110 protein-coding genes and 6 pseudogenes (2 of these 116 cut by a window edge) are annotated in these 111088 nt (G+C 61.7%); 58 read left to right on the top strand and 58 right to left on the bottom strand.

Annotated elements, in window-relative coordinates:
- The 3 genes in view from B5P46_RS09940 to B5P46_RS09930 are tightly spaced (at most 42 nt apart) and all read left to right on the top strand, a layout consistent with a single transcriptional unit that may run on beyond the window.
- Nucleotides 1-326, top strand: partial view of a sugar phosphate isomerase/epimerase family protein gene (locus tag B5P46_RS09940; RefSeq protein ID WP_129418505.1) — the final stretch only. Its footprint begins 589 nt before the window's first position; only the last 326 of its 915 coding nucleotides appear in the window; its start codon lies off the left edge, out of view; its stop codon occupies nucleotides 324-326.
- 42 nt (nucleotides 327-368) lie between these two features.
- Nucleotides 369-1292 (top strand): TIM barrel protein, encoded by a 924-nt coding sequence (locus B5P46_RS09935; RefSeq protein ID WP_129418504.1) that lies wholly within the window; start codon nucleotides 369-371, stop codon nucleotides 1290-1292.
- Between the two features lie 7 nt (nucleotides 1293-1299).
- On the top strand, nucleotides 1300-2466 hold the full coding sequence (locus B5P46_RS09930) for a Gfo/Idh/MocA family protein (protein ID WP_164986468.1): 1167 nt from the start codon (nucleotides 1300-1302) through the stop codon (nucleotides 2464-2466).
- Nucleotides 2467-2565: 99 nt separating this feature from the next.
- On the opposite strand, the gene B5P46_RS34355 is transcribed toward B5P46_RS09930, so the two are convergent.
- The 4 genes from B5P46_RS34355 to B5P46_RS09915 all read right to left on the bottom strand — a co-directional run bounded on the left by B5P46_RS34355 (nucleotide 2566) and on the right by B5P46_RS09915 (nucleotide 5263).
- On the bottom strand, nucleotides 2566-2736 hold the full coding sequence (locus B5P46_RS34355) for a hypothetical protein (RefSeq protein ID WP_164986467.1): 171 nt from the start codon (nucleotides 2734-2736) through the stop codon (nucleotides 2566-2568).
- Nucleotides 2737-2802: 66 nt separating this feature from the next.
- Nucleotides 2803-3195 (bottom strand): hypothetical protein, encoded by a 393-nt coding sequence (locus B5P46_RS09925; RefSeq protein ID WP_128461436.1) that lies wholly within the window; start codon nucleotides 3193-3195, stop codon nucleotides 2803-2805.
- A 66-nt stretch (nucleotides 3196-3261) separates the two neighbouring features.
- The gene (gene groL / locus B5P46_RS09920) at nucleotides 3262-4896 is read right to left on the bottom strand and encodes a chaperonin GroEL (protein ID WP_129418503.1); all 1635 of its coding nucleotides are present in this window, start codon (nucleotides 4894-4896) and stop codon (nucleotides 3262-3264) included.
- Nucleotides 4897-4945: 49 nt separating this feature from the next.
- Entirely contained in the window at nucleotides 4946-5263 is a 318-nt protein-coding gene (locus B5P46_RS09915; protein ID WP_003557889.1) for a co-chaperone GroES, read from the bottom strand.
- 512 nt (nucleotides 5264-5775) lie between these two features.
- Here B5P46_RS09915 and B5P46_RS09910 point away from each other — a divergent pair.
- The 6 genes from B5P46_RS09910 (at nucleotide 5776) to B5P46_RS09885 (ending at nucleotide 8391) form a co-directional block, all read left to right on the top strand.
- Entirely contained in the window at nucleotides 5776-6039 is a 264-nt protein-coding gene (locus B5P46_RS09910) for a hypothetical protein (RefSeq protein ID WP_129418502.1), read from the top strand.
- Nucleotides 6036-6371: a hypothetical protein gene (locus tag B5P46_RS09905; RefSeq protein WP_129418501.1), complete on the top strand. Its 336-nt coding sequence runs from the start codon at nucleotides 6036-6038 to the stop codon at nucleotides 6369-6371. The genes B5P46_RS09910 and B5P46_RS09905 overlap by 4 nt, the downstream gene beginning before the upstream one ends.
- Entirely contained in the window at nucleotides 6368-6691 is a 324-nt protein-coding gene (locus B5P46_RS09900; RefSeq protein WP_129418500.1) for a hypothetical protein, read from the top strand. Before B5P46_RS09905 ends, B5P46_RS09900 begins: the two co-directional genes overlap by 4 nt.
- Nucleotides 6682-6957: a DUF1488 domain-containing protein gene (locus B5P46_RS09895; protein ID WP_129418499.1), complete on the top strand. Its 276-nt coding sequence runs from the start codon at nucleotides 6682-6684 to the stop codon at nucleotides 6955-6957. Before B5P46_RS09900 ends, B5P46_RS09895 begins: the two co-directional genes overlap by 10 nt.
- 27 nt (nucleotides 6958-6984) lie before the next feature.
- Nucleotides 6985-7827 carry a transglutaminase-like domain-containing protein gene (locus B5P46_RS09890; protein ID WP_129418498.1) on the top strand — a complete coding sequence of 281 codons (843 nt, stop codon included), beginning with the start codon at nucleotides 6985-6987 and terminating at the stop codon, nucleotides 7825-7827.
- Between the two features lie 183 nt (nucleotides 7828-8010).
- The gene (locus B5P46_RS09885; protein WP_129418497.1) at nucleotides 8011-8391 is read left to right on the top strand and encodes a VOC family protein; all 381 of its coding nucleotides are present in this window, start codon (nucleotides 8011-8013) and stop codon (nucleotides 8389-8391) included.
- A gap of 4 nt (nucleotides 8392-8395) precedes the next feature.
- Here the strand turns inward: B5P46_RS09885 and B5P46_RS09880 are convergent, their stop codons facing one another.
- Complete coding sequence (locus B5P46_RS09880; protein ID WP_129418496.1) at nucleotides 8396-9358, bottom strand: LysR family transcriptional regulator; 963 nt, start codon at nucleotides 9356-9358, stop codon at nucleotides 8396-8398.
- Nucleotides 9359-9481: 123 nt separating this feature from the next.
- On the opposite strand from B5P46_RS09880, the gene B5P46_RS09875 reads away from it, so the two are divergent.
- The 4 genes from B5P46_RS09875 (at nucleotide 9482) to B5P46_RS09860 (ending at nucleotide 13767) form a co-directional block, all read left to right on the top strand.
- Nucleotides 9482-10882, top strand: coding sequence for an MFS transporter (locus B5P46_RS09875; RefSeq protein ID WP_129418495.1), 1401 nt, complete (start codon nucleotides 9482-9484; stop codon nucleotides 10880-10882).
- Nucleotides 10883-10978: 96 nt separating this feature from the next.
- On the top strand, nucleotides 10979-11356 hold the full coding sequence (locus B5P46_RS09870) for a hypothetical protein (protein WP_184501169.1): 378 nt from the start codon (nucleotides 10979-10981) through the stop codon (nucleotides 11354-11356).
- Nucleotides 11357-11452: 96 nt separating this feature from the next.
- Complete coding sequence (locus tag B5P46_RS35375) at nucleotides 11453-11788, top strand: hypothetical protein (RefSeq protein ID WP_129418494.1); 336 nt, start codon at nucleotides 11453-11455, stop codon at nucleotides 11786-11788.
- Between the two features lie 908 nt (nucleotides 11789-12696).
- A complete protein-coding gene (locus B5P46_RS09860) occupies nucleotides 12697-13767 on the top strand; it encodes a fatty acid desaturase (RefSeq protein ID WP_206735338.1) in 1071 nt (356 codons plus the stop codon).
- Between the two features lie 192 nt (nucleotides 13768-13959).
- On the opposite strand, the gene B5P46_RS09855 is transcribed toward B5P46_RS09860, so the two are convergent.
- Nucleotides 13960-14874 carry an SDR family oxidoreductase gene (locus B5P46_RS09855; RefSeq protein ID WP_129418492.1) on the bottom strand — a complete coding sequence of 305 codons (915 nt, stop codon included), beginning with the start codon at nucleotides 14872-14874 and terminating at the stop codon, nucleotides 13960-13962.
- Nucleotides 14875-15053: 179 nt separating this feature from the next.
- Between B5P46_RS09855 and B5P46_RS09850 the strand changes: the two genes are divergently transcribed.
- From B5P46_RS09850 to B5P46_RS34350, 5 genes and pseudogenes are all read left to right on the top strand, one after another.
- The gene (locus B5P46_RS09850; RefSeq protein ID WP_129418491.1) at nucleotides 15054-15614 is read left to right on the top strand and encodes a TetR family transcriptional regulator; all 561 of its coding nucleotides are present in this window, start codon (nucleotides 15054-15056) and stop codon (nucleotides 15612-15614) included.
- Between the two features lie 80 nt (nucleotides 15615-15694).
- Nucleotides 15695-15868 (top strand): annotated as a pseudogene (locus B5P46_RS09845) (IS701 family transposase); the annotation flags it as partial.
- A gap of 66 nt (nucleotides 15869-15934) precedes the next feature.
- Nucleotides 15935-16155 (top strand): annotated as a pseudogene (locus tag B5P46_RS09840) (IS6 family transposase); the annotation flags it as partial.
- 174 nt (nucleotides 16156-16329) lie between these two features.
- Nucleotides 16330-18291 (top strand): elongation factor G, encoded by a 1962-nt coding sequence (locus B5P46_RS09835; RefSeq protein WP_129418881.1) that lies wholly within the window; start codon nucleotides 16330-16332, stop codon nucleotides 18289-18291.
- A gap of 148 nt (nucleotides 18292-18439) precedes the next feature.
- Entirely contained in the window at nucleotides 18440-18766 is a 327-nt protein-coding gene (locus B5P46_RS34350) for a hypothetical protein (RefSeq protein WP_164986466.1), read from the top strand.
- Nucleotides 18767-18813: 47 nt separating this feature from the next.
- On the opposite strand, the gene B5P46_RS09830 is transcribed toward B5P46_RS34350, so the two are convergent.
- A complete protein-coding gene (locus B5P46_RS09830) occupies nucleotides 18814-19290 on the bottom strand; it encodes a YcgN family cysteine cluster protein (protein ID WP_129418490.1) in 477 nt (158 codons plus the stop codon).
- A gap of 203 nt (nucleotides 19291-19493) precedes the next feature.
- Here B5P46_RS09830 and B5P46_RS09825 point away from each other — a divergent pair, with 203 nt between their 5' ends.
- From B5P46_RS09825 to B5P46_RS09815, 3 genes are all read left to right on the top strand, one after another.
- Nucleotides 19494-21692, top strand: coding sequence for a transglycosylase domain-containing protein (locus tag B5P46_RS09825; protein WP_129418489.1), 2199 nt, complete (start codon nucleotides 19494-19496; stop codon nucleotides 21690-21692).
- Between the two features lie 206 nt (nucleotides 21693-21898).
- Nucleotides 21899-22486, top strand: a complete 588-nt coding sequence (locus tag B5P46_RS09820; protein WP_029875289.1) for a DUF1214 domain-containing protein — start codon at nucleotides 21899-21901, stop codon at nucleotides 22484-22486.
- Nucleotides 22479-23027, top strand: a complete 549-nt coding sequence (locus B5P46_RS09815; protein WP_129418488.1) for a DUF1254 domain-containing protein — start codon at nucleotides 22479-22481, stop codon at nucleotides 23025-23027. Before B5P46_RS09820 ends, B5P46_RS09815 begins: the two co-directional genes overlap by 8 nt.
- Before the next feature lie 13 nt (nucleotides 23028-23040).
- Here the strand turns inward: B5P46_RS09815 and B5P46_RS34345 are convergent, their stop codons facing one another.
- Nucleotides 23041-23208, bottom strand: coding sequence for a hypothetical protein (locus B5P46_RS34345; protein WP_003546657.1), 168 nt, complete (start codon nucleotides 23206-23208; stop codon nucleotides 23041-23043).
- Nucleotides 23209-23749: 541 nt separating this feature from the next.
- Here B5P46_RS34345 and B5P46_RS09810 point away from each other — a divergent pair.
- On the top strand, nucleotides 23750-23956 hold the full coding sequence (locus B5P46_RS09810) for a hypothetical protein (RefSeq protein ID WP_129418487.1): 207 nt from the start codon (nucleotides 23750-23752) through the stop codon (nucleotides 23954-23956).
- Between the two features lie 248 nt (nucleotides 23957-24204).
- Nucleotides 24205-25251 carry a DUF2336 domain-containing protein gene (locus B5P46_RS09805; protein WP_129418486.1) on the top strand — a complete coding sequence of 349 codons (1047 nt, stop codon included), beginning with the start codon at nucleotides 24205-24207 and terminating at the stop codon, nucleotides 25249-25251.
- A gap of 153 nt (nucleotides 25252-25404) precedes the next feature.
- Here B5P46_RS09805 and B5P46_RS09800 read toward each other — a convergent pair whose 3' ends face one another.
- From B5P46_RS09800 to B5P46_RS09780, 5 genes are all read right to left on the bottom strand, one after another.
- Nucleotides 25405-25749: a DUF1491 family protein gene (locus B5P46_RS09800; protein WP_129418880.1), complete on the bottom strand. Its 345-nt coding sequence runs from the start codon at nucleotides 25747-25749 to the stop codon at nucleotides 25405-25407.
- A 132-nt stretch (nucleotides 25750-25881) separates the two neighbouring features.
- Complete coding sequence (locus B5P46_RS09795) at nucleotides 25882-27330, bottom strand: methyl-accepting chemotaxis protein (RefSeq protein ID WP_129418485.1); 1449 nt, start codon at nucleotides 27328-27330, stop codon at nucleotides 25882-25884.
- A 161-nt stretch (nucleotides 27331-27491) separates the two neighbouring features.
- On the bottom strand, nucleotides 27492-27782 hold the full coding sequence (locus tag B5P46_RS09790) for a hypothetical protein (protein ID WP_129418484.1): 291 nt from the start codon (nucleotides 27780-27782) through the stop codon (nucleotides 27492-27494).
- Between the two features lie 99 nt (nucleotides 27783-27881).
- Nucleotides 27882-28802 carry a peptidoglycan-binding domain-containing protein gene (locus B5P46_RS09785; protein WP_129418483.1) on the bottom strand — a complete coding sequence of 307 codons (921 nt, stop codon included), beginning with the start codon at nucleotides 28800-28802 and terminating at the stop codon, nucleotides 27882-27884.
- Nucleotides 28774-30354, bottom strand: coding sequence for a sensor histidine kinase (locus tag B5P46_RS09780; protein WP_245456132.1), 1581 nt, complete (start codon nucleotides 30352-30354; stop codon nucleotides 28774-28776). Before B5P46_RS09780 ends, B5P46_RS09785 begins: the two co-directional genes overlap by 29 nt.
- A 413-nt stretch (nucleotides 30355-30767) precedes the next feature.
- On the opposite strand from B5P46_RS09780, the gene B5P46_RS09775 reads away from it, so the two are divergent.
- Both B5P46_RS09775 and B5P46_RS09770 read left to right on the top strand, forming a co-directional pair.
- Complete coding sequence (locus tag B5P46_RS09775; protein ID WP_129418481.1) at nucleotides 30768-31262, top strand: DUF5330 domain-containing protein; 495 nt, start codon at nucleotides 30768-30770, stop codon at nucleotides 31260-31262.
- 377 nt (nucleotides 31263-31639) lie between these two features.
- Nucleotides 31640-32062, top strand: a complete 423-nt coding sequence (locus tag B5P46_RS09770; protein WP_129418480.1) for a SufE family protein — start codon at nucleotides 31640-31642, stop codon at nucleotides 32060-32062.
- A 276-nt stretch (nucleotides 32063-32338) separates the two neighbouring features.
- Here the strand turns inward: B5P46_RS09770 and B5P46_RS09765 are convergent, their stop codons facing one another.
- The 9 genes from B5P46_RS09765 to B5P46_RS09725 all read right to left on the bottom strand — a co-directional run bounded on the left by B5P46_RS09765 (nucleotide 32339) and on the right by B5P46_RS09725 (nucleotide 39773).
- Entirely contained in the window at nucleotides 32339-32770 is a 432-nt protein-coding gene (locus B5P46_RS09765; RefSeq protein WP_003546634.1) for a MucR family transcriptional regulator, read from the bottom strand.
- A gap of 429 nt (nucleotides 32771-33199) precedes the next feature.
- On the bottom strand, nucleotides 33200-33532 hold the full coding sequence (gene mnhG, locus B5P46_RS09760; protein ID WP_129418479.1) for a monovalent cation/H(+) antiporter subunit G: 333 nt from the start codon (nucleotides 33530-33532) through the stop codon (nucleotides 33200-33202).
- Nucleotides 33529-33882 carry a cation:proton antiporter gene (locus B5P46_RS09755; protein WP_028741539.1) on the bottom strand — a complete coding sequence of 118 codons (354 nt, stop codon included), beginning with the start codon at nucleotides 33880-33882 and terminating at the stop codon, nucleotides 33529-33531. The genes mnhG and B5P46_RS09755 overlap by 4 nt, the downstream gene beginning before the upstream one ends.
- The gene (locus B5P46_RS09750) at nucleotides 33879-34352 is read right to left on the bottom strand and encodes a Na+/H+ antiporter subunit E (protein WP_129418478.1); all 474 of its coding nucleotides are present in this window, start codon (nucleotides 34350-34352) and stop codon (nucleotides 33879-33881) included. Before B5P46_RS09750 ends, B5P46_RS09755 begins: the two co-directional genes overlap by 4 nt.
- Complete coding sequence (locus B5P46_RS09745) at nucleotides 34349-35947, bottom strand: Na+/H+ antiporter subunit D (protein ID WP_129418477.1); 1599 nt, start codon at nucleotides 35945-35947, stop codon at nucleotides 34349-34351. The genes B5P46_RS09750 and B5P46_RS09745 overlap by 4 nt, the downstream gene beginning before the upstream one ends.
- Nucleotides 35948-36211: 264 nt before the next feature.
- The gene (locus B5P46_RS09740; RefSeq protein ID WP_042954591.1) at nucleotides 36212-36589 is read right to left on the bottom strand and encodes a Na+/H+ antiporter subunit C; all 378 of its coding nucleotides are present in this window, start codon (nucleotides 36587-36589) and stop codon (nucleotides 36212-36214) included.
- Entirely contained in the window at nucleotides 36589-37008 is a 420-nt protein-coding gene (locus tag B5P46_RS09735; protein ID WP_018446250.1) for a Na(+)/H(+) antiporter subunit B, read from the bottom strand. The genes B5P46_RS09740 and B5P46_RS09735 overlap by 1 nt, the downstream gene beginning before the upstream one ends.
- A gap of 4 nt (nucleotides 37009-37012) precedes the next feature.
- A complete protein-coding gene (locus B5P46_RS09730) occupies nucleotides 37013-39370 on the bottom strand; it encodes a putative monovalent cation/H+ antiporter subunit A (RefSeq protein WP_129418476.1) in 2358 nt (785 codons plus the stop codon).
- 187 nt (nucleotides 39371-39557) lie between these two features.
- Nucleotides 39558-39773, bottom strand: a complete 216-nt coding sequence (locus tag B5P46_RS09725; RefSeq protein WP_129418475.1) for a hypothetical protein — start codon at nucleotides 39771-39773, stop codon at nucleotides 39558-39560.
- A 188-nt stretch (nucleotides 39774-39961) separates the two neighbouring features.
- On the opposite strand from B5P46_RS09725, the gene msrB reads away from it, so the two are divergent.
- Together msrB and B5P46_RS09715 are read left to right on the top strand one after the other, a co-directional pair.
- Nucleotides 39962-40375, top strand: a complete 414-nt coding sequence (gene msrB, locus B5P46_RS09720) for a peptide-methionine (R)-S-oxide reductase MsrB (RefSeq protein WP_129418474.1) — start codon at nucleotides 39962-39964, stop codon at nucleotides 40373-40375.
- Between the two features lie 98 nt (nucleotides 40376-40473).
- A complete protein-coding gene (locus B5P46_RS09715) occupies nucleotides 40474-41001 on the top strand; it encodes a GNAT family N-acetyltransferase (RefSeq protein WP_129418473.1) in 528 nt (175 codons plus the stop codon).
- A gap of 20 nt (nucleotides 41002-41021) precedes the next feature.
- On the opposite strand, the gene B5P46_RS09710 is transcribed toward B5P46_RS09715, so the two are convergent.
- The 4 genes from B5P46_RS09710 to B5P46_RS09695 form a co-directional block, all read right to left on the bottom strand.
- The gene (locus tag B5P46_RS09710; protein WP_129418472.1) at nucleotides 41022-41723 is read right to left on the bottom strand and encodes a pentapeptide repeat-containing protein; all 702 of its coding nucleotides are present in this window, start codon (nucleotides 41721-41723) and stop codon (nucleotides 41022-41024) included.
- A 151-nt stretch (nucleotides 41724-41874) separates the two neighbouring features.
- Nucleotides 41875-42390: a GNAT family N-acetyltransferase gene (locus tag B5P46_RS09705; protein ID WP_129418471.1), complete on the bottom strand. Its 516-nt coding sequence runs from the start codon at nucleotides 42388-42390 to the stop codon at nucleotides 41875-41877.
- Nucleotides 42391-42491: 101 nt separating this feature from the next.
- Complete coding sequence (trhA, locus tag B5P46_RS09700) at nucleotides 42492-43160, bottom strand: PAQR family membrane homeostasis protein TrhA (RefSeq protein WP_129418470.1); 669 nt, start codon at nucleotides 43158-43160, stop codon at nucleotides 42492-42494.
- A 112-nt stretch (nucleotides 43161-43272) separates the two neighbouring features.
- Nucleotides 43273-43692, bottom strand: a complete 420-nt coding sequence (locus tag B5P46_RS09695) for a universal stress protein (RefSeq protein WP_129418469.1) — start codon at nucleotides 43690-43692, stop codon at nucleotides 43273-43275.
- 187 nt (nucleotides 43693-43879) lie between these two features.
- Here B5P46_RS09695 and B5P46_RS09690 point away from each other — a divergent pair, with 187 nt between their 5' ends.
- From B5P46_RS09690 to B5P46_RS09680, 3 genes are all read left to right on the top strand, one after another.
- Complete coding sequence (locus B5P46_RS09690) at nucleotides 43880-44845, top strand: VOC family protein (RefSeq protein ID WP_206735326.1); 966 nt, start codon at nucleotides 43880-43882, stop codon at nucleotides 44843-44845.
- A 175-nt stretch (nucleotides 44846-45020) separates the two neighbouring features.
- The gene (locus B5P46_RS09685; RefSeq protein WP_129418467.1) at nucleotides 45021-46190 is read left to right on the top strand and encodes an AI-2E family transporter; all 1170 of its coding nucleotides are present in this window, start codon (nucleotides 45021-45023) and stop codon (nucleotides 46188-46190) included.
- A gap of 18 nt (nucleotides 46191-46208) precedes the next feature.
- Entirely contained in the window at nucleotides 46209-47501 is a 1293-nt protein-coding gene (locus tag B5P46_RS09680) for an NAD(P)/FAD-dependent oxidoreductase (RefSeq protein ID WP_129418466.1), read from the top strand.
- A 229-nt stretch (nucleotides 47502-47730) separates the two neighbouring features.
- Here the strand turns inward: B5P46_RS09680 and B5P46_RS09670 are convergent, their stop codons facing one another.
- Together B5P46_RS09670 and B5P46_RS09665 are read right to left on the bottom strand one after the other, a co-directional pair.
- The gene (locus B5P46_RS09670) at nucleotides 47731-48528 is read right to left on the bottom strand and encodes a polysaccharide deacetylase family protein (protein ID WP_129418465.1); all 798 of its coding nucleotides are present in this window, start codon (nucleotides 48526-48528) and stop codon (nucleotides 47731-47733) included.
- Nucleotides 48529-48629: 101 nt separating this feature from the next.
- Entirely contained in the window at nucleotides 48630-49019 is a 390-nt protein-coding gene (locus tag B5P46_RS09665) for a DUF930 domain-containing protein (protein ID WP_003546591.1), read from the bottom strand.
- Nucleotides 49020-49268: 249 nt separating this feature from the next.
- Between B5P46_RS09665 and B5P46_RS09660 the strand changes: the two genes are divergently transcribed.
- Together B5P46_RS09660 and B5P46_RS09655 are read left to right on the top strand one after the other, a co-directional pair.
- Nucleotides 49269-51377, top strand: a complete 2109-nt coding sequence (locus tag B5P46_RS09660; protein ID WP_129418464.1) for a S9 family peptidase — start codon at nucleotides 49269-49271, stop codon at nucleotides 51375-51377.
- Between the two features lie 54 nt (nucleotides 51378-51431).
- Complete coding sequence (locus tag B5P46_RS09655; RefSeq protein ID WP_129418463.1) at nucleotides 51432-51956, top strand: DUF1697 domain-containing protein; 525 nt, start codon at nucleotides 51432-51434, stop codon at nucleotides 51954-51956.
- A gap of 7 nt (nucleotides 51957-51963) precedes the next feature.
- Here the strand turns inward: B5P46_RS09655 and B5P46_RS09650 are convergent, their stop codons facing one another.
- Complete coding sequence (locus tag B5P46_RS09650) at nucleotides 51964-52593, bottom strand: TetR/AcrR family transcriptional regulator (protein ID WP_003546585.1); 630 nt, start codon at nucleotides 52591-52593, stop codon at nucleotides 51964-51966.
- Between the two features lie 218 nt (nucleotides 52594-52811).
- Here B5P46_RS09650 and B5P46_RS09645 point away from each other — a divergent pair, with 218 nt between their 5' ends.
- Both B5P46_RS09645 and B5P46_RS09640 read left to right on the top strand, forming a co-directional pair.
- On the top strand, nucleotides 52812-53759 hold the full coding sequence (locus B5P46_RS09645) for a homocysteine S-methyltransferase family protein (RefSeq protein ID WP_129418462.1): 948 nt from the start codon (nucleotides 52812-52814) through the stop codon (nucleotides 53757-53759).
- Nucleotides 53760-53780: 21 nt separating this feature from the next.
- Nucleotides 53781-54011, top strand: coding sequence for a hypothetical protein (locus B5P46_RS09640; protein WP_129418461.1), 231 nt, complete (start codon nucleotides 53781-53783; stop codon nucleotides 54009-54011).
- Nucleotides 54012-54028: 17 nt separating this feature from the next.
- On the opposite strand, the gene B5P46_RS09635 is transcribed toward B5P46_RS09640, so the two are convergent.
- Nucleotides 54029-55480 (bottom strand): MFS transporter, encoded by a 1452-nt coding sequence (locus tag B5P46_RS09635; RefSeq protein WP_129418460.1) that lies wholly within the window; start codon nucleotides 55478-55480, stop codon nucleotides 54029-54031.
- A 249-nt stretch (nucleotides 55481-55729) separates the two neighbouring features.
- On the opposite strand from B5P46_RS09635, the gene B5P46_RS09630 reads away from it, so the two are divergent.
- The 3 genes and pseudogenes from B5P46_RS09630 to B5P46_RS34875 all read left to right on the top strand — a co-directional run bounded on the left by B5P46_RS09630 (nucleotide 55730) and on the right by B5P46_RS34875 (nucleotide 60258).
- Complete coding sequence (locus B5P46_RS09630) at nucleotides 55730-57232, top strand: protein adenylyltransferase SelO (protein ID WP_129418459.1); 1503 nt, start codon at nucleotides 55730-55732, stop codon at nucleotides 57230-57232.
- Nucleotides 57233-57409: 177 nt separating this feature from the next.
- Nucleotides 57410-59723: pseudogene (locus tag B5P46_RS09625) on the top strand (glucose/quinate/shikimate family membrane-bound PQQ-dependent dehydrogenase).
- A 289-nt stretch (nucleotides 59724-60012) separates the two neighbouring features.
- The gene (locus B5P46_RS34875; RefSeq protein ID WP_245456131.1) at nucleotides 60013-60258 is read left to right on the top strand and encodes a hypothetical protein; all 246 of its coding nucleotides are present in this window, start codon (nucleotides 60013-60015) and stop codon (nucleotides 60256-60258) included.
- Between the two features lie 309 nt (nucleotides 60259-60567).
- On the opposite strand, the gene bla is transcribed toward B5P46_RS34875, so the two are convergent.
- The gene (gene bla / locus B5P46_RS09610; RefSeq protein WP_129418457.1) at nucleotides 60568-61455 is read right to left on the bottom strand and encodes a class A beta-lactamase; all 888 of its coding nucleotides are present in this window, start codon (nucleotides 61453-61455) and stop codon (nucleotides 60568-60570) included.
- Between the two features lie 226 nt (nucleotides 61456-61681).
- On the opposite strand from bla, the gene B5P46_RS09605 reads away from it, so the two are divergent.
- On the top strand, nucleotides 61682-62494 hold the full coding sequence (locus tag B5P46_RS09605) for a sulfite exporter TauE/SafE family protein (protein WP_129418456.1): 813 nt from the start codon (nucleotides 61682-61684) through the stop codon (nucleotides 62492-62494).
- A gap of 54 nt (nucleotides 62495-62548) precedes the next feature.
- Here the strand turns inward: B5P46_RS09605 and dmeF are convergent, their stop codons facing one another.
- Nucleotides 62549-63526 carry a CDF family Co(II)/Ni(II) efflux transporter DmeF gene (dmeF, locus tag B5P46_RS09600; RefSeq protein WP_129418455.1) on the bottom strand — a complete coding sequence of 326 codons (978 nt, stop codon included), beginning with the start codon at nucleotides 63524-63526 and terminating at the stop codon, nucleotides 62549-62551.
- Nucleotides 63527-63604: 78 nt separating this feature from the next.
- A complete protein-coding gene (gene dmeR / locus B5P46_RS09595) occupies nucleotides 63605-63877 on the bottom strand; it encodes a Ni(II)/Co(II)-sensing transcriptional repressor DmeR (RefSeq protein ID WP_003546569.1) in 273 nt (90 codons plus the stop codon).
- Nucleotides 63878-64326: 449 nt separating this feature from the next.
- Here dmeR and B5P46_RS09585 point away from each other — a divergent pair, with 449 nt between their 5' ends.
- Nucleotides 64327-64821, top strand: a complete 495-nt coding sequence (locus tag B5P46_RS09585) for a GNAT family N-acetyltransferase (protein ID WP_129418453.1) — start codon at nucleotides 64327-64329, stop codon at nucleotides 64819-64821.
- Nucleotides 64822-64965: 144 nt separating this feature from the next.
- Nucleotides 64966-65658 carry a molybdate ABC transporter substrate-binding protein gene (modA, locus tag B5P46_RS09580; RefSeq protein ID WP_129418452.1) on the top strand — a complete coding sequence of 231 codons (693 nt, stop codon included), beginning with the start codon at nucleotides 64966-64968 and terminating at the stop codon, nucleotides 65656-65658.
- Between the two features lie 95 nt (nucleotides 65659-65753).
- On the opposite strand, the gene B5P46_RS09575 is transcribed toward modA, so the two are convergent.
- The 3 genes from B5P46_RS09575 to B5P46_RS09565 form a co-directional block, all read right to left on the bottom strand.
- On the bottom strand, nucleotides 65754-66668 hold the full coding sequence (locus B5P46_RS09575) for a cytochrome c (protein ID WP_129418451.1): 915 nt from the start codon (nucleotides 66666-66668) through the stop codon (nucleotides 65754-65756).
- Between the two features lie 197 nt (nucleotides 66669-66865).
- On the bottom strand, nucleotides 66866-67306 hold the full coding sequence (locus B5P46_RS09570) for a c-type cytochrome (protein WP_017959595.1): 441 nt from the start codon (nucleotides 67304-67306) through the stop codon (nucleotides 66866-66868).
- 130 nt (nucleotides 67307-67436) lie between these two features.
- Nucleotides 67437-68072 carry a LysE family translocator gene (locus B5P46_RS09565; RefSeq protein WP_129418450.1) on the bottom strand — a complete coding sequence of 212 codons (636 nt, stop codon included), beginning with the start codon at nucleotides 68070-68072 and terminating at the stop codon, nucleotides 67437-67439.
- Between the two features lie 130 nt (nucleotides 68073-68202).
- On the opposite strand from B5P46_RS09565, the gene B5P46_RS09560 reads away from it, so the two are divergent.
- The gene (locus tag B5P46_RS09560) at nucleotides 68203-68895 is read left to right on the top strand and encodes a helix-turn-helix transcriptional regulator (protein WP_129418449.1); all 693 of its coding nucleotides are present in this window, start codon (nucleotides 68203-68205) and stop codon (nucleotides 68893-68895) included.
- A 22-nt stretch (nucleotides 68896-68917) separates the two neighbouring features.
- On the opposite strand, the gene B5P46_RS09555 is transcribed toward B5P46_RS09560, so the two are convergent.
- Nucleotides 68918-69688, bottom strand: a complete 771-nt coding sequence (locus tag B5P46_RS09555; RefSeq protein WP_129418448.1) for an SDR family NAD(P)-dependent oxidoreductase — start codon at nucleotides 69686-69688, stop codon at nucleotides 68918-68920.
- Nucleotides 69689-69865: 177 nt separating this feature from the next.
- On the opposite strand from B5P46_RS09555, the gene B5P46_RS09550 reads away from it, so the two are divergent.
- Nucleotides 69866-70774 (top strand): AraC family transcriptional regulator, encoded by a 909-nt coding sequence (locus tag B5P46_RS09550; RefSeq protein WP_129418447.1) that lies wholly within the window; start codon nucleotides 69866-69868, stop codon nucleotides 70772-70774.
- Here the strand turns inward: B5P46_RS09550 and B5P46_RS09545 are convergent.
- On the bottom strand, nucleotides 70771-71616 hold the full coding sequence (locus tag B5P46_RS09545; RefSeq protein ID WP_129418446.1) for a metallophosphoesterase: 846 nt from the start codon (nucleotides 71614-71616) through the stop codon (nucleotides 70771-70773). The genes B5P46_RS09550 and B5P46_RS09545 overlap by 4 nt on opposite strands.
- A 137-nt stretch (nucleotides 71617-71753) precedes the next feature.
- Complete coding sequence (locus B5P46_RS09540) at nucleotides 71754-72356, bottom strand: superoxide dismutase (RefSeq protein WP_008528928.1); 603 nt, start codon at nucleotides 72354-72356, stop codon at nucleotides 71754-71756.
- 225 nt (nucleotides 72357-72581) lie between these two features.
- Here B5P46_RS09540 and B5P46_RS09535 point away from each other — a divergent pair, with 225 nt between their 5' ends.
- The 3 genes from B5P46_RS09535 to B5P46_RS09525 all read left to right on the top strand — a co-directional run bounded on the left by B5P46_RS09535 (nucleotide 72582) and on the right by B5P46_RS09525 (nucleotide 74679).
- The gene (locus tag B5P46_RS09535) at nucleotides 72582-72908 is read left to right on the top strand and encodes a hypothetical protein (RefSeq protein WP_129418445.1); all 327 of its coding nucleotides are present in this window, start codon (nucleotides 72582-72584) and stop codon (nucleotides 72906-72908) included.
- A 227-nt stretch (nucleotides 72909-73135) separates the two neighbouring features.
- On the top strand, nucleotides 73136-73789 hold the full coding sequence (locus B5P46_RS09530; protein ID WP_129418444.1) for a class I SAM-dependent methyltransferase: 654 nt from the start codon (nucleotides 73136-73138) through the stop codon (nucleotides 73787-73789).
- 158 nt (nucleotides 73790-73947) lie between these two features.
- Entirely contained in the window at nucleotides 73948-74679 is a 732-nt protein-coding gene (locus B5P46_RS09525; protein WP_129418443.1) for a sulfite exporter TauE/SafE family protein, read from the top strand.
- 74 nt (nucleotides 74680-74753) lie between these two features.
- Here B5P46_RS09525 and B5P46_RS09520 read toward each other — a convergent pair whose 3' ends face one another.
- Entirely contained in the window at nucleotides 74754-75098 is a 345-nt protein-coding gene (locus B5P46_RS09520; RefSeq protein ID WP_018446277.1) for a nuclear transport factor 2 family protein, read from the bottom strand.
- 332 nt (nucleotides 75099-75430) lie between these two features.
- Here B5P46_RS09520 and B5P46_RS09515 point away from each other — a divergent pair, with 332 nt between their 5' ends.
- Nucleotides 75431-76672, top strand: a complete 1242-nt coding sequence (locus tag B5P46_RS09515) for a multidrug efflux MFS transporter (protein WP_129418442.1) — start codon at nucleotides 75431-75433, stop codon at nucleotides 76670-76672.
- Here the strand turns inward: B5P46_RS09515 and B5P46_RS09510 are convergent.
- Entirely contained in the window at nucleotides 76669-77289 is a 621-nt protein-coding gene (locus B5P46_RS09510) for a TetR/AcrR family transcriptional regulator (protein ID WP_129418441.1), read from the bottom strand. The genes B5P46_RS09515 and B5P46_RS09510 overlap by 4 nt on opposite strands.
- Before the next feature lie 115 nt (nucleotides 77290-77404).
- Between B5P46_RS09510 and gstA the strand changes: the two genes are divergently transcribed.
- Nucleotides 77405-78088 carry a glutathione transferase GstA gene (gene gstA, locus B5P46_RS09505; protein ID WP_129418440.1) on the top strand — a complete coding sequence of 228 codons (684 nt, stop codon included), beginning with the start codon at nucleotides 77405-77407 and terminating at the stop codon, nucleotides 78086-78088.
- A gap of 42 nt (nucleotides 78089-78130) precedes the next feature.
- Here the strand turns inward: gstA and nadE are convergent, their stop codons facing one another.
- The 4 genes from nadE to B5P46_RS09485 all read right to left on the bottom strand — a co-directional run bounded on the left by nadE (nucleotide 78131) and on the right by B5P46_RS09485 (nucleotide 83485).
- Nucleotides 78131-78964 carry an ammonia-dependent NAD(+) synthetase gene (gene nadE / locus B5P46_RS09500; protein WP_129418439.1) on the bottom strand — a complete coding sequence of 278 codons (834 nt, stop codon included), beginning with the start codon at nucleotides 78962-78964 and terminating at the stop codon, nucleotides 78131-78133.
- A gap of 310 nt (nucleotides 78965-79274) precedes the next feature.
- A complete protein-coding gene (locus B5P46_RS09495; RefSeq protein WP_129418438.1) occupies nucleotides 79275-80480 on the bottom strand; it encodes an adenylate/guanylate cyclase domain-containing protein in 1206 nt (401 codons plus the stop codon).
- Nucleotides 80481-80510: 30 nt separating this feature from the next.
- On the bottom strand, nucleotides 80511-82130 hold the full coding sequence (locus B5P46_RS09490; RefSeq protein WP_129418437.1) for an MDR family MFS transporter: 1620 nt from the start codon (nucleotides 82128-82130) through the stop codon (nucleotides 80511-80513).
- Nucleotides 82131-82198: 68 nt separating this feature from the next.
- Nucleotides 82199-83485: an HlyD family secretion protein gene (locus B5P46_RS09485; RefSeq protein ID WP_129418436.1), complete on the bottom strand. Its 1287-nt coding sequence runs from the start codon at nucleotides 83483-83485 to the stop codon at nucleotides 82199-82201.
- A gap of 134 nt (nucleotides 83486-83619) precedes the next feature.
- Here B5P46_RS09485 and B5P46_RS09480 point away from each other — a divergent pair, with 134 nt between their 5' ends.
- Nucleotides 83620-84522 carry a LysR family transcriptional regulator gene (locus tag B5P46_RS09480; protein ID WP_129418435.1) on the top strand — a complete coding sequence of 301 codons (903 nt, stop codon included), beginning with the start codon at nucleotides 83620-83622 and terminating at the stop codon, nucleotides 84520-84522.
- Nucleotides 84523-84979: 457 nt separating this feature from the next.
- On the opposite strand, the gene B5P46_RS09470 is transcribed toward B5P46_RS09480, so the two are convergent.
- A complete protein-coding gene (locus B5P46_RS09470; RefSeq protein WP_129418433.1) occupies nucleotides 84980-85867 on the bottom strand; it encodes a branched-chain amino acid aminotransferase in 888 nt (295 codons plus the stop codon).
- Nucleotides 85789-86124, bottom strand: a complete 336-nt coding sequence (locus tag B5P46_RS09465) for a hypothetical protein (protein ID WP_129418432.1) — start codon at nucleotides 86122-86124, stop codon at nucleotides 85789-85791. Before B5P46_RS09465 ends, B5P46_RS09470 begins: the two co-directional genes overlap by 79 nt.
- Here B5P46_RS09465 and B5P46_RS09460 point away from each other — a divergent pair.
- The gene (locus tag B5P46_RS09460; RefSeq protein ID WP_129418431.1) at nucleotides 86114-87157 is read left to right on the top strand and encodes a zinc-dependent alcohol dehydrogenase family protein; all 1044 of its coding nucleotides are present in this window, start codon (nucleotides 86114-86116) and stop codon (nucleotides 87155-87157) included. The two genes, B5P46_RS09465 and B5P46_RS09460, sit on opposite strands and share 11 nt — an antisense overlap.
- 325 nt (nucleotides 87158-87482) lie before the next feature.
- Here the strand turns inward: B5P46_RS09460 and B5P46_RS09455 are convergent, their stop codons facing one another.
- A complete protein-coding gene (locus B5P46_RS09455) occupies nucleotides 87483-88301 on the bottom strand; it encodes a sugar phosphate isomerase/epimerase family protein (protein WP_129418430.1) in 819 nt (272 codons plus the stop codon).
- Nucleotides 88302-88737: 436 nt separating this feature from the next.
- On the opposite strand from B5P46_RS09455, the gene B5P46_RS09450 reads away from it, so the two are divergent.
- Nucleotides 88738-89205 carry a cupin domain-containing protein gene (locus tag B5P46_RS09450; RefSeq protein ID WP_129418429.1) on the top strand — a complete coding sequence of 156 codons (468 nt, stop codon included), beginning with the start codon at nucleotides 88738-88740 and terminating at the stop codon, nucleotides 89203-89205.
- A gap of 18 nt (nucleotides 89206-89223) precedes the next feature.
- Here B5P46_RS09450 and B5P46_RS09445 read toward each other — a convergent pair whose 3' ends face one another.
- The 5 genes from B5P46_RS09445 to B5P46_RS09425 form a co-directional block, all read right to left on the bottom strand.
- Nucleotides 89224-89862, bottom strand: coding sequence for a TetR family transcriptional regulator (locus tag B5P46_RS09445; RefSeq protein ID WP_129418428.1), 639 nt, complete (start codon nucleotides 89860-89862; stop codon nucleotides 89224-89226).
- A 67-nt stretch (nucleotides 89863-89929) separates the two neighbouring features.
- Nucleotides 89930-91213, bottom strand: a complete 1284-nt coding sequence (locus tag B5P46_RS09440) for an alpha/beta hydrolase (RefSeq protein WP_129418427.1) — start codon at nucleotides 91211-91213, stop codon at nucleotides 89930-89932.
- Nucleotide 91214: 1 nt separating this feature from the next.
- A complete protein-coding gene (locus B5P46_RS09435) occupies nucleotides 91215-94268 on the bottom strand; it encodes an efflux RND transporter permease subunit (protein ID WP_129418426.1) in 3054 nt (1017 codons plus the stop codon).
- Nucleotides 94265-95362 (bottom strand): efflux RND transporter periplasmic adaptor subunit, encoded by a 1098-nt coding sequence (locus tag B5P46_RS09430; protein WP_164986465.1) that lies wholly within the window; start codon nucleotides 95360-95362, stop codon nucleotides 94265-94267. The genes B5P46_RS09435 and B5P46_RS09430 overlap by 4 nt, the downstream gene beginning before the upstream one ends.
- Nucleotide 95363: 1 nt before the next feature.
- Nucleotides 95364-96428, bottom strand: a complete 1065-nt coding sequence (locus B5P46_RS09425) for an efflux RND transporter periplasmic adaptor subunit (RefSeq protein WP_129418424.1) — start codon at nucleotides 96426-96428, stop codon at nucleotides 95364-95366.
- Nucleotides 96429-96609: 181 nt separating this feature from the next.
- On the opposite strand from B5P46_RS09425, the pseudogene B5P46_RS09420 reads away from it, so the two are divergent.
- A pseudogene (locus B5P46_RS09420) lies at nucleotides 96610-97289 on the top strand (TetR/AcrR family transcriptional regulator).
- Nucleotides 97290-97477: 188 nt separating this feature from the next.
- Here B5P46_RS09420 and B5P46_RS09410 read toward each other — a convergent pair.
- Nucleotides 97478-97702, bottom strand: a complete 225-nt coding sequence (locus B5P46_RS09410) for a hypothetical protein (RefSeq protein WP_129418423.1) — start codon at nucleotides 97700-97702, stop codon at nucleotides 97478-97480.
- A gap of 619 nt (nucleotides 97703-98321) precedes the next feature.
- Here B5P46_RS09410 and B5P46_RS09405 point away from each other — a divergent pair.
- Nucleotides 98322-99641: a glucoamylase family protein gene (locus B5P46_RS09405; RefSeq protein ID WP_129418422.1), complete on the top strand. Its 1320-nt coding sequence runs from the start codon at nucleotides 98322-98324 to the stop codon at nucleotides 99639-99641.
- A gap of 79 nt (nucleotides 99642-99720) precedes the next feature.
- Here the strand turns inward: B5P46_RS09405 and B5P46_RS09400 are convergent, their stop codons facing one another.
- The gene (locus tag B5P46_RS09400) at nucleotides 99721-100116 is read right to left on the bottom strand and encodes a response regulator transcription factor (protein ID WP_129418421.1); all 396 of its coding nucleotides are present in this window, start codon (nucleotides 100114-100116) and stop codon (nucleotides 99721-99723) included.
- Nucleotides 100117-100498: 382 nt separating this feature from the next.
- Here B5P46_RS09400 and B5P46_RS09395 point away from each other — a divergent pair, with 382 nt between their 5' ends.
- Nucleotides 100499-101137 carry a response regulator transcription factor gene (locus B5P46_RS09395; RefSeq protein ID WP_129418420.1) on the top strand — a complete coding sequence of 213 codons (639 nt, stop codon included), beginning with the start codon at nucleotides 100499-100501 and terminating at the stop codon, nucleotides 101135-101137.
- Nucleotides 101138-101934: 797 nt separating this feature from the next.
- Nucleotides 101935-107475 (top strand): trifunctional serine/threonine-protein kinase/ATP-binding protein/sensor histidine kinase, encoded by a 5541-nt coding sequence (locus B5P46_RS09390; RefSeq protein WP_129418419.1) that lies wholly within the window; start codon nucleotides 101935-101937, stop codon nucleotides 107473-107475.
- Nucleotides 107476-107821: 346 nt separating this feature from the next.
- Here B5P46_RS09390 and B5P46_RS09385 read toward each other — a convergent pair whose 3' ends face one another.
- Together B5P46_RS09385 and B5P46_RS34340 are read right to left on the bottom strand one after the other, a co-directional pair.
- The gene (locus B5P46_RS09385; RefSeq protein ID WP_245456130.1) at nucleotides 107822-108151 is read right to left on the bottom strand and encodes a hypothetical protein; all 330 of its coding nucleotides are present in this window, start codon (nucleotides 108149-108151) and stop codon (nucleotides 107822-107824) included.
- Nucleotides 108152-108633: 482 nt separating this feature from the next.
- A complete protein-coding gene (locus tag B5P46_RS34340) occupies nucleotides 108634-108912 on the bottom strand; it encodes a hypothetical protein (protein ID WP_164986464.1) in 279 nt (92 codons plus the stop codon).
- A gap of 366 nt (nucleotides 108913-109278) precedes the next feature.
- Here B5P46_RS34340 and B5P46_RS09375 point away from each other — a divergent pair, with 366 nt between their 5' ends.
- A complete protein-coding gene (locus B5P46_RS09375) occupies nucleotides 109279-109497 on the top strand; it encodes a hypothetical protein (RefSeq protein ID WP_129418418.1) in 219 nt (72 codons plus the stop codon).
- A gap of 313 nt (nucleotides 109498-109810) precedes the next feature.
- Here the strand turns inward: B5P46_RS09375 and B5P46_RS09370 are convergent, their stop codons facing one another.
- Nucleotides 109811-110005, bottom strand: coding sequence for a hypothetical protein (locus B5P46_RS09370; protein WP_129418417.1), 195 nt, complete (start codon nucleotides 110003-110005; stop codon nucleotides 109811-109813).
- Between the two features lie 327 nt (nucleotides 110006-110332).
- Between B5P46_RS09370 and B5P46_RS09365 the strand changes: the two are divergent.
- From B5P46_RS09365 to B5P46_RS09360, 3 genes and pseudogenes are all read left to right on the top strand, one after another.
- A pseudogene (locus B5P46_RS09365) lies at nucleotides 110333-110460 on the top strand (IS66 family transposase zinc-finger binding domain-containing protein); the annotation flags it as partial.
- A gap of 374 nt (nucleotides 110461-110834) precedes the next feature.
- A pseudogene (locus tag B5P46_RS34865) lies at nucleotides 110835-111023 on the top strand (TetR/AcrR family transcriptional regulator); the annotation flags it as partial.
- Nucleotides 111024-111032: 9 nt separating this feature from the next.
- Nucleotides 111033-111088, top strand: partial view of a TetR/AcrR family transcriptional regulator C-terminal ligand-binding domain-containing protein gene (locus B5P46_RS09360; protein ID WP_245456145.1) — the 5' portion only. It continues 388 nt past the right edge of the window; the window shows 56 of its 444 coding nt (coding positions 1-56); the start codon lies at nucleotides 111033-111035; its stop codon lies beyond the right edge, outside the window.

Raw genomic sequence — 111088 nt, 5'->3', positions numbered from 1 at the left:
ACGACATGGCGCAGATGATCCGCGATGCCGGCCCGCTGATCGCTCATGTGCATGTGGCCGACACCTATAATCACAAGGCCTCATCCGGGCTGCGCTACATCATCAATCCGCCGGGCGCGAAGGTCACTATCCATCGGCACATGGATATGTACCAGGGCGAGATCAATTGGGATGTCTTCTTCTCCTCGCTCGCCGCGGTCGGGTTCGACGGCATCATCACCGCCTGCGTCTTCGGCTGGGAGGAGCGCGCCGACGATTCCGGCCGCTTCATGCGCTCCGAAATTCAAAAATATGTCGACAAATACTGGCCCGGGAAACTTGGCTGATCGTCAACATCCGCCCGGCATTCCACTATCAGGAATAAAACAGTGACCATCACGATTACGACAGCCCCCTGCTGCTGGGGCGTGGACGACGTCAACAATCCAAACCTTCCCGCCTGGGAACGCGTCTTCGACGAGGCGGCGGCGGCAGGCTATGGCGGCCTCGAACTCGGGCCCTATGGTTACGTGCCGCTGGATGATGCGCTCGTCACCAAGGCGCTCACCGAGCGTAATCTCTTCATCGTCGCCGGCACGATCTTCGACGATCTGGTCTCTCCTGAAAACCGAGAGACATTGCTGCGACAGACGGAGGAAATCTGCGCCGTCATCACCAGACTGCCGCAGCCGGAACAGGTGGCGGGCCAGCGGTTCAAGACCCCCTATCTCACGGTCATGGACTGGGGGCACGACGAACGAGACTATGCCGCCGGCCATTCCGATCGTGCGCCGCGTCTCGACGACAAGGCCTGGGCCGGGATGGTCGCCAATATCACGGCGATCGCCGAACTCGCTCACCGCAAATATGGCGTGCGCGCCGTCATCCACCCGCATGCGGGTGGCTATATCGAATTCGCCGATGAGATCGAGCGGGTGGCAGCTGACATTCCGCAGGAGGTCGCCGGCTTCTGCCTCGACACCGGCCATAGCTATTATGCCGGCATGGATCCCGTGGAGATGCTTCGTCGCTATGCCGCCAGGCTCGACTACGTCCACTTCAAGGACATCGACCAGACCGTCTTCGACCGCGTGCTTGGCGAGAAGATCCGCTTCTTCGATGCCTGCGGACAGGGCGTCATGTGCCCGATCGGCCGCGGCGTCATCGATTATCCCGCCGTCAAGCGAACGCTCGAGGAGATCGGCTATCACGGCTTCATCACCGTCGAGCAGGAGCGTGATCCGAGGAATGTCGCCGGCAGCCTCGAAGATGTGAAGCAAAGCCGCGATTACCTGCGGTCGGTTGGTTTTTAGGGAAAAGATGATGACGAATGACAGGCGAAAGCCGATCCGCTGGGGCATGGTCGGCGGCGGCAAGGGCAGCCAGATCGGCTATATTCATCGCTCGGCAGCGCATCGCGACGACGTCTTTGCCCTTGCGGCGGGTGCCTTCGATATCGATCCGGAACGCGGCCGCGCCTTCGGCGCCGATCTCGGCCTCGACGAGACCAGGAGCTACCGGGACTTTGCGACGATGTTTGCGACTGAGGCCGGGCGGGCCGACGGCATAGAGGCCGTGTCGATCGCAACACCCAACAACACCCATTTTGCGATCTGCAAGGCAGCACTCGAACATGATCTGCATGTGATCTGCGAAAAGCCGCTCTGCTTCACCACCGCCGAGGCCGAAGAGCTGAAGACGCTTTCCGAGGCGCGCGGCCGGGTCGTCGGCGTGACTTATGGTTACGCCGGCCATCAGATGATCGAGCAGGCGCGCGCCATGGTCGGGAATGGCGATCTCGGCGAGATCCGCATCGTCAACCTGCAATTCGCCCATGGTTTCCATAGTGCTGCGGTGGAGGAGCAGAACCCCTCGACGCGCTGGCGCGTCGATCCGAAATTCGCAGGCCCCAGCTATGTCCTCGGCGACGTCGGGACCCACCCGCTTTATATCGCCAAGGTCATTCTGCCGCACCTGAAGATCAAGCGTCTGCTCTGCACCCGCCAGAGCTTCGTCAAGAGCCGCGCGCCGCTCGAAGACAATGCGGTGACCCTGATGGAATATGATAATGGCGCGATCGCCACCATCTGGTCGAGCGCCGTCAATGCCGGCTCCATGCACGGCCAGAAGATCCGCATCGTCGGCTCGAAGGCCAGTATCGAATGGTGGGACGAACGGCCGAACCAGCTCTCCTACGAGATCCAGGGCGAACCGGCCCGCATCCTCGAGCGCGGCATGGACTATCTCTATCCCCAAGCCAGGATCGACGACCGGATCGGCGGCGGCCACCCGGAAGGTCTCTTCGAAGCCTGGGCGAACCTCTATCGCCGCTTCGGCTTTGCCATCAACAGAGAGCGCGGCCTCGCTCCAACGGGGATCGAAGAGCTGGTCTTTCCCGATGTCGATGCCGGACTGGAAGGGGTCCGCTGGGTGGAAAACTGCGTGCGGTCCGCCGACGCCGGCGGGGTCTGGCTGGATTATCGCTAGGTCTTCAAGGAGCCCTTGTGCGTCCCTGTCCTCAGATCGCGCCCTATGCCGGCTTACACGGCTGCGCTGGAGACCTGTTCAAGGACGCCTTCGTACCTCTCAGATAAGCGGATCGTCATCTTCCGTTGCCTGCGGCGGACGGCGACGCGTGCTGTCGTTGGCGGCTTTCTTATGCTCGTCGGCAGCTGCCTCGCGGATTTTCTGGAAGCGGTTGTCGCCGGCGTCTTCTGCGGGTGGCTGCGGGTCGCTCTTTTTCACGAAACGGATCATAGGTCATTTCCTGCTTTGAGAGTGGACGCGCTCCGCACACATATCGGAGCGCTCTAGAAAACGGTGTCAGACGGCAAGCGCGGTGGCGCAGGCTTGAACACTCCGGCTGTCGGGTGAGGTCTGCCCAGGCATAGTCGCCCAACCGCCGGCCTCGACGAACTGCCGCTGCTTGTAGCCTTCGGTAATCGCCTTGAACTCGATCAGTTTAGCGCTCGCATCCGGCGCCGCATTGAACCGCTCGACGCAAATGGCAGACGCCAGCTCTCCGCGGGCAACGTCGCCGGCGGCGACTGCCGCTTTGCTCGACGTGCCGCCTGTGACCCAACCTCCCCAGCTGAAGCCGATAATCATCGTGGCGATCGCCGTGACGACGCAGGCCCAGACGAGAAGCGTCTTGGACGGCTGGTAGCTGTCGAAACGCTGGGTGATCGATGTCTTACTGCTGCTCTGCACGGACATTGGAATTCTCCCTGTCTATTGTTCGGGTTGCGCCGTCCAGCGACGCCGGACCGGTTCAGGCTGTTCTCAGTATCCCATATCGCCCATGCCGCCATTTCCGGCTGCGGGGGCGGAGTCTCTTGCGGGAATGTCGGCGATCATCACCTCGGCGGTGATGAGAAGCGCCGCAATCGAACCGGCGTCCTGCAGAGCGGTACGCACGACCTTGGCGGGATCGACGATGCCGGCCTCGATCATATCGACATAGGTCTCCGTCTGTGCGTCGAAGCCCTGATTGTGATCATTGCTGTCGGCGAGTTTTCCGACGACGATGGAGCCCTCGAACCCGGCATTGTCGGCGATCTGGCGGATCGGGGCTTCGAGCGCCCTGAGCACGATCGAGATGCCCGCCGTCACGTCGACGTTCTCCCCTGTCAGGCCCATGAGTGCCGACTTGGCGCGCAAGAGTGCCACGCCGCCGCCGGGCACGATGCCCTCTTCGACCGCCGCACGGGTGGCGTTCAGTGCATCGTCGATACGGTCCTTCTTTTCCTTGACCTCCGTCTCGGTCGCGCCGCCGACGCGGATGACCGCGACGCCGCCGGCGAGTTTCGCCAGGCGTTCCTGCAGCTTTTCCTTATCGTAATCGGAAGTGGTCTCCTCGATCTGCGCCTTGATCTGCTGGATACGCGCCTGGATGGCCGCTTTCTCGCCGGCGCCGTCGATGATTGTGGTGGATTCCTTGTCGATCAGCACGCGCTTGGCGTGGCCGAGCATATCGAGCGTGACGTTGTCGAGCTTGATGCCGAGATCCTCGGAAATCATCTGGCCTGATGTGAGCACGGCAATGTCTTCCAGCATGGCCTTGCGGCGATCACCGAAACCCGGCGCCTTGACGGCTGCGACCTTCAGGCCGCCGCGCAGCTTGTTGACAACAAGCGTCGCCAGCGCCTCGCCTTCGACGTCCTCCGAGATGAGGAGCAGCGGTTTGCCGGTCTGTACGACGGCTTCCAGGATCGGCAGCATCGCCTGCAGGCTGCCGAGTTTCTTCTCGTGAACGAGGATATAGGGATCCTCCAGTTCCACGCGCATCTTCTCGGCATTGGTGACGAAATAGGGAGAGAGATAGCCGCGGTCGAACTGCATACCCTCGACGACGTCCAGTTCCGTCTCGGCGGTTCGTGCCTCTTCGACTGTTATGACGCCCTCATTGCCGACCTTGTCCATCGCCTTGGCGATCATCTCGCCGATGGCGGCGTCGCCATTGGCGGCAATGGTGCCGACCTGGGCGATCTCGCCTGACGATTTGACCTTCATCGCCCTCGCCTTGATTTCCTTGACGACGGCGATAACGGCGAGATCGATGCCGCGCCTCAGATCCATCGGGTTCATGCCGGCAGCGACGAGCTTTGCGCCTTCGCGGAAGATGGAGGCGGCGAGCACCGTTGCCGTCGTCGTGCCGTCGCCGGCAAGATCATTGGTCTTCGAAGCCACCTCGCGCACCATTTGCGCGCCCATGTTCTCGAATTTGTCGGCGAGCTCGATCTCCTTGGCGACGCTGACGCCGTCCTTGGTAATGCGGGGTGCGCCATAGGCCTTGTCGATGACGACGTTGCGACCCTTCGGGCCAAGCGTCACCTTGACGGCGTTGTTGAGCAATTCGACGCCGCGCAGCAGGCGGTCGCGGGCGTCGGTGGAGAACCTAATTTCCTTGGCAGACATGATATTTCTTCCCAGTTCGGTCTTGAGATGCTGGTCACAAATTCGACGCTCAGGCGGCTTTGTCGGCAGCCGCTTCGGTCTTTTCGACGATGCCCATGATGTCGGTCTCCTTCATGATCAGAAGGGTTTCGCCATCGATCGTGACCTCAGTGCCCGACCATTTTCCAAACAGAATGAGATCACCAACCTCGACATCAAGCGGGACTAGATTGCCGCTTTTGTCGCGCAGGCCCGGGCCGACTGCAACCACTTCGCCTTGCTGCGGCTTCTCCTTGGCGGTGTCTGGAATGATGATCCCGCCCTTGGATTTGACATCGCCTTCCGCACGTCGAATGACGACGCGGTCGTGAAGTGAACGGAATTTCATAGAGGTCTTTCTGCTGCCGGCGCGTAGGGCGGCTGCAACTCATAAATAGCACTCGTGGCACTCGATTGATAGGAGTGCCAAGAAATATTATTCGCCCATGAAATTTTTTGAGATATTCAGGAAATCAATCCGACCGGACATTTTGTAATAATCAGGAAATGAATGGAATTTTTTGCGCCATCGCGTTCCATTTTATTTGCGTGAACGAAGAGTTAATTTGGCGTTTTTCATAGATAAATCAGAATTTATCTTGATTTAAACTCAATCGAGGCGCAATGATAGGCCTCGTCGATTTGGCCGACTTGGCTTCGCGGTGTCAGAGACCTACGACCCGCCATCACCACTGAATTCTCGACAGCGATCCATGACGTCGTTCCGGCGTTGAGTTCGCCTGTTCCGATCCGGAATGAGCTTGGCGCTGACCGCGGATGTACCGGCAGCATCGAGTTCGTCCGGTTCGGATCTCAACGATACAGGAAACGCGTCGGTGTATTCCTGCGGAGGCCTCAGCCGTGACAAGTCGCACCACACAAACCGTCGTCCGCTTTTCATCCCCATTCTACCTGCCCGGTTTCGACGGGGCGCAGCCAGCCGGAGAATACCGAGTCGACTATGACGAGGAATTGATCGATAGCGTTTCCAGGCTTGCCTGGCGACGGGTCGGCGCCTTCATCCACCTGCCGGCGATTGCCGCCCAGAGTTCGACGCAGCAGATGATGCCCATCCACCTGTCAGATCTCGAAACCGTGCTAGAAAAGGACCACAAACCGTCATGACCGCTACGCGCATCCCGCAACGCAATGGACGCTCAATCCGGCGCGAGGCAGCAACACATATCTTCAAGGTGGGACAGACTGTCCGGGTGAAAGACGGGTTCTTGGTCGTTCCCTCCAAGCTCCCCGACACATACCGCATAACCGCCACGCTGCCTCTGAGAGGAAATGTGCTGCAATACCGCATCCGCAGTGACGATGAACGTCATGAGCGGGTCGCGACGGAAGATAGCCTGGAACTGGTAATTCTATCGCCCGCCGGCAGCGGCGCAACACTGATCGAGAGGACGTTTGGCCATGGCCACGGCCCGAATGACGAAAGGTTGACATCGTGAACAGCCATGAAGACGACGCCGAACGAAGACAGAATGCCTTCGCCGTCGGCGCATGGGAAAACAAATGTGGCGCGCCCGGCCGCTACTCCATGGAGATCGAACACGACCGCCGGACCGAATCTGTCCGTTCGTGGACCGTCTATCGTGTCGCTGCGAGCGCTCCGGTGCACGCCGACCATGCGATGATCGGCAAGAGCCGTTCGGAGGCTGGGCAAGACATGATGTCCTTCAATCTTCTCAACATAGGATACCGGAAGGAATGGCTCAGGCTGTCGGACGCCGCCCGGAGTGAAACTCCGCCGGTTCAACCATGGCGCTAGCCTTTCTGAACCAAAGCCGTAGCTTCGATGCGGCGAGAAATGCTGTGCGCTTCGTCGGCCATGACGGCATGCTCCAGGTGTTGTTCTTCATCGAGGTTGGCGCGCTGGCGAAATCCGACGCCGCATTGCAAAGAACCGAGCCTTCGGAAACGAGCTGGCTTTCGTCTTTCGACGCCCTGCGCAACTCCATTCAGGACGTGGCACACAAAGCCTATTCCTACCGCCGCCGCGCCTTTTATACTCTAACTGCGGCGGATTTCCGCTAGACGGATCCGGACGCGCGAGAACGCTCCATGTTGATCCGTTACGGCTATGAAATCACGCTGACCTGCCCACAGCCGACCGCATTGGTATGTCTGTTGTCGGTGCATGAGGATCGTGCGGCCGACATCAGAATTCCGGAAACGGTATTCACCACGCCCGATGTTCCCACTTCGACTTATCGCGACCTCTTCGGCAACCGCTGTCTTCGGCTGGTTGCCCCAGCGGGCGACCTGACCATATGGGGCGATGCGACGATCGAAGACGACGGCAAACCGGACAGGTCGCTGCCAGGCGCCACGGAACTCCCGGTTTCGGCGTTGCCGGATGATTGCCTCGTCTACCTGATGGGCAGCCGCTATTGCGAGACGGATCGTCTCAGTCAAATTGCGTGGGATATGTTCGGCGCCGTCTCACCCGGCTGGGGCCGCGTTCAGGCGATCTGCGACTTCGTTCACGGCCATATCCAGTTCGACTACATGCAGGCGCGATCGACGCGGACAGCCTTCGAGGCGTTTCACGAACGTGTCGGCGTCTGTCGCGACTTTGCGCATCTCGCGGTGGCGTTGTGCCGTTGCCTCAACATTCCTGCCCGGTATATCAATGGCCATCTCGGCGACATCGGTATTCCCGTCGTTGATCCGATGGATTTCAGCGCCTGGATCGAGGTCTTCCTTGACGGTGCATGGCATGCATTCGATCCGCGCAACAACACGCCGCGGATCGGTCGTATCATCGTCGCACGCGGGCGCGACGCCGCCGACATACCGCTCATCAATTCCTTCGGACCGCATGTACTGAAGGCGTTTCGAGTCTGGACCTATGAGGTGGCGGACCTGCAGCAGATGCAAAGCGTTGCCGAGGGCGCTGTTTAGAACGAGACCTGGGCGGATGCGGCAGTGTCCAGCCTCAGGCTTTGCCGCAGGCGGCAGGTCGTAGGATTGCCTCTCCCACACACTTTGGCGCGACGTGCTTTAGAACAGCGGTTGAAAGATGTCGGCGTCGAGCCATCTTGGGTGTGAGCAGTCATTAGCGGAAGATAGGGAGTTTCGCAGTCCATGTTCGATCATATTTCCATCGGCGTAAAAGACCTGGAAAGAGCGCGCCGTTTCTACGATGCGGCGCTGGCGCCGCTCGGATATGAGCGCCTGTCCAATTCCGACACCACGATCGGCTACGGCCCGGAAACGGTCGGGCTCTGGGTGATGCAGGTCGAACAGCCTGTTGTTGCCGACATGCGATCCGGGCTGCATTTCTGCTTCATCGCGCCTGATGAGGCGGCGGTCGATGCCTTTCACGCGGCGGCCGTCGCATGCGGCGGCACGGATAATGGTGAACCGGGTGTGCGGCCGGATTACGGGCGCTTCTATTATGCCGCCTTCATCATCGACCCGGACGGCTACCGCCTCGAAGCGTATTTTCACAAAGGCGAACTTTAAAAGATCAGGCCGCAACTCTCGATATGGATACGCGGCAGCCGGAGGCTTCGAGCGCCTGGCTGGCGACGTCGAGGAACAGGCGGCGAAACCAGCGCGCCCGGCCGTCGGCCTGGTCGACGCGGCGATAGAGCATCGTCACGGGATCGGCGGGCAGAGGAAGCGGCAGCTGGCAGATCGTCAGCCCATGCAATTGCGCCATGCATCGGCCGATCGATTCCGGCACGGTGGCGATGGCGGGCATGGCCCGCAGCGCCGTCGGCAAGGCAGAAAAGCGCGGCACGGTCGCTACCACCTGTCTGACGTGGCCGGCGCGGCTCAGCGCGATGTCGATGCTGGTCGCGGCATTGCCTTCGAACGAGACGGTGACGTGGGCGACATTGGCGAAATCCTTGAGGCTCAGCGGCGCCTTTAGGCGGAGTTGAGCTTCGTCGTAAATGCAGATCGATGCCTGGTCGAACAGCGGCGCGCGGATGTGCCAGGAGGCCGGTTCGTCGTGCACGGAGACGCTGAAGTCGAAGACGCCCTCGTCCAGTCGGCGCGCAGCATCGCGCTTTTCGGAAGCGATGCCGATCAGCCGGGCGCCGGGTGAAAGCTGGAGAAGACGGGCGGCAAGCGGGCCGAAGAAGGCCGATTCGAGATTGTCGCACATGCCGATGCGGAACTCGCCCTGCCAGCTTGCCGGATCGAATTCGGCCTGCGGGCGGATGGCGCGCTCGATGCCCGACAGCGCATCCTCGATCGCCGGAGCGATGGAAAGGGCGCGCGGAGTCGGTTGCAAGCCGCGGCCGACACGCACGAACAATTCGTCGTCCAGCGCCTCGCGCAGGCGTCGCAAAGCGGCCGACAGGCCCGGCTGGCCGAGCAGCAACCGCTCGGCGGCGCGACTGACATTGCGCTCCTGCATCAGCACCGAAAAGGCCAGCAGGAGATTGAGGTCGATCTTGCGAAGAGTGGCATCATTCATCATCGTGAGTAATACCTGGCATGGCTACTATCAATTTGCAATAGGAATGGAAGCTGTACATTTTCTCGTTCCCCTGCCGCCCGGCAACCTCCCCCGATGAGCGGCAGCAACGAAGGAACGATTTCGATGACATTTTCCAAATCGCGAGGCGGGGCGGGGCTGGCATTGCTGCTGCTCTGCACCGCCAACTTTCTCGACGCCATGGACGTCTCCACCATCGGCGTTGCCTTGCCTGCCATCCAGGCCGAACTCGGCATGGAGGCGACATCGCTGCAATGGGCCGTCAGCGCCTACGTACTCGGCTATGGCGGCTTCCTGCTGCTCGGCGGGCGGGTCGCCGACGTCTTCGGCCACCGCCGCGTCTTCCTCTGGTCGCTGGCGATCTTTGCTGCCGCCAGCATCGCCGGCGGCTTCGTCGACAGCGGGCCGACGCTGATCGCCGCCCGATTGGTCAAGGGCATTGCGGCTGCCTTTACCGCCCCGGCGGCCCTTGCGCTGCTGCTCTCCGTCTTCGGCGAGGGAACCGCCCGGGCAAAGGCGCTCGGCGTCTTCGCCTCGACCGGCGCCACCGGCTTCGTGCTCGGCATGGTGCTCGGCGGTGCCGCGACGATCTTCAGCTGGCGGGCGACGCTTGTAATGGGCGCGCCCGTCGCCATCCTGACGCTCCTTCTGGCGCCGCTGGCGCTGCCGGCCGACTCCAAAAGGACAGGACCGCGGCCGAGCTTCGACTGGGCCGGCGCGCTGACGATCACACCCGGGCTGCTGCTCTTCGTCTTCGGCATCACCAATGCTGCGGCCGCCGGCTGGCAGGCTTTTGCGACCTGGGGTTCGCTCGTCGCGTCGCTGGTGCTGATCCTGCTCTTCCTCGTGGTCGAAGCGCGGCATGCCGATCCGATGGTACCGCTCGGCATGTTCCGCCGGGCCAAGCTCCGGCATGCCAATGCGATCGCCGCGCTCTTCCAGGGCGCCTATGTCGGCTTCCAGTTCCTGGCGACGCTCTATTATCAGAACGTCATCGGCTGGTCGGCCTTCACAACCGGCTTCTGCTTTGCGCTTGGCGGCGTCTTCGTGATGTTCCTGGCGCCACGTTTTGCGACGCTCGCGCAAAATCGCGGCGCCACCGGGCTGATGGCGGCGGGTGTCGGCCTGCAGGCGTTCAGCTATATCTTCTGGGTGACAGCACTCGGTCATGTCGACCCGATCCTGCTCGTGCTGTTCTCGCAGATCCCGCTCGGTCTCGGCTACGCCATGACCTACCCCTCGGTACAGGTCGCGGCCCTTTCCGACGTGGAGGACGACAAGTCGGGGCTCGCCTCCGGATTGCTTTTCGCCTCCTTCCAGATCGGCGGCGGCATCGTGCTTGCGGCTACCTCGGCAGTCTTCGGCGCCGCACCGCATTTCGGCTGGAACCCCTATGTCGCCGGGATCGCGTTCGTGGCGCTGCTTGCGGTGGCGATCACCCTGCTTGCAGCCGCCGGTCCGCGAACATCGGCCGCCCGGAGCCCCACCTATCAGGCGGCGGAATGACCGTCATCGGCCCGCACCCTGACCGGTGCGGGCTGCTCATGAACCGTAGCGATATCTGCTGCAAGAATCCCGTTGCTTTGCCTGGGTGAAAGGCGCATGGTCGCAACTTCGGCAGCCAGTGTAAGGGCGCTGCCGACTGAGGGTTTTTATACCCTTGCCCCGATGAAAGGAGGACCGATGTCTTCCACTTTCGAAAAGCCGCATCTGACTTCGTCCGATCTCGACATGCTGCAGGGCGTGCTCGACGACGCCGGCTACGACGCCAAAATCCTGATCGGCAACGAACGTGTCTTCAACGTCGCGGCCATACTGCTGATCAGGCTGTTCGAAGAGGGCGTCACCTCGCCGGCCATGCTCTCACAAGCGCTCGAACACCATTTCGGCAAGCTGAAGACGCCGCCGAAACCGGTAACCCCCGTCTTTAACCGATATGCGATACAGGGATTGCCTCGCGAAAGACGCGCCGCCGGCTAGAGCATGATGCCGAAAAGCGTGAGCGGTTTTCGGACGACATCATGCTCTCACTGATGTTCTAGCGGCAAGCGAGCCGCCCGGCTCCTAAGGAGTATTGTGCGAAAAACCCTTTTGCTTTGTATCTGCGTCGCAGCGGCCGGTTATTTCGGATGGGTGCAATTCGGGGCTTACCAACAACGCGAGCAGGCTAGAAATCTTGCAGACATCGACAGGGAGCGCCGGGTGGCGCTCCTGGAAATCGATGGCTGCCAGGCGAAGGTAGACCTGCTTCTGTCGATGACAGACCGCCTGCTCAAGGCCGGTGGTATGCTGGTGCCGCTCGATATCGGACGGGACATAGAACTCTGTCTGGCCCGCGGCATCATGTCGGCATCAGGCCTGGCGGAGATGGAAAGAACGAAGCTGATCCGCCTGTTTCCCGTGAATGACTAAGCGCGTCGCACGATTCATCCCTCGCGCTTTAGTCCTATTGCTCGCATGCAGTTATCGCAACCGCTGCCCACTTTTGCGCGGCACGTATCCCCTGTGGAAATATGGCTTTCCTGCGGCGATGGCCTTAATGGCACCTCAATTTTACTCTATAAGGAGGGCTCGCTGATTTGGTCGATGCGGCATTTGCGGTGACCGCGTTTCCGGCCCCGCCATTTTCCCGATCGCGAAAGCATGGTGACGTCCCGTCTCAACGTCGGGTTTGGCTTTCGGTGACCTCTCCGGTCATCCGCCTCCAGACTGCGATGCGGTTTCAGCAGGCATCATTTTCATTCCATCCCTGCGGCCCGGTGTTGTCGGGTTGCCCCTCATGACGATCCCGCGATCTCCGGTCGCGACCGACAAGCGGGGCGAATACCACGCAGGCTGCGGCTTTCAATTTCGATCTAAAGGGAGATTTTATCGATGGCAAAAGGACAAGTAAGAAGCAATCGCGAGGTCCGGAAGCCGAAGAAGGACAAGCAGGCAGCGAAGGTGGAAAGCACGTTCGCCAATCAGATGAAGACGGCGACCAAAACCGCCCCGCAGGGCAGTGCTCCAAAGAAATAGAACCTCTTATCGAGCCCCCGCTCCGCCCCCGTGCGCATAACAGCGCAAGTGATAGCGTGTCTTGTCGGACGCGCCGCGCTCCGGCGTGACACCATCACCCATTGACATGTTTTCAGAAAAACAGGAATTGCTGCAACCATGACCACTCTTCATACGATGTATCACTTCGACTATCCGCTCTTCCTCATTCGCTCGGCCGTGGTGATTGCACTCGGCTTTTCGGCGATCGCCGCCTTTCACGGCGTCACTCTGTGATCGAATCTGCGCGCCGCAGCGAGTGCGAGGAAATCCAAGTGGCCCCTTTGGGCGGGCCCGACGAAAACCCGGAGAAATCCGAAAACCCGGAGCGATCCGCGGAGCAAGCCGCGCTTTTCGCTGAAAAGCGCTGGCTGAAGATCCTTGGCGGATACCGCCAGCCGCGGGCCGGACGCAGCGCCTTCGAGCTTGCCGTCACCGTCGTCCCCTTCGCGTTGTTCTGGGCTGCCGCATGGGCAGCGGTTCATTACAGCTTCTGGCCCGGCCTGATCCTCGTCCTTCCCGCCGCCGCTTTCCTGCTCCGGCTGTTCATGATCCAGCATGATTGCGGCCACGGCTCGTTTTTCGCTCGTCGCCGCGTCGACGATTGGGTTGGACGCACGATCGGCATCCTGACGCTGACGCCTTACGACTATTGGCGCCGGGCGCATGCGGAACACCACGCCTCGGCCGGGAACCTGGACGAGCGCGGCGTTGGCGACATCGAAACGCTGACGATCGCCGAATATAACGCGCTGTCGCGCTGGGGCCGGCTCGGCTATCGGCTCTATCGCAACCCGATCGTGATGTTCGGGATCGGACCGGCATGGTTGTTCCTCTTCAAGCAGCGCCTGCCCTTCGGCATGATGCGCTCCGGCGCCCTGCCCTGGGTCTCGACCATGGCGACCAACCTTGCCATCGCACTGGCCGCCGCGCTGCTGATCTGGGCGATCGGGATCATTCCCTTTCTCCTGGTGCATCTGCCGATCGTGCTTCTGGCCGGTGCTGCCGGCGTCTGGCTGTTCTACGTGCAGCATCAGTTCGAGGAAACACATTGGTCGAAGGAGCCGGACTGGCAGTTCCAGCATGCAGCCCTGCACGGCGCCTCGCATTACGACCTGCCGCCGGTGCTACGCTGGATCACCGGCAATATCGGCATCCACCACGTACATCATCTGTCGAGCCGGGTGCCGTATTACCGGCTGCCGGAGGTGCTGCGGGACCATCCCGAGCTTGCCGATATCGGCCGCATCACGCTCATGGAAAGCCTGCGCTGCGTCAAGCTGGTGCTATGGGACGAACAGACGAAGCGGTTGGTCTCGTTTCGCGACGCGGCGCGGCTTGCCACAGCACGATAACGGGCGTTAGAGCGGTTTAGCTTTCACGGAAGCGCAGAGCCGCTCTACCCTTCTGCTCCTGGAATTGCTCCAGAGCATGATGACCGTTCTAAAGCGCGTCGCGATCTTTCAGATTCGCTTGTCGCGCTTTAGGTCTTTGTTTTTACGCATGTCGTTGTCGCAAAACCGTTGCACACTTTTGCGCGACATGCTTTAGCGATAGCCTGTCACATCCGCCGGTTTGCCGGGCTCCTGCACTTCCACCATGTAGCGCCAGCAATCCGGCCGCGAACCGTCGATATCGTCGAAGCCATAGGACTTGGCCACTCCGCCGCTCGACAGCGACTGGCCGTTCCAGCGGGCGCGGTCTGGATCGGCGGCGATGGCCGCAACGGCCCGGCCGACGAAGCGCGGGGTTTCGGAAATGGCGAAATGCGGCTGCACCTTCGTCGCCTCGCGCCAGTTCTCTTCGCGCACCTCATAAGCATCCAGCATCATTTCGGAGCGCAACCAGCCGGGCGTAATCGAAACGGCGGTGGCGCCGTGTTTCGCCAGATCCTGCGCATGCGCCCAGGCCATGCGGGTGACGCTCGTCTTGACGAGGTCGTAAAAGGGCGAAAGCCGGTAATGGGTGGCATTGTATTCGGCCGTGCCGTCGGTCACTTCCACTAGCAGCCCGCCCGGCCGCTCGATCATCAGCGGCAGGGCGTAATGGGCAGTAATCAGATGCGTCTCGATACCGAGCTGCAGCATGCGCAGGCCCTTGTCCAGCGAATGCTCCCAGACGGCCTTGTCCCATTCGAACAGTTTCTCGCAGCCCCAGATGTCGTTGACGAGAATATCGAGCCGGCCGGCTTCGCCGCGGATGCGGGCGATCAGTGCCTCGACCTGTTGCTGGATCAGATGGTCCACCTGCACGGCGATACCCTTGCCACCGGCTGACGTCACCAGCTCGGCCGTCTCTTCGATCGTCTCCGGCCTGATATATTCGGATTGCTGAGCGCGCGTCGTGCGCCCGGTGACGTAGACGGTGGCGCCGGCAGCACCGAGTTCCACCGCGATGCCTCGGCCGGCGCCGCGCGTCGCACCCGCCACCAAGGCCACTTTCTCCCGCAAGTTCGCTGTCACTTCTCCATCCTCCACGCTAGAACGGCCTTCATGCCGTAAGCACCCGGGTTTAGCTCCTTGTTTTTACGCAATTCCGGACGGAAAACCGCTTCACACTTTTCCTGGAATTGCTCCAGCTGGCGCTGCTTGTATATAAACGAATGATCGTTTACATTCGAAGCGAATGCAAGAGGAATTTCATGCCGCGCCGCCGCACACTTTCCGATGAACAGCTTCTCGCCATGGTGCTCGCGCTGATCCAGGCCGAGGGGCCGGATGCGGCGACCTTTGCGGCGGTGGCGAAAGCGAGCGGCCTTTCCGGGTCGACGCTGGTGCAGCGTTTCGCGACGAAAGCGGCGATGCTCCGCGCTGCGCTGCTTCACGCCTGGGACCGGCTGGATGCGGAAACGGCGCGGCTTGCCGAGACCGTGCCGAAAACGCCGGAAGGCGCCGTCGCGCTGCTCGTCCGCCTGTCGCAGGATTACGGCGATAATGCCGCCGCCTATGGCGAGGGCTTGCTGGTGCTGCGCGAGGATTTCCGCGATCCGGTGCTGCGGGCCCGGGGTGCAGCCTGGGGAACGGCGCTGACGAAAGCGATCGCACGCTGCTTCAGCTCGGCGAGCGATCCGGAGACGATCGCCCGGCTGATGCTGGCGCAATGGCAGGGTTCGCTCACCTGGTGGGGATTTGGCGCAGACGGCCCGGTGGCTGCCTATGTGGAGACGGAATTGAAGCGCTTCCTGACAGCAGTGAAGCCCTGATCCCCGCTTAGACTAGCATTACAGTTGCATATTGTTGGAATATCTGAATCCATGGGTTTCCATGATCCGTAGGTCATTGGATGACAGGCGTATCGATTGAGGCGACGCTGGAGCTTTGGGCGTCTTCGTTGCGTGATGTGAAAGCGCGAATGCGGCCGCTGTTCACACAGGAGCGGGTAGCGAATTCAGCAAGCCAATTCCTGGACGGTTTGCTGGGAGAAGAGCGGCGCAAGACGGGTTGGATGCGGGCGGAAGGGTTCTGTTGCAAAAATTCCGTTGATGCCCGAAAGAGCGCTGAAGATTTTTCAGCGAGACTTTTGATGAGTGATTTCAAGTGGCGCCATTTTCAGGAGAGATTATCCTTTGGGCGCTGGTACTGCCGCTACGGTGTCATCTACCGCGATCTCGAACAAATGATGGGTGAGCGGGGTGTGCCGTCGATCATTCCACGATTTACCGCCGGGTCCAGAAATATGCGCCCGAGATCGAAAAGCGGCTGCGCTGGCACTGGCGCCGACCGCAGTCAACAAGTGTCGAGGTATCATCTTGAATTCGTTGCAGACAGAATCTCATGATTAAATGCAAGACGACATCAGCCTCAAATGCAAGTCCAGGTCAAAGCATTGTGAAACTGAACACCTCTGGCGCCTTGCAGCGGTTCAGGGCATCCTATGAATGGCTGAAAATTGTGTTTATGGCAGTTGGAGGAATGCCGATGCGCTGCTTTACCGTGCTTGGACCCTCGCAGACCGGAAAATCAACAGTCGTGGAAAAGCTCGGCTCTCTGGAGGGGGCGCCGAGAAAATCCAGCTCCCCTTATGGATTGAACCTCACAGAATTCACCTTTGGAAAAGAGGCGTGGTGTGTGCTGGATGCGCCAGGACCCAATGAAGCATTGGCGCATGCACAGCACGCGCTTCTTGCCAGCGACGCCTGCATCTTGTGCGTTTCATCGGCACCCGAGGAGGCTGTGCTCGCCGCGCCCTATCTGCGGATAGTCGAAGCCTCGGGGACGCCGTGCATCCTCTTCGTCAACCGAATGGACGAACCCAGAGGGCGGCTGAGGGACGTGATCGCCGCGCTTCAAGACTACGCTAACCACACGCTTTTGCTTCGCCAGATCCCGATCCGCGAGGGGGACAGGATCATAGGCAGTTGCGATCTGATTTCCGAACGGGCGTGGCGCTACCGGGAAGGCCAGACTTCGGCGCTGATCGCAATCCCCGAAAGCGCCGCCGAGCGCGAGCACGAAGCGCGCAGCGAGCTCCTGGAACACCTGTCCGAATTCGATGACTGGCTTCTCGAGGAACTGATCGAAGATCGCGAGCCGCCCAGCGACGCGCTCTATGCCATTTCATCGCGGGTTCTCAGGGAAAACAGGATTATTCCAGTCCTGATCGGTGCCGCAAGTCACGGCAACGGCATGATGAGGCTGATGAAGGCGCTGCGCCACGAGGCGCCGCCGGTGGGGGTTCTTCGACAGCGCCTGGCTCGTGCGGGCAATGTCGATGAAAACAAGCTGACCGCCGTGAGCTTCCATGCCTATCATCGCCAGAATGTCGGTAAGACAGTGCTCGTGCGCGCGCTTGGCGAGGGACTGCGGCAGGGCGCATCATTGGGCGGCTCCAGCCTCGGCGCCGTACAGCATCTCGCAAACGGGCGGTCCAATTCGGCGGTTGTGCCTGCGTCGGGGGATGTGTTTGCGACGGTCAAGTCCGACCACTTGCCCGTCCCTTCGCTGTTGACATCAGACGCGGTGGTCGCCCCGCCTGAATGGACGGAGCCACCCACGCCGATGCTTGAAAGGATCCTAATCCCAGGCAGCGAGCGCGATGAAAACAAGCTCTCCGAAACGCTGGCAAAACTTTCCGCGACGGATCGCGGCCTAACGGTCTTGCAGGAGGAAAGCACCGGCGCCCAGCTCGTCTGCGCCCAGGGGCCGGTGCATCTGCGCGATCTCTGCCGAACCCTGTCCGACGTGTTTCACATCGCCGTAACCGATCGAACGCCCAGCCCGATCTACCGCGAGACAATTGCGAAACCATCTGAGGTTCATTACCGTCACCGCAAACAGACCGGCGGTGCCGGACAGTTCGCGGATGTGAAGCTGAGCATTCGCCCCAATGAGCGCGGCCGGGGCTTCACCTTTAGCGAAACCGTCAAGGGTGGCGTCGTTCCGCGCAACTACATCCCTGCTGTCGAAGCAGGCGCGCGCGAAGCGATGGAGAAAGGGCCGCTAGGCTTCCAGGTCATCGATGTCGGCGTAACGCTGTACGATGGTCAGCACCATGCCGTCGACAGTTCGGAACACGCCTTCCGGACTGCGTCGAAAATGGGAGTGCGACAGGCGCTTTCCGAAGGGTCGGCCGTTTTAATGCAACCGGTCTTCCGCAGCGAAATTCACATTCCGTCGATCTATTCCGGCAGCCTCGTCCAGATCGTCTCCGCTCTCAAGGGTCAGGTTCTCGGCTTCGACCGGGATGAAACCGCTAAGGGATGGGACATCTTCCGGGCACTCATTCCGGGCGGCGCACTTGACGATCTGGCGCGGGCGCTGCGCTCGGCGACGCAGGGCATTGGTTACTTTTCCAAGACCTTCGATCACTTCGAGGAGCTATACGGCAAGGAAGCGGACGCCATCGTGAGGGCACACGAGGGACCAGGCGTCGCACACTGAAACGTTCGCGCCACTTCATGCTCGTTCGCAGAATGGGCTCATGTCGTTTGGCAGTTAACCGTGAGAATGCGCCGTTTCACGCTACCTATGGCATTTAATCTGAGATTCGCGGGAGCGATTATCGGCCACTAACCGCTTCTAATGCATCATGGCCTCCAATGCAGATCTCGATGCGGCCTTGGGGGTCCTCAAAAGAAGACATCCGTACGGCAAATCCGAAATCCGAACCCAATCAAGGAGGATTGAACATGCCTACGATCATCTACAAGAAACCCGGCTTACGTCTGAAGACCTGGCAACGGTCGTCGTATTCGCGGATAACGTCGCAAGGAACTGCTTCGACGAATTCCCCACCGGTGAATCGAAATCGGTCTCCGAATGCCTGTCGTCTAACATTACAGTTGCATTTTTGATTTGCGGTGGACTTGCCTTGCTGCGGCTTGATGCGCCCGTCGCCAAAGCGACCATGCGATGACGGATGAAGGTTCAATTCGCCGTCGTGCAAGGTGGGCAACTGTAATGTTAGGCTTCCTCTTCATCCTTTTTCGCGCCAACGGTCAGCGGCCAGTCGACGACATAATCCTCGAGATCGTCGATATCGATCTCATTTTCATTGATCGTGCGGCCGCGCGCGGAAATGCCGGCGGCATGGACGGTCTCAGGGTCACCGGAAACGAGCGGGTGCCACCAGTAAAGGTCGCGGCCTTCGTTGACCAGCCGGTAGCCGCAGGTGGGCGGCAGCCAGGCGATATCGGGCACGTTCCCCTTGGTCAGCTGCACGCAGTCCGGCACGAAATCCCAGCGGTTCTCATAGCTGGAGCAGCGACAGCTTTCGCCGTCGAGCAGCTTGCAGCTGACCGAGGTGAAATAGATATCGCCGCTATCCCATTCCTCGATCTTGTTGAGACAACAGAGGCCGCAGCCGTCGCAAAGGCTTTCCCACTCGGCGACGGTCATTTCGGCAAGCGTCTTGCTCTTCCAGAAGGGCAGATCGTTCATCGTTCGTTTCTTGCAACAACGACCCGCAAATTCGCGTGACCCTGATGCATCTCTCTTGTTATCAGCCGCAAAATCAATCAATCCTTCAGCATACTCCTGATACTCGGAGAATTCTCTCTGGTATCGGAGAGCTTTGCGGCCATATGCGGGCCTCGCGCTTTCGTCGGATATGACCGAAGCGCGATCAGGCGGGAATACAGGACGTGCAGGATCCGGACAACCCAGGAAATGGGCCAGAAAACGGGCCAGAAAAAAGGCCTGGAAAAGCGGCGAACGAGGCGGCGGAAAAGCGGCCGGCGAAGAGCCGTCACATTCTGTTGCGCATCGATTCCTGGATCGATTCGACCGTCTGGAATGCCGGCTTCCGCGCCGCCGAGATCTGGGAAGACATCACCATTTTCTTCCGCCGCTTCCGCGTGCGCGGCTGGAAGCGCATGGTCTTCGAACTTGCCGGCGAAGGACTGACGCTCGGAGCGGCCGGCTCTGTGCTGATGCTGATGCTGGCCCAGCCCGCCTTCGAGGCAACCAAGGAGGACTGGCGCAACCGCGGCGATTTCGCCGTCACCTTCACCGACCGCTACGGCAACGTCATCGGCCATCGCGGCGTCATCCACCAAAATTCCGTGCCGATCGACGAGCTGCCGGATTCGCTGATCAAATCGGTGCTCGCCACCGAGGACCGGCGCTTTTTCGACCATTTTGGTATCGATTTCATCGGCCTCTTCCGCGCCATGAGCGAGAATGCACGCGCCGGCGAAGTCGTGCAGGGCGGCTCGACGCTGACGCAGCAGCTCGCCAAGAATCTGTTCCTGTCGAACGAACGCTCGATCGACCGCAAGGTCACCGAGGCGTTCCTGGCGCTTTGGCTCGAGGCAAACCTTTCCAAGAAGGAAATCCTCTCCACCTATCTCGACCGCGCCTATATGGGCGGCGGCACTTTTGGTGCAGCGGCGGCGGCGCAGTTCTATTTCGGCAAGAACATCACCGATGTGAACCTTGCCGAATCCGCCATGCTTGCCGGCCTGTTCAAGGCGCCGGCGAAATATGCGCCACACGTCAACCTGCCGGCGGCGCGTGCGCGCGCCAATGAAGTGCTGACCAATCTGGTGCAAAGCGGGCTGATGACCGAGGGCCAGGTGATCGCTGCCAGGCGCAATCCGGCCACCGTCGTCGACCGCAACGAGGTGGAATCGCCCGATTTCTTCCTCGACTGGGCTTTCGACGAGGTGCAGCGGCTTTCGGCGCGCTTCCACCAGCATTCGCTGATCGTGCGCACAACGATCGATATGGGCATCCAGCAGGCGGCGGAGGATTCGGTCGAGACGTCGCTGCGCGAATATGGCGAGGCCTATCACGCCAAGCAGGGCGCGATGGTGATGATCGAAAACGGCGGCGCCGTGCGCGCCATGGTCGGCGGCCGGGATTACGGTGAGAGCCAGTTCAACCGCGCCACCAGGGCGCTGCGCCAGCCGGGCTCGTCCTTCAAGGTCTACACCTATGCGGTGGCGATGGAGAGCGGCATGACGCCGCAGACGACGATCGTCGATGCGCCGATCTACTGGGGCAACTGGAGCCCGCACAATTACGCAAACCGCTATGCCGGCCGCATCACGCTCGAGACCGCTGTCGCCCAGTCGATCAACACGATCCCGGTGCGGCTCGCCAAGGAGAAGCTCGGGATTCAGCCGATCCGGGCGATGGCCAAGAATCTCGGCGTCGAAACGCCGATCCGCGACGACGTCACCATCCCGATCGGCACCTCCGAGGTGACGGTGCTCGACCAGGCGACCGCCTATGCCACCTTCCCGGCCGGCGGCTACCAGTCGCGCCGCCACGGCATCACCCAGATCCTCGATTACGACGGCGACGTGCTCTACGATTTCGACCGCGACGAGCCGGCGCCGAAGCGTGTGCTCTCCGAACAGGCCGACGCCTATATGAACCAGATGTTGTCGCGCGTTCCCTATGTCGGCACGGCGCGCAAGGCGGCCCTCGACAACGGCATCCTGACGGCCGGCAAGACCGGCACGACCCAAGCCTATCGCGACGCCTGGTTCGTCGGCTTCACCGGCAACTACACCTGCGCCGTCTGGTTCGGCAATGACGACTACACCTCGACCAACGAGATGACCGGCGGCTCGCTGCCGGCGATGACCTTCAAGCGCGCCATGGACTATGCCCATCAGGGTGTCACGCTGCGCGCCATCCCCGGCGTCGAAAACCCCCTACCCTCGGAAAAGGACCTCGCCAAGACCGCCGCCGCCAAGCCGCAGGACGGATTGCCGCAGCTCATCCGGCCGCGCATGCTCTCGGTTCAATCGACTGGCATCCTCAAGAAGCTCGGCGAAAAGCTGAAGGATGCCACCCCGCTCGCGCCGGCGAAGGTGGCGAGCGCGGAATAGCCCGCCACGCCCCACGTCCAGATCTCAAATCAGCATCCGCCGGCATCGATGCATCGGCGTGGATTGCCGTCGCCGCCTGCGGCATGACGGCTTTGCCACACTTGGCATGACCGCTGATCAATCGGCGCCCATGTCACTGCCCGGCATTCCACCCTGCCAGAATCAGTGGTAACCCTTTCATCCGATATGGTTTCCAAGGTCATGACGTGTTTCGATTCCCCCTCTTTATCGCGATCACGCTGATCGTCGCCTTCGGCGGCGGGATCATGATTTCGCTTTATGCGCTGGATGCGACACAGGGTTTCGGGGCGATCAAGCTCGGCGCCTGGGAGGCCTTTCCAGCATTGCAGACGGTCGAGGCCGATCCTTATGCCAAGTCGCACCGGGCGCGCGCCGGCAAGCTGCTCTATGGCAGCGCCGAGGGCCTGACCTTCACGGCGAGCGTCGACGACGAGGGCGCGCGGCTGAATGCCGGCTGCCGCTATCGCATCAGCGGGCAGACGCCGCCTGCCCGGCTCTGGACCCTCTTTACCGCCGACAATGGCGGCAATCCGGCGGCGGTGAAGACCGGGCATCCCTCAGCGCTCAATTCCTGGACGGTGCTGCGCAATCAAGACAGCAGTTTCTCGGTTGAGATTTCCGCCGTCGCGCAGCCGGGCAACTGGCTGGCCTTGCCGGAGGCCGGCACCTTCCGGCTGGTGCTGACGCTGTTCGACACACCGACAGCCGGCAGTTCCGGCGTGATCGATCTCGCCATGCCAAAGCTCACCAAGACCGGATGCGGCAATGCTTAGGATATTCTTCGCCGTCCTGACCGGTCTTTTCGGCGCAGCCCTGCTGCATCTCGTCATCATCCTGTCGCTGCCGCATTTCACCGGCAGGGATGCGGCGACCCGCGTGGAGGCAGAGGGCGACCTCAATAATTTCTACCTGCTCGGCGACCGGTATGACGAGGCCGGCCTTGCCAATGGCGACCCCTTCCTGCGCACCGCCGTCTGCTCCTTCGACGTCGAGGATGCGCCGGTACATTTCATCGCCAAGGGCAATGTGCCCTTCTGGTCGATCGCGATCTATGACAGCGCCTCCAACGAGGTCTTCAGCATGAACGACAGGACATCGGTCGGCGGCGCGCTCGATGTGCTGGCCGGCAGTCCAATCCAGCTGACCGACCTGCGCAAGAACTTGCCGCAGGAGCTGCAGCAGGCGATCCTGGTGGAAATGGCACGGCCGGACGGCTATGCCGTGCTGCGGACGCTGGCGCCGCAGGCGAGCTTCGATGAGGCTGCGCGCAACTTCCTGACGGAAGCCGGCTGCGAGCAATTCGCCGCTCGCTGAGGTTGAAGAGCGGTTACTTCTTGTTGACGCGCGGCGCGGGCGCCGGACGATGTTTGGGGCTCTCGGCCAACCGCTCGTAGCGGACGCCGGTGAACCAAAGGATCTTGGCTTCGCGGGGCTCTTTGTCCGGGCGACGCGGCGCCCGCGGCCGCCGATCCGCCAATGCGACTACTATTGCCATTCTCGTCTCCATGCACTGCCCGAGACGGATGAACTTGCGATGGATTTCACCCTGCCCGCCAATGTGCGGGCCGGCGCGTCCTGCAGTGCCGGGATGACCGGACCGAGGGCATTCGCGCCTTTCCCACGGCACCTGATTGAAATACCGTGATGCGGAGTTTCAACGATCCAAATACTCAAATCGCGTCGTTCCTATCCGAATTGAGACAGATGACAGTTAACAGTTTACTAATGTTCGGCGGATGCCAAACACAGTTCACGTTACTTCCTCTCTAACGCTCGAAGAGTTGATTTGGTTTCAAGCCGCCTGCGCAAACGGCAGGCTGGAGATCGACGGATAAAATTAGAAATAATTCATATAGTTGGCATCGGCGCCGCAATCCACCTTCTGGGAAAAAGGCGATGTTGCAAAAATACATCATGAAAATATTTAATTGCGAGGCGCTCAGATGCGCGTATGTTCTCTCCTGTCGGTCACACGTTTCCGGGCTCCGATCGATCGGGGATTTTCCACGTTCTTGCCGGAATGCGGAGGGCAAGCGATGTCTTTGCTGGTGAATTCATCTTTCTCGCCTGAAGATCTCGACGTGCTGCGCAGTGCGCTCGATGCCTGGTGCTCGGAACGGCGCATCGACATCAAAAGCGTCGACGCGCAATTCGCGGCATCCGCAGCACTCGACCTTTATCAGGCCGGTTACGACAGCCGCGAAAAGCTGCTTCACGCGCTGCGCGATCACAGGGTCGCCTGAGTTTTTCCACCATCACGACGGCGATGCGCAATCTTCGCAGCACGCCTTCCAAACCGCGCATTTTTATATTGCCGGCTAACCATGCCGCGACACGCTCAGCGTGTATATTTCTGTTGCATTTTAATAAAATCTTCAGCATGCATTAACCGTACCGGTGTAGGATTTGTTCATAACCGTATGGCCTGACATGCGTTCCGCCAGCGCATATCGGCCTTGGTCCCCTTGTTCTGCGTTTTCGGGGTGTTTTTGTGCGTGACCGGTTTCGAGACCTAGAAGGCCCCTTGGCCGTCAGGAAAAAGGACGTGGTATTAATGGCGACTGTCAGCAGTTTCGAGAACCTGTCTCATCCGACACGGTCCGAACTGCGCCAATTCGCCGAACTTTTCATGCCGCTGTTCCAGGCCTCCTCCGACGAGGCCAAGCGCCAGGCGGTCGCGGCGCTGTCCCAATGCGAGAACATGCCGGCCGCCGTGGCGCTGTTCATCGGCAACCAGCCGATCGAGATCGCAGCCCCCTTTCTTGCCGCCTCGAAGGCAATCGCCGACGATACGCTGATTACCATCGCGCGCATGCAGGGTGCAGCGCATGTCAAGGCGATCGTCAGCCGCGATTCACTCTCGCCGAAGGTCATCGATGCTTTGGTGGCGCTGCGCCAGAGCCAGCCGCGGTCCGCGGCCGCATCGGCGCCGGTCATGGAATCGCCGGCAGTCCCGCTTTCGCCGGCGCCGGCCGAGACCAACGAGGCGGATGCGCTGGAGGAACAGCGGGTTGCCAATGAAGAGGTGTTGCGCGAACGCATCCTCGGACTTGCCGGCCATCTCGGCCGTGCCGACGAGGACAGGCTCGGTCTGCGCACGCTCACCGACATTCAGGAGGCGCTGCTGGTGCGCTTTGCCCGCTCGCGCGAGGCGACGCATTTCGCGACCGCACTTGCCGATGCGCTTTCCGCCAGCCGCTGGCTTGCCGAGCGCATCATGCTCGATCTTTCCGGCCAGCAGCTCGCCACGACGCTGACCAGCCTCGGCATGGGCTTTCTCGACGCCGTCTTCGTGCTCGAAAGGCTCTATCCGCACCTGGCCGAACAGCAGCACAACGTCACCCGCGGCTGGATGGTGCTCGATGCGCTCGACCCGGAAGAATGCCACGAACGCGTCGAAGCCTGGCGGCGTGCGGATCGCTATACCTATAAGCCGGAGGCGACCAATACGCCGGCGCCGGCAACGCCCGACTATCGCTTCATCCGCCAGGCGCCGCCGCAGCGCGACATGCGCGTCATGGGGCGGCGGTCTCGCTGAGCAGCTAAAGCGCGTCGCGATCTTTCAGATTCGCTTGTCGCGCTTTCGGTCTTTGTTTTTACGCATGTTGTTGTCGCAAACCGCTGCTCACTTTTGCGCGACATGCTTTATCAGCGGTTCGACATGACGCTGAGCTGACGAGCGCCTTGGCTCTTAGCCGCCCTTCACAAGCGGGATCATATCCCCCAGCTCCTCCGCCTCCAGCTCGACGATCCAGAGATCGGGGTCGAATTTGCGTTCGCGCTCCAGCATCGCGCGTATCGCTTCAGGATCGCTGCGCGACAGGCGGATCTCGAACAGGCGGTCACCGGCCTGGCCTTCGTCGAAGGCGGACTGCGGCGCCGGCGCGTAAAGCGTTTCCAGGCCGTCGCGGAAGTGCTGGCGGATGAAGACCGCACCTGCTTCCTCCGCACCCTTCTTCTCGACGGCGGCGAAATCGCCGCTGGCAAAGACGCGGCGCAGGAGGGCGGAAACGAAGATGTCGGCGCGTAATCTCATTGGGGCGGTATAAAGCATGTCGCGCGATAACGACATGCGGAAAGATAAAGACTTAAAGCGCGAGACGAGATTGCGACATGCTTTAGACCGGCGCGGGCGGCGGCAATCCGCGGTTAAATCTTGACCGCCGAGTCAGACCTTGACTGCCAGCCGCAATCCGCCCCAATGCCGTCCACGGACGGTGATCGGAGCGGAGATATCCTTCATCATCACGAAATTGCCGCCGCCCATGTCGCGCCTGTAGGTCTGGACGAGGAAGGGCGCGGTGCTGCGGCCGGCGGCAAGGCCGACGCGATCGGCGAAGATGCGGCGATTGCGGCAATTGGCGGTATTCCAGACGGTGTCGCCAGGCCGCTGGGCTTGCGAGAATTTCCGGTTGTGGGTCGGCAGATAGCCGTTCTCGTCGATCGCCGCGCAGAAGGCGATGCGCTCGTCCAAGGTTGTGACGGGTTCCTGGATCGGCGGCAGCAGGCGGTCGGTGAGTTCGGTGAAGGCTGCCATCATCTGTGCCGGATCGGAGCCTGGTATTGGCCGATACCGTCGGTCGAAAAGAGCATCGAGCCCGATCTGCCCTTCCGCGACGGCGCGCTCGAAGGCGCCGGAAATCTGTCTTGCCACCGACTGCGCTTCCTCGATCCAACGGCTGTCGGCGGTCTTGACGCCGGCGCTCGCCGTCAGCTGGATCAGGGTTTCCGAGAGGCCGACGACGCTGTCGACGCGTTTTGCCGCCTGCTGAAGCCTGACATTCGAGCCGGCGACCTCGGCCGACATCTCGCCGAGCTTCTCGACGAAGCCGGCGCATTGCTGGTCGACCGCCTCGGTGGTGTTGGCCATGACGGTCGAACTGTCGAGGATGCGGGTGATGACATGTTCCATGCTTTCGAAGGCACCGCGCATCGTCTCCGACTTGTCGCGCACGCCGGCGGCACTGTCGCGCGCATCGCTGCCGACGGCCGACAGCCGGTCGATCTTCACGCGCAGTTCGTCCAGCGTCTGCTGGATGGAGCCGGTCGCCTTCGAGGTCTGCAGCGAAAGCGCCCGGACCTCGGCGGCGACGACCGCAAAACCCTTGCCGGCATCGCCGGCACGCGCCGCCTCGATCGCGGCATTCAGCGCCAGCAGGTTGGTCTGGCGGGCGATGGTGCTGATCTCCTCGGCGATATTGTCGACATCGGCAAGCGACTTGGAGAAGCCGGCGATCTCGGTGCCGATCTCGTTGGAAGACTTAACCATGTGGCCGATCTCGGCGACGGAGCCGGTCAGGCGGTCGGCCGATTCCTTCAGCATGTGGCGGGCCTCGGCCGCCGTGCGGTCGGTCTCGCGCAGCGACACGGCGACCGAGCGGTTGGTCTCGGCAATCGACAGCGCGGTGCGGGTGACCTGATCGAAGGTGGAGGCATGCCGGGCCGACATTCCCGCCATGTCCTGGATGGCGCCGGCGATATCGACAAGATCGATGCCAAGGGTAGAGGCTTCTTCGGCAAGACGCAGCATGATGTGGCGCAGCGCCTCGCGATCAGGCCCTCCCGCTTCGACCGCCGGTTCTCCGGCCAGATCGTCTATCGCCTTCAGCGCATGCATGACCGACGCTCCCCCGCCCCAATCAGAAAAGCTTCAGGCAACATGGTTAATAAGTTGCAAACAGCGACAGCGCCTTAGACTTAGGTTGTAGGAAAAAAGCCGGCACCGCGGCTGCAGAGCCGGTTGCTGCGTGGAGACGCATCAGTTGGCTAGAAAACGCCTCAACCGTCCCCCTCAGTGCCCTCAAGCGTTCGGCGAGCTTCGGCGGCAAAGCCGCGCAGTCTGGCCCGGACCGTTTCAAACGGCACCGACACTCCGGTTTCAAGATACCGCTGCCAGCGCCCTTCGTCCTCAGCTTGTTCGCTGATCGTGCGCTCCGATTCATCGGTATAGGAGCGCAGCACGCTTTCGGTAAAATCGGCAAGGGAAGCACCCTGCTTTTCGGCAAGCACGCCAAGACGGGCTTGCAGATGCGGGTCAATTTCCAGCGGTTGGATCTTTGGTGGACGCATAGATGAATTCTATCATCTTACTCGATTGAGTAAAAAACTTTTTGCCGATTTAGAACAGGATGTCGTCCGAAAACCGCTCACCCTTTTCACCATCATGTTCTAGATCGCGCCGATTTCCTTGAGTTTCTTCAGCACCGCCTGGTTCGGCTCGCCGTCTTCGGGCAGGTTGTAGTGCTTCTGAAAATGGCGGATGGCCGCGCGGGTCTGCTCGCCGGCAACGCCATCGACGCCGACATTGGCATAGGCCATGTTGGAAAGACCCTTCTGGATCTTCAGCACCAGGTCGACATTGGTGATTTGGCTTGATGGAACCTGCTTTGCCGCCGATGGAGCCGTTTTGACCGTCTTTTCGGCGCTGCGGATCGCCGCTGCCACCGGGTCTTCCGCCGCCGCCTTCGAGCTTACATCCTCGGGCGGCTTTTCGGCGGGCACGGTCGAGGGGCCGGCGGCATCGGTCTTCAGCGCCACTAGGACCTCCGGCGTCGGATCGCCGGTCTGGGTCATGCCGACGGTCTCTTCGAAGAAGAGAATGGCCGCACTGGTGCGGGGGCCAATGATGCCGTCGGGTATGCCGTTATAGAGGCCGCGGCGGACCAGCTGCTGCTGGATGTCCATGACGAGCTGGCTCGGCTGCTGGCCGGGCGCGGCAGGCGCCGGTGTCGCGTTGGTGGTGGCGGTATCCTGCGGCCGCTCGATCCGGAAGGTGGTGACGTCGCCCTGTTGCTCCTCGGCCGGGCGGCGGGCGCCGAGCACGGTTGGAGACTGCGGATCGCGGGTGCGGAAGATCGGATGCGGATGCAGGCCCGGCTGATACCAGAGCGCATTGGCGGCGACGAAGGAGAAGATGACGGCGAAGGTGATCGTGCCGCCGGCGACCGACGGATTGCGGCCGATGACGCCGCCGAGCACGGAGGCGCCCTGCAGGCCGAGCCCGCCGAGGGCGGCAGCGCCTGACATCAGAAGGCCCGGCTGCTGCCGTCCCCTTTTTCCCTTAGGCGATTTTCGCTTGCGCGCGGCCATCGAAACGCCCCTCTTCCAATTCTGCGCCTGTGTTGACCGCGCCCTTCAGCCGCGGCGGAAACTCGACAGTCGCGCCATGACCGGCGTCTTCGGCGTGCTGAGCACCCGAGCCGTCCACCGCGATCTCAATGGTGATGATCGTGCCTTCGCCCGGCTGGCTGGCGATGGCGAAATACCCGCCATGCAGCGCCACCAGCCCCTTGACCAGGGAGAGACCGAGGCCGGAGCCTTCGAAGCGGCGGGTGTAATCGTTCTGGATCTGGACGAAGGGCTGGCCGAGCAATGCCAGCTTGTCGGCCGGGATGCCGATGCCGGTGTCGCTGACCGTCAGCTTGAGGATGCCGTCGCGCGCTGCCGCATCGACCGAGACGACACCGCCGGCCTCGGTGAACTTTATGGCATTGCCGACGAGGTTGATGAGGATCTGCTGGATGGCGCGCTGATCGGCGACGATCTCGCCGAGACCACGCTGGATACGGCTCGTCAGGGTGAGACCCTTGGTCTTGGCCTGCAATGCCAGCATCGATTCGCAGGATTTGACGGAGCTTGATATGTCGAAGGCTTCGAGGATCAGCTCGTAGCGGCCGGCTTCGATCTTGCTCATGTCGAGCATGGTGTTGACGACGGATAGCAGATGCGCGCCGGATTCGCGGACCAGGCCGACATATTCGCGCTGACGGTCGTTTTCGAACTTGCCGAAATATTCGCCGATCAGGATGTCGGAAAAACCGAGAATGGCGTTCAGCGGCGTGCGCAGCTCATGGCTGACGGCGGCGAGGAAGCGCGATTTGGCGTCATTTGCGGATTCGGCATCGGCCGCGCGGTTCTGGGCTTCGTCACGCAGTTGCTGCTCGACGGAGACATCGCGCAGCTGGGCAATGATGGCGGTAAGTTCACCGTCGGCATCGCGCCGGGCCGTCATGTCCATTCTCAGATAGGCGAACTGGCGTTGATCACGCGAGACCGAGGGCCGGTCGATGCGGAGATCCACGCTCTGAGCATCCTCGCCCCGGCGCAGGCCATCGAGCGCCTGCAGGAAAAGGATGCGGTCGGAGACATGCACCTGCTCCAGGAAGCCCCTGCCCTTGGGATCGCGCATCCAGGCGAGGAAATCGCGCCGGTCGCGACCGCCGATGGTCGCCACACTGCCATGCGGGTCGAGGAAGAAGACGAGGCCCGGGGTGGCGGCAAGGAAGAAATCCTCGGCCGACTGCGTGGCGATACCGGCGGACGAACCCTGACGGGCGAGCGCGATGCTGCCGACGGCGGAAAAGAGAAAGGCGGCGCAGACCATGGCGACACCTGCCGGCAGCGCCACGGCCGGACTGGTGACCGCCGAAAGGCCAATCGGAGCGGCAACGAGAGCGGCCGACGAGAGCAGCACGAGGCGGCGCAGGATTGCGAGCTCGCGTTGGCGCACGGCTTCACCGCCGCCCGTCCGGGAGAGCCAGCTTGTCCCTGCCCGGTCTACGAGGGCCGTCATCCAGCCGCCAATGTTACTCAATACACGCACGCAATACCCGCCCGAAAGGCTGTCTATCGATCCGGACAATAGGCCTTGGCGACTTAAAGAAAGGATAAGGCAAAAGCGCTGTTCACAGTCTGAAACGGCCGAAATTCTCGTTTTGAAGCATCTGGAAGGCTCTTTGCCTTTTGTGGTTAATAGGGGGTAAGCGACGGATTTTCCTCATATTTCAGCATTGCGTTAACTCCTGTGGCAGGGCGAGCCGGCAAAAGTCCTGCAATTGCAAGCAGGTGCTGCCCTGATGCTTAACGGCGATCGCTCGCATTCGACTAAAATGCGGTTCAAATGCCGTTCGCTAAAATTTGAACTAAATTTGCCGCAAATGCGCGTGAGTTTCGAAAAGCGGCATTCGCAACTTGGCGGTAGGGTGAAAACACACCGGACAACCGGCCTGATTCGGCAACAAGAACCGGACGGGGAAAACAGGATGGGCGACGACAATGTGGTTTCTGATCAAAGGATCCTTCTGGTTTGGCCTCGTGCTCGTGCTTCTTTCCGTCTTCAGCACGGAGAGTTCCGACAAGCTCGCCAACGGCCCGCAATTGCAGCTGTCCGATGCGTTCACGGCGGCAAGCGGCGCCTATGACTATTTGACCGGCATGTGCTCGGAGAAGCCCGAAGTCTGCGCCAAAGGCACCGAGACCCTCACCGCACTCGGCTACCGGGCCCGCGAAGGCGCCCGCGTTGCCTATGAACTTCTCGACAGCCAGTTCACGGATGAGGCGCCGGCGACCGCAAAGCTTGCCGAACCGCAGATGCCGGTGGCGCTCAACATGCCTTCCCTCACCACGCCTGCCATCCAGGAAAAGGTACGCGAGGCAAAAGCCGCGCTCAACCAGCCGATGCCTTACCGTCCGCCGGTCGAGGACGATGCCTCCTCAGAGACGGTGGTGACCGGCGCTATTCCGCTGCCGACGCCGAAGCCGGCGACCTGACCCTCAACCAGCTTGCATCGGTGGTCCGCATGACGCGGAGATGCCCCATGCCTGACGTGCCTGCCCTGTTTAATTCAGCATGTTGCTGCGCCGTGAGGATGCCCATCCTTCACGGCGTTTTTTCTATCTCAGTTTACGCAATTCCCGGCAAAACCGCTTCGTGAGTTGCCTGGAAAACCGCTTCACACTTTTCCTGGAATTGCTTCGGTCTTTTGTTTACGCAATTCCGGACGGAAAACCGCTTCACACTTTTCCTGGAATTGCTTTAGCGGTTCAAATCTGCCGGTCTTTCACCTATATGCACTTCTAGAGCATTTCCTGACGCAAAACCGCTGCGCACTTTTGCTGGAACTGCTTTAACAGTGAAAGGCTTCTCCATGGCATCCCTCGACCAGATCATCGACGACTTCGCTTTCCTGGACGATTGGGAAGACCGCTACCGCTATGTCATCGAACTCGGCAAGGCACTGCCCGACCTGGCCGAGGAGAAGCGCACCTCGGAGAATAAGGTGATGGGCTGCGCCAGCCAGGTTTGGCTGGTGACCCATACGACAGGCGATCCCGACAACCCGGTCATGAGCTTCGAGGGCGATTCCGACGCCCATATCGTGCGCGGCCTCGTCGCCATCGTGCTTGCCACCTATTCCGGCAAGACGGCATCGGAGATCTCCGGGCTCGATGCCTTCGAGATATTCTCGAAGATCGGCCTGGTGGAGAACCTGTCATCGCAGCGTTCGAACGGACTGCGGTCGATGGTGAACAGGATCCGCGAAGAGGCGAGAGTCCGCGCCGCGGCTTGACCGCGATGATGGCTGACGGGCTTTCAGAGCCCCAGCCGATCGATTCGGACAGCGCCTGCCTTGGCACATCGAATATATTAACACTTGCTGATAGTATAGGAATACATTCTAAGCCTGTCGGCAAAGCATAAGTCGGGATCTCTTACGCCGTCGTGGGCGTCCGGCCGAATCAGCCGCGACGCTTTAAATGCCGGAAAGAGTATTTCTTCGCCTTGCGAAGGCACAGAAAAGCCGGGCACAAGACCCGGCTTTTGTCGTCGATGCTTTTGAAAAAGCTCAGCCGCGGCCGCGCTTGCGGCGCTGCCCGAGGCCCATTTCCTTTGCCAGGCGCGAACGCGCTTCGGCATAAGCGGGCGCTACCATCGGGTAATCGGTCGGCAGGTCCCACTTCTCGCGGTATTCTTCCGGCGAGAGGCTGTGATGCGTCATCAGGTGACGCTTGAGGGACTTGAAGTTGCCGCCGCATTCCAAACACGTGATCTGCTCGTCCTGTACGGACTTGCGGACAGAAACTGCAGGCTTCTGCTTTTCGACGATCGCCGCAGCAGGCTGCGGTACGGACGTGTTGCTCAGTGCCGAATGCACGTCGGAAATCAGATTGGCCAGGTCGCTGACCGGTACAACATGGTTGCTGACATAGGCCGCGACAATGTCGGCTGTCAGTTCCACAAGCAGCTCCGGCGCACTGCCGGTCGCTATATCCGTCATATTCTTTCTCCTGTTAGCATGCTCAAACGGTCTTTGACTGACACGCCAAAGACCCGCCTCGTAGAAGCGAACAGCAAAAGCACAGGAAGCGACCTTCTGTTTCGAAAAACGCGAAATCCACCCCTAGATTCCGAAGAGCGTGACCTGTTCTTATACTGCCTGACTGGAAACCACTACGTCATGCCCCAGGCGATGGCCTCAGTTTAGACATTAAAAATCAAAACTGAGGGACTTGGAAGCAGTACGATTGCAATTCACAATCAGAACTCTACTTGCATTTTCAAATACCATCGTTTGGTCGAAAGGCCAATTATTATTTGTCGTTTTTCTTGAGAAAAAATGACAGATGAAGAATTGAGGGGCTCTTCGGCAAGCTTTACTCACAGCTTCCTGTGCATAAGTCTGGTAAAGTCGCCGAACAGCATAGGCTCAACGATCCCTGATATCGTCACGGACCGAGAGTGCACCGAGATCATATCCCGAACGATGGGCAGCTCTGGCAAGCAGATGGGCAGACACAGGCGCCGTCAGCAGGAAGAAGACGAAACCGGCAATGGCGCGGGCGAGAATCGCCGGGTCCTCAGAATAGAGGCCGGCGGCAAGGAGCAACAAGCCGGAGCCGACAGTCCCCGCCTTCGAGGCCGAATGCATGCGCGTATAGAGATCGGGCAGCCGGACCAGGCCGATCGCTGCCGCAAGCGCAAAGAGCGAACCAACGATCAAAAGCAGGGCGGTGACGGCAGCCACGATATAATCGATCATCGTTTCTTTCCCCCTGCCCGGCGCTTTTGCGTGTTGCCATTTGCCGCAGCGGCGGGCGGCTTCGATTTGATGTTGCCGCGCGACAGCACGAATCGGGCGAAGGCGACGGTCGCCAGGAAACCGACGAGGCCGAGCGAGATGGCGATATCGATATAGAGCGAAAAGCCGGTCTTGACCGCGATGACGGCGATGAAGCCGATGGCGATGCCGGTCAGCATGTCGAGGGCGAGGATCCGGTCCGGCAATGTCGGGCCGGCAACGACGCGCCACACAGTCAGAATCAGCGCCAGGCCGAGGATGACGAGTGCGGCCGAGGATGCGACCGCGACGATGGCGGCAGGTGTGATCACCGGAAGGCCTCCATGATCTTGCGTTCGAAACCGTTGGCAATATCACGCCTGGTCGCCTCCGGATCGGAACAATCAAGCGCGTGCACATAGAGCGTGCGGCGATCTGTGGAGACGTCGACCGAAAGCGTGCCTGGAGTCAGGGTGATGAGGTTTGCCAGCAAAGTGATCTCGAAATCGCTCGTCACCGTCAAAGGGTAGGCGAAGATGCCGGGTTTCAGCTTCATATCGGGGGAGAGGACGGTGACCGTGACCTTCCAGGCCGAGAGCGACAATTCCTTCAGGAACAGAGCGGCGAGCGAGAGCAACGGGAGAACGCGGGGGATATGCCCTTTGCCGCCGAAGGATTCGCGGATGATGACCAGCGCCAGGGCCCCGAGCAGCAAGCCGAGGACGAGATTGTGCAGCGAGACGCTGCCGGTGACAGTCACCCAGGCAATGGCAAGCAGCAGGTTGAAGAGGAAGAAGATCACGGCGCGCCGCCTTCCGGAAAGACCGAATGAAGATAGGCCTGGGGATCGGCCAGGCCGGCTGCGGCCGATTGCGACAGCGCCAACAACTGTTCCGGCAAGATCCCGAAGCCGACGACCAGCGCTGTCAGCGCGGCGAGCGGCAGCCCCGTGCGCCACCTCGGTCCGGACGGCGTCAGGGCTATCGGCGTCAGGGCTATCGGCGTCAGGCCTATCGGTGTCAGGGCCATCGGTGCCGGGCGCCAATAGGCGAGCAAGAAGAGACGGCCGAAGGCGATCGTCGTCAGAAAACCGCCGAGGAGGATCGATGCCGCCAGCCACCAGGCCCCGAGATCGAGCGAGGCCTTGACGAGAATGACCTTTGGCCAGAAGCCGGAAAAGGGCGGCAGGCCACAGGCGGCAAGGAAGAGCACGAGGGAGAGCGCGGTGAAGCCGCCGCTTTGCCGATAGAGCCCGCCGAGGACCGACAGCGAAAAGCCGCCGCCGCGCCGGGCGATCTCGCCGGCGGCAAGATAAAGCGCCGTCATCAGCACCATGGAATGGAGCGCATAGAAGACCGCGCCGCTAATGCCGCCAGGGCCGCCGAGGGCGACCCCCGCAAGCATGTTGCCGATGCCCGATATGACGACATAGCCGAACAGCCGGCGGATATCGTTTTCGGCAAGCGCGCCGAGAGCGCCGACGACAATCGTCGCGGCGGCGGCGAGCGCGATCACCAGGCTCAATTCCTGGCGCTCCATCGGCAACAGCATGACCATCACCCGGATCAGCGCGTAGATGCCGACCTTGGTCAGCAGGCCGGCAAACAGCGCGGAGACTACGATACGCGGCGTATGGTAGGCGGCAGGCAGCCAGAAATTGACCGGGAAGGCTGCCGCCTTCATGCCGAAGGCGAGCAGGAAGAGGCTTGCCAGCGTCATCAGCGGCGCCGTGCCGCGCAAATCCCCAGCTTTTGCAGCGATATCGGCCATATTGAGCGTGCCGAAGGCGGCATAGAGAATGCCGACGCCGATCAGGAACAGGGTCGTGGCGATCAGATTGAGCACCGCATATTTCAGCGCGCCGTCGATCTGCTCACGTTCGGAACCAAGGATGATCAGCCCGAAGGAGGAGATCAGCAGCACCTCGAACCAGACGTAGAGATTGAAGATATCGCCGGTCAGAAAGGCGCCGGTGACGCCGGCCATCAGCAGCATGAGCAGCGGGAAGAAGCCGTATCGCCGGCCGCTTTCGCCGATATCGGCCAGCGCATAGATGCCGCCGGCGAGCGCGGCAAGGGCCGCGGTGAAGGCCATCAGCGCACCGAAGAGATCGACGGTGAAGGCGATGCCGAAAGGCGGCAGCCAGCGGCCCATGACCATGGTCAGCGGCCCGTCGGCCGCGACCTTGGCAAGCAGCGCCGCATCGATCAGCGCCAGCGCCGCAAGGCCAGGGATGGCAAGCGAGGCCTGCAGACGGGGATAGCCGCGCAGCATCAGCAGGACGGCACCGAGCGTGATGCAATGGGCGACCGGCAGGATGGCAAGCCAATGTCCGATCGGCACCGGGGCGGTGATCAGGGCGGCGGAGAGATCGACGGTGGAGGTGGGAGCGGCCATGCGATCAGGTTTCTTTTCCGGTCGGCGAGGCTTGCTCCCTCTTCTCCCCAGCGGGGAGAAGGTGGCCCGAAGGGTCGGATGGGGGGGGCCACACGACACACGTCATCCTTCGTTGTGCCGAAAACATTGCCCTTCGCTTGCGCTTCGGGCGTTCGTCGCGAATGCTCCTCACCCCCCTCATCCGCCCTGACGGGCACCTTCTCCCCGCTGGGGAGAAGAGGGAAGTTGCCGGTAGCGCTTCAGCCCAAATTCGCATGTCCATCCTCAATACCCCAATGGCGGCAGCGGCCGGTCGTCGGGCTCGGCGGCGCGCATGTCGCTGGTGTTGTCGGTGCCGAGGTCCTGATAGGCGCGGTAAGTCAGCACCAGCAGGAAGGCAAGGAAGGAAAAGGAGATGACGATCGCCGTCAGGATGAGCGCCTGCGGCAGCGGGTTGGCCGTGCCTGCGGGCAGACTGTCGAGACCCGCCGGGATGATCGGCGGCACCTCGCGCGTCAGCCGGCCTGATGTAAAGAGCAGCAGATTGACGGCGTTGCCGAGGATGGCGATGCCGAGCATGATGCGGATCGAGAATTTCGACAGCATCAGATAGATGGCGGCGGCGAAGAACAGGCCGACGAGGATCGCCAGAAGCGGCTCCATCATTCCACCTCCTTTTCTTCCAATGCCAGAGCGATCGAGGTGATGGCGCCGAGCACGACAAGATAGACGCCGACATCGAAGAGCATGACGCTCGACAGCGGCACCTCGGCGCCGAAAAGCGTCGGATAGATCCAGAGGCCGGTCATGAAGGGAACGGCAAACAGGATGGAGAGAAGACCGGCCGCCGTCGACAGGAGCAGGCCGAAGCCGGCAATCGACAGCGGATGGAAGAACAGCGCCCGGCGAACGGCGCCAACGCCGCGGGCAATGCCGTAGATCGCCAGTCCCGAGGCGGCGATCAACCCGCCGATGAAGCCGCCGCCCGGCTCGTTATGGCCACGCAGCAAGACGAAGACGGAAAAGAGCAGCATCAGCGCGGTGAGGAACGGGGCGACGGTGCGGAAGATGAGGGTGTTCACGCGATCAGCCCTCCGCCGCGGGATCATTGGCGGCAAGCTTGCGCTCGCTGCCGGCGCGAATGCGGATCAGCGCCAGGATGGCAAGGCCGGTGACCGCAACGACGGCGATTTCGCCGAGCGTGTCGGTGCCGCGGAAATCGACGATGATGACGTTGACGACATTGGCGCCGTGGGCGATCGATTTTGAATAGGCGTTGAAGAAGGCCGTCAGTGCGTCGTTGAACGGCGCCTGCGTCGCCCGCATCAGCAGAAGCGTGAAGCCGAGGCCGCAGGCAAGCGCCAGCGCGCCGTCGAAGAGCTTGCGGCCGAGCGGCCGCTGATCGTCGGGCGAGAGACGGAGCCTGGTCATGACCAGGGCAAGGATCACCACCGAAAGGGTTTCGACCATGAACTGGGTGAAGGACAGATCCGGCGCGCCAAACAACAGGAAGATGATGGCGACGGCGAAGCCCTGGATGCCGAGCGAGACGATCGCCGTCAGCCGGTCGCGGGCGGCGAGCACGGCGGCAAGGCCGAAGGCGGCGATCAGGAAGACCGCCCATTCATGCAGCCTGACATCGGCCGGCCAGGCCGGAAGGCTCGGCAGTTCGCCATAGACGACGAGCGGGACGATGAGGATGGCGGCAACGCAGAGGAAGGTGCAGGTGACATAGATCTCCAGCCGCCCCGGCTGGAGCACACGCATGACGCGGCCGGAAAAGCGGACAAGGCCCGATATAGCGACATCAAAGCCATGGTCCGGCCCAGGTCCGGCCGCGCGCAGGAAGACGGCCATCAGGAAACGGGCGCGCGCGAGCTGCCAGTAGACGCCGATGCCGAGCAGCACGGTCAGGGCGGAGAGCGCCAAGGGCAGGCCGATATGCGGCGTCAGCGAAATGTCGATGTCGACGGGTGTCTGGCGGATGGCGGATGCGATCGGCGAGGACAGGACGGTATGGGTAAAGCCTGAAAAGATCGCGGCGAGCAGGCCAAGGACAGCAAGAACGGCCGGGCCGAGCCAAAGCAGGACGGGGGCTTCGTGCGGCGGTTTCGGCGTCTCCACCGGCCGGCCGAGGAAGGGTTTCAGCGCCACGGCGAAGGCGACGGCAAACATCAGCGCATTGCCGAAGACAGTGATGGCGGTGAAAGTAATCGTGCGGACATCGCCGCCGATGAATGCTGTATAGATCTCCTCCTTGGCGAGAAAGCCGAAGAAGGGCGGCAGGCCGGCCATCGAGAAGGCCGCCGCAAGCGCGATGATCCAGGTGAGCGGCATCGCCCGCATCAGGCCACTGAGCCTGGTAATATCGCGCGTGCCGGTCTCATGATCGATGATGCCGGCGACCATGAAGAGCGCGCCCTTGAAGAGGGAATGCGCCACCAGATAGAGCGCCGCCGCCTCCACCGCATAGTCAGAGCCGAAGCCGATCAGCATGACGAGCAGGCCGAGCGAGGAGACGGTGGTATAGGCGAGCTTGAGCTTCAGGTCGGTCTGGCGGATCGCAAGCGCGGTGCCGACCACCAGCGTCAGCCCGCCGAAGAAGGGCAGAAGGATTTCCCAGGCAGGGGTTGCCCCCATGACGGGATTGAGCCGCATCAGCAGATAGACGCCTGCCTTCACCATGGTGGCCGAATGCAGATAGGCCGAAACCGGCGTCGGCGCCTCCATGGCGTTCGGCAGCCAGAAATGAAAGGGAAACTGCGCCGACTTGGTGAAGGCGCCGCCCAGGACCAGGATCAGGGCTGCGAGATAGAACGGGCTTTCGCGCACGACATCGCCTGCCCCCATGAGCCGCGACATCTCAGTGACGCCTGAAATGTTCCAAAGCATCAGCAGGCCGGCCAACAGGCAGAGCCCTCCCCCGCCGGTCACAACAAGCGCCTGCAGGGCGGCGCGGCGAGCCGCCTCACGCTCGTGATCGAAGCCGATCAGCAGGAAGGACGTGATCGACGTCAGTTCCCAGAAGACGAAGAGCATCAGGAAACTGTCGGAAACGACGACGCCGAGCATCGCGCCCATGAAGAGGAAGATGAAGGAGAAGAAGCGGCCCTGATCCTTGTGTCCTTTGAGGTAGCCGCCGGCATAAAGCACGATCATGGTGCCGATGCCGGTGATCAGCAGGGCGAAAGCCAGCGACAGGCCATCGAGGAACCAGGAGAAAGAGAGATGATAGCTCGGCACCCAGGAATAGCCGCCGGTGACGACCTCGCCGCGCGCGATCGTGGGAATGAAACGCAGGAAATGCAGGAAGGCGAGCAAGGGAGCGATCGCCAGGAGCCAGGCACCGTTTGCGCCGAAGATGCGGATGACGAAGGGGGCAGCAAGAGCGCCGACGAGCGGCAGGCACAGGGCCAGAAATGTCAGAGCCGTGACATCGGCCATGTCCCCTCCTCTACTGCATAATTCAAAATGTTACAGTCCTTTGCAGGTCCGACAAGGCGCGCGGTGCTGTAAAGGCAACAGACGAAAGCCGGAGAAAACCGGCCTGTCTTCTGGCTTAGGCGAAACGGGGGAGCGTCTCAAGTGATTTCGGCCGCAGGCCGCACGGCATGGCGATGTTAGAAGTCGATCAGGCCGTCGATCTGGAAAGACAGGTCAGCAGCCGGGCGATGCAACCGTGGAGGATGAAGACCACAAGCGTCAGCGGCCAGAGCAGGCAAGCGAGGAGCCCGGCGAGACGATGGAGCGTCAAGCCGTCATGGTTGGCCCAGCCTTCCAACAGTGTGACCGCCATGGCTGCCACGGCCACCAGGCCGTAGAGCAGGACGATTGCTGTTTCAAACACCAGTGATTCTCCAATGCACGCAACATTAACCCTAACAGAAAACCCCTAACGGATGTAAAAGCAAGCCTCTTCCCCTAATTGGGTATGCGGCCAATCTCATGGCGCGGCGCTGGAGACTTGATGAACTGAACGCGGCGCACCACATTTTCTCGCGAAACGGAACCCGCCCTCGGCGAAAGGAGCACCTCATGTCCGAAACTGCGACGACCGCCAAGATCCACAAGACCGACGCCGAATGGAAAGAGCAGCTCACCCCCGAGCAATACCGCATCACGCGCCAGCACGGCACCGAACGCGCCTTCACCGGCCCCTACTGGGATTCCTTCGAGACGGGGCTTTACCGCTGCGTCGGCTGTAATGCGCCGCTTTTCCGCTCCGACACGAAATTCGATGCCGGCTGCGGCTGGCCGAGCTATTTCGAACCGGTATCGCCCGAAGCGGTGATCGAGCATCGCGACACGACCCACGGCATGGTGCGCACCGAAATCCGCTGCGGCAGCTGTGACGCCCATCTCGGCCACGTCTTTCCCGACGGCCCGCCGCCGACCGGCCTGCGCTACTGCATCAACGGCCACTCCATGGTGTTCGAGCCCGGGAAATAAGCGACCCCGCAATCGAAGCGGCTCATCCGATGCGATGGGTCGCTGACTTTCCCTGTCGTTCACACTATCGATGGATCGATGATCTCGAGAGAAGGCCGATGGCGCGCGATATCCTGAAGACCGACCGGCTGACGCTGCGGGAGATCACCCCTGCCGACCTGCCGTTTCTTCACCGCATTTTCGGCGATGCCGAGTCCATGCGCTATTACCCCGGGATAAAGAGTTTCGACGAAACCGCGCGCTGGTTTCAAAGGCTCGCCTTCGACAGTTATGCCAGTCACGGCTTCGGCCTCTGGGCGGTGACGGACCGGCAGAGCGGCGCATTGCTCGGCGATTGCGGCATCACGCTGCAGGAAACGTCCGCCGGGCTGGAACCCGAGATCGGCTACCATCTGTGGCGCGACCATTGGGGCAAGGGCTATGCGGCCGAGGCGGCGGCCGCCTGCCGGGACCACGCGCTTCACACCCTTGGCCTTGCGCGCATCGTCTCCATCGTCAGGCCCGACAACATTCCTTCGCAGCGCGTTGCGGAGCGGGTGCATCGGCGGCGGGAAACATTCGCCAAGGCCGGCAGCCCTGATGGCGGCATGATGGAATTCTACCTCTACATCACGGACCGAACATAGAGCGTTTCAGACCCGCCTGATCACTCGTGATCGGCGGGACAGGGCCAGGTCGTCGGTGCGGAGAGGCCGGCCGGCAGCTTGGTCGAGGCATCGCCGCAGGCAAGGTCGATCTGCGCCTGTTCGAGCCCGGTTGCGGCCGAGAGATCAAGGCCTTCGATGCGGGTCAGGAACATGAAGGCGCGGTCGAACATCGGCGTTGTTTCGAAAGTGGCGCCGGAGAGATCGGCACGGGAGAGATTGGCGAAAGAGAATTTCGCCGCCGTCAGCACCGCCTTGTCGAAATCGGCGCGGCCGAGCTCGGCCTTTTCGAAGCTTGCGCCGGCAAGCCGGGCACCGGCAAAATTGGCGCGCTGCAGCTCGGCGCCGGCAAAGGACGCGCCTTCGGCGATGATATTGGCGAAGCTGGAGCGATAGGCCTCGATCTTGGCGAAGTTGGCGCCCTCGGCGTGTGCGCCCTCCAGCGAGGCGCGCACCAGCGTCGCTTTCTCCAGATTGGCGGATTTGACATTGGCACCGGCGAGGTCGGTCAGCGAGAAATCGGTGCCGACGAGATTGGCGCCTTCGAGATCACTGCCCTGCAACATCAGGTTCTTCTTGGTGCATTCCTGCCAGTCGAGCTTCGGCGAGGCCAGGCTGCCGCAATCGGCGGCCTGAGCGGCAACCGGCGGAAATACCAAAAGGACGAGGGCAAGGAGACCGAGCGACGATCCGTGCATTGCCATTGAACAGTTCACCCCCATGACGCTTAGATGACGCTTTCAGGCCGCCTTTCGCGAAGCAGCCTTCCATTTTCTTACACAGCTCAGACTACAATAAAAAGATGGCGAGCGCCGTTCACAATGGATTGCTGTCCGGCTTTTCCTGGCAGGTGGATCAATCCGCCTTGCCTGGCAGGCGAAGCTCCATGCAGATGAGGTCCAGCCAGCGGCCGAATTTGGTGCCGACCTCGGAAAATCTGCCGGCGATGCGGAAGCCGAGCTTTTCGTGCAGCCTGATCGAGGCGGTGTTCTCCGCCTCGATGCCGGCAATCATCACATGGATATTGCCGGCCGCAGCACGCGCGATCAGTTCCCGCATCAGGCGCTCGCCGATGCCTGCACCCCGGCAATCCTTGTCGACATAGACGGAATGCTCGACCGTGTGGCGGTAGCCGTCGAAGGGCCGCCAATCGCCAAAGGAGGCGTAGCCTGCGACCTTGCCCGACATTTCGGCGACGATGACGGGAAAGCCACGCGCCTTCCGCGCCCTGAACCATTCCAGCCGATTTTCGAGATCGACCAGCGTGTCATTCCAGATCGCCGTCGTGTGCTCGACGGCGTGATTGTAGATATCGCGGATGGCGGAAAGATCGGCTTCGGTGGCGTCGCGGAGGAGGACAGCGTCTGTCATGATTGCCCGGTTCGAATTTAATGCCGGGGTGGCATACGCCCCGCCTCGAAGGATGTAAACGGCGGATGCGAAATAGGAACGGCTTCTAGCACGGCCGTCGTTCAGAGGCCCGGCGCCGACAGGCTGAAACAGGTGAAGACGGCCGAATAATGCACGGCCGCGGCGGTGACGACGAAACCGTGCCAGATGGCGTTCTGGAAGCGCAGCTTCTCCCAAACATGGAAGATGACCCCGAGTGAATAGATGACGCCGCCGATGACGATCAGCAGCATCGAGGCGGCGGGAATGCGCGAGGCGACTGGCTCGGCCACCAGCACGCCGCTCCAGCCCATGGCGAGATAAAGCAGGATGGCAAGACGGTCGTAACGCCCGGGAAAGACGCATTTCAAGACAATGCCGACGGCGGCGAACAGCCAGATCGCGACCAGCATGAACAACAGCAGCGGATCGTCGGCGCCGCGTTCGAGGAAGGGCGTGTAGGTGGCGGCTATCAGCAGGAAGATCGCCGAATGATCGAAACGGCGCAGGTACCATTTCGTGCGCGAGACCGGCCAGGCGTTGTAGGAAAAGGAAATGGCAAGCGTCAGCACCAGCCCGACGCCATAGATCCAGGCGGCGGCGAGCGCGCCGTAGGAACTCCAGACCGTCGCGTAGAAAATCAGGACGGTGGCCCCGATCAGCGCCAGCACGAGGCCGACGCCATGGACGATACCGTCGGCGATCAATTCGTATCTATCATAAGCCCAGCGAATGCCGTTGAACTCGCCCATGCACGCCAATCCGTTTCATACCCGATTGCAATCGTCGCATCGAACGGACGGGCGCGCAACTGCGGCAAAGCGCACGGGCGGTAAATCTTCGTGACAGGCAGCAGGGTCAAACTCAAACCTTCTGCCGGTCGACCAGCACCGAGCATTTGGCATGGCGCACGACCCGATCGGCGGTGGCGCCGATGAAGTAGTTGGAAAAGTCGGGAACGTGCGAGGCGACAATAATCAGGTCGGCGCCGTGGCTTTCGGCGGCCGAGATGATCGCTTTGGCGGGCGGGCCGTTGCGGATCTCGACAGTTGCCGCAACACCGGCTGCGGCGACCAGCGCTTGCAGCTGCTCGCGGCTGTCCTTCATGGCGTCCTCGACCATATTGGCCGGCAGTTCGATCGCGACATAACTCGGCACATCTTCGATGACGTTGAGCGCGATGATCTCACCGCCGTCATCGAGCAAGGACGCAGCCTTGCGGAGGATCTTTTCTCCCTTGTCGATGCCGCCGAGCGCGATCGCTACGATGATCTTCCTGTACATGGCTTCCCTCCATGACTGCGATGCATAAGCTTCCTCTAAAGAAGATATGAACGCATTGACCGCGATCAAGTGGACACAAGTCATCGTCAACACCTGCTCAACGCTTCATCCTCAAAAACGGATCTTCTGTGAACAATCGGAATGCGCCATATAGGGATCAGTACGGCAACCGAGGGGACCTCAGAGAATGAACCGGCGAAACTTCCTCGGGCTTGCCACGGGCGGCATGTTTGCCGCTACCGCCGGTACGCCTTCTATCTTACGGGCCAATTCAGAGGCAGGAGAACAAGCCATGACGACCGAAACTTCCTATGCGCTGACGCGGCCCGCCTATATCGACCAGTCGCATCTGGTCGTGACCGACCTCGGTCTGGTTTCCGGCTTCTACCAATCGATGCTCGGCCTGAAGGTGATCGAGAAGACGGCGAGCGGTGAAGTGCTGGGTGTCGGCGACCTGCCTTTGCTGACGCTGACGACCGCAAAAGATGCGACCATCGCGCCGCGCAATGCCGCCGGCCTTTTCCACACCGCCTTCCTGATGCCGGACCGGACGGAGCTCGCACGCTGGCTGCGCCATGCGGCACAGAATAACGTCGCGCTCGACGGCGCCTCGGACCATCTCGTCAGCGAAGCGATCTATCTTTCCGACCCCGAAGGCAACGGCATCGAGATCTATGCCGACCGGCCACACGAACAATGGAAATTCCACCAGGATGGCATAGTGGAGATGGCGACGCTGCGCCTCGACCTGCAGGCGCTCTACAACAGCGCGCCTGATGAGCGCTGGGACGGCATGGCTGCGGGGACGGCGATCGGCCACCTGCATCTGCAGGTCGGCGACATCCCGCAGGCCGATGCCTTCTACCGTGACGTCCTCGGCCTCAAGCTGATGGCGCGTTATCCGGGCGCGAGCTTCTTTGCGAGCGGCGGCTACCACCACCATCTCGGCGCCAATATCTGGAACAGCCGCGGCGCCATGGCACGCGCCGGCAATATGACCGGACTTTCGGACTACAAGATCCGTTTCAACGACAAGGCGACACTGGATAAGGCGGTCTCCAAGCTCGATGCGCTGGAGATCAAAAGCGAGAAGCGCGATGGCGGCGTATTCCTCAGGGATCCCTGGGGCATCGGCCTGACGCTTTCGGCGTAATTTCCAGGTTGCTGCGGGTAGCCATAGCGGGTTGAAGACGCTCACGCCATGCGGGCGATGCCATCGGCGCAAGACATGCCGGATGCGCCTTAACAGACCGTCGGTCCCTTAGGGAACCGGAACCCTATCGGCGCGTTTCCGTGAGGAAGCAATGGGGCTTCGGGGACCTCACCGCATGGGCATCGCCAATGGTATCCGCAAACAAGCAAAGAAGATCGCGATCGGCGAACGCCACACCAGCGCCTGGGCACAGTCGCTGAAGGAAGCTGCGGAAGAACTGCCGCCGCCGGCGCCGCTGCACCGTCTGGAAAAGGACGGGCTCGATGTCAGCATGGCCTGGGCGATCATCGGCATCTTCGGCATTCTCTTCCTTGCCGCCGTCTACATGATGTCGCTGATCCTCATCCCGATCACGCTTGCCGTCGTCGTCGGCATGATCCTCGGCATGGCGGCAGAAAAGCTCGGCAAGATGGGCGTGCCGCGGCTTGCCAATGCCTTCATGCTGTCAAGCAGCGTGGCGCTGGTGATCTTCCTGCTGATCAACTCGCTCGCCGACCCGCTGATGACACTTGCCAATGAGGGTCCGGCATTCGCCGAACGAACCATAGACCGCCTGATGCCTTATATGGAGCGCATCAAATGGCTGCATATCACGCCGGCGACATTCGAAAGCGGGTCGATGTCGATCGGTGCGCTGCTCGAAAACACCGGCAACGTGCTGCACGTGGTGACCAGTAGCCTGACGCCGGCGCTGGTGCAGGGGATGATCTTCTTTGCGGCGCTGCTGTTCTTCCTGGCTGGTCGGGTCAACCTGCGCAAGACGATCATCATGACCTTCCGCACCCGCACCCAACGCCTGGCGGCAATCCGTGTCATCAATGCCGTCGAGCAGGTGCTCGGCTTTTATTTCGCCACCGCCTCGCTGATCTATGTCGGGCTCGGCGTGGTCATGACTGTCATCGCCTATGCCGGCGGGCTGTCGGCCCCGGTGCTCTGGGGCTTCTTCGCCTTCCTGTCGAGCTTCATCCCTTATCTCGGCATCACGCTGATGACGCTTGCCGTCGCGGTCGCCGGCATCCTGACCCATGATGGCATCCTCATCGGCCTGATGCCGGCCGCAGCCTTCTTCACAGTACATCTCCTCATGGAGAACCTGATCTTCCCGGCGGTGATGGGGCGGCGGCTGGAAATCAATCCCTTCGTGGTCTTCCTCGCCATCCTGTTCTGGACATGGATGTGGGGCGCCGTCGGCGCGATGCTGGCGCTGCCGCTTTCGCTGATCGTCATGACTATTATCGACGAATTGCTGATCGAAGAAAAGCCGCAGCCGCAATTGCCGAAATGATCAACCGGGGAGACGTTCGTGGCAGCTGATCTCGACCTCAACGAATCCGATCACGACCAGATGGTCAGCGGCCGTTCTCTGTGGGGAAAAAGCGGCATACGGCCCGCATGGCGGCCGATCGAGCAGAGCTTTTCCACCGACGTCGCCGTGATCGGCGGCGGCATTACCGGCGCATTGGTTGCCGAACATTTGACGGCCCGCGGTTTTTCCGTTGTTGTCATCGACCGGGAGGAGCCCGGTTTCGGCAGCACCGCAGCGAGCACGGCGATGCTGCAATGGGAAATCGACAGCACGCTCACCGAGCTTGAGGACTATTACGGCTTCGAGCGCGCGGCCGGCATCTACCGCCGCAGTGGTGCCGCGGTCGCCGGCCTTTCCAAGCTGATCGGCGCAAACGAGATCGCCTGCGGCTTCCGGTCGCGCAATACGCTCTATCTGGCCGACGGTCGCGAAGGCGCGCGCGACCTGCTGGAGGAGCGCCAGCTTCGTCGCCGGGCGGGCCTGCCCGGTGTCTATCTCGAACATCCCGATCTCTTCACACAATTCGAACTCGACCGGGATGGTGCGATCTATTCGCCGGGTTCGGCGGAGTGTGATCCGTTGCTTCTGACCTGGGCGCTGCTGGAGATGGCTATCCGGCGCGGCGCGCGGCTGGTCAACGCTTCCGTGACGGCGCTTCACAGCGAAGGCGATCACGTCACGGCGGAGACCGATGGAGGCCACGTCATCGAGGCGCGGCATGTGGTGCTTGCGACCGGCTATTCGATGCCGGGTCTCGACATGCCGAAGTTGCACCGCTCGAGTTCAAGCTGGGCGCTTGCCACCGTGACGCAGGACCCGGCAAATTTCTGGCGCGACAGGGCGTTGATCTGGGAGGACAGCCACCCCTATCTCTACATGCGCACGACGGCGGACAATCGCATCGTCGCCGGCGGCGAGGATGACGATACCACGGATGCCGAGGTACGGGATCGGAAGCTGCCGGCCAAGACCATGGCAATCCAGGAGAAGATGAAACGGCTGTGGCCGAAGGCGGATACGCGGGTGGAACACGCCTGGTGCGGCACTTTCGGCGAGACCGTCGACGGTCTGCCGCTGATCGGCCCGGTGCCGGAGACGCCGCATGTGTTCGCAGCCTATGGCTACGGCGGCAACGGCATTACCTTTTCCTACCTCGCCGCGCAGATGATCGGCGCCATGCTGGCCGGCATGCATCGCGACTGGTTCGAGGATTTCGCGCTCGACCGCGACGGACCGGGTTTGCGCCGTTTTGGAGAGGATGTGGTGCGGGCCGGGAAGGAGCTGAGGTAAGGTCCCACATTGACTGTCGTGCCGTGGCCGCCTCCTGTACCCTGCCGGGCATCTCCCCCACAGGTGGGGAGATCGGCGAGGCGCACCGGCTTCCCCAAACAATGAGCGTCCAGCACGACGAAACAGTAGATCGGCAGGAAGCTCAGGCCACTTGTGATCTCCCCACCTGTGGGGGAGATGCCCGGCAGAGCAGAGGGGTGTCCCCCACGGCATTCCTTCAGCCGCAGAATCACTCCGTCGTCTTGTCGTCGCCGGTATCCTCGACATCCTCGAGGCGAACGAATTGCGTGCCCTTGGCCTTCAGATCGACCAGCGCCTTGGCCACCCCCTCGCCGGCCGCATGGGTCGGCTGGTTGACGTGGGAGATGACGACGTCGCCGTCCTTGGCCGAGGCGATGCGCTTTTCGGTTATGACAGCCCCGAGCAGCGAGCCGCCGTCGCCGTTCACCGAATAACCGGCAATGCGATAGCCCATGGCGCGGATCTCGCCGATGGCGGAAAGATCATATTTGGCGGTCGAACCCCGGAACCAGTGCGGCGCCGGGATGCCGGCCGCGACCATGGCGGCAGCGCCGCCTTCGACCTCCTGCCGCACCGCCTGCGGCGAGCCGGCGGACGCGATGCCATAGATCAGCGTCGGCGTGTCGACGGCCGGAATATGGTTCTGGCCATGATTTTCGAGTTCGAAGAGATCGGGATTCTGCAGGAACACGGCGACCGCAGCGGGATTGCGCTTCAGCCAGCGGGCGGTGACGAAGATCGTTGCCGGGATGCGTTCACGCACCAGCGTCGAAAGGATGCGCTCGTCCGCCTGGCCCATGCAGGCATCGAAGGTCAGCGCAACGCGAGCGTGGCCGACGACATTGGAACGGGGGATATGCAGATGCGGCTCGACTAGCTTTGGCGCCGGCGCCTTCGGGGCCGGACTGACCACAGCCGTGGCCGGCGGCGCGGACGGGATTTCGTCGGCGAATGCAGCCGAGATACTGACGAGAAGGAACGCGGAAGCGATCAGGATGCGGTTCATATATTGGGTTTCTATGATTCGAACTGCCGATTTTAGCGGCGGCTCTCCCCCGGCGCCATGCGGCCGGATGTCACCGCAGCCGCTTGGACGGACAGGCCGTATCAATCATAGAGATAATACTTGTTCCACTTCTCGCGCGGCACCTTCTCGCCGATCTCGTAATTGAGTTCGCGCACGTTGATATGCTGCGGACCGGTGATGCAATTGTAGGAGAGATGGTACCAGTCGCCCTTGCTGCGGAAGACGGCACCCGGCGCGTCCAGCGAATTGTCGCCGGGGATCGGGTCCTTGAAGGTATAGGCGATCACCTTGTCGGGCTTGAAGCCGGTGCTGTCCTTGTTGATGCGGCTCATCGCCTCGGTATCGCAGCTCTGTTCCAGGCGGGTCGAGGGATCGAGTTTTTCCAGCTGTTTCTTGATGGCGGGATCGACGGCAAAGGCGGGGGCTGCAAGGCTTGCGAGGGATAGAAACAGGACCAGACGTTTCGGCATTGCGGAGAAATCCCTTACTGTTTGCAATTTTCACCCTACCGCCGACAGCTTGCCGGGAGCTTGGCACGTGCAAATTCACTGAGATAGCGGACTTTCTTAAATATTGTGGTGACATCAAGGCAAGGTGGGCCGGGCGTCCTCCTTGTCTGTGGAAGGTCATCCGCGGCCTTGCCGCACCCTTGCCGCTTGATCCGGCGGCGGCGCGCCTCTATCTCTTGCCAACCCGACATTCCGACCCGGAGCCATACCTTGTCCGTTTTCAAGAGCCTGCCGACACCGCCTGCCGCACCGAAGAAGCCGATCTCCGATACGCGCCACGGCATCACCCGCACGGACGACTATGCCTGGCTGCGCGCCGACAACTGGCAGGCGATGTTCAAGGATCCGTCGATCCTCGATCCTGAGATCCGCCGCCACCTCGAAGCCGAAAACACCTATATGAACGCGGCGATGGAGGACACCAAGCCTCTGCAGAAGGTGCTGTTTGCCGAAATGCGCGGCCGCATCAAGGAAGACGATAGCTCGGTGCCGATGAAGGACGGCGCCTATGCCTACGGCACATTCTATGTGACCGGCGGCGAACAGCCGCGCTTTTTCCGCATCGCCCGCGACGGCAATGTCGCTGATCAGGCGATCCGCACGGTGCTGCTCGACGGTGACAAGGAGGCGGCCGGCAAAGCCTATTTCCGCCTCGCCGGCCTCGACCATACCAGCGACCACAGCCGCGGCATCTGGGGCTATGACGACAAGGGCTCGGAATTCTTCACGCTGCAGGTGCGCGACCTCCAGACAGGGCAAGACCTGGTCGACCGGATCGAAAATACCGGCGGCGGCGGCGTCTGGGCGCCTGACGGCAAGAGCTTCTTCTATTCGGCGCTCGACGAGAACCACCGGCCGTCGAAGGTGTTCCACCATATTCTCGGCCAGCCGCAGTCGGAAGACCGGCTGGTCTATGAGGAAGCGGATGCCGGCTTCTTCATGGGCGTCGGCGGCTCGCTGCTCGACGATTTCATCTATATCGACATTCACGACCACGAGACCAGCGAATACCGGCTGCTGTCGACCAAGGACCTCACAGCCGAGCCGAAGCTGGTGGCGGCGCGCGAGGAAGGCATCGAATATTCGCTGGCCGAGGGCGGCGACGTCTTCTACATTCTCACCAATGACGGCGACGCCAAGGATTTCAAGATCATGGAAGCGCCGGTCGACAATCCGGTGAAGGAAAACTGGCGCGAAGTGGTCGCCCACAAACCCGGCACGCTTATTATCAGCCACATGGCCTATGCCCGCCATCTTCTGTGGCTGGAGCGCAAGGACGGGCTGCCGCAGATCATGATCCGCGACCGCAAGACCGGCGAGGAACATGCGATCGCCTTTGCCGAGGAAGCCTATTCACTGGGGCTACAGGGCGCGGCGGAATATGACACGGATATCATCCGCTTCTCCTATTCCTCGATGACGACACCGTCGCAGCTCTACGACTACAACATGGTGACGCGCGAGCGCACGCTGTTGAAGACGCAGGAGGTGCCGTCCGGCCACAATCCCGACGACTACGTCACCCGCCGCGTCTTTGCGCCGGCATGGGATGGCGAGAAGGTGCCGGTCACCCTGCTCTATCGCAGGGATACCCCACTCGACGGCAGCGCGCCCTGCCTGCTCTATGGCTATGGCGCCTACGGCATCACCATTCCGGCCGGCTTCAACACCAATTGCCTGTCTCTCGCCGACCGCGGCTTCGTCTATGCCATCGCCCATATTCGTGGCGGCAAGGACAAGGGTTTTTCCTGGTACGAAGACGGCAAGATGGACAAGAAGACGAATACCTTCAAGGACTTCGTCGCAGCCGCCGACTATCTGAATCAACAGAAGTTCACCTCTTACGCGAAGATCATCGCCGAGGGCGGATCGGCCGGTGGCATGCTGATGGGTGCGGTCGCCAACATGGCGCCGGAGAAGTTCGCCGGCCTCATCGCCGCCGTTCCCTTCGTCGACGTGCTCAACACCATGCTCGACGACACTTTGCCGCTCACCCCGCCGGAATGGCCGGAATGGGGCAACCCGATTGACAGCAGGCAAGAATACGAGCAGATCGCATCCTACTCGCCCTATGACAATGTCGACGCAAAAGCCTACCCGCCGATCCTGGCGCTCGGCGGCCTGACCGACCCGCGCGTCACCTATTGGGAGCCGGCCAAGTGGGTGGCGAAGCTGCGCGACAAGACGACGGGCGATGCGCCGATCCTGCTCAAGACCAACATGGACGCCGGCCACGGCGGCGCCTCCGGCCGCTTCCAGCGGCTGGAAGAGATCGCGTTCGAGTATGCGTTTGCGATCAAGGTGGCGGGGAAGATGTGAGGGGTTCGATCGGGCGTGCCGTGTGGCACCCACCGCGGCAAAGGGAGAAAGAAAATGCCCGTCTATATCGCCCTCCTTCGCGCCGTCAATGTCGGCGGCACCGGCGCGTTGCCGATGGCCGAGCTGAAGGCGATCTGCGAAGGCCTCGGCTTTTCCGACGTGAAAACCTACATCCAGAGCGGCAACGTGCTTTTCCGTTCGGACGAAGCGGAAAAGACGGTGGAGGAGCGGCTCGACGAGGCGCTCGGCAAGAAGATGGGCAAGCGGCCAGGCGTGATGGTGCGCAGCCGCAAGGAACTCGATGCGATTGCCGCCGACGCACCCTTTCCCAAGGCCAAGCCGAACTTCCTGCTCGTCTATTTCCTGCCCGAAAAGCCGCCCGGCGATGCGCTGGAAAAAATGGTGGCCCCCGACGGCGAGGAGGCCAAGCTCGCCGGCCGGGAAATCTATGTGCATTATCCCAATGGTCCTGGCCGCTCGAAGCTGAAACTGCCGGCGCTGAAACCGGGGACGTCGCGCAACCTCAACACCGTGCGCAAGCTCGCGGAAATGGCTGCGGCGCTGGAAACCAAGGACTAAGCGCCGGCTAAGCCCTCGGCATCTCCGCCACCGGCAGGAAGAGCATCTTCACGAAAGTGCGGAGCATCAACACCTGCTCGGCCAGCGTGTTCGGTTCCTTCAGCGTCTTCGACAAAACGATGCCGCCTTCCAGGACGGAGGACACCATGTCGGCGAGTTGGTCGACGTCGACGGGTTCGCGCGGCGGATAGACCTCCATGATCTCCCGGAGCATGCGGCCGAAACGCCGCCGCCAGGCAAGCACCGCATTCCGGTTGGTCTCCTGTATCTCCCGGTCGAACAGCCGCTCGTAATAGCAGACGGTCGCCACGAGGCAGCCGGGATGGCCGTTCGGCAGGTCGGAGAGCAGTTCGGAAAGCAGCTTCAGGCCGAGCAGGAAGGATTGCAGCGGATCGCCGGTCAGCTCGCGCGCGCGGCTGAAGATCTCGTCGTAAATACGCTCGTCATTTTCGATGTAGCGGTTGAGCAGTGCCTTGGCGAGCTCGTTCTTGTCCCTGAAATGATAGAAGAAGCCGCTCTTGGTGATGCCGGTCTCGGCGATCAGCTCCTCGATGGAGGTGCCGCCGAAACCCTTTTGCAAGACGGCCGCTTCGGCCACATCGAGGATGCGGGTCCGCGTTTCCTCGCCCTTTCGCATGTCCCCTCCTGTACCGGCGGTACAGTTTTCAGTGTTGCACGATCAGACCTGCCTCCGCCCCCGGCAGGATCGGTTGAAGCAAGCGATTGATATCAATCCGCAAAATCCAAAACCGCCGGCAGTATACCGCAAGTCGCCTAGTTTGGCAGCGAATTAAGCGCCAGAACATCACTCATCGACGGCAGCCAATCGGGTGCTGCGAGGGAGAGGCTTCAACAATGGCAAAGTACAGACACGGTTTGCCGCAGCTCAAAGGCGGCACCTTCATTAGTGATGGCGGCATGGAAACGACGATGATCTTCCAGGAAGGGATCGAGCTTCCGCATTTCGCCGCCTTCATATTACTGGCTTCCGAAGACGGGCGGCAGCGCATGCGGAATTACTATCGCCGTTATCTCGATATCGCACGGCGGCACGGCACGGGCTTCGTGCTCGACACCGCCACATGGCGGGCCAATCCGGACTGGGGGCAGAAGCTCGGCTATACCAGCGAAGCCCTGAAGGCAGTCAACGAGGAGGCCGTCGACCTGCTCGTCGGCTTGCGCAGCGCCTATGAGCGGCCGGAGCAGCCGATCGTCATCAGCGGCGCGATCGGCCCGCGCGGCGACGGCTACAAGGCAGGCTTCATGGATGCGGCCGAAGCGGAAGACTACCACGCCTTCCAGATCGGGGCTTTCGCCGGCACGGAAGCCGACATGGTGAGCGCCTTCACGCTGACCAATATCGACGAGGCGATCGGCGTGGCGCGGGCGGCACAGGCGCTCGGCATGCCCTCGGCCATCTCCTTCACGCTGGAGACGGATGGCCGGCTGGTGACGGGCCGGAGCATTCAGGAGGCCATCGAGACGACGGATGCGGCGACCGGCGGAGCGCCGGCCTATTACATGATCAACTGTGCCCATCCGACACATTTCGAAGCCGCGCTCAATCCTGGAAGCGCCTGGGTGAAGCGTATATCCGGCATCCGCGCCAATGCCTCGACCATGAGTCATGAGCAGCTCGACAACAGCGAGACGCTGGATGCCGGCGATCCCGAAGATCTCGGCCGCCGCTACCGCAAGCTCATCGACCGCATGCCAGCGCTCAGCGTGCTTGGCGGCTGCTGCGGCACCGACCACCGCCATGTCGCGGCGATTTGCGAGGCATGCCTGCCGCAGGCGGCGTAACGACCTGAGAGGGAGGAGAGAATGACGATTGGGGGCGCGATGATGCGTGAGCACCGCTGGCACGATCTGTGGCTTGCGATCACGGGACGGCAAAGGCGCACTGGGCCTGAGGCGACCGTGGAGGTGGCGCTGCAGGATAGTGATCTCGCCTTCGGGAGCTTCGACGGCCCGATGACCTACGGGCTCGAGGCGGACCGGCGCGAGGGCCGGCCCTTGCGGCGCAGGCGGCTGCCGGAGCCGGTCGGCTTCTGACGAAGGGAAAGGCGGCGTCAGCCTTTGGCGGCGCCTTTCGTCCGCTTGGCCTTGTAGCCGCTGATCTCCTCGCCGGCGGTCGGTGAGAAACGCAGGTTCCAGAAGGTCGCGGTAATCGAGATGATCGTGACGACGATGAAGGCGGCCGAGAAATCGCCAAGAGCCGGCGTTTCGGCACCGTTGAAGGCCATGGAGCCGTGCAGCGCCAAGGCGCCGATGCAGATGCCGAGCGACAGCATCAGTTGCTGGAAGGTGGTGTAGAAGCTTGTGGCCGAGCTCATCTGCTCCTTGTCGATCTCGTCATAGGCAATGGTGTTATAGGCGGTGAACTGGAACGACAGGAAGAAGGCGCTGAGCACCAGGACGACGAAGATCAGCGGCATCGGCCAATCCGGCCGGAAGGCAGCACAGAGGCCATAGCCGATCGTACCGAGGATGCCGTTGAGGACGAGGCTCCTGCGGAAACCCAGCCGGCGGAAGACAAACTTTGCCATCGGCTTCATGGCGAGAGCGCCAAGCGCGGTCGCGATAATGATCTGGCCGGCCGCAGCCGCAGACAGGCCGAAGCCGATCTGGAAGAGCAGCGGCAGGAGGAAGGGCTGCGCCCCTTGCGTGATGCGGGTCAGCGAACCGGCGATGACCGACGTGCCGAAGCTCGGCACCTTCATCAGCGAGAAATCCATGATCGGCGACGGATGCTTGCGGGCATGCTTGAGATAGGCGATGCCGAAAAGCAGGCCGAGCGCGATCAGGAAAATCGAGAAGGCGCCCTCGCCTTCATGGCTCGACATTTCGAAACCGAAGAGCAGCGAGCCGAGCGAGATGCCCGAGAGGATGAAGCCGATCGTATCAAACGGACCGCTTGCCTTGCCCTTCACCTCGTCGATGTAGATCGAGACGAAGATCATGCCGATGATGCCGATCGGCACGTTGATATAAAAGATCCAGCGCCAGTCGAGATAGGTGACGATGAAGCCGCCGAGCGGCGGGCCGACGATCGGGCCGATCAGCGCCGGCACGAGCAGCCAGGACATGGCGCTGACCATATCCTTGCGGTCGACGCTGCGCATCAGCACCAGGCGCCCGACCGGCATCATCATCGCGCCGCCGATGCCCTGCAGCAGCCGTGCCAGCACCAGGAAGGACAGCGTCGGCGCGAGCGCACAGAGGATGGAGCCGGCGACGAAGACGGCGATGGCCGAGCGGAAAACGGTGCGGGAGCCGAAACTGTCGGCCATCCGGCCGCTTGCCGGAATGAAGATCGCAAGGCTCAAGAGATAGGAGGTCAGGGCGATCGACATGGCCGGGGCGCCGACGCCAAAATCGCGCGCCATGGTGGGCAGCGCGGTCGCAAGCACGGTCGCATCGATGTTTTCCATCAGCATCGCACTCGCGACAATCATCGCGATCACCCGGAAATTGGGCGCGGCGCGCCGAACCATCGGCGCCTGGTAGATCTGATCCGACATCGTCCGGGATCACTCGCGGTGGCGCGGCGGAGCACACAAGGCAGCAGGGCCGCGGGGGATGACATGGCGCAAAGCCAAGGGGAGACGATTTGCTATACGCCCGCGTTCATGGCGGCGCTATGTCGTTTATGGCAAAGCTGCTTTGACGAGAGGTAAAGGCAGATCACGATTCCTTGCATGGGTCTGTTCTTCGTGAAGGTCTTCATCCCCCGGCTTGCGCGGCATGCATCCTAGCCCTACCTATGAACCATGACCTCCGCCCTGCAGAAAAACCGGCCCGGCGCGGCCTTTCCGTTCGATAACAGCTATGTCGGCTTGCCGCAGCGCTTCTTTGCGGCGCAAGCGCCGACCGCAGTGGCGGAGCCCTGGCTGATCAAGCTCAACGAGCCGCTCGCTGCCGAGCTTGGGCTCGACGTCGAGGCCTTGCGCCGCGACGGCGCGGCGATCTTTTCCGGCAATCTCGTACCCGAAGGGGCCGAACCGCTGGCGATGGCCTATGCCGGGCATCAGTTCGGCGGCTTCTCGCCGCAGCTCGGTGACGGGCGGGCGATCCTTCTCGGCGAGGTCATCGACCGCAGCGGCAAACGCTACGACATCCAGCTGAAGGGCGCCGGGCCAACGCCTTTTTCGCGCCGCGGCGATGGGCGGGCGGCAATCGGGCCGGTCTTGCGCGAATATATCATCAGCGAGGCGATGTTTGCGCTCGGCATTCCGGCCACGCGGGCGCTGGCGGCGGTGACGACAGGCGAGCCGGTCTATCGCGAAGAGGTGCTGCCGGGCGCGGTCTTCACCCGCGTCGCGGCCAGCCATATCCGCGTCGGCACGTTCCAGTACTTCGCGGCCAGGGGCGACACCGATGGCGTGCGGGCTCTGACCGACTATGTGATCGACCGGCACTACCCCGCATTGAAAGAGGCCGAGAACCCCTATCTCGCGCTTTTCGAAGCGGTCTCCGAACGCCAGGCGGCGCTGATTGCCCGCTGGCTGCATGTCGGTTTCATCCACGGCGTGATGAACACGGACAATATGACCGTCTCTGGCGAGACGATCGACTTCGGCCCCTGCGCCTTCATGGATACCTATGATCCGGCGACCGTCTTTTCGTCGATCGACCAGCATGGGCGTTACGCCTATGCCAACCAGCCCGGCATCGGCCAATGGAACCTCGCAAGGCTCGGCGAAACGCTGCTGCCGCTGATCGACGCCGAGCCCGACAGCGCGGTCGACAAAGCCAACGCGGTGATAAAGAGTTACGGCGAACGGTTCCAGGCGCATTGGCTGGCCGGCATGCGCGAAAAGATCGGGCTTGCCGGGCAAGAGGACGGCGATCTCGACCTGGTGCAGTCGCTGCTGTCGCTGATGCAGGCGCAGGGTGCCGATTTCACCCTGGCCTTCCGGCGGCTGTCGGATCTTGCCGGCGATGATGCCGCAGAGCCTGAATTTGCGGCAAGTTTCCGCGAGCCGGATGCCTGCGGCGCGTGGCTTACACAGTGGCGCGAGCGGCTGTCACGCGATGCACAGACGGCCACCGAGCGCGCCACTGCCATGCGCAGCGTCAATCCGGCCTTCATTCCGCGCAATCACCGGGTCGAACAGGCGATCGAGGCTGCTGTCGAGAACGGCGATTTTTCGCTGTTCGAGGCGCTGCTGAGCGTTCTTTCGAAACCCTATGAGGACCAGCCGGGTTTTGCCGCCTATCTGCAACCGCCGAAGCCGGAGGAACGGGTGCTGGCGACCTTCTGCGGAACGTGACGGGCGTCGCCCATCCCCCCCGCGACCAGCATCAGGCCCAGTTCGGTGCGCCCTAACATCATGACACCCTGCGGCAATTGTGGCCGTTGAAAGGCATCTCCTTCGCGCTATCTGGCTGATCGGCGGGACTTTTCCGCCGATCCCTCACCCCGGCTAACCTCAGCGGGAGACAGCCTTATGGCGATCATCGTCACCTCCATCTTCTTCATCATCATCGGGCTCACTCTCGGCGGCGGCGGGCTCTGGCTCGTCACGCTCGGCGGCAGCGTCTTCTATCTGTTCGCCGGGCTGATGTTCCTGATTACCGCCGGGCTGCTGCTGATGCGCAAGGCGGTGGCGCTCTGGGTCTATGCGGTGCTCGTCGTCGCAGCGCTCGCCTGGGCGATTTGGGAGGTCGGCTTCGACTGGTGGCAGCTCGGCCCGCGCGGCGGCATGATCATCCTGCTCGGGCTCTGGCTGCTGACGCCATGGATCCGTCGGCCGCTCGGCCTGCGCAGCCCGACGGGCATCACCTACGCCGCGAACCCCTGGCCGCTCGCCGTGCCTGTCATCCTCGCCATCCTCGTCGCCCTTTATTCGATGACGACTGACCCGCATGATCTCGCCGGCGAGCTGCCCAAGGATACGGTCGCCGCCAAACCCGCCTTCGGCGGCAGCGTGCCGGATGGCGAATGGCATCAATATGGCCGCACGCCCTTCGGCCAGCGCTATTCGCCACTCGACCAGATCACCGCCGAGAACGTCTCCACCCTCAAGGAAGCGTGGCGATACCAGACCGGCGACGTCAAACGGCCGGAGGATATCAGCGAGACGACCTATCAGGTGACGCCGCTCAAGGTGAAGGACACGCTCTATCTCTGCACGCCGCATAACTGGGCGATCGCGCTCGACGCCAAGACCGGCAAGGAGAAATGGAAATACGACGCCAATTCCGGCATGAACCCCGACCGGCAGCATCAGACCTGCCGCGGCGTGACCTATTATGCCGATCCTACCGTTGCCGCCGGCCAGCCCTGCGCCGAGCGCGTCTACCTGCCGACCTCCGACGCCCGGCTGATCGCGCTCGATGCCGCGGACGGGAAGGTCTGCACCAGCTTTGCCGATCAGGGCGTGCTGCACTTGGAAACAGGCATGCGCTACAACCCGGCCGGCTATTATTATTCCACTTCGCCGCCGGTCGCGGTGGCGGGCAAGATCATCATCGGCGGGGCGGTGAACGACAATTATTCGACTGAGGAACAATCCGGCGTCATCCGCGCCTTTGACATCAACACCGGCGCGCTGATCTGGAACTGGGATTCCGGCAATCCCGACGTGACGACGCCGATCGCCGCCGGCCAGACCTATACGACCAACTCGCCGAACAGTTGGTCGGTTTTCAGCGTCGACGAGGCGCTCGGCATGGTCTACCTCCCGCTCGGCAACCAGGTGCCCGACCAGCTCGGCATCAACCGCAGCGACAATGTCGAGAAATTCTCCTCCTCGATCGTCGCGCTCGATATCGCCACCGGCCAGCTACGCTGGGTGCGCCAGACGGTGCATCACGATCTCTGGGACATGGACGTGCCGGCCCAGCCGGCGCTGATCGACCTGACGAAGCAGGACGGCACCGTGGTTCCCGCCCTCGTCGGCCCGACCAAGCAGGGCGATATCTATGTGCTCGACCGGCGCAGCGGCGAGCCGATCATACCGGTCAAGGAAATCCCGGCGCCGGGTGGCGCAGTCTCCGGCGATCACACCTCGCCGACGCAGCCGATCTCGGACCTCACCTTCTCGCCCGAGCCGCTTAAGGAAAAGGACATGTGGGGCGTGTCGCTGTTCGACCAGCTCGCCTGCCGCATCGACTTCCACCGCTACCACTATGAGGGCCGTTATACGCCGCCTTCGCTTAAAGGGACGATCGTCTATCCCGGCAATTTCGGCACCTTCAACTGGGGCTCGGTGGCGGTGGATCCGGAGCGGCAGATCATGTTCGGCATGCCGACCTATCTCGCTTTCACCTCGCGCCTAGTGCCGGCCGCCGATATTCCGCCGAGAGGCCAGGACGAGAAGGGCAGCGAACAAGGGCTGAACCGCAATGACGGCGCGCCCTACGGCGTCTTCATGGGTCCCTTCCTCGGGCTACTCCAAATCCCTTGCCAGGCGCCGCCATGGGGCTATGTTGCCGGCGTCGACCTGCGTACCAGCAAGATCGCCTATATGCACAAGAATGGCACCGTGCACGACATGACGCCATTGCCCCTGCCCTTCAAAGTGGGCGTGCCCGGCATCGGCGGGCCGATGCTGACCAAGGGTCGACAACTACCTGCGCGCCTATGACGTGACGAACGGCCGAGAGCTCTGGCAGGCGCGGCTTCCCGCCGGCGGCCAGGCGACGCCGATGACCTATACGACTGATGACAACAAGCAATATGTCGTCATGGTCGCCGGCGGACACGGCTCGGTCGGCACCAAGCCCGGTGATTATGTGATCGCCTATACGTTGCCATGACGCGAAGCTTCCCGCAAGCTCTGTGCAGGTTTACCGCGCCATTCTCTCCCCGGTTTTCGGGGAGAGTTTTTATGGAAATCTCTAGCAATATTCGCAACTATTACGGCATCGGCGGCCTTTTCGATCCGTCGGCCAAATCCAAGAATCAGCAGACGACGGTCTTCACCAAAACGGTGCCCAATGCCGCGCCCGTCTCGAACCCAGCAGCACGCCGCCTTCGATCGCCAATACGATCTGGGCTCTTCAAAGCACCGAAGGCCCTTATATCAAACCGCCTTCCGACGAAGAAGTGGCGGCAAGTGCTGCGCCTGACGCCCTGGTCGACGAATTCTCCAAATGGGGCAACATGACGCCGGCGGAATATATCCGGGCCCGCTACCTCGAGCAGCACGATCTGACCGAGGCCGATCTGGCTGCCATGCCGGCCGACCAGCGCGCCGCAATCGAGAAGGAAGTCGCCGACCAGATCAAGCGCGAGATGGCCGGCATCGAGGATGACGGCACCGAGACGGCGGAAGACGTTCCGGCTGCTTGAGCGCTGGAAAATCTGCGCGTTTCGAACTGCAGTGATTTTCTCGGGCTCCGTCCACGGCTGTCGGTTCGCACCGATGGCTGCCCCTCACCCTAACCTGCGAGAGCGAGCGGGGAACGGAGAGGTCGCGGCATATCCCTTCTCCCCGCAGGCGGGGAGAAGGTGGCGGCAGCCGGATGAGGGGCTGGTCTCGCCGATCTCCTGGGCTGGGATGTCGCGTGACATTGAATTCCTGCTCGTCTGTCAAGCAGATGCTCTATCTTTTTGTTTTTACGTAACTCCTGGGAAACCTGCTTCCGCATTTTTCCCGGTTCAAACCATCTCGACGATCATACGCCCAACCTCGGCAAAGACCGGGTTGAGCTCCTTCACCGGCGCGGTCGTCTCGCTGATATAGACGGCGGCGACGATCGGACCGCGATCCGGCGGCCAGATCACCGCGATATCGCCGAGAGAGCCATTCGGGCCAGTGCCGGTCTTGTCGCCGACCTTCCAATCCGCCGGCAGGCCGGCCCTGAGCCGCTCCTTGCCTGTCGTGCTCGCCACCAGCCAGGCGATCAGCCTGTCTGAGGAGGCTTCAGTGAGGACCGAGCCGAGCGTCAGGTTGCCGAGCGTGTCGAGCATAGCATCCGGTGTCGTCGTGTCGCGCGGGTCGCCCTTCCTGCCCTCGTTCAACGTCGGCTCGGTACGGTCGAGACGCGTCGTGCCGTCACCGATCGAGCGTAGCCATGCGGTCAGCCCCGCCGGACCGCCGAAACTTTCGAGCAGCAGATTGCCGGCGGTGTTGTCGCTGACGGTCACCGCCGCCTCGCAGAGTTCGGCGACGGTCATGCCATCGGTCCCGGCATGTTTTTCGCTGATCGGCGAGTAATCGACGAGCTTGTCCTTGCCATAGGTCACCCGCCGATCGAGATTCTCCTCGCCCTTGTCGGCCCTGGCAAGCACGAAAGCCGCGGCCAGCGCCTTGAAGGTGCTGCACATAGGAAAAGCCTCGCTGCCGCGATAGCCGAAGGAGATGCTCGTCTGGGTATCGAGCACCGAGACGCCGAGACGACCGCCGGTGCGTTTTTCAAGCGCTGCAAGGCGGCGCTGGATGTCGTCGCCCTCTCCGGCACTATCCTCTGCATGCGCGGCAAGCGCCAGCGCAGGCAGGCAAAGCGCCGAGCCTATCATCAGGCGGCGGGTAAGGCTGATATTCATGAAATCCTCCGGCGGCTGAGGAGGATAGAATCCTCCGGCGGGAGGACAGAGCTAAGGAGCGATTGCGGCGACTTATAGTCCCTACGTCGTCTTTGTCGTCCGTCTCGCGCGATGTTGTCGTCCGCCGCGCCGATCTTATCGCGCTAGAAATCCGGCATCAGTGTCCCAACTGGCGCACCGGGAAATATCCGGCTAGAAGAAGCGATATCTTCTATGGACTATAACGATGCCTAAGGAAACGGTCGCTTCATTTTCGAAACCCCGCGCCCTTCCCATGGCGTTTGGCGGCGGCGGGATCATCGGCGCTCTCGGCGGCCTGATAGGCCTCGGCGGCGCCGAATTTCGGCTGCCGCTCCTGATCGGGCTTTTCAACTTCGCGGCGCTCGAAGCGGTCATTCTCAATAAGGCCATGAGTCTGGTTGTCGTTGCATCCGCCCTGCCGTTCCGGGCAGCAACGGTACCTTTTGGAGCGATTGCCGGGAATTGGCCGATCGTCGTCAATCTCCTTGCCGGAAGCTTGCTGGGCGCATGGTTCGGAGCAGGATGGGCAACACGGCTGAAATCAGAAACGCTGTACAAGGTGATTGCCGCGCTGCTCGTCGCAATCGCTATCGTCTTGGTCATTGGCCATGATGCGACAGCGGGTCAGCCTTTCCTGACTGGAAATGCCCAGATGATTGCCGGCGTTGTCGCGGGCTTCATCATCGGGATTGTCGCATCCCTACTCGGCGTGGCGGGAGGCGAGCTGCTGATTCCGACGCTGGTGCTGCTCTTCGGTGCGGATATCAAACTCGCCGGCAGCCTCTCCCTGGCCGTGAGCCTGCCGACAATGCTGGTTGGCTTCACGCGGTATAGCCGGGATCAGAGTTTTTCGGTTCTCGGTCGCAACAAGACCTTCCTGTTGGTGATGGCTGCGGGATCGATCGTTGGAACCTTCATCGGCGGGCGGCTGCTCGGCCTCGTGCCGAATGGTCTTCTGCTTCCAGCCCTCGCCGTGATCCTTCTGATTTCGGCTGTGAAGGTTTGGCGGCACCGATAGTCACCCCCGGGCGACCCCTGTTGTCCGCGGCCCCCCGTCGTCCGCCCACGCCGATCAGGCAGCGCGCGTGACCTCGACCGTCACATGCGACAATTCCTCCAGGCCCGAAAGCCTGCCCTTGTAGAAAGCCGGGTCGCGCGGCTGCGAGGTGAGGACGGCGACGATTGCGGCATGATGGCCGGGGCCGACCTGCCAGACATGCAGATCGGTGATCCGGTCGCCCTCCGTCTCGATGGCGCCGCGGATTTCTGCCGGCAGCGTCTCGCCTTCAGGAACGACGTCGAGAAGGACGCCGCCCGAAGATTTCATCAGGCTCCAGGACCAGTTGGCGATCACCAGCCCGCCGACGATGCCCATCAGGGGATCGAGCCAGTGCCAGCCGTAAAGACTGCCGAGCGTCAGCGCCGCGATGGCGAGCACGGAGGTCAGGGCATCGGCGATGACATGCAGATAGGCGGCGCGGATATTGTTGTCGCCGGTCTTTGCGTGATGGGCATGGTCGCCATGTCCATGATTCGCATGACCGTGATGGGCGTGGGCATGATTGCCATGCGCGACATGGCCGCCGCCGGCAAGCAGCCAGGCGCTCACCAGATTGACGGCAAGGCCGATCACCGCCACGGCGATTGCCTGGGCAAAGCCGATCGGCACGGGATTGGAAAGGCGCAGCAGGCTCTCCCAGGCCATCAGCAGGGCGATCAGCGCGAGGACGATGGCGCTGGCGAAACCGGCGAGATCGCCGAGCTTGCCGGTGCCGAAGGTGAAACGGGGATTGCGCGCCTGCCGCCGGGCAAAGAGATAGGCGAGCGCTGAAATCAGCAGCGCGCTGGCATGGGTCGACATGTGCCAGCCATCGGCGACCAGCGCCATCGAGCCGTAGACGGTGCCGGCGGCGATTTCCGCCACCATCATCACCGCCGTCAGCGCGATCACCAGCCAGATGCGCCGCTCGTTGCGCGCATGCTCAGTGCCGAGGAAGACGTGATCATGTTCCAGGGCATCCATTCCAGCCTTCTCGATTCCGGCACGCATTACAGGCTCCTTCGTCGCTCTAAGTTTTGTTTTTACGCAATTCCTGGGAAAACCGCTTCACACTTTTCCTGGAATTGCTCAGCGCATATAGGTTCTCAAGACTTCCGATATTTCCTCGACCGCCTCTGCCCTGGCCGCATCGTCGGCGGCATTCAGCACATGCTCGCGCAGGTGATCGTCGAGCACCTCGCCGGTCAGCCCGGTCAGGGCGCCGCGGATCGAGGCGAGCAGTTGCAGGATCTCGCCGCAGGGGCGCTCGGCCTCGAGCGCGCGCTCGACCGCCTCCATCTGCCCCTTCAGGCGGCTGATGCGGGCGACGAGCTTCTTTTTCTGCAGGGTGGTGTGGGACATGATCGGTTCTTATATAATATAGGGGGGTATATTATCAAGAGTGAAGCCGGGGCTCAAGAGACAGCCGAAACCAGCCCCTCATCCGCCTGCCGGCACCTTCTCCCCGCTCGCGGGGCGAAGGGGGATAGCCGCTCCCTCTCCGTTCCCCACCAACCTCTCGCAGGGCACGTCCCCTCGCCCCGTTTTACGGGGAGAGGGGTTAGGGTGAGGGGCAGCCATTGGAGCCAACCGGACGGCAAGAGACGTGACACGCCCGATCCGCCATTGACAAAACCCGCGTTTCCGACGATCTATGATCCATGATCAAGAACGCGCACCAGAGCCGCTCGTATTTTTGGCTGTACCTGTAAAGGGCGGCCGGACAAGATCATATTGTCAACAAGCCGCCGTCAGGCGGCTTTGTTGTATCGGCAGCGTCCTGACGGCAGAATATCAAAGGACGCGAAGACATGACCGAAATCGAAGACAGCGAAATTTCACTGATGCGCCCATCGGTGGTGACGATCCGCGCCGCCAAGCCGCGCGACCTGCCCGAGCTCAACGAGATGATCGCCCTGCTTGCCGCCCATCACGGCGATGCGGCTGCAACAACGCCGGAGCAGCTGGAGCGCGACCTCTTTGGGGCCCTGCCCTGGATCAATGCGCTCGTCGCCGAGACCAGCGAAGGACTGATCGGCTACGCCATTCTCGTGCCGCTCTACAGGGCGCAGGAAGGCAAGCGCGGCATGGACCTGCACCACCTCTTCGTGCGTGACGGCCATCGCGGCCACGGCACCGGCCAGCTGCTCGTCGACCGGGCGCGCGAGACCGCCCGCAATGCCGGCTGCGGCTACCTCTCCGTCAGCGCCGCCACCGGAAACGTGCTGGCGCACCGCTTCTACGAACAGCTGGATTTCACCCCGCGCCCGGTGACCGGCATGCGCTACATGCAGTCGATCGCTTGAGAAGGGCGTTCGATAAGTGCATTCCCGGTATGACTCTTGTATGATCCATTGAGTGTCGGTTTGTTTCGGCAGCCGACACGATGGATGCCATCGGGTCACTGGGAATCGCAAGGAAGATCGTTTCAACCGTTTGCAGGTTAGCCCATGAATCAGCAAATCCGGCTTTTTGGCGCTATTGCGGTCCGGCCCGCCGTTCTTCCTCTCCTATTCCAGTTCGAAACGGCCACGGGAATCACGGTTGCGGCCCAGTGGGCGCTTAATCCTGCTGTAAAGAAGCAGATCGAAGCGGGGGAAGCTTTTGACCTCGTCATCACCAATCCGAACCTGGTTCAGGATCTGACCGCCTTGGGAAAAATCAAGGCGGGAAGCCAGATAGCGTTCGGCCGGATAGCGATGGGGGTGGCGGCCAAGGCAGGCAGCCGATCACTCGACATCAGGTCCGTGGAAGCATTTGCGCATGCGTTGAAGAGCGCCAGATCCATCGCCTACGCCAGTGACGGAACTAGCGGTGGCTACTTCTCCGGTTTACTGGAACGCTTGGGAATAGCCGATGAGGTCAAGCCCAAGCTGGTGGCCATATCAGGAGGGCAGACAGCGCCGGCCGTCGGCCGTGGGGAAGCCGAGCTTGGGGTCGTTCCCGTGACGTCGATTCTCGCCGCCGCTCCCGAGGTCGTGCTCGTCGGTCGGTTTCCGGCAAAACTCCAAAGTTACATCGACTTCGCCATCGGCATCAGCGCCGATTCAACGAATGCAGAAGCTGCCCAACAGCTGTCGGAATTTCTGACGTCGACAGCCGTTGACGACATCCTGGCCGCAAAGGGCGTCGAGCGCCACTAAAGAAGCGGCGGTTCTCGACGACCCACGACATGCTCTATCTCTTTGTTTTCACGCAATTCCGGACGCAACCGCTGTGCACTTTTGCTGGAGTTGCTCTAGCGGCCCGGCACGGCCTTCAGATAGGCGGCGATCGCCTCGCGGTCGGAGGCCGGCAGATGGGCAATGTTCTGCTGCACATCGACCATCGAGCCGCCGACGGAATCGAAATCGGGGGTGAAGCCGGTTTCGAGGTAGTTCACGATATCGGCCTCGCTCCAGCTGCCGATGCTTTTGGAGGCCGGGGTGATATCGGGTATGCGGCCCTTGCCTTCCGGATTGGGCGCGCCGGCAAGCCACACATCGGCCTGGAAGCCGCCGAGCGCATCACGCGGCGTATGGCATTCGCCGCAATGGCCGGGGCCTTCGACGAGATATTGCCCGCGCTTGATCTTGTCGTCACTCTTTGCCAGGGCGACGCGCGGCTGGTCGTTGAGATAGAGGAATTTCCAGCCGCCGAGCGCCAGCCGGATGTTGAAGGGGAACGGCAGTTCATGCGGCGGCGCGACGTTTGCGCTCTTCGGCAGGGTTTTCAGGAAGGCGAAGAGATCGTTGACGTCCTTGTCGCTCATGCGGGAATAAGAGCTATAGGGGAAAGACGGGTAGAGATGCTGCCCGCCCGGTCCGACGCCGCGCTTCATGGCGTTGCCGAACTGGGCAAGTGTCCAGCCGCCGATGCCGGCCGTTTCATCGGGTGAGATGTTCGGCACATGGAAGGTCCCGAAGGGGCTCTTCAGCGCCAGGCCGCCTGAGAGTGTCAGCTTGGCATCGCCTTCGGAACCGGGCGCGGCATGACAGCTGACGCAGCCGCCCGCCCAGAAAACCATCTGACCATTTGCCGGATCCGGCGCGCCGAGACCGGCCCAATGGCTCTCCGGCAGCGGATCGGGTGCGGTGACGAGATAGAAGGCGCCTCCGCCGAGGACGGCGACGCCGATCAGACAGAGCAGTAACCGGATGAACCTGCGGACCATGCGCCGCCTCCCCTATTGTCAAGATGTCCCCGTCGGCCGATCCGGTGACCAGTCCGCAACGCGCGGAGAATAAGGCGATCCGCGCCGACGACAAGGCCGGCGCGGATCGTGTACTTTCTTTTGTTTTACGCAATCCCGGACGCAAAAACCGCTGCACACTTTTGCTGGAATTGCTCCAGATGAAAAAGGCCTATCGCTCACTTGCCGAGGCGATAGGCCTTGTGACAGCCGGCGCAATTGGCGCCGAGCGTGTTCATCGTCGCACCAATGGCCGCGGGATCGGCCGGAAGCTGAGCCAGCGCGGTTTCGGCATCAGCGGAAAGCTTGGCGGCGCGCGCCTTGAAGTCGTCCATGTTTTCCCAGATCTTCGGGCTCGCCGCTTCGTCGCCCGTCTCCGTGCCCGGCTTGAATTGGTCGGGGAAGACCTTGGCCGTTGTGGCAATCGTCGTCAGCGCCGCCTTCACCGCTTCGGCGTCATAGGGCTTGGTGCCCTTGGCAATGGCTGCCAAGGCCCCGGCCGAACCGCCGATCTGCTTCATCAACGCAACCCGCGAATCATGGGTGCCGTCGGCGGCGGTCACCGAACCGAAGGCCATGCCGGCCATGGCAACGGCTGCAGCTGCTGCTTTCCAATTCATATTGCTCTCCCTTTTTCCTCGGCCAAGCTGGCCGATGGCCAATCTGCACCGGCAGCATGACAAAATCCATGCATCCGGGCAGTCACGTTTTGCCGGATCATCATAAAAACAATGTGATAGGCGGGGTGGTTCAGGCGCTTTTCCACCCCTGCCAGAGGCTGAAGGCGGAGACCGCAACCAGCAGCAGTCCGGCGAAGCGGCCGACAAAGGCCGTAACGTCAGGGTTTGAGACGAGCAGGTCGCGGCTGCGGCCGGCCGTCATCGCCAGCGTGCCGTAAATGGCGAACTGGGTGACGACGGTCATGGCGCCCATGATCAGCCCCTGCATCCAGATCGGGCCATATTCCGGTCTGAGGAACTGCGGATAGACGGCAAACATGAAGATATAGGCCTTCGGATTGACCAGGCAGGTGACGGCGCCCTGGCGGAAGGCGCGCCAGCCGGAGCGTGCCGTTCCCGGCCCAACCGCCTCGACGGTGATCGAGCTGCGGATCAGCGAAATTCCGATCCAGATCATGTAGGCAACGCCGGCAAAGAGCAGCACGTTGAAGAACTGCGGCAGCATGGTGACGAGCACGCCGACGCCGGCCGCGCCATAGGCCGAATGTACAGCACCCCCGGCCATGATGCCGCCGGTCGCCGCCAGCCCGCGCTTGACGCCGCCGGTCAGCGAATTGGCGAGCACGAAGAGCATGTCCATGCCCGGCACGATGATGATGCCGAAGAGAAGGGTGAAGAAGAGCCAGAGGTTTTCGTGGTAGTTCATGTCAGTTACCGCCTTGAGTTCTGCAGGCCATTTTGAAAGACCCTGATTGATTTCAATCTGATAGGCGGCTCTATACGGGAACCCAACTGACAGTGTATTGTCAGGAGCGTGACGGATGGGAGAGGCAAAAATGCGCAAGGCCTCGCGGCTTTTCGAGATCATTCAGATCCTCAGGCTGGCAAAAAAGCCGATGACGGCGGCGACGATGGCCGAGACGCTCGAGGTAACCGTGCGCTCGATCTATCGCGACATCGCCGCACTTCAGGCGATGCGGGTGCCGATCGAAGGCGGGCGCGGCATCGGCTACATCATGCGGCCGGGCTTCGACCTGCCGCCGCTGATGTTCTCAATCGAGGAGATGGAGGCGATCGTGCTGTCACTGGCGCTGCTCGAACGGACGGCGGACGAGGAGCTGAAACAGGCTGCGCGCCGGGTGAACCAGAAGATTGCCGGCGCCGTGCCGCCGCCGCTGCGCCAGGCGATGGACAACAAGGCGCTTTATGCGTGGGGCTCGATTGCGCAGCCGGCAGGCTTCGACCTGGCGATCGTGCGCCGCGCGATCCGCGACGAACGCAAGCTGATGCTCGGCTACTGCGACGAGCTCGGCCGCGCAAGCGAGCGGACGATCCGGCCGATCGCGCTGATCTATTATTCGCAAACCGCCAATATCGTCGCCTGGTGCGAGCTGCGCCAGGCGATCCGCAATTTCCGCAGCGACCGGGTGGAGCGCTGCGCAACAGCTGAGGATTTCTTCAAGGGTGACGGCGACCGGCTGCGGGAACTCTGGACCAGCGGTTGGGCGGAGAAACCGATCGCCGTCTAGCTATTCGCCCAATCGCGATTATTCAGAGCGACATGCCGCCGGAAACCTCGATACGCTGGGCATTGACCCAACGGTTGGCATCGCTCAACAGGGAGGCGATCATCGGCCCGATATCGTCGGGCACGCCAGCGCGGCCCAGTGCGGTCATGGAGGCGACTGCACGGTTGATCTCCGGATTGTCCCGCACCATGCCGCCGCTGAAATCGGTTTCGATGGCGCCCGGGGCGACGGTATTGACGGCAATGCCGCGAGGGCCAAGCTCCTTGGCCATGTAGCGCGTCAGCACCTCGACTGCGCCCTTTATCGAGCCGTACGCCGAAGCGCCGACCATGGCCATGCGGGCAAGACCGCTGGAGAGGTTGACGATGCGGCCGCCGTCCTCGATCACCGGCAGGAGCTTCTGCGTGAGGAAGAAGACCCCCTTGAAATGCAGGTTGTAAAGCTTGTCCATCTCCGCTTCGGTCGTCTCCAAAATCGGGGCGTGGTAGCTGGTGCCGGCATTGTTGACGAGAAAGTCGAAATGCTCTCGCCCCCAGCCCTTGAGGATCTCGCGAACACTTTCGACAAAGGCATCGAACGCCGCCACGTTGCCGGCATCAAGTTGAAGTGCAGCGGCCTTGCGGCCCAGCGCCTCGATCTCAGCGACGACCTGCTCCGCCTCGTCGCGGTTCGAGTTGTAGGTCAAGATCACATCGACGCCGCTCCTTGCCAGATTGACGACCGTGTTGCGGCCCAGGCCGCGGCTTCCGCCGGTTACGATTGCGATTTTCGAGGTTGAATTCTGGTTAGGCATTTCAGGTACTCCTGATGTTTTGATAGACCAGTTTATGCGCAGCAAGCCTGGAATCCTGAATGCCGAAACCCTGCAATTTCTTGCCTATTCCTCCAAACGCCTTGCCCAGCCGGGCTGAGAGATTAAGATCATCCTCACCGGCGCGGCAGACCGACCCCGCGTTCACTGGAGACTAAGATGTCCGCAGATCTGAAGCAGGCGCTCAATGGGTACATGGATGCAAATGGCGGCGGTGACGGCCTCTTCGCCACCGCTATCGACGGTTTTTTCCTGATGCGTTCCAGCACTCTCTCCATGCCGAAACCGGCGATCTACCGACCGGCGCTCTGCATCATCGTCGATGGCGCCAAGCAGCTCATGTTCGGAGACCGCCTTTTCGATTACGAAGCGATGCAAGCGCTTATCATCAGCGTCGAGATGCCGGCCTTCGGACAGGTGACGAAAGCCAGTGCCGAACGGCCGATGATCGCCATCAACCTGGAACTCGACGTCACTATCCTGCGCGAGGTGCTGGAGGAGATGGATGCACCGCCGAGGCCGGCAGGCGACGGCGGGCCGGGTGTTTTCGTACAAGAATTCGGCCCCGAGCTGCAGGACTGCATACTGAGACTGATCCGAACGCTCGCAACGCCCAAGGCAATCCCAATCCTTCATCCGGCAATCATGCGAGAGATCAGTTTCTGGTTGCTTTCCGGAAAAAATGGCGATGAGGTCTGCAAGCTTGCATTGCCCGACAGCCATACGCGCCGCGTGGCCGAGGCCATCTACCTGTTGCGCGGCAATTTTGCGGACGCCGTCCGGGTGGAAAAGCTTGCGGCGGCAGCCAGGATGAGCCCTTCCTCCTTCCACCAGCATTTCAAAATCCTGACCACGATGACGCCGCTGCAGTATCAGAAGCAGTTGCGGCTACTCGAGGCCCGGCGGCTGATGGTGACCGATGGGTTCAACGCCGCAAACGCGGCCTATCAGGTGGGTTACGAGAGCGCCTCCCAGTTCAGCCGCGAATATGCCCGCATGTTCGGGACACCACCGAAGCGCGACATCAGTGAAATGAAGGCGATGCCGGCTGAGCCGGCAATCAGTTAGATGGACAGCGTGCGGCTCGGCTCCCGGCCGAAGCCGCGGATCTCGATGCGGCCGGCATCGACCTCGACGATGGCGAAGGCGTTTTCCGTCTCGGTGTCGACCACGCCCTTGAAATTGACGAAGTGGCAGCCGCCGGCCATGCCGTAATTGCCGACATGGTCGTGACCGTTGAGATAGGCGACGACATTGCGCTCAGAGGCGAGCAGCGCGACGATGCGGTCGCTGTCCCACATGCCGTGCTCACTGGGCGGATGCACCGGATAGTGATTCATGACGATCACCTTCTCGCCGGCCTCGGCCGCTTTTGCGATTTCATCGCCAAGCCAGGCGAACTGCTCGTCGCTCAGCGCGGCATTCCAGCGATGGGCGTTCCTCGCACCCTTGGCCTGCAGCTCCGCCAGCATCTCGGCGGCAAGCGCACGATGATGATGGCCTTCGGGCGGCGCGAAGATGCTGACCTCATTGCCGTCGAGCACGATAAAGCGCCAGCCGTAGCGCAAGAAGCTGTAATAGGGCGACGGCATGCCGAGACGCGCGGCGACTTCGGAGAGATGCCCCGCAGAGACCGAGAAATCGTGGTTGCCGAGCAGGAAGAGCGCCTCGTGCCTGAGCTGCTCATAGACCGGCAGTATATCGTCGAAGCTTGAAAAGTTTCGGTCGATGACATCGCCGAGCGTCATCACGAAGCTCAGCTCCTCTCCATTGAAGACCTCGATCGCCGCGGCGACCTTGGCAAGGCTGTTGGCGTAATGGCGATCCATGGCCACATGCGGCGCGATCGCGGCATATTGCGGGTCGGCGATGATGCCGAAGCGGAATGGGGGAGAAGAGGAAGAAGACATGGGGCGTGATTAGGAGCGGCCGATGACAGGGATGTGACGGCTTCGCGTGAAAACGAAACACCCGGCGTTTAGGGCACCGGGTGTCAAATTCTAAGAGGCTGACGACATCGCCGCCATGGCGGCGAGCCTGGTACCGCTTACTTCGTGGCTTCTTCGTAACGTTCCAGGACGTAGTCCCAGTTGATCAGGCTATCGACAAAGGCCTCGAGATATTTCGGGCGGGCGTTGCGATAGTCGATGTAGTAGGAATGTTCCCAGACGTCGACGCCGAGGATCGGGGTGGCGCCGTGAACCAGCGGGTTTTCGCCGTTCGGGGTCTTGGAGATTTCGAGCTTGCCGTTCTTGACGGAAACCCAGGCCCATCCGGAGCCGAACTGGGTGGCGCCGGCATTGGCGAAATCGGCCTTGAACTTGTCGTAGCCGCCGAGATCGGAGGTAAAGGCAGCTTCGAGCTTGCCCGGCAGCTTGTTGCCGCCGCCGCCCTTCTTCATCCACTTCCAGAAATGGATGTGGTTGTAGTGCTGGGCGGCGTTGTTGAAGAGGCCGGCATTGGTGCCGAAGGACTTCTTGACGACGTCTTCGAGCGACAGGTCCGAAAGACCGGCTTCGGCGGCGAGCTTGTTGCCGTTGTCGACATAGGCCTTGTGGTGCTTGTCGTGGTGGAACTCCAGCGTTTCCTTCGACATGAAGGGAGCAAGCGCTTCGTAGTCATAGGGAAGTTCAGGCAATTCGAAAGCCATGTCAGATCTCCTCTTGGCAATAGATTGCGTCTCGGCAGGTGAGGCGGAACATAGGAGGGGAAAGGGGGAGAGGCAACCGGCGAATTATCAAAAAACGACCGGCCGGAGGAAAATTTGCCTCAGTTGCAGGGTTGGAGTCGCGCGTAGAAATCGCTTGGGCAAATCGATGGGAATACCCGCCCCGAAAACCACTTTGCCTGTTATGGAGATCAACGGAGACCCGATATGAACAGGAATATAATCCAGCTTCTCGCTGCCGCCGCGCTGCTTTCGCTTTCAGGTGCGGCGCATGCCTCCTCCGATGAGGCCTGGAAGCAGCTCGCCGCCGACGTCGAGGCCAAATGCGAGAAGGCAGCGGTCACGATCGAGAAGCCCAGCGCCACCGTCGATCCCTTCGGCAGCTCGCATTACGGGCTTGCCCTGGTGACCGGCAAGCCGAAGGGAGCCAAGGGGCGGATCGCCCAGATCTGCGTCTACGACAAGCAAAAGAAAACCGTCGAGATCGGCAGCGAGCTGGACGCCAAGACGCTCGGTCTCACGCCGGCCAAATAGGCTGCCTTGGATTGCACCCAGGTGCCCCCAAAGTGATCGCAGGTGAGAATCTGTGCCTTGCGTCACATTTCGTGGGGAACCGGAGCCTACCCTTAGGAGTTGAAAGGCTGGGCTTTAGGGCGGTTTGCGCTTTTCATAGAAGCGCAGAACCGCTCAAATCTTTTGTTTTATGCAATTCCTGGAAAACCGCTTTCACTTTTCCTGGAATTTTCTGGGGAGGTGCCGGCATGTCAGAGCTTCGCAGCAGGGCGGAAGATCAGCAGAAAATCTATCAGCGCTGGGCACCGGTCTATGACCGGGTTTATCGCGGCATCCTGCGCGATGGTCACCGCAAGCTTGCAGCCCTCGCCGCTGCGGCCGGCACCGACATCCTGGAGATCGGCGTCGGCACCGGCCTGACGCTCGGGCATTACCCGCGCCACTGCCGGGTGACCGGCATCGACATTTCCGAACACATGATCGCGCGGGCGCGTGAAAAGGCGAAACGCGAAAACCTTGAGCATGTGCAGGCGCTGGAGGTGATGGATGCGCATGCGCTTACCTTTACCGACCGGTCTTTCGATACCGTCTGCCTGCCCTTCGTCATCACGCTCATCCCCGAACCCGAACGGGCGCTGGACGAATGCGCCAGGGTGCTGAGGCCGGGCGGCGAGATCATCCTCGCCAGCAAGCTTGGCGACGGCGCCGGTCTGCAGGGTGCGATCGAGGCGGCAGTGGCGCCGCTGGTGCGTCACATCGGCTGGTCCTCCGCCTTCCGCATTCACCGCATCGTCGCCTGGGCCGAGCGCCGCGGCGATTTTGCCGCTGCCGATATCCTGCCGGTCTTTCCGAACGGCTTCTTCAAGATCATCCGGCTGAAGCAGCGCGGACTTGCCGGCTGAGACCGGAAATTTTTTCCCCGCGTCGCGGGTTCTGCCGCATAATTCCTTAAACCGGAATCGCTTTAAGGAGTTATGCGGCAATTCAAAGTGTTACAGCGTCCTTTGCGCGTCTAAAGACGCGCGGCGCTGTAATGCTACCGTTCGTCTGAGGGGACTGCATGACATCGGATATCTTCTTTTTCATCGTCGTGGGTTTCTGCGCGCAGATCGTCGACGGCGCGCTCGGCATGGCCTTCGGCGTATTGTCGACGACGAGCCTTCTCGCCTTCGGAGTGCCGGCGGCCAATGCCAGCGCCATGACGCATGTCGCGGAAATGTTCACCACCGCCGCCTCGGGCATCTCGCATGCCTATCATCGCAACGTCGACTGGCGTCTGGTGGCGCGGCTCGCACCGGCCGGCATGATCGGCGGCGCGATCGGGGCCTATCTGCTTGCCAATATCGACGGCAAGGCGATCGAGCCCTTCGTGTCGGCCTATCTGATCGCAATCGGGCTGGTGATCCTCTACAAGGCCTTTCGGCCGCCGCCGAAACGGGATGTTCGCGACTGGATGGTGCCGCCGGTCGGGTTTTGCGGCGGCGTTCTCGATGCGATCGGCGGCGGCGGATGGGGGCCGATCGTCACCAGTTCGCTCGTCAGCCGCGGCCATGACCTGAAGCGGGTGATCGGCTCGACCAATTTCACCGAATTCGCAGTGACGCTGACGATTTCCCTGACCTTCATCCTGACGCTCGGCTGGTCAGAACTCGATTCGGCGATCGGCCTGATCATCGGCGGCGTCATCGCCGCCCCCTTCGGCGCGATCCTCGTCAAACGACTGCCAGTGCGGCCGCTGATGGTGGCGGTGTCGATGATCATCATCGGCACTTCGGCGATACGGCTCCTGTGAAGACCGCCTCGCTAGCGCATAGGAAGTGTTACGGCGTCCTTTGCGCGTCTGAAAAGACGCGCGGCGCTGTAGGGTTACAGATTCCGGCCGAAATAGACATCCACGGAGGCGATCTTGTCGCCGCGGAAGCGAAGGCTCTCGATGTTGCGGAAGCTGCCGCCATCCCGTTTTTCGGCACGGTAGCGGATGACGGCCTCGTCACCGTCGATCGCCAGGAATTCAATGTCAAAGCCGCGGAAGACCGGCTCCTTCGGCCAGCAGCGCTCGAAATAAGTCGCTCGGTCGATGTGGTCGTCGCGCGGACTGGAGAAGGTGAAATCCTCCGTCAACATGGCGCCGACGATATCCTTACGGTCGTCGAGATAGGCGGCGTAGAGATGGCGGACAGTCTGCTCTCGGGATGTGCGCATGTCGCTCATGGCAATGTCCTCGGATTAACCGATTGCATCATGCAATCGGTCATGTTGTAGCACTTTTGCCCGAAAGGGTCCAGATTGCGGCTCTCATTTCCAAAGACAGGCCACCGATGCGAAAGCGCCGTCTTGAAGGATGGGCCATAGCGCGGTTATATCAGCGCGTGCCCGCCCTGGAACGGCGAGCGCATGCACCGATACGGCCTATGCGCTCGACCTCGAAAAGCTCGATCTTCAGGACAGTTTCACCCGCGCCGATCCATCGCCGCGGCAAAGGGCACATCGTTTCATCAGGCGTGCGGAACTTCGCCCGCGCGATCAATGCCGGGGCCGAGAGAATGACCGATACGCAATTGGACGCCGCCAGCGCCAGGCCGGGCTCGATGCACTGGAAGCGCAATCTCACCATCTCGCTGATCGGCTCCTTCACCACCATCGTGGCGATGACGCTGCTGCTTCCCTTCCTGCCGCTCTATGTCGAGGAACTCGGCGTCAGCGACCATGCTGACATCGTGCAATGGTCGGGCATCGCCTATGGCGCCACCTTCTTCGCCGCGGCTCTCGTCGCCCCGCTCTGGGGCCGGCTTGGCGATATTTACGGCCGCAAGCTGATGCTGGTGCGCGCCAGCCTCGGCATGACGCTGGCGATCTCGCTGATGGGCATGGCCGGCAATGTCTGGCAGTTGGTGGCGCTGCGCCTCTTCGTCGGGCTTGCCGGCGGTTATGCCTCCGGCTCGATGGTGCTTGTGGCGACGCAGACGCCGAAGGATCGTTCGGCCTGGGCGCTCGGGGTGCTCTCCTCCGGCATCATGGCCGGCAATCTCGTCGGGCCGCTGATCGGCGGCGCGCTGCCGCCCATCATCGGCATCCGCGGCACGTTTCTGGCCGCCGGCGGCATGATCTTCCTCGCCTTCCTCGCCACAGCCTTCCTGATCAAGGAGGAGAAATCGCCGGCACGCAAAAAAGCGGCCAAGGTCAGCGGCGGCTGGAAATCCATTGCCGACAAGCGGCCCGTCATCGCCATGCTGGCGACCGGCATGCTCTTGATGTTTGCCAATATGTCGATCGAGCCGATCATCACCGTCTATGTCGCGCAGCTCGTGCCCGTCGAATCCCAGGTGACGATGGTATCGGGCGTCGTCATGTCGGCGGCCGCCCTCGGCAGCATTCTGTCAGCCTCATGGCTCGGCAAGCTCGCCGACAGGAGCGGCCACTGGCCGGTGATTGCAGGCGCACTCGCCGTGGCCGGGCTGTTGCTGATCCCGCAGGCCTTCGTCACCAGTTCCTGGCAACTGATCATCCTGCGTTTCCTGATGGGCGCAGCACTCGGCGGGCTGCTGCCTTGCATCGCCGCGGTCATCCGCCACAGCGTACCGGATAGTGCGGCCGGCAGCATTCTCGGGCTTTCGATTTCCTCGCAATATGTCGGCCAGGTGGCCGGCCCCATCCTTGGCGGCTTTGTCGGCGGGCATATCGGTATGCGGGCGGTTTTCCTCGGCACCTCCGTGCTGCTTCTCGCCGGTGCGGCCTATGCCTGGATGGTACGGCCGAGGGATACGGAGACTCGGGACTCGACCTAAGAATTATTGGCGCTTCCGCAGATCAGCTCGACGCCCGACCGGGCAATCGCTTCCAGCGTCTCGCGGCTGTCGCCGGCGCGGGCGCGGACGGCGAGCGAATGCATGACGGCGGAGGCGAGCCTGGCAAGCATCTGCGGATCGGCGCTCTCCGGAAGCTCACCCCTTTCCACGCCAAGCCGCATGCGCTTTTCGATCTCGTCGTCGAAATCGTTGAGGCTGCGGCCGAGCACCTCGCGGACCCGCTCATGCTGGACCGCCTCGACCGATGCCGTTCCGATCAACAGACAACCGCGGGCGGCGGTTTCACCATGCAGATAGATCGCCAGCGCACCCGCATAGACACGGGCGATATTGTCGCGCAGCGGCAATGACGGGTCGAGCGCTTCGGCGAGTGTATTCATGCCGTCCTGCCGATAGCCCTCCAGCGTATCGAGATAAAGATCCTCCTTGTCGCCGAAGGCGCCGTAGAGGCTCGGGCGGTTGAGGTTGGTCGCAGCGCTCAGATTGTCGAGCGAGGCGGCGGCAAACCCCCTGTCCCAGAAGACATCCCGCGCCTTGCCGAGCGCCGCCTTGGCGTCGAAGCCCCTCGGCCGGCCACGCTTCTTCTCGTCTTTCATATTTGTACCGCTTCGCATTAAATTCTTGACGAGAGTCATTTTATGCGAAACAGTACAGATGTTCAACACCATCGACGGGCGGCATCGACCGCCTGCGTGAGAGAGGAAATCCGCAATGAAACTTTATATGCACGCCGCGGCCTGCTCGCTTTCGCCGCACATCATCTGCCGGGAGCTGGGGCTCGATATCGAGCTCGTCCAAGTCGACCGGCAGACCCACAGGACAAGCACCGGCGAGAATTACCTCGCGATCAACGGCAACGGTTATGTGCCGGCGCTGGTGCTCGACGACGGCAAGGTGCTGACGGAGGGGCCGGCGATCGTGCAGTTCCTCGCCGACAGCGTGCCCGAAGGGGCAGCCCTGTTGCCTGAGGTCGGCAACATCCGCCGCAACGAGGTGCAATCCTATCTCAACTTCATCACCGCCGAGCTGCACAAGCCGATGGTGCTGCTCTTCGATCCGACTTATTCCAGTGTTCATGGGGAGGTCCGCGCGCTGATATCGAAGCGGCTGACATGGCTGAACGGCCGTCTTGCCGGACCCTATCTCACCGGCGATACGTTTACGGTGGCGGATGCCTATCTCTTCGTCTGCCTGAACTGGTCGCCCTGGACCGACATCGATCTCAAGCAATGGCAGGCGCTGCACAGCTTCATGGCCCGGGTGGCGGCACGGCCGAAGGTGCGCGAGGCGCTGCAGGCCGAAGATCTCGAAGCCTTCGATGCCGACGGCGTCTATTTCGCGCCGCATGCCTATCTCGCTTCATCAGGACGGACGGGCGAGCCGGTCAGGCCGTAAACCCCAGCTCGCGCCCGTACGCATCCCACGCCTGGGCGACCGTCAGAGGGCGCTGACAGTCACCGGCAAAGTGCGCTTATGAGTGGTCGCACGATAGGCGGCGAGGATGCGGCGCCGGGCGATCTCGCCGACCGGCTTGCCTTCGAGGAAATCGTCGATCTCGTCATAGCTGACGCCATAGGCCTCCTCGTCGGGGCGCAGCGGTCGCTGGTCCTCAAGATCGGCGGTCGGCACCTTGAAGACCAGCTCGTCCGGGGCACCGAGCCGCTTTGCCAGCAGGCGGACGCGGCGTTTGTTGAGGCCGGCGAGCGGCAGGATATCGGCTGCGCCATCGCCGAACTTGGTGAAGAAGCCCATGACCGCCTCGGCCGCATGATCGGTGCCGATGACGAGGCTGCCAAGCGCACCGGCAAGGGCGAACTGGGCGATCATGCGCTGGCGCGCCTTGATATTGCCGAGGATGAAATCCTGCCGGCCGGCATCGGCAAAGGCGAGGCCGCCGTCCTGCGCGGCGGCAAGCATCGCATCCGCCGGCGCCTTGATGTTGACCACCATCGCGCGGTCGGCGCCGATCGTTTCCAGCGCCCTCACCGCATCGGCCTCGTCCGCCTGGACACCATAGGGAAGGCGCACGGCAATGAATTCGGCCGCATGACCGCTGTCACGCAGCTCGCGCACTGCCTTCTGGGCCAGCAGCGCCGCGGTCAGCGAATCGACGCCGCCGCTGATGCCGAGGACGTAGCCGCGCATGCCCGAAGCGACGAGATAATCCTTGAGGAAAGCGGTTCGCCGTTCGATCTCCCGCTCAGCGTCGATGTCGGCGGCGACACCCAGTTCGCGGATGATCTCGCCTTGTTCGTCGAACAGCACAGTCATAAGCCTCTTCCTCCCCGCTTACGGAATTTCGGCGCCACTATGGCGAAAAGATGGGGGAAGACGAAACCGTTTCGGGCAGACCTGCCATGCATTTTATGCAAGTGGGCGTCGGGGCTTGGTCTCTCGGTGGGTGCAGCACCCCCCTCTGCCGGGCATCTCCCCCACAGGTGGGGAGATCGGCAAGAAGCTATGTCTCGCCCTCAATTTACGATTCATGTGACGCCAGTTGTTTGGGGAAACCATCGCGCCCATCCAATCTCCCTCCTTGTGGGGGAGATGCCCGGCAGGGCAGAGGGGGGTGGACTCCCGCCTACCGCACGATCGTGAACAGCTCCACCGGATCCGCAAAACCCTTCAGCCCGTGCATCCCGACCGATGCCACATCCCCTGCCCCGGCCTCGTCGCGAAACGGCGCCGACATCAGCAGGGCCTCTCCCAGTTCGCTGCAGGCGGTCTGGATGCGGCTGACCAGGTTGACGTCGCCGCCGATCAGGGTGAAATCGAGGCGGCGGCCGGAGCCGACATTGCCGTAACTGACCTCGCCGTAATGCAGGGCGATGCCGGCCTTCACGCCTATGCCCTCATACTGGAAATGGTCGATCTCCTCGAGGATGGCGCGGGCCGATGCCAGGGCGGCGCCGCAGGAATGGGCGGCATCATAACCCGGGAAGAAGGCAAGCACGGCGTCGCCCATGAATTTCAGCACCTCGCCGCCCTCGCGGGTGATGGCCGGCACGATCCTGTCGAAATAAGCGTTCAGCAGCCCGAGCACAGTGCTGCCGGGCAGCCGGTTCGACAGTTCGGTAAAGCCGCGCAGATCGCAAAGCAGCAAAGCTGCCTCCATCGATTCGATCTCGTCGCGGCGGATGCGGCCGGCGAGGATGCGGCTTGCCGTCAGCGGGCCGATATAGGTATCGAGCAGGCTGAGCTCGACCTGGCGAAGGATGCGCAGTTCGCTGGTGTTGCGCAGCGCCGGCAGGATGCGTTCGATCACCTGACGCTCGGAGGCGGTGAAGCCGCCCGGCCGCCGCGTGCCGAAGACGGCGGCGCTGACCGGGCCGTCGACATTGCAGAGTGGCGCGATGACGAGCTGCATCAGGCCGCGATCGGCAAAGACATCGATATGCTGCCAGCGGCCATGCACGCTTTCGCCGGTATCGACGACCAGCGGCTCGCGGGTTTCCATGACCTTGCGCAGCGGCGTGTTGGATATGGCGACCCGGGCGCCGTGTTCGCGGTCGTGGATCTCGACCGGCTCGCCCGGCGCCCAGGCGATGGTGCGGCCGATGAACTCGGGATGCAGGGTCATCAGATGCAGGGTCAACCGGTCGACCGGCAGGCCGAGCGCCTGAAGCCTGCGGCCGAGGCCGGAGACCAGGCCGGCTTCGTCGAGCGCGTGGCATTCGTCGCCGGAGAGCCATTCGATGATCGAGAGCAGTGCGCCGACGCTGACGGCATGGCCGGCGGCCTTGGGCTGGAGCCTGTCGGCATCGGGAGCATAGATCGCTGACGTCATGGCTTTCTCCTCTTTGAGGGCCGCACGGCGCTAGTGAGCGCCGCCGCCGGAGAGTTGACCGGGTTTTCTGAGAAGCAGGCTTGCCAGCAGGGCGACGACGAGGGCGACGCCGAGCAGGAAGAAGGTGTCGCTGAAGGCCATGATATTGGCCTGCTTGCGTATTTTGAGCGCGATGGCGACGACGGCCTTGTGGCCGGCGAGCGCCTGATCGCTGACACCGTGGCTCATGAAGTAGCCGGTGAGCCTGGCGATACGATCGCGGGTGGCTTCCTCGAAGACCGAGACCGAGTTGGTCAGGATGTTCGAGTGGAACTGTTCGCGCTTCGACAGGAAGGTCTGCAGCGAGGCGATGCCGACGGCGCCGCCGAGATTGCGCATCATGTTGAAGAGCGCGGAAGCCGAGCCGGCATTTTCCTGCTCGATGCCTGCGGTGGCGATCGCCGAGAGGGGCGTGAAGACGAGCGCCTGGCCGATGGCGCGGACGATGTTCGGCCAGAACAGCTGGTCGCTGGCATAATCGCCGGTCATGTGCACGTTCATGAAGTTCGAGGCGGCGAAAAGGGCAAAGCCGACGACGATCAGCAGGCGGATATCGAAAAGCTTCATCAGGCGCGGCACCAGCGGGATCAGCAGCAGCTGCGGGATGCCGGTCCAGGCGAGAACCATGCCGATCTGCTCGGAATTATAGCCCTGGATGCGGGTGAGATAGATCGGCAGCACGAAGACCGAGCCGTAAAGCGCAATGCCGAGCAGGAAATTGGCGACGATGCCGAAGCCGAAGTTGCGGCGCACCAGCAAGCGAAGGTTCAGCAGCGGATTGGCAGTCTTCAGCTCGATGATCAGGAACAGCGTCAGCGAGACGGCGGCGATAACAGACAGACGGACGATGAAATCGGAGCCGAACCAGTCTTCCTTGTTGCCCTCTTCCAGCACGGTCTGCAGGGCTGCCAGGCCGATCGCCATGGTGATGATGCCCGGCCAGTCGCCCTTGGCGAGCAGCTTCAGGTTCATCGGCGCGCGGTCGAGCGAGACCCAGAGCAGGCCGACCATCAGCGCGCCGGGCACCAGGTTGACATAGAAGATATGTTCCCAGCCCCAGTTCTCGGTGAGATAACCGCCGATCGTCGGGCCGATCGCCGGCGCGAAGGTGGCCGAAAGGGCGAACAGCGCGAGGCCGATCGGCTGCTTGGCCTTGGGCAGCAGCGTGATGATGATGGTAAAAGCCATCGGGATGAGCACGCCGCCGGAAAAGCCCTGAATGGCGCGCAGGATGATCATCTGCTGCAGATTAGCCGCGAAGGCGCAGGCGACGGAGAAGATGAGAAAGAGGATGGCGTTGGTCAACAGGTAATTGCGGAGCGAGAAGACGCGCGCCAGCCAGGCGCTCAAGGGGATGACGACGATCTCGGCGATCAGATAGGAGGTCGAAATCCAGCCGCCGTCATCCGTGCCGGCGCCGATCGCACCCTGGATATCGGCAAGCGAGGCATTGACGATCTGGATGTTGAGGACGGCCATGAAGGCGCCGAGCGTCGAGCCGACAACGGCTGCCCACATGCGCAGCGGGCTCATCGCGGCAGGTGTCGCGGGCGCTGCAACGGCGGCGGGCGCCAGCGCATTGCTGTTGGCGGCGATCTGAAGAGTGGCCATGACCTATCTCCTTCCGGCTCTTGCGGAAAATTTTCTCATGAAGGGGTTGGGGTGATCATTCGGAAGGGTCATCCAGCGTGGCTGGATAATCCCTCTTCGGCCGTCCCAGAGGTCTGGGCAGCCTTGGTCCGACTAGCCCTGGTCTCGGCAGCTTGGGTCTGCGCAGCCTTGGTATCGATTTCAGGCTCGACCGACATGCCCGAGCGCAGCAGGCCGCTCAGAGCCTCGTCGTCGATGACGATCTTGACCGGGATGCGCTGGACGATCTTGGTGAAATTGCCCGTAGCATTGTCCGGCGGCAGCAGCGAGAATTCCAAGCCGCTTGCCGGCGAAACGCTGTCGACGTGACCCTTGATCGAGATATCGGGAAAGCTGTCGACCTTGATCTCGACCGACTGGCCGGGGCTGATATAGGTCAGCTGCGTTTCCTTGAAATTGGCGACGACATAGACCGCATGCAGCGGCACCACCGCCATCAACTGCGTGCCCGAGGTGACATACTGGCCGACCCGGATCGACCGGGCGCCGACCGTGCCGTCGACGGCAGCGACGATATCGGTATAGGAGAGGTTGAGCTCTGCCTGGTGCGCCGCGGCGGCCGCACGGTCACGCTGGGCAACCGTCTGTTCGCGCTCGGTCTGAAGCACCGGCACCTTATTCTGAGCCGTGACGAGGGCTGCCCGGTCACGCTCGACGGCGGCAGCGGCCTGGTCGCGGGCCGACTGGGTCTGTTCGGCACGAGACTGGGTGCCGGCGCCGTTGGTGATCAGACGGGCCGAGCGGGCGGCATCGGACACGGCAAAGTCGAGCGATGCCTGCGAGGCATCGACCGTCGCCTTGGCCTGCTCGATCACCGATTGCTGCAGGGCGATCTGGGCGTCGATATTGGTGATGGCGGCCTCGGCCGCCTTCACATCGGCCTTCGCCTGCGACAGTGCGGCCTGGAAGTCGCGGTCGTCGATACGGGCAAGAACCTGGCCGGCCTTGACCGCGTCATTGTCGTTGACGAGCACTGCCTTGATATAGCCGGCGACCTTCGGGGCTACGGTGGTGTAATCGGCCTTCACATAGGCATCGTCGGTGGATTCGATGAAGCGGCCGACCGTCCAATAACGGTAGCCGAAGTCGCCGGCGAAAGCGACGCCGGCAAGCAGTGCGGCGGCGATGACGGCGCGCTTGACGATGCGACGGCCGGTCTTTTTGGGAGCATCCGCGACCGGTGCGTCCGCAACCGGCGCTTCGGAGACAGGCATGGGGGGCGCCTCGGCGGCCGGCGCCCTGGCGGCTTCCTCGGCCAAGATCTGCTCGGCTTGCCTGGCAGTTTCGAAAGCTTGCCTGTGGGGTAACTCGACCATCGCAATTCTCCTTCACCGTTGGCCTTCTCTGAGGCCCTGTTCGATGTGGAGAAAAATGCACCCTGCCATTCATTCTGATAATCTGCTTAAATCGGGAAGGATCATCAACTCTCAGCGGATAATCCGGGGGCAATATGGATCGGCTGACAAGCCTCATGGTGTTTGGCCGCGTGGTGGAATGCGGCGGTTTTTCCGCCGCCGCGCGCCGGCTCAACATGTCCGTCACCATGGTCGGCAATCACGTGCAATCGCTGGAGGACCGGCTCGGCGTGCGGCTGCTTAACCGCACGACGCGCAAGGTCAGCCTGACCGAAACCGGCAAATATTATTATGAACGCTCGTCGCAGATCCTGGCTGAACTCGATGAGGCGGACCGGACGGCCGGCGCGCTGAGCACGACGCCGCGCGGCACGCTGAAGGTCTACACCAGCAGCGCCATCGTCCGTTTCCTGCTGCCTGTCGTCAGCGAATTTATGGAGCTCTATCCGTCGATCTCACTCGATTTCAGCGTCGGCGAGCGGATGGTCGACATGATCGAGGATGGCTACGACCTGGTGATGCGCACCGTACCGCCGCCGGATTCATCGCTCGTCGCGCGCAAATTGACGCCCTGGCGCCATATGCTCGTCTGCTCGCCGGCCTATTTCGAGAGCCATCCAATGCCGAAAACGCCGGCCGAGGTCGCCGATCACAATTGCCTGCAATATGCCTATTACCCCTATGGCGACGAATGGCGCTTCGAGGATGGCGAAGGCAACAAGGAGAGCGTCAAGATCAGCGGCAACGTCGTCTCCAACAGCGCCGAGATGCTGCGCTTCCTGACGCTGACCGGGCGAGGCATCTTCCTGGCGCCGAGTTTCGTCGTGTTCGACGACATCGCCGAAGGACGGCTGGTGAAGATCATGCCGGACTACCGGCCGATCGAATTCAACATCAACGCCGTCTATCCCAACCGCAGCCATTTGCCGACGAAGGTGCGGCTGTTCATCGATCTGTTGGCGGAGAGATTTGCGGAACATCGGAAGTGGATGACGTGAGTGTGCGGGCATCGGGACGATAGGCCGCCCTCACGGCAAGAAATTGCCCCTCACCCTAACCCTCATAGGCGCTAGGTTAGGGTATAGACAGCCAAGACTATGGATGTGAATCAAACCCGGGATGTCGATTTGACCCGATATTTTGGACCCCTGGCCGAAGGTTGAGGCGCGGCTGCCCGTCGGCTTAGAGCCTAACCTAGCGCCTATGACCCTAACCCTCTCCCCGTTCTGACGGGGAGAGGGGACGTGCCCTGCGCAAGCGAGGTTGGGACGGAGACGTCGCGGCATATCCCCTTCGCCCCGTTTACGGGGAGAAGGTGCCGGCAGGCGGATGAGGGGCGGATGCAGACGTGGATGTTGCTAGAGGCGACCGCGCCTGCCCTGCGCTTGCGCTCCGGGCGTTCGCAGCTGCAATCGATTCACTGGATCGATTGCTTCGGCAGCGCCGAACCGCTGCTCACTCTTCGCTCTCACTCCTGCCGTGGGCCCAGTCCATGTAGAGTTCCAGTGCCTTGCGGGTGAACGGGCCTTCCTGGAGATTGCGGTCGTCGAGGCGGATGACGCCGACGACTTTGGAATAGTTGCCGGTGGTGAAGATCTCGTCGGCTTGCATGAAATCTTCGACGGAGAGCGCTGCTTCGTGCACATCGAAACCGGCCTGGCGCAATAGGCCGATGACGCGGGCGCGGGTGATGCCGGCGAGGAAGGTGCGGTTGGCGGCCGGCGTCATCACCACGCCGTCCTTCACCATGAAGACGTTCGACGAGGCGGTCTCGACGACGTTGCCGTTCAGGTCGCGCACCAGCGCATTGTCGAAACCGCGGCTGCGCGCTTCGGCGATCATGCGGCCGCTGTTTGGATAGAGCGAGCCGGTCTTCGCCTCGGTCATCGCCGTTTCCGGCGACGGGCGGCGATAGGGCGAGACGGTGAGGCTGGTGCCGCCATGGCCGCCCATCGGCGCCTCGAACAGGCAGAGCGCGAAGCGGGTCGATTCCGCATCGACAGAGACGACGCTGCCGGGTGCGCCGTGTTCGCCCCAATACATCGGCTTGATGTAGATCGCCGTGGCGCCATCGAATTTCGCAACGCCTTCCCAGGCGAGTGCTACGATCTCCTCGGCCGATTTCACCGGCTTCAGACCCATGGCGAGCGCCGAGCGATTGATGCGCTGGCAGTGCAGGTCGAGATCCGGCGCGATGCCATCGAACCAGCGGGCGCCGTCGAAGACCGTGGAGCCCAGCCACATGGCATGCGAGGTCGGCCCGATCAGCGGCGGATTGCCGGGGAGCCATTCTCCATCGACATGAGTCCAGGTGGTTGAACGGGGTGATGTATCGACGGCCATGATGGTTTCCTCCTGAAGCCGGAGAAGGAAAAACCGCCGCGGCAAGCCGGGTCAAGGACAAATCCCGAGCGGAAACACGGAAGCAAGAAAATGCCGGGGAATGCCGCCAGGCCGCAATATTCGTGCGCAGCAACGGCAGCTTCATCGATGGGTGCATCAGCAAAAATGATGGAATGGAATGTTGGAATGGCTGCCTGCCGCATGCGATGATGGTGGAACAGCGGATAAGCAGCAAGGAAAACGCCGATGAAAGCCATGTTCTACGAAGCCTTCGAACAGGCGCCCGAAATCCGCACCCTGCCCGATCCGACACCGACAGAGGACGGTGTCGTCATATCCGTTGGGGCCAGCGGGCTCTGCCGCAGCGACTGGCACGGCTGGATGGGCCACGACCCGGATATCCGGCTGCCGCATGTGCCGGGACACGAGCTTGCCGGGCGGATCGTCGCCACCGGCCGCGGCGTGATGCGCTTCAAGGTCGGCGACCGGGTGACCGTGCCCTTCGTTTCCGGCTGCGGCCATTGCAGCGAATGCCATTCCGGCAACCAGCAGGTCTGCCCGAACCAGTTCCAGCCGGGCTTCACCCATTGGGGGTCGTTCGCCGAATATGTGGCGATCGACTATGCCGATACCAATCTGGTGCACCTGCCCGATACGATCGACGATGCGACGGCGGCAAGCCTCGGCTGCCGCTTCGCCACCTCGTTTCGCGCCGTCGCCGACCAAGCCCGCACCGGGCCTGGCGAATGGATCGCCGTGCATGGCTGCGGCGGCGTCGGCCTGTCGGCGATCATGATTGCCACGGCGCTCGGGGCGAATGCGATCGGCATCGACATATCCGAGGAGAAGCTCGCCTTCGCCAAGGAGTGCGGGGCGGTGGCGACGGTCAATGCATCCGGTGTCGCCGACGTGGCGGAGGCGGTGCGCGAAATCACCAAGGGCGGCGCGCATGTCTCGATCGACGCGCTCGGCCATCCCGTCACCTGCGTCAATTCGATCAAGAACCTGCGCCGGCGCGGACGGCATGTGCAGGTGGGGCTGATGCTGGGTGAACACGCGACGCCGCAAATCCCGATGGCGCAGGTGATCGGCCACGAGCTGGAAATCTACGGCAGCCACGGCATGCAGGCCTGGCGTTACGACGCCATGCTGTCGATGCTTTCGGCCGGCAAGATCGCGCCGCAGAAGCTGATCGGACGGCGGGTCAGCCTCGAGGAGGCCGTGCCAGCGCTGATGGCGCTCGACAAGGCTGAGGCCACGGGGATCAGCGTTATTACGCGGTTTTCGTGAGGGAGCTCCGCCCTGCCCGCCCGTGGCGTGCAAAGGTGGGAGCAAGCGGGTTTCGTCCGATATGTCTTGCTCCTACTGAGAAGAAAGGAACCGAGACGTTGCCACGAGTCCGCTTCTCCCCAGCGGGGAGAAGATGCCGGCAGGCAGATGAGGGGGTGAGCGGCAGGGCCGCGAATGCTCGCGGCGCAAGCGAAGGGCAATAATGAATGACGTGCCGTGTGGCCCCCTCATCCGACCCTTCGGGCCACCTTCTCCCCGCTGGGGAGAAGAGAGAACCAAGACGCAGCCTTAGTCATCTTGTAGGCTGGTGTTTCCTGGGCTTCCGCTATTCGGCCACCCCAATCGAGGCGAGATAGGCCGCAGACGCCGGGATCTTCGACTTGTCCTTGATCTCGATGATGAGGCGCGGGTTGCTTTCGAGCTTGGCAAGGGCCGCGAAGACGGCGTGCCAGCGGATCGCGCCTTCGCCGAGGCTCCAGTGGCGATCGGCATATCCGTCGGCATCCTGCAGGTGGACATGCTGGAGGCGATTGTCGGCGGCCTTGACGTAATAATCGACCGGCGGAGCACCGGTATAGCCATGGGCATAATGGGCGTGGCCGGTATCGATCGAGACGGCGACGGCGGGTGAGTTGAAGCTCTCGGCAAGCGCCACCCGAATATGCGGATCCTTGTCCTCGATGTTCTCGATGACCATGGTGCAGCCGATATCCTCGGCGCGCCGGACGGCGTCGCGGAGCGTCATGTGCGTGCGCTCGGCCAAGGCTTCGCGGGCGCCGGCATTGTCGTCGAGATTGTTGTAGGACCAGGAGGTGTAAGGGCTGTGGATGACCATATGGGTCGCGCCGATGGCGGCGCAGACATCAAGCCCCTGCAGCAGGCGCCGGGTGACGATGGCGCGGATATCAGGATCTTCCGAGGCAATAGTGAAGCCCCAGAACGGGCCGTGAATGCCGAGGCGGCCGCCATGACCGTCGAGAAGCCGCCTGGTGCGGGCGGCAAGCGGCGCCCAATCACCGTTCAGAACCTCGGCATCGATAAAGCTCTGCAATTCGAGATCGCGGGACTTTTCGAAGAGCCAATCACGGTGAAGTTCGACTTCATCGAGCGTCATGGCGGCGCCGACGACGGGAAGAGAGGACATGGATGCGCTCCATCAATGTGAATGATCAATATGAATGCCGGAACGGCGCGGAAGGACGGCCCCAAGAACGGCCGCCGCGTTCTATGCGCCCCTTCTGTGTCGGCGGTATTACAGGCGCCCGAGCCTTTCGACCCCCTCCGGCCTCAGTCATTTCCGCATACCTGATGCGGCATTGAGGGACCTTGCGGAAACGCCCCGAAGTACCGATATCGGCCCCGACAGTTTCGTGACGCAACAGCGCGCGAGCGGCGCTGAACCCCTGGCAACGGAGCCGTTTGTTCATCGCTTCGGCTGACGTAGCGCGCTTCTTTGAAGCGCGTTCAACGATGTTACCCCCAACAACAGGGCGGGTTGTCAAAGGCGGCGCAAAGGTCTAACGGCTGCGCCCGCAAGAAAAAGCCCATAAGAAGAAGCCCTGTAAGAAAAAGAAAGAGACATGATGCCCAACTCATTTGTGAAAATGCCTGCGAGCGACGAGGCGAAGCGGTTTTTCGTCCTCGGCGACCGGGTCGAGCGTCGGCTTAGAATCAGCGGAACCTGGCTCAATCTCTTCGACGTCACCGTGCCACCCGGCAGCCGGACGCCGAAACATGCGCATGCGAGCCCCGAAGTGTTCCGCATCCTGGAGGGACGCCTGACGATCTGGCGCCTCGGCGACAGGGGCCCCGAAGAGATCGAGGCCGGCGCCGGCGACATCGTCACCATCCCGCCCTTCATGGTGCACGGCTATTCCAACCGCGGAACCGTCCCCGTGGTCTTTTCCGCGGTCGTCGATCGGGACATGGCCGAATTCATCGAAGCGGAAGGCACAACCGAGCCACCGAAGGCCAGCCCTTCGGCCGAAACCATCGCCCGCATGACGGCGGCCGCCAATTCGTACGGGATCACCATCCTCGCGGCCTAGCGGCCGCATCTGGGGGCGTCATTCCGCGGCCATGCGCTCCTCGCCTGGGGAACTTGGCCGGAGAGCTGAAACGGCAAAGGAAGCGAGTTCGTGAGCTGATAGCTGACAGTGGCTCGAAGGCAGGGCGCCAATAATTCTGGGGTCCCATAAGGAGATGATTGAGGCGCAAAAGCAGGATGCGGCCGCGTCAACATTCCTCGGAACGAACTCTTTAGTCGCGATGCCGGCGCAAACAAGCTCGCCCACATTCGCCTGAAGTCGCTTCAGATGGTCTCTGAACGATGGCCAACTGCCGTCTGCGGCGAGAACAACGAGGTCGAACATCTGGCTGTCGCCGTGACGTGCCTGCAGCATCAGGCGGTGTTGTCCGAGCGCGGTTTCTTTCAGCCGGCTCGCCGCACTGGTGAGCTCGCAGTCGGCAGATGGGGTGAAGGTGAGATCAGTTTCGAAGAAATTCCCGGCAATGGCATCCCAAATCGCCGCCTTGGAAGGGAAGATCTTGTACACACTTGCCGGCGACTTCCCCAGCAGTCGAGCGATATCGGCGACGTTTGTTTTCGAGGGCCCGTACAGCCGGCACGCTGCCGTGCCGGCTTCGATAATCGAAGACATATAGCCAGTCTGCGGCTGGTCTCTTACAGTCGTGCCAACTTCCATTTGCCAATCCTATCTGGTCCGCATGCTGGACGGGTCTCAGACGGCGTCTGATCGAGGCGGCTGACGATCAGTACGCAATCTGACCATCCACCATCTTCCCCTCATTCGAGGAGAGTTCCCGCTTGAGGATTTCTCGCGCCTCCGGGCTGATGACCGCGACTGGAGCCGCAACGGCTACGCGCGCTGCCGAGCCGGCGAAATTGGCCGCTGTCATCCCGATCTGATCGGCAACGCTTGCCTTTCCGCCCTCGAGGCTCTGCCCTGCCAGCCGCCGCCCGAGCAGGCGCACGATCTCCGGGCTGTCGGCGAAGGCATTGTGGCCGAGCGGATCGTTCGTCGCGATGGCGCTCGTGTCGATAACGGAAACGCCGAGTTCGTCGAGAAGAGGCGCGTAAGGTCTGAGATCGGACCCGCCGACGCGGCTGACGCCACCCGATAGCCAGCTCGACATCTCCAGCGCCTTGTCGCGTGTCGAGGTCAGGATCGCAAAGTGCGGCCGTTTCGGCCCCATCTCGGTGAACTGGCGACGGAACACGTCGATGTCGATGTCCGGCGACGCGAGAACGACGTTCTTGACCTTCGTCGGGATTGATTTCTCGCGCATGGCGACGCCGCGCAGCGCCTCGGCCGCAAGCCAGCCGCCCATGGAATGGGCGAGGATCGTCACATCGGAGACGTCGGGACTTTTCGCCGCCTGGAGGATCAGATCCTCCAGAGCGCGACGCGAATAGTTGGCGCTTTCCTTGTCGTAGAGGTAGTCGAAGACACGGCCCCTTGATGGCCAGGTGAAGAGGATCGGTGCGGCGTCGGTTCCCGAGTCATGGACGATCTGCGCGAAGCGGAAGACAGCGTCGGCGTAGGTGTTGTTGAAGCCGTGCACGAAAATGATGACCTGATGTTTCGTGTTTCGGTTCTTCCGGTACCAATCGAACGCCTGGCCCTCGGATTGCACCTTGGCAACCTGCGTGACCGCAAACTCCTTTTGCGGATTGGGCGGCATGCGGGACGGCCACTGCACCTCTCCGATCTTGCGGTTCCGATCGGGCGGAATGGATACGTCGACGCTGTTAAGGGAAATCGCCGTCCCGCGGTCGCCGGAATAAAGCTTGCCGGGATCCTCCGAAGGCTTGCGCGTCGTGGCGACCAGCATGGTGACCCGGCTTGTGCCGGTCGGGGTCACGGCGAGAGGCTGAAGGACATCCTGCACCCGGTTGGCGCAACCCGATGTAATAAGTGACAGAGCCACAAGGACCGGGACGGCGGGGCCTACGCGGGCAGCGATCGCCTTGGCGAACCCAAACCCGGTGAGACCCTGGGCAATACGCCCAGGGATTGAGAGCGATGTGGTCATCTCAGTTCTGCTCGACTTCGCGAGGAATCCGGAACCAGGCGACGTAGAGCGCCGGCAGGAAGAGAAGTGTCAGTGCCGTTCCGACGACGATCCCACCCATCATCGCGTAAGCCATGGGACCCCAGAAAATCTCATGCGAGATCGGAATCAGGGCCAAGGTCGCGGCCGCAGCAGTGAGCATGATCGGCCGCATGCGGTGCTCGGTCGCCTCCACGACCGCCTTCCACGGCGACATTCCCTCTGCGCGCAACTCCTCGATCTGCACGATCAGGATCACGGAGTTGCGGATGAGAATTCCGACCAGCGCGAGCACACCCAGGAGCGCGACGAAGCCAAGCGGCGAGTTGCTGGCGAGCAGCGCCACGACGACGCCGATGAGGGCCAGCGGCGCTACCGAGAAGACCAGGAACAGCCTGTGGAAGCTCTGAAGCTGGATCATCAGCAGCGTCGCCATGATGACGAACATAGCCGGCGCCACCTTGGCGATCGGACCTTGCGACTTGGCACTCTCCTCGACCGCACCGCCGATCTTCACGGAATACCCAGCCGGCATCGTCTTTTCGAAAGCCGAAACCTTGTCGGAGAGCGCCTTCACAACGGTCGCCGGCTGCGTCGCATCGCCGATGCCGGCCTTGATCGTGATGGTCGGAATTCTGTCGCGCCGCCAGATCGTCGGCTGTTCAAGCTCGTAATGGAAGGTTGCGACGGATGACAGCGGGACGGATTGACCGTTGCTGCTCTGCAGTTGCAGGTCAAGCAGGGTGTCGATCGAGCCGCGCTCCTTTTCCGCGGCACGGCCAATGACATCGACCAGATAGATGTCGTCCCGAACCTGCGTTACGGCATTCCCTTGTACGACGGTGTTGAGCGCCATTGCGATGTCCTGAGACGAGACGCCGAGCTGTCGGGCCTTGTCCTGCAGCACGTCTATCTTCACGACACGGGCCGGCTCGTTCCAGTCGAAGGCGATGTTCCGGAGGGAAGGATAGGTGCCGACGATCGAGCCCAATTTCTGTGCCAGGTCGCGCACCGTCTGCAGATTTTCGCCGGACACTCGGTACTGGATCGGCTTGCCAACCGGAGGCCCGATGTCCAGAAGCTTCACGTAAGCGTCCGTTCCCGGAAACGTCTTCTGAAGGTAGACCTCCATCTGCTGCTTCAGCTTGTCCCTGATGTCGAGGTCCTTGGTGACAACGACCGTCTGGCCGAAAGAAACGTCAGCCGGCTGCACGTCGAAGGACAGAACGAAGCGCGGCGCACCCCTGCCAACGTATGTCGACCAATGTTCGACGCCAGCGTTGCCAGTCAGCATCTCACGCTCGAACTGGGCCATCTGGCGGCTCGTTTCGGCGATCGAACTGTTCTGCGGCAGGTTCCAGTCGACGATCAGTTCCGGACGGTCGGAGCTCGGGAAGAACTGCTGCTGCACCATCGACAGGCCGGCGATCGATCCAGCGAAGAGTAGGACTGTTGCGATGATCGTCATCCAGCGCCAGCGCAGGCAGAATTGCAGCAGGCTGGAAAAAATCTTGGCAAAACGGCCCTTGTGCTCGGGGTGCTTCTTCATCGTCTTCGGTAGAATGGTCACCCCGATCAGCGGCGTGAACACCACCGCGACCACCCACGAAACGACGAGGGAAACCGCTATGACGACAAAGAGCGAGAAGGTGAACTCGCCGGCGTTGCTCTTGTTAAAAGCGACGGGGATGAAACCCGCGACGGTGACGAGCGTGCCCGTCAGCATCGGGAAGGCCGTGGATGTGTAGACGTAGGTGGCGGCTTTCGTGAGACTGTCGCCCGTTTCCAGCCGTGCAACCATCATCTCGACGGCGATCATGGCGTCGTCGACAAGGAGGCCGAGCGCGATGATCAGCGCTCCGAGCGAGATGCGCTGCAGCGATATGCCGGTGTAGAACATGACCATGAAGGTGATTGCAAGAACGAGCGGGATCGCGATTGCCACCACCAGGCCGGCCCTCATCCCCAGACTGATGAAGCTGATCGCGAGCACGATCGCGACCGCCTCGAACAGAGCTTTTGTGAAGCCGCCGACGGCCTCCTCTACCACCTTCGGTTGGTCCGATACCTGTTCGACGGAGACGCCGACCGGAAGCTCCTGGGTGATTTTGCTCATCGTCTTGTCAAGCGATTCGCCGAAGGCAAGCACATTGCCGCCCGTCTTCATACCGATCGCGAGCCCAATGGCAGGCTTTCCGTTGAAACGGAAGAGCGACGTCGGCGGGTCGACATAGCCGCGGGTGATCGTGGCGACGTCGGTCAGCGGGAAGAAGCGGTCGTTTACCCGAAGATTGATCCCACGCAAGGTGTCCTCGGAGATGAAGCGCCCGCCGACCCGCAAGGCGACCCGCTCCGGTCCGGTTTCGACAAAGCCGGACTGTGTGACGGCGTTCTGCGCTTGCAGAGTGGCAATGATAGCGGAGCGGTCGATGCCGAGGGCGGCGATCTTGCGGGTGGAGAATTCGAGGTAGATCACCTCGTCCTGCGCGCCGACAATATCGACCTTGCCGACGTCGGGGATGTTGAGGATCTGCGTCCGGGCATTCTCGGCGAAGTCGCGCAGTTCCCTCTGGCTAAGTCCGCTGTCGCCGGTGAAGGCGAAGATGTTGCCATAAACATCGCCGAACTGATCGTCGAAGAAGGGGCCGACCACGCCTTGGGGGAATTCGTGCTTGATATCGTCAATCAGGTTGCGGACGCGCGACCACGTGGGCTTTACGTCCCGCGCGATTGTATCCGGCAGCAAATCGACGAAGACGATCGTTTGACCGGCCGTCGTAATGCTGCGGGTATGTTCCAGTTTGTCGAGCTCCTGGAGCTTCTTTTCGATGCGGTCGGTAACCTGCTGCGTCACCTCTTGGGCAGAAGCGCCTGGCCATTGGGCCTGGATCACCATCGTCTTGATTGTGAAGGATGGATCTTCTTCGCGGCCGAGCCCAAGATAAGCAAAGCCGCCCGCCACCGCGAACATGATCATGAAGTACCAGACAAGCGAACGATGCCCGAGCGCCCAGTCAGAAAGGTTGAATTTGTTCACGGGCGTGGCTCCTGTCCGAGTTGCACTTTCTGTCCATCGGTGAGCTCATCAACTCCGGCGATGACGATCTCTTCCCCTTCCCGCAGGCCCGCTTGAACCAGGACGGAACGGGGGGCGGACGCCGGACCTTCCAGTTCAACCGGCCTCAGGACGACCTGGGCCCTGGCGCGATCCACCACCCATACCTGGCTGCCACCGCCTTCGTGGCGGATGGCGGAGAGCGGCAGCGTGATCGCCTGCTTCCTTTCTCCGGCAAGCGGCGTCGCGGTGACCACGGCGCCAAGGCGGAAGATGTCCGGCGCCTGATCGATCCCGATCTTCAGCCGATAGGTGCGGGTATTGGCGTCGGCCTGCGGCGCGATCTCGCGGACGACGCCAGTGGCCTGGATCCTGCTGTCGAGCTGGAGGGCGACGTTGAAGCGGTCGCCCGGGCGAACGCGACTGAACTGCGCTTCCGGCACGTCGACGACCACGTCGCGCTGCTCGAGGCGTGCCAGTTTCAAGACCGGCTGGCCGGCCGAAACCGTCTGGCCCATTTCTGCGGACGTGGCGGTCACGACGCCATCGAACTCGGCCCTCAGCTCGGCGTAGCCTAGCTGCTCATTCGCCTTCGCTAGGCTCGCCGTCGCTTTCGCGACATTGGCGGCAGCCGACTTGAGTTGCTGTTCGGCAAGATCATGATCTGCAATGCTTGCCGCGCTGCTCTGCATAAGCTTTCGCTTGCGCGTTTCGGTCGTCGCGGCGTTCTCCAACTGCGCCTGGGCGTTACGCAGTTCGGCCTCCGCGCTCTTGACTGCGAGCTGCAGAGTGAGAGGATCGATTTCCGCCAGGACATCGCCCTTGTGCACCAGGTCACCGACATCGACCTTGCGAGAGACCATTCGCCCGAGCGTCCGAAACGCCAGGTCAGTCTCGATGCGAGCCCGCACCACGCCGGGCGAGCTTGCGATTTTGGCCTGTTCGACCGCAGCCATGACAACTTTGACAGGACGGGGAGCCGTCTCCTCCCCTGCGACGGAGTTCTGATCGCAGCTTGCAAGCAGCGACACTGACAGTAGAAGCGGGAGAGAGGTGCATATGCGATTGAGGGTCATCTCACTTGCCTTCCCAGGCGACTGCCTGGCCTTCCTTGAGGAATTTTCCGCCTTCGGTGACGATCAGGTCTTGTGCGGCGACGCCGCCGGTGACGACGAAATCGCTCTGGCGGTATCGGTCGACCGAAATCTTCCGGAGCGAAACGGAATGGTTTTGGGTGTTGACGAGCCACACGGCGGGTTCGCCTTCGGCTGATGCGATCGCGGTATAGGGGAGCACGATTCCGTCGCGCGGCGAGGCGCGCAGCTTGCCGACGACAGGCGTTCCGAGTGGCCATGGCGCGCCCTCCCGGAGCCCCACCTTGATCCGGATCGTGCCTGCCTTCGCGTCGATGACGGGCGAAACCTCGCGTATGCTGGCATGAACGTCGAACGATGGGTCGGACACCGGTGCGACCTCGACGTCGTTCAGCGGCCGGCCATCCAAAAAGAATGCCTCGAAGACGTCGAACACCGCGTCTCGAGGCCCGTCATGGGCGAGCGTGAAGGCCGATTGCGCTGCTGACACCACCTGCCCGGCTTCGATGCCGCGCGCCGTGATGATGCCGTCTGCAGCCGCTTTCAACTCGGTGTAGGACAGCGCGTCCTCGGCCGTCGCGAGCGCGGCCTCGGCGGCCTCGAGGGAAGCCTGCGCACTCAGCAGCTCCTTCTGTGCATCGTCAAAGACCGCCCGCGGAACAGCCTGCGACTGCAGGAGCGACTTCGCCCGGTCGAAGGCGAGTGTCTTCTGTCTGGTGACGGCCTGCGCCGACTCCAGTGCCGCGCGGGCAACGCTGACGTCCGCCTGCTGTTCCGTGTCGTTGAGCCGGGCAAGGACGTCGCCGGCGCGGACATGCGATCCGATGTCGACCCTTCTCTCAAGAACCCGGCCGCTGACGCGAAAGGAGAGTTCGGTCTGAACCCTTGCCTTCACCTCGCCGGTGATTTCCGCACCCGGTTGATACTGAGCCTCGGCGGCCGCAACGACGCGGACCTGCTGCGGCGGCGGCGCAACTTCAGCTTTTTCTTCGCAGGCAGCCAGAACTGCGCAGGCGAGACCAATTCCCAGCAATCGAAAGGACTGCATTTTTTGCTCCGGTACGGTTTGCGAAGAGAGCCGCATTGTTGATCGGCCAGCTTCAATCTGCTGCGTGTAACAGGCCATCGCCCGATGTTGACAACGCCCACTTAAAGGCAAAAGTAGGCGCTGTCAACATATGATGGGCAAGAATGTTGACACGAGCAACTTAAAACCTAAATGGACGAATATGACCCAAGACATTTCCACGACAGAGCCGCGCCCGTATCACCATGGTGACCTGCACAGGGCGATCGTCGAGGCCGCACTCGATGTCCTCAGCGAGTCCCAGAGCACGGAATTTTCGCTTCGGGAGCTCGCCCGACGCGCGGGCGTCAGTTACAAAGCCCGTACCAACACTTCGCCGACAAGCGCGAATTGCTGGCCGCCGTCTCGGCGGTCGATTTGAGCTCCTTGCGAAGCAAATGAGCGACGCGACGAAGGAACTCGACAGTCCGCGCGAGCGGCTGGCAGCTATAGCGCGCGCCTACGTTTGCGGCGGCGTCAACAATCCTGCGCTCTACAGATTGTGTTCAGAGGCTATCTCGCCGGTCAGGACAACGGGCTCCCTGCTGTCGAAAGAACTGCGGCAGAGAACATAAGAGCGCTTCTGGTGAATGCGATAAGCGACGGCGCGCTCGGGCGGCCCATTCCGGACACGGCCGCAAATACACGTTACTTTGACGGTGCCATTCTAATTTTCTGGTCGCAAATGCATGGTCTCAGTTTGCTGCTGGTAGATCGCCTCGTCGGCTCAGCGACCAAGACGAAGGCGCTGACAGAGAGCGCCTTGCAAAGCATGCCGACAGACTGGCGAACAGTATCCCCGCTGTACCACCAGGAGTGTGGGTAGGACCTCGGCCTGTCTAATAAAACGTCCCGAGCCTCGCGCCCGGCGGCCTGCTGACATTTGGGAAGATGCTTGCATTGGGGCTGATGTTTTGCTGGCGACCGTGCGGGTGATTTCCGCACTCAAATCAAAAATAGCCAGGATTGGGGTGCACCGCTCGCAGAACGCCTCCCCTGCCCGAGGTTGGGAATATCCGACCGACCTTAACCTAAGCCGCGGTCAACACATCTCCGACCTGGATATACGACGACTTGGCCTTCGCAACCTTCTCCCTCAGAGTAGCCAACTCCTCAGCAAGCAGTTCCACGGCGATCTTCTGGACGGCTGCCTTCAACCGATCCTCGACTTCGAAACTGTCCAGCATGTAACTGGTTATTGCGTCTTTCATCAGTTCTTCGATGGCAGGATCATTCTGCTCCAGCGTGTCAGTCATACTGTGCTTCCTTTGGTGCGGGCATTCCCCTTCAGTTGGCACCTTTGAGGCTAGTCTGAAAGCGCGATCTCAGTCCATAATACTCAGGGAAGACTTTCTGAATTCTGGTATGCTCATTTCCTCCTTTGGTTTAGCCCACTCCACCAGATTTCGGAGTCTATCGAGCTTAATCTTCCTCGGTTGGGGGATTACAGATGTGCAGGAAGCCTTACCCTGGAGGCTTTGGCAGAGGGTCGCAGTGGCTATTCCAGTTTGGAGACACAGCTGATAGGATTGGAAAGATCAAAGTCGGGGCCGAAGGCTACGGTGGGAGTGTTGGGATCGGCTGGCTTTTCCTCCCTGTTCTGAAGTCATTTGCAACGATTTCGGCCGATCCGCACAGCGCTTGTCGACGAGCCGAGGCATTGCGAACCTTGAGTTCCCGCCAAGTTGCCCGGCCTATCAGCTTTTTACACAAAGATGGATTGGCGACGTACCGTATCGGTTTCCATAATTCAGAGGAGGTCGGTCGAGGAGTGCACGCCGTCATACTGGACCAAAGACCGATCGCAGACGTAAATGTGCCGCTTGGTGAAGACGGGGACACGCACGACATCCGCGCCGTAACTGGTTAGCAACCATGCCCGAAATCATGTCGACCGACCGCTCTCTCGACCGTTTGCCAACCGACCAGGATCTGGGGCGGCTGCAATTCACCACCTTGCTATACTATCTCCAATGCACGAACCCGGACAACGGTCTGGTTCGCGACAAAACCGAACCGAATGCCCCGGCAAGCATCGCGGCAATTGGCATGGCTCTGGCGACAATTCCCGTTGTTGTGGAGCGCGGCGTAATCATCCGCGAATTCGCGGCAAAGATCACCCGCAGGCGACTAAGGTTTTTGATGGAATGTCCGCAGGGGCCGGAGCCCGATGCATCCGGGTATAAGGGCTTTTTCTATCATTTTCTGGACATTGAAACGGGCCGCCGGGCCTGGCAATGCGAATTGTCCACTATCGATTCGGCTTTCCTGTTCGCGGGCGCCCTGACCGCGGCGACCTATTTTGATGGCGATACGGCCGATGAGGCAGAAATCCGCAAGCTTGGGACGGCGCTTTACGAGCGAGCCGACTGGATGTGGGCTTGCGATGGCGGCCTCACCTTGACGCATGGCTGGCACCCGGAAAGCGGGTTTATTCCCTATCGCTGGCGCGGTTACGATGAGGGTCTGCTGCTGTACATTCTCGGGTTGGGATCGCCAACCCATCCATTGCCACCGGAGAGTTACGCCGCCTACACCGCGAGCTATGAATGGAGAAACATCTATGGTCGCGAATTGCTTTATTCGGGGCCGCTTTTTACCCACCAGTTGTCGCACATGTGGGTGGACTTTCGAGGCATTCGTGACGAGTTCATGCGCCAGCACCACAGCGACTACTTTGAAAACAGCCGGCAGGCATCGTTCGTGCAGCAGGAATACGCAATTCGCAACCCAATGGGTTTTGCGGGTTACGGGGAATATTGTTGGGGGTTTACTGCCTCCGACGGACCAGGTTGGGGTAAGCGGGCGATCAATGGCGTCGACCGGGAGTTCTTCGACTACAACGCCCGAGGCGCGCCCTTCGGACCTGACGATGGCACCGTCGCGCCATGGGTCGTTGTCGCCTCGCTGCCGTTCGCGCCGGAGATCGTCGTACCGACAGTCCTCAACTTTGCGCGAATGAAGCTCGGCATGACGCGGCTTTACGGTTTCAAACCGTCGTTCAATCAGACCTATGCCGTGGAAAACAGTCCCACCGGATGGTGGGTAAGTCCCTATCACTTTGGCATTGACCAAGGTCCGGTGGTGCTGATGATCGAAAACTACCGGACCGGTTTGCTCTGGAACATCATGCGTCGATGCAAGCCCCTGGTTATCGGATTGCGTCGCGCGGGATTTTCAGGAGGGTGGCTTTAGGTTGGATGCGCTCCGACCCTGGCGCTCCCGCGCCCGCCGAGTTGGTACCACCCCTTTGCCCAGGAAAGGTCTTGCAACCTCACGAACCGCTTTCGCCCTCGCTACTGAGAGCCAGCGCAGAACGGATGCAATCAAGCAAAACCTGTTCGCCAAACGGTTTTGTCAGGCAGCCGACGATGTCCGCGCCCAACGCAGACGCGCGCACATTCTTTTCGGGAAAAGCGGTGATCAGAACAGTCGGAATGTTCTTGCCCAGCGCCACGAGCCGGCGGTGCAGATCAAGCCCGCTCATTCCGGGCATATTGATGTCCGTCACGAGGCAGTCCGTGCGGCGGATATGAGGGAATCTCAAGAAATCATCCGCGGATGAAAAGGTCTCGGCGTCGAATCCCATCGACCTCATGAGCCCCTTGATAGCCTCCCGCATCGACTCGTCGTCGTCGACGATCGCAATCAGAGGTTTTTTGGTTGGCACTGCCGCCTCCCGACTTCGCCGATCGGCGTCGTGCCGAATTAGCGTTGTGGCGCGCTTGGCTGGATGGTTTTAGTATCTAACGGCGACAAAGGCATCGCAAGCTATACAATCGTATAGATGGTCTAAGACTTGCGGTAACGAGCGTGGCATCTGCCCAAGAGCGCCGGGAACATGGGCCGCCCGCATCTAGCCTTGTGGCCGAGGTAATTATCGCGCATTCTGGTGTGCGAAAGAAACCCGTTCGGCACTAGCGAAGGAGAGAGGAGGAGTGTTTTCATCGCGTGACTGGCGCTCTGCTGGTTGGGCTTCGCCCGCTGCTGCTGCAGTGGGGGTGGATAGTATATATCCCAAAACGCCGATTCACCTTGGGGGGCTCTGACATTTGACCGAGGCGCCAGCAACCATCATTGTCATCGATGACGACCCGGAAGTCCGCGAGGCGCTGGGCAGCCTGCTGCGTTCCGTCGGCTTTGCCGTCAATCTCCTCGCTTCGGTGGGCGACTTCCTCAGGTCTGGGCGACCCAACGGACCGACCTGTCTCGTGCTCGATGTCCGGCTTCCGGGACAAAGCGGTCTTGATTTTCAGCTCGCGCTGTCGCGAGAAAATATTCAGCTGCCGATCGTCTTCATCACCGGGCACGGCGACATTCCCATGTCTGTCCAGGCGATGAAAGGGGGCGCGGTCGAGTTCCTGACGAAACCGTTCCGAGACCAGGATTTGCTCGACGCCGTTCACGTCGGCCTGGCACGCGACCGCGTGTGGCTTGAAAATGAAAGGGCATTGGCGACGGTGCGCGCGCGTTTCGATAGCCTGACCCCGCGGGAGCGCGAGGTGATGGCTTTGGTGGTGACCGGACGGCTCAACAAGCAGATTGCCGGCGATCTAGGCGTGAGCGAGATTACCGTGAAGGTTCACCGCAGCCAGGTCATGCAGAAGATGGGTACCAGATCCCTGCCCGAACTCGCGCGTATGGCTGACAAGCTGATGCTTGTGCCGGGAAAGCCGCAAACGCACTCATAAAGGTCTTGGCTGCGCGTATAGGTCACCCCCTCCTCATTGGTAACCGATCCTTCCGGGTGGCCAATAGCCCGGGCGGGAGCCCTCCTCTATCGTGCGGGTTCCTTTCCTCCCCTCCTCCCAGGAGGCCGTATCGCCACCGATCGGCCCGCCTTTGGCCTCCCACCCCCGCGGGAGGCTTCTTTTTGGCCTCAGTGCCGGCAAGACACTTTCAACTCCAACACCGACACCGAATCGCAACTGACGGCACGACCATGCGCGCGGTGGAATAGCTCAGACCATCGCCCCAGTCATTGTCGGATGGCCTAGGATGACTTCGCCGACATGACTCCCTGAGCAGAATTTCGCTGATGGGTATCGGTGCCGGTATTCCAAAGTATCGCAAGACGAAACCACGGTATAATTTCCCGTCGTCCCTTCCATCGCTAGTCTCTACTCGTGCCTCGGGACAGGCAGGTAGCGAATCCCCCCGTTGCTACCACCAAGCTTCGGCGCTCCCTCCATTCGAAGCTCTGCGGGTCCACGACCCGCCCGACCGCCCAGCAGCCGCTGGGCGGTCTTTCATAGAGGTGGACCACGTATCGAACGGGCGGGTGTGGGCCGCTCGTTGTTGGGACGAACAGGCGAGATGTGGTAAGAAGGTGGGGAAGTGGTTGCGGTTCGTCATATGTGCTCGCTGTGGCCAATTTGATGGGACGGATCTCCGAAACGAAAGTGGCAGTGCCAGATGCGACAGGCGAGATGACGAAGTCGGCAGGTAAGCACATCCTCTTTCTTCGGCGTCGGTGGAGATTTGCAGTTTGGAGGTTCTTTGGGAGGACGGTGATCGCGTGTTCCGCCGGGAACGGCGCCGGGGCGCCGACGGCAAGTGGAACCCGGTACTGGTGGTGCTTTCGGCCCTTGAGTACCCGACACCTTCAAGCCTCGGCCGCCTCGACCATGAATATGGATTGAAGGATGAGCTCGATGGCGCATGGGCGGTGCGACCGCTTGAGTTGGTGCACGAAGGCAGCCGGACCATGCTGGTGCTTGAAGATCCGGGCAGCGAGCCGCTCGCCCGGCGACTCGGAACGGCAATGGAAACCAAGCTTTTCTTGCGCCTCGCGATTGGCATCGCCGCTGCGCTCGGCAAGGCCCACCAGCGCGGCCTCGTCCACAAGGACATCAAGCCGGCCAATATCCTGGTAACGGGCACGGGCGTCGAGGTGCGGCTAACCGGCTTCGGGATCGCCTCGCGCCTCTCCCGCGAGCGGCAGGCGCCCGAGCCGCCCGAAGTGGTCGCCGGAACGCTTGCCTATATGGCCCCGGAGCAGACCGGGCGCATGAACCGCTCGATCGACTCCCGCAGCGACCTTTATGCACTCGGCGTGACCCTCTACGAAATGCTGACCGGGAGCCTGCCCTTCGCCGCTTCCGACCCGATGGAGTGGGTGCATTGCCACATTGCACGGCAGCCGGTGCCGCCCAACGAGCGGGCGGCGGATGTTTCACCGGCAGTCTCGGCCATCGTCATGAAGCTGCTCGCCAAGACGGCCGAGGAACGATACCAGACGGCAGGCGGCGTCGAGCACGATCTGAGCCGCTGCCTCAGCCAATGGGAAATCCACTGCCGGATTGACGCATTCCCGCTCGGCGAACGCGATATCCCGGACCGCCTGCTGGTTCCCGAGAAGTTATACGGGCGGGAACACGAGGTCGAGACCTTGCTCACTGCCTTCGACCGCGTGGTGTTGAGCGGGACGCCGGAGTTGGTGTTGGTCTCTGGCTATTCCGGCATCGGCAAGTCGGCGGTCGTCAATGAACTCCACAAAGTACTGGTGCCGCCGCGCGGGCTGTTCGCATCGGGCAAATTCGACCAGTACAAGCACGACATCCCTTATGCGACCATGGCGCAGGCCTTTCAGGGCCTGCTCAAGGGGCTCCTCGCGAAGAGCGAGGCCGATTTGGCACCGTGGCGCGAGACGCTGATCGCGACGCTGGGACCCAATGGACAGCTGATGGTCGATCTCATCCCCGAGCTGAAGCTCATCATCGGCGACCAGCCGCCGGTCGCTGAACTTCCGCCACAGGACGCGCAACGGCGATTCCAGCTGATATTCCGGCGGTTCATCAGCGTCTTTGCCCGACCCGAACATCCGCTGGCGCTGTTCCTCGACGATCTCCAATGGATCGACGCAGCGACGCTCGACCTGCTGGAGGATCTGCTGACCCGGTCGGATATGCAGCAGCTCATGCTGATCGGTGCCTATCGCGACAACGAAGTCACCGCCGCCCATCCGCTGATGCGGAAGCTTGACGCGATCAAGACCGCCGGCGGCAAGGTCTCGGAGATCACGCTTGCGCCGCTTACTAAAGACTATCTCCGGCAATTGATTGCGGATGCGCTCCACTGTCAGCCCGATCGTGCAGGCCCGCTCGCACAAATGATGCACGACAAGACCGGCGGCAATCCGTTCTTCGTCCGTCAGTTCCTGTTTTCCCTCGCCGAAGAGGGGATGCTCACCTTCGATCATGACGCGGGATGCTGGTCCTGGGATCTCGAGCGCATTCATGCCAAGGGATACACCGACAACGTCGTGCAACTCATGGTCGGCAAGCTCGCGCGCCTGCCGCCCGAAACGCGGGAGGCGTTGCAGCAGTTCGCCTGTCTGGGAACCATCGCAAATACCAGCATGCTTTCCCTGGTGCTCGGGATCCCGGAGGAGCAAGTCCCTGGGGCCCTATGGCCTGCCGTCGCTCATGAACTGCTCGAGCGTCTGGCAGACGCCTACCGGTTCGTCCACGATCGCGTTCAGGAAGCCGCCTATTCGCTGATCCCGGAGGAGCGACGCGGCGAGTTGCACCTTCGCATAGGGAGACTGCTTGCGGCGAACACTGCGCCGGCGCTGATTGACGATTCTGTTTTCGAGATTGTCAGCCAGCTCAATCGCGGAGCCGCACTTATCACCTCAGCTGAGGAGCGCGAGCAACTGGCCGAGTTCAATCTGCTGGCCGGCAAGCGCGCCAAGGCCTCGACGGCATACGCCTCGGCGCTCAACTATTTTGTTGCCGGCACGATACTGCTTTCGGGAGACGCCTGGGAGCGCCAGCACCAACTGGCGTTCGCGCTTGAGCTGAACCGGGCCGAATGCGAGTTCCTCCTTGGCGCGCTGGCGGCCGCGGAGGAGCGGTTAGCAGAGCTTTCCAATGTTGCTGTCTGCACCGACGACCAGGCTGCTGTCGCCTGCCTGCGCATCGATCTCTATGCTGCGCTCGGTCAGACCAGTCGCTCCGCCGCAGTCGGTCTCGACTACCTGAGGCAGTATCTCGGCATCGACTGGTCGCCGCATCCCCCCGACGAGGAGGTTCGGCGCGAATACGACCGGATCTGGTCGCAGCTCGGGAGCCGCGCGATCACTGAGCTCATTGATCTACCGTTGATGAGCGACCCAGCATCCTCCGCGACGCTGGATATTCTCACCCGGCTCGTTGGGGCGGTATGGCATACCGACGCGAACCTGGCATGCATGGCAATCTGCCTGGCCGTGAATCTGAGCCTCGAGCGCGGCAACAGCGACGGCTCCTGCTACCATTATGTATCGCTTGGCTATATTGCCGGGCCGCGCTTCGGCGAATATGAGGCCGGTTTCCGCTTCGGTCAGTTAGGCTGCCAACTGGTCGAAAAGCACGACCTGAAGCGCTTTCAGGCCAGGACTTACAAAGACTTCGGGGCTCACGTCATACCGTGGACGAGACATGTCCGAATCGGCCGCGAAATGTTGCGGCGAGCGCTTGAAATTGCCGACCAGAGCGGCGACCTCACGTTTGCCGGATACAGCTATGCCAGTTTGAATTCGAACCTGCTGGCAGCGGGAGATCCGCTTATGGAAGTGCAACGCCAAGCGGAGATTGGCCTCACATTTGCGCAGAAGGTGCGGTTCCAGTTCGTCATAGACCTCGTCAGCGCGCAGCTCGGGCTCGTCCGTACGCTGCGCGGGTTGACCCGGAAATTCGGCTCCTTTGACGACGACGGATTTGACGAACTTGAGATCGAACGCCGGTTTTCCGAAAATCCGAATCTTGCGGAAACCTGCTACTTTGTCAGAAAACTCCAGGCGCGGTTCTTTGCGGGCGACTATGAGGCCGCGGTCGATGCGTCATTGCGGGCACAGAGGCTACCATGGACATCGGTGTCGCATTTCGAAGAAACGCCGGAGCATCATTTCTATGGTGCCTTGGCCCGCGCCGCATGCTGCGACTATGCTGTGGTTGACCAGCGGGCGCGGCATATGGTGGCTTTGGTTGCACACCACCGGCAGCTTCAGATCTATGCGAAGAATTGCCCGGAGAACTTCGAAAACCGAGCCGCGCTGGTCGGCGCCGAGATAGCACGCCTTGAAGGCCGTGAAATCGATGCCATGCGTCTTTACGAACAAGCGATCCGCTCGGCGCGCGCAAACGGCTTCATCCATCATGAAGCCCTCGCATATGAACTCGCCGCCCGCTTTTATGCGCAGGGAGGCTTCGAGGACTTTACTCGTCTCTATCTCCGCAACGCGCGTGGCTGCTATCTGCGCTGGGGCGCCGACGGCAAGGTGCGGCAACTCGACCAACTCTATCCTGACCTGAGAGGGGAAGAACCCACTGCCGCTCCAACAAGCACCATTGGTGCACCGGTCGAGCAACTCGATCTCGCAACCGTTATCAAAATCTCGCAGGCCGTGTCGGGCGAGATTGTCCTTCAAAAGCTGATCGACACGGTCTTGCGCACCGCCGTTGAGCAGGCGGGCGCCGAGCGCGGCCTGTTGATCCTGCCGCGTGGCGGTGAGTCACGGGTCACGGCGGAGGCCACGACTGGCGGCGAAACGGTCGTGGTGCAGATGCGCGACGAGATCGTGACAGCGATTACGCTGCCGCAATCGCTCCTTCATTATGTCTTGCGCACAAACGAAAGCGTGGTTCTCGACGACGCCTCAGCTCAGAATCCATTTTCCGCGGACCCCTATATTTGTCAGCACCATGCTCGTTCCATTCTCTGTGTGCCGTTGTTCAATCAGGGCCAACTGACCGGGATACTCTATCTTGAGAACAACCTCGCCCCTCGGGTCTTCGCGCCGGCCCGGATCGCGGTGCTGAAGCTGCTCGCCTCTCAGGCAGCGATCTCACTGGAGAATACCCGGCTGTACCGCGATCTCGCTGAACGCGAAGCCAAGATCCGTCGCCTCGTCAAGGCCAACATCATCGGGATCGTCATCTGGGATATCGAAGGTCGCATTCTTGAGGCCAACGACGCGTTCCTCCGCATGGTGGGATACGACCGAGAGGATCTTGCCTCCGGTCGGCTATGCTGGACCGACCTGACGCCGGCCGAATGGCGCGACCGCGACGCGCGGACCGTCTCAGAGCTGAAGATGATCGGGGCAGTCCAACCGTTCGAGAAAGAGTACTTTCGGAAAGATGGCAGCCGTCTGCCCGTGCTGATCGGCGGCGCACTGTTAGAAGAAAGCAGGAATGAAGGTGTCTCTTTCGTCCTCGATTTGACGGAGCGCCGGCGGGCCGAAGAGGCGTTACGGGAGAGCGAGGAAGCCTTGCGCGAGGCGCAGGCGCAACTGGCCCACGCAAACCGCGTCGCCACAATGGGGCAGCTCACGGCCTCCATCGCCCATGAAGTCAATCAGCCGCTCGCCGCGTCGCTCACCAACGCCCAAGCGGCCTTGCGCTGGCTCGGTAGCCATCCGCCGAATCTGGAGGAGGTGGCACAGGCGCTCGCCCGGATCGTCGAGAACGCCAATCGAGCCGGCGATGTCATTGGCCGGATCCGTGCCTTGGTTAAGAAGGAGCCCCCTCGCAAGGCGCAGTTCGACCTCAATGAAGCCATTCGTCACGTGATTGCCTTGACCGGCAGTGAAGTGCTCCGGCAAGGCGTCACGCTGCAGACCGAATTCGCGACGAGCCTCCCGTCCGTGCAAGGAGATCGCGTCCAGCTGCAACAGGTGATCCTAAACCTGATCATGAACGCCATCGAGGCGATGAGCTGCGTTGGTGAGGAAGAGCGCGAGTTGCTGATCAGCACCGAAACAGAGGCCTCAGGAGGCGTGGTCGTCGGGGTGCGCGACTCGGGTCCGGGCCTGGACCCGCAGGCTATGGACCGTCTTTTTGAGGCCTTTTACACGACCAAATCCAGCGGCATGGGTATGGGCCTGGCGATCTGCAGTTCAATCATCGAGGCTCACGGGGGCCGGATGTGGGCCACCGCTAATGAACCTCGTGGGGCTGTGTTTCGGTTCACCCTGCCTCTCAAACGAGACGAAGCCGCTGGCGCAAAGCATGCCGACCAAATGGCAATGTTGGGAAACCAATAGGACCAACAACTGGCTGAAGCTCTCGCAGCCAGTGCAGGTCTCAGCGAGGTGTGAAGGCCGTCGGCCTGGCCCCCTTCTCCATCACGAGACGACTGAGGTGCGGCCGAAGCTGAATTCACCTTCACGACGCGGTTATCCGGCCAATGGGGGCGGCAGTGGCGAAAGCAACAAGCGCATCGATCGCGGCGCGAAATCGCGCGACAGGAAACTGGACGACGCGATGAAGAGCATCAACATGTTCGCACCAACTAAAAGGTGCCAGCCACCAAACTCGATGATCCTCAAGTGCGGACCAAAAGACCTTTCCAAGACGCGGATCGCTTGGCTTAATGCACGGTCACGGAACTCACTGAAGGGCAAAGTCCTCGAAGTCCTCTACAAGACGGACAAGCCCGAGGGAGTAGCACAAAAGACCGAACCGCGTCCCGGTCACGTACAGGGTAAAGGCAGATCTCCCGGCGTGCAAAGCTTGCCCCCAGGAAGGCGTGATTGTTTCGCGGGGCATGACGGAAAACATCATCAAATGCGCCTCAAAGGCCGTATTCGGCCATGATGAACCATCTGGCGGCATCTGGAGCGGAGAGCCCGGAACCCAGGGCCTAGCTTTCCCATATGCGCTGGGAAACAGCGTCAACGGGACCAGATCGATTTCGATGCGGTTGAGTTCATGTGTCATAGTGTCAATCCTTAGAAGGAACGCGGGGGAACGAAGAGGCAAACGGTGCTACCCGTGGGCTCGCCGGCCACCGTGGATTGGTGAAACTGCCGTCCGGACTGTTCTTGATGCAGGTCCCGCGGCGTGATGAACTCCCCAGTGAGCTTGATGACCTAGTCGCGCGAGCCTTCGAGAACCGCTTGATGGTGGATTCTCGCGGCAGTCAAATCCGCTGCAACACGAAAACGGATATGTCCATCCGGTCGGCTGTGCCGCCGTTGGCGTCGCATCATGCGCTGCTGCCGGAGCAGCGATCACGACTGCAAAGCAAATAGGCGCTGGCTTGCCCATGATCCGCACCTAGACTTGAAGCTTTCCCTTCGATCGAGTTCCGCTACGAATAGCGTCTCCGTCTGTCCAGGCGGCCCCACGTCCCGAAGCGCCTTCATAGTTTGCGGCGCGGGAGCATGTATCCTGACCGTAGCAGGACGCTGCTCGACCCGCTATTGATCTGGAGGAAGGATCGGGTAGCGAAGAGGGAGGGGATGACTTATACGAGGGTTTAGGAGTCCTTGATCGGAGGCCGGCAAGCCGCGTGATGTCTCCGCAAGAAAGTCGACCATCACCCGCTCCTTCGAGATGAGATGCCGCCAGCTGGGATAGACGACCATGACGCCGATATCGCACTCCTTTTCCGCGGCACGGCCGATGACATCGACCAGATAGATGTCGTCCCGAACCTGCGTTACGGCATTGCCTTGTACGACGGTGTTGAGCGCCATTGCGATGTCCTGGGGACGAGACTCCGAGCTGTCGGGGCCTTGTTCTGCAGCACGTCAATCTTCACGCTGCATCTGCCGTCTTGAGCGCGCCGGCTAGGAGAACACCGAGCAATGTGTGGATGCTTCATGCTCGAAAACGAATGGCTGAGTCTGGCATAGCTCCCTGGTAGCCCGCCTGTCTGCTGCGTCCGTATAATTTCCGCATACACAAGTATGATGGCGGACCTATACACTTTGTTCTAACGTTTGCTCACAAGTGCTGGCTCCGCCTAGCTGCTCATGTTCGCACCGGCGTCGCTACCAATTCACAGAGCGTTGGAACCAGTGGCCAGTTTTCAGGTTCCAAAACCGTTAGGAGGACGCAGAATGCCGACGGTATCTCCGACTGCGATCACGCCGCCAGACGGGCACGTTGTCACCGCCCGCGAGGCGCTTGAGCCCCTCTACGAAAGACTGGAGCTTCACACTGAGTCCACCTTGCTTTCGGCGGCAATGGAAGCCGGATGGCCCGCCGAGGAGGCAACGAAGGCGGTGGCTGCCCTTAGATTGCAAGACGCCCTCAATATTCTTGGTCGAGCGAATTGAGGTCCAGCATATCGACGCACAGCTCAAAATTCTATTGCTTGAGGACGATTCCATTGACGCAGCGTTCGTTGATCGTGCTGCTCGGCTCGGTCGCGACTCGATCGAAACAACCAGACTTATCAGCATGCCCAATTCGACCTCAAGGAAGCGGCTCACCAAGCTTCAGTCGGATCAATCTGGCAAGCCCATCCGTCCCCCGACGACCGCCTGCTCGCTTTTCTGGAGGGTCTGTAAGACAGGAACTTATGCCGAATCGGCCCAGTGCCACAACCGTCCAAACAGCTGCAAGTGTTGCGCAAACGGCCAGTTGCTTCTAAAACCATCCGGCAAAACACCAGAGGCTCGCTTGGTTGCCACGGTTTAGCAGATCGACCAAGTTATCGGCCTCCTCGGCGGTGAGCATGTCCATGACAAACCCATCGATGACGGCCGGCTGTCCGATGACTTTATCGAACACCGTCCAGTAAATGTTGAGGTTCTTGCAACGGCTATATCTTTGCGCTGCCATCGTGAACTGCCTCCGGGTGCGGTAAAGTTGCCTAGCGTTATCCCCACTTTCGTCAATTGTGAGCGGCCAAACAGACATGACTGCCCGACGGCTCTTGGAGATCTGCGAGGCTCGTGACGTTAGTCAGTCGCTCGGCAGAGGAAGAGGGCTCGCATTCAGCGGGTGGTAAAGGAACCCTTGCGCCACAGAGAGTTAGGTGGCCCGTTGCCTTTAAGAAGGCGCTCACAGTAGAGCATTTTTGTACCTGCTGATGAAGAGATGCGTTGGCATCAGGCATGCTATCTACTCGTATAGCCCCCCAAGCCGGAAGAAGGGTCGAGCCTGCAGGAAAACGTCTCCGAACGGTTGGACGTGATGCCGGCGAAGTTCCGCGTCATCGTCACGCGCCGCCCAAAGTACGCTTTTAAGACTGGGACGGCCTTATCCAGGCGGCTGCTCCAGCTCACCTCATCGAGCGCGCGGCATTCGAGAATGAATGTAACCACGTTCTCGGCGGGTCAGCCATTGGTGCTCAGCCACCCAGTTCGCGCCGTTCCGTGTGTATCCTGCTCATAGTATCCTTGTCACAGCTGCGAATAGAACCGCGTCGGCGAGCTCGATCTGCTGCATGTAACTGGCCACCGCCAGATGTTGACAACGTCAACTTTCTGGTTAAAGTAGACGATGCCAACATCGCTCGTCAAAAATGCTGCCACACGCAACATCCATACAAGATGAGCGGGTTACGACCAAAACACTGCCACTGCAGATCAGCGCCCACAACCAAGGGTCATGAGCGGGCCACCATAGCTGTGCCACCCGATACTCTCAAAGAATCCAACGGGATGTAATGAAACGAGCTGGAAAGAAAACATCACGGGCGGAGCGGAAGGCAAGGCGTCCTGACGAAATACTGGAGGCCGCGTTCGAGGAGTTTGCGACGAAGGGATATGCGGCAACGCGGGTTGAAGACGTCGCAACCCGACTGGGGATAACAAAGGGAACGGTCTACCTCTATTTTCCGACCAAGGACGTTCTTTTCCAGGAGATGTTTCGCCACGCGTCGACGTCATCCGCAGATCTGTCGACCGCCATCGGCTGCCT

This window comes from Rhizobium leguminosarum (genome assembly GCF_004123835.1).
Lineage (GTDB): Bacteria > Pseudomonadota > Alphaproteobacteria > Rhizobiales > Rhizobiaceae > Rhizobium > Rhizobium leguminosarum_M.
This window is presented reverse-complemented; position numbering and strand designations above follow the sequence as displayed.

Excerpts from the sequence above, each read along its gene's own strand:
- B5P46_RS09830 (WP_129418490.1), bottom strand. The coding sequence starts at position 19,290 with ATGAACGATCTGCCCTTCTGGAAGAGCAAGACGCTTGCCGAAATGACC.
- B5P46_RS09740 (WP_042954591.1), bottom strand. The coding sequence starts at position 36,589 with ATGGAGCCGCTTCTGGCGATCCTCGTCGGCCTGTTCTTCGCCGCCGCC.
- B5P46_RS09605 (WP_129418456.1), top strand. The coding sequence starts at position 61,682 with ATGCCTAAGGAAACGGTCGCTTCATTTTCGAAACCCCGCGCCCTTCCC.
- B5P46_RS09870 (WP_184501169.1), top strand. The coding sequence starts at position 10,979 with ATGGTCGCAACTTCGGCAGCCAGTGTAAGGGCGCTGCCGACTGAGGGT.
- B5P46_RS09800 (WP_129418880.1), bottom strand. The coding sequence starts at position 25,749 with ATGAGATTACGCGCCGACATCTTCGTTTCCGCCCTCCTGCGCCGCGTC.
- B5P46_RS09560 (WP_129418449.1), top strand. The coding sequence starts at position 68,203 with ATGCGCAAGGCCTCGCGGCTTTTCGAGATCATTCAGATCCTCAGGCTG.
- B5P46_RS09555 (WP_129418448.1), bottom strand. The coding sequence starts at position 69,688 with ATGCCTAACCAGAATTCAACCTCGAAAATCGCAATCGTAACCGGCGGA.
- B5P46_RS09470 (WP_129418433.1), bottom strand. The coding sequence starts at position 85,867 with ATGGCCGTCGATACATCACCCCGTTCAACCACCTGGACTCATGTCGAT.
- dmeR (WP_003546569.1), bottom strand. The coding sequence starts at position 63,877 with ATGTCCCACACCACCCTGCAGAAAAAGAAGCTCGTCGCCCGCATCAGC.
- B5P46_RS09705 (WP_129418471.1), bottom strand. The coding sequence starts at position 42,390 with ATGACAGACGCTGTCCTCCTCCGCGACGCCACCGAAGCCGATCTTTCC.
- B5P46_RS09545 (WP_129418446.1), bottom strand. The coding sequence starts at position 71,616 with ATGTCTTCTTCCTCTTCTCCCCCATTCCGCTTCGGCATCATCGCCGAC.
- B5P46_RS09710 (WP_129418472.1), bottom strand. The coding sequence starts at position 41,723 with ATGGCAATGCACGGATCGTCGCTCGGTCTCCTTGCCCTCGTCCTTTTG.
- B5P46_RS09765 (WP_003546634.1), bottom strand. The coding sequence starts at position 32,770 with ATGACGGATATAGCGACCGGCAGTGCGCCGGAGCTGCTTGTGGAACTG.
- B5P46_RS09685 (WP_129418467.1), top strand. The coding sequence starts at position 45,021 with ATGGGCATCGCCAATGGTATCCGCAAACAAGCAAAGAAGATCGCGATC.
- B5P46_RS09535 (WP_129418445.1), top strand. The coding sequence starts at position 72,582 with ATGAACAGGAATATAATCCAGCTTCTCGCTGCCGCCGCGCTGCTTTCG.
- B5P46_RS09665 (WP_003546591.1), bottom strand. The coding sequence starts at position 49,019 with ATGCCGAAACGTCTGGTCCTGTTTCTATCCCTCGCAAGCCTTGCAGCC.
- modA (WP_129418452.1), top strand. The coding sequence starts at position 64,966 with ATGAATCAGCAAATCCGGCTTTTTGGCGCTATTGCGGTCCGGCCCGCC.
- B5P46_RS09525 (WP_129418443.1), top strand. The coding sequence starts at position 73,948 with ATGACATCGGATATCTTCTTTTTCATCGTCGTGGGTTTCTGCGCGCAG.
- B5P46_RS09430 (WP_164986465.1), bottom strand. The coding sequence starts at position 95,362 with ATGACCCTCAATCGCATATGCACCTCTCTCCCGCTTCTACTGTCAGTG.
- B5P46_RS09485 (WP_129418436.1), bottom strand. The coding sequence starts at position 83,485 with ATGGTCGAGTTACCCCACAGGCAAGCTTTCGAAACTGCCAGGCAAGCC.
- B5P46_RS09690 (WP_206735326.1), top strand. The coding sequence starts at position 43,880 with ATGAACCGGCGAAACTTCCTCGGGCTTGCCACGGGCGGCATGTTTGCC.
- B5P46_RS09630 (WP_129418459.1), top strand. The coding sequence starts at position 55,730 with ATGACCTCCGCCCTGCAGAAAAACCGGCCCGGCGCGGCCTTTCCGTTC.
- B5P46_RS09540 (WP_008528928.1), bottom strand. The coding sequence starts at position 72,356 with ATGGCTTTCGAATTGCCTGAACTTCCCTATGACTACGAAGCGCTTGCT.
- B5P46_RS09405 (WP_129418422.1), top strand. The coding sequence starts at position 98,322 with ATGCCCGAAATCATGTCGACCGACCGCTCTCTCGACCGTTTGCCAACC.
- B5P46_RS34345 (WP_003546657.1), bottom strand. The coding sequence starts at position 23,208 with ATGGCAATAGTAGTCGCATTGGCGGATCGGCGGCCGCGGGCGCCGCGT.
- B5P46_RS09790 (WP_129418484.1), bottom strand. The coding sequence starts at position 27,782 with ATGCGTCCACCAAAGATCCAACCGCTGGAAATTGACCCGCATCTGCAA.
- B5P46_RS09915 (WP_003557889.1), bottom strand. The coding sequence starts at position 5,263 with ATGAAATTCCGTTCACTTCACGACCGCGTCGTCATTCGACGTGCGGAA.
- B5P46_RS09815 (WP_129418488.1), top strand. The coding sequence starts at position 22,479 with ATGCTTAGGATATTCTTCGCCGTCCTGACCGGTCTTTTCGGCGCAGCC.
- B5P46_RS09730 (WP_129418476.1), bottom strand. The coding sequence starts at position 39,370 with ATGGCCGATGTCACGGCTCTGACATTTCTGGCCCTGTGCCTGCCGCTC.
- B5P46_RS09785 (WP_129418483.1), bottom strand. The coding sequence starts at position 28,802 with ATGGCCGCGCGCAAGCGAAAATCGCCTAAGGGAAAAAGGGGACGGCAG.
- B5P46_RS09635 (WP_129418460.1), bottom strand. The coding sequence starts at position 55,480 with ATGTCGGATCAGATCTACCAGGCGCCGATGGTTCGGCGCGCCGCGCCC.
- B5P46_RS09440 (WP_129418427.1), bottom strand. The coding sequence starts at position 91,213 with ATGACCACATCGCTCTCAATCCCTGGGCGTATTGCCCAGGGTCTCACC.
- gstA (WP_129418440.1), top strand. The coding sequence starts at position 77,405 with ATGAAACTTTATATGCACGCCGCGGCCTGCTCGCTTTCGCCGCACATC.
- B5P46_RS34350 (WP_164986466.1), top strand. The coding sequence starts at position 18,440 with ATGGCCTCCAATGCAGATCTCGATGCGGCCTTGGGGGTCCTCAAAAGA.
- dmeF (WP_129418455.1), bottom strand. The coding sequence starts at position 63,526 with ATGCGTGCCGGAATCGAGAAGGCTGGAATGGATGCCCTGGAACATGAT.
- B5P46_RS09410 (WP_129418423.1), bottom strand. The coding sequence starts at position 97,702 with ATGACTGACACGCTGGAGCAGAATGATCCTGCCATCGAAGAACTGATG.
- B5P46_RS09585 (WP_129418453.1), top strand. The coding sequence starts at position 64,327 with ATGACCGAAATCGAAGACAGCGAAATTTCACTGATGCGCCCATCGGTG.
- B5P46_RS09370 (WP_129418417.1), bottom strand. The coding sequence starts at position 110,005 with ATGGCAGCGCAAAGATATAGCCGTTGCAAGAACCTCAACATTTACTGG.
- B5P46_RS09495 (WP_129418438.1), bottom strand. The coding sequence starts at position 80,480 with ATGACGTCAGCGATCTATGCTCCCGATGCCGACAGGCTCCAGCCCAAG.
- B5P46_RS09810 (WP_129418487.1), top strand. The coding sequence starts at position 23,750 with ATGTCTTTGCTGGTGAATTCATCTTTCTCGCCTGAAGATCTCGACGTG.
- B5P46_RS34355 (WP_164986467.1), bottom strand. The coding sequence starts at position 2,736 with ATGATCCGTTTCGTGAAAAAGAGCGACCCGCAGCCACCCGCAGAAGAC.
- B5P46_RS09695 (WP_129418469.1), bottom strand. The coding sequence starts at position 43,692 with ATGTACAGGAAGATCATCGTAGCGATCGCGCTCGGCGGCATCGACAAG.
- B5P46_RS09375 (WP_129418418.1), top strand. The coding sequence starts at position 109,279 with ATGCCGACGGTATCTCCGACTGCGATCACGCCGCCAGACGGGCACGTT.
- B5P46_RS09515 (WP_129418442.1), top strand. The coding sequence starts at position 75,431 with ATGACCGATACGCAATTGGACGCCGCCAGCGCCAGGCCGGGCTCGATG.
- B5P46_RS09460 (WP_129418431.1), top strand. The coding sequence starts at position 86,114 with ATGAAAGCCATGTTCTACGAAGCCTTCGAACAGGCGCCCGAAATCCGC.
- B5P46_RS09925 (WP_128461436.1), bottom strand. The coding sequence starts at position 3,195 with ATGTCCGTGCAGAGCAGCAGTAAGACATCGATCACCCAGCGTTTCGAC.
- B5P46_RS09670 (WP_129418465.1), bottom strand. The coding sequence starts at position 48,528 with ATGAACCGCATCCTGATCGCTTCCGCGTTCCTTCTCGTCAGTATCTCG.
- B5P46_RS09575 (WP_129418451.1), bottom strand. The coding sequence starts at position 66,668 with ATGGTCCGCAGGTTCATCCGGTTACTGCTCTGTCTGATCGGCGTCGCC.
- B5P46_RS09530 (WP_129418444.1), top strand. The coding sequence starts at position 73,136 with ATGTCAGAGCTTCGCAGCAGGGCGGAAGATCAGCAGAAAATCTATCAG.
- B5P46_RS09795 (WP_129418485.1), bottom strand. The coding sequence starts at position 27,330 with ATGCATGCGCTGAAGGCGATAGACGATCTGGCCGGAGAACCGGCGGTC.
- B5P46_RS34340 (WP_164986464.1), bottom strand. The coding sequence starts at position 108,912 with ATGGCGCTCAACACCGTCGTACAAGGCAATGCCGTAACGCAGGTTCGG.
- B5P46_RS09510 (WP_129418441.1), bottom strand. The coding sequence starts at position 77,289 with ATGAAAGACGAGAAGAAGCGTGGCCGGCCGAGGGGCTTCGACGCCAAG.
- B5P46_RS09455 (WP_129418430.1), bottom strand. The coding sequence starts at position 88,301 with ATGTCCTCTCTTCCCGTCGTCGGCGCCGCCATGACGCTCGATGAAGTC.
- B5P46_RS09930 (WP_164986468.1), top strand. The coding sequence starts at position 1,300 with ATGATGACGAATGACAGGCGAAAGCCGATCCGCTGGGGCATGGTCGGC.
- B5P46_RS09570 (WP_017959595.1), bottom strand. The coding sequence starts at position 67,306 with ATGAATTGGAAAGCAGCAGCTGCAGCCGTTGCCATGGCCGGCATGGCC.
- B5P46_RS09640 (WP_129418461.1), top strand. The coding sequence starts at position 53,781 with ATGACGATTGGGGGCGCGATGATGCGTGAGCACCGCTGGCACGATCTG.
- B5P46_RS09875 (WP_129418495.1), top strand. The coding sequence starts at position 9,482 with ATGACATTTTCCAAATCGCGAGGCGGGGCGGGGCTGGCATTGCTGCTG.
- B5P46_RS09850 (WP_129418491.1), top strand. The coding sequence starts at position 15,054 with ATGCCGCGCCGCCGCACACTTTCCGATGAACAGCTTCTCGCCATGGTG.
- B5P46_RS09715 (WP_129418473.1), top strand. The coding sequence starts at position 40,474 with ATGGCGCGCGATATCCTGAAGACCGACCGGCTGACGCTGCGGGAGATC.
- B5P46_RS09550 (WP_129418447.1), top strand. The coding sequence starts at position 69,866 with ATGTCCGCAGATCTGAAGCAGGCGCTCAATGGGTACATGGATGCAAAT.
- B5P46_RS09490 (WP_129418437.1), bottom strand. The coding sequence starts at position 82,130 with ATGGCCACTCTTCAGATCGCCGCCAACAGCAATGCGCTGGCGCCCGCC.
- B5P46_RS09385 (WP_245456130.1), bottom strand. The coding sequence starts at position 108,151 with ATGACACATGAACTCAACCGCATCGAAATCGATCTGGTCCCGTTGACG.
- B5P46_RS09895 (WP_129418499.1), top strand. The coding sequence starts at position 6,682 with ATGGCGCTAGCCTTTCTGAACCAAAGCCGTAGCTTCGATGCGGCGAGA.
- B5P46_RS09835 (WP_129418881.1), top strand. The coding sequence starts at position 16,330 with ATGCGCTGCTTTACCGTGCTTGGACCCTCGCAGACCGGAAAATCAACA.
- B5P46_RS09655 (WP_129418463.1), top strand. The coding sequence starts at position 51,432 with ATGCCCGTCTATATCGCCCTCCTTCGCGCCGTCAATGTCGGCGGCACC.
- B5P46_RS09645 (WP_129418462.1), top strand. The coding sequence starts at position 52,812 with ATGGCAAAGTACAGACACGGTTTGCCGCAGCTCAAAGGCGGCACCTTC.
- bla (WP_129418457.1), bottom strand. The coding sequence starts at position 61,455 with ATGAATATCAGCCTTACCCGCCGCCTGATGATAGGCTCGGCGCTTTGC.
- B5P46_RS09465 (WP_129418432.1), bottom strand. The coding sequence starts at position 86,124 with ATGGCTTTCATCGGCGTTTTCCTTGCTGCTTATCCGCTGTTCCACCAT.
- B5P46_RS09520 (WP_018446277.1), bottom strand. The coding sequence starts at position 75,098 with ATGAGCGACATGCGCACATCCCGAGAGCAGACTGTCCGCCATCTCTAC.
- B5P46_RS09905 (WP_129418501.1), top strand. The coding sequence starts at position 6,036 with ATGACCGCTACGCGCATCCCGCAACGCAATGGACGCTCAATCCGGCGC.
- B5P46_RS09445 (WP_129418428.1), bottom strand. The coding sequence starts at position 89,862 with ATGGAAGTTGGCACGACTGTAAGAGACCAGCCGCAGACTGGCTATATG.
- trhA (WP_129418470.1), bottom strand. The coding sequence starts at position 43,160 with ATGGGCGAGTTCAACGGCATTCGCTGGGCTTATGATAGATACGAATTG.
- B5P46_RS09890 (WP_129418498.1), top strand. The coding sequence starts at position 6,985 with ATGTTGATCCGTTACGGCTATGAAATCACGCTGACCTGCCCACAGCCG.
- groL (WP_129418503.1), bottom strand. The coding sequence starts at position 4,896 with ATGTCTGCCAAGGAAATTAGGTTCTCCACCGACGCCCGCGACCGCCTG.
- nadE (WP_129418439.1), bottom strand. The coding sequence starts at position 78,964 with ATGACTGTGCTGTTCGACGAACAAGGCGAGATCATCCGCGAACTGGGT.
- B5P46_RS09480 (WP_129418435.1), top strand. The coding sequence starts at position 83,620 with ATGGATCGGCTGACAAGCCTCATGGTGTTTGGCCGCGTGGTGGAATGC.
- B5P46_RS09450 (WP_129418429.1), top strand. The coding sequence starts at position 88,738 with ATGATGCCCAACTCATTTGTGAAAATGCCTGCGAGCGACGAGGCGAAG.
- B5P46_RS09650 (WP_003546585.1), bottom strand. The coding sequence starts at position 52,593 with ATGCGAAAGGGCGAGGAAACGCGGACCCGCATCCTCGATGTGGCCGAA.
- B5P46_RS09425 (WP_129418424.1), bottom strand. The coding sequence starts at position 96,428 with ATGCAGTCCTTTCGATTGCTGGGAATTGGTCTCGCCTGCGCAGTTCTG.
- B5P46_RS09775 (WP_129418481.1), top strand. The coding sequence starts at position 30,768 with ATGTGGTTTCTGATCAAAGGATCCTTCTGGTTTGGCCTCGTGCTCGTG.
- msrB (WP_129418474.1), top strand. The coding sequence starts at position 39,962 with ATGTCCGAAACTGCGACGACCGCCAAGATCCACAAGACCGACGCCGAA.
- B5P46_RS09745 (WP_129418477.1), bottom strand. The coding sequence starts at position 35,947 with ATGGCCGCTCCCACCTCCACCGTCGATCTCTCCGCCGCCCTGATCACC.
- B5P46_RS09880 (WP_129418496.1), bottom strand. The coding sequence starts at position 9,358 with ATGATGAATGATGCCACTCTTCGCAAGATCGACCTCAATCTCCTGCTG.
- B5P46_RS09885 (WP_129418497.1), top strand. The coding sequence starts at position 8,011 with ATGTTCGATCATATTTCCATCGGCGTAAAAGACCTGGAAAGAGCGCGC.
- mnhG (WP_129418479.1), bottom strand. The coding sequence starts at position 33,532 with ATGATCGATTATATCGTGGCTGCCGTCACCGCCCTGCTTTTGATCGTT.
- B5P46_RS09770 (WP_129418480.1), top strand. The coding sequence starts at position 31,640 with ATGGCATCCCTCGACCAGATCATCGACGACTTCGCTTTCCTGGACGAT.
- B5P46_RS09565 (WP_129418450.1), bottom strand. The coding sequence starts at position 68,072 with ATGAACTACCACGAAAACCTCTGGCTCTTCTTCACCCTTCTCTTCGGC.